Genomic DNA, 101633 nt, shown 5'->3' on the forward strand with positions numbered 1-101633 from the left:
TAAATGGTTTCGTTGTATCAAACGGTTTTGATAAGAAGAAACATAACTATTACTTAGAGTGGAGAAACTATGCTGGTGCGGATCAAGCGTTGAAATATAGTAGTGGTGTACCATATAATACAGGTCTTGTAGTATGGTATGCAGACTCTAGCTTTACAGATAATTGGGTTGGTCTACATCCAGGAGAAGGTTTCTTAGGAGTGGTTGACTCTCACCCAGAGGCAATTGTTGGAACGCTAAACGGCAAACCAACTGTAAAAAATAGTACACGATACCAAATCGCAGATGCGGCGTTCTCCTTTAACCAAGCGCCAGCATGGAAGGTTGTATCTCCAACACGCGGAACATATGATTATAAAGGATTACCAGGTGTAACGAAGTTTGATGATTCTAAATCGTATATGAACGATTTAATCCCAGATGCAGGACGTAAATTACCGAAGCTTGGGCTGAAATTTGAAGTAGTTGGACAAGCAGATGATAATACTGCAGGTGCGGTTCGTTTATATCGTTAATAATGGAGAAGCTGTTGAAGGGGATACCTTTCAACAGCTTTTTTCATAGAAGTATAAAGTTCATTTAACAATTTGTTGCTGTTCAAATTGATCAAAAAATGTTTTTATGCTGGCCGGCTTATTTCTTTAAACCAGCCGCATAAAAAGGTCCATGAACTGCGATTGTAGATAAAATACGAGCAATTTCCTCAGGTGTTTCTTTTTGTCCGTTATTTAACCATTGCTGAATGACACCTATATGAGCAGATGCCATATAAGAAGCTAAGTATTGGCTTGGGACAAGTAAATTCTCCTTCTTAATGAGAGCACCATTCGTATCTTCAAATAGTGTTTTCCACATAAAGTCTTTCAGTTTTGTTTGGAAAGATAAATCTCCTTTTGGGCTCAGTACAGCTTTCATAAAATCACTATTTTCATTTAGAAATTCAAGAATAGAAGTGATAAGTAGAAACGGCATTGTTGGAGATGGGTTTGATCCAAGATCCGCAATAACTTCTGGCAACTTCCGTTTGGCTATGCTAGAAAACTCATACATAATTTCTTCTTGGCATTTCGTCATTAAATCAAATTTATCTTGATAGTGCGCATAGAAAGTACCACGATTTATGTTCGCTCTCGTTGTAATATCCTTCACTGTAATGGCGTCAAAACCTTTTTCTTCAATTAGTTCCACCAATGCATTTCGGATGGCAGTTTTCGTACGAACAACACGTAAATCTAAATTACTATCACGCAAAGCATGTCCCTCCTTCATTTTAGCCAACACATTTCAAGGATGTGTCTTATAACCGACACATTCACGATTTTTGATTATTGTATAAGGTTCAACTCGAACATATAATTCAAATATAAATAAACAACACGTTGTTTGTTATTATAAATCAAATGATAGGAGGAGAAAAGAAAATGTTTAAAAATAAACTTTTATTGGTATCACCAGTTATTGCACTACTTGTAGTATTTATTTTTTCATTAACATTATTTCCAACTGTTCAACCTCAGCCGAAAAACTTGCCAATTGCAATTGTAAATGAGGATCAAGGAGTAGAAATTCCGAATCAACCGAAAATGAACATGGGGAAAACGATTGTTGATAATATGAAAAAGACATCAAAATCAGAGGAAGAACCTGCGGTGAAGTGGGTAGAAGTAAAAGATAAGGAATCCGTGCAAAAAGGCTTAAATAATCAAGAGTATTACGCAGCGTTAGTTATTCCGAAAGACTTTAGCACAAAACAAGCATCATTACGAACGCCACAGCCATCTTCGCCAGAGGTAGAAATATTCATCAATCAAGGAATGAATACAGCAGCTTCAACTATGGCAGGACAAATGTTAAATGGGATAGTTGATAATATGAACAATACTGTTCGCGCGCAACTATTAGAAGGATTGAAAGCAAAAGGAGCTACATTAACAGCAGATCAAGTTTCAAATATGGTAACACCGATTACGAAGAAAGTGACAAATGTAAATGAAATCGGTAAAAATAGTGCGAACGGTAACTCGCCGATGTCTTTATTCCAGCCGTTATGGATTGCAAGTTTAGCGAGCGCAGCACTTATCTTTATTGCGATAAGTAAAATGCCAGTAAGTACAAGAAAAGAAAGCTTCGTATTAAAACTAAAACAAATAATAACAGGAGCTGTCGCGGCACTTGTAATTGGATTTGGCCTTACATGGATCGCGGATGGTATGGTAGGATTAAATATTTCGAATTTCACCGATACAGCTTTATTTTTAGCCATTACATCGTTTAGTTTCTTCTTAATGATATCGGCGGTACTTTCATTAGTTGGACTAAAAGGAATTGGTGTATTCGCTCTTTTACTATTCTTCGGGGCACCATTATTATCACTAGCACCGGAAATGTTGTCGCCATTTTACCAAGACTGGGTGTACGCATGGTTGCCAATGCGATTTATGATTGAAGGGCTTAGAGAAATATTCTTCTTCGGAAAAGGGTTAAGCTGGAGTACACCTCTTACTGTACTCGTTTGGATTGGTGGAGTAAGTATGGTTATTATTTTAGCGACTGCTTTCAAACGTAGTGTAGTAAAGGAACATAAAACGGAAGTAAATGCATAAAAGATAAAAACGTTTCACTAGGAGTGAAGCGTTTTTTTGATTTTTATAAACTGATAGAGAAATCCAGTAGGACAGGTTTTTCTATATTTTAAAGGGAATAGAAGATGCGGTATCATTTTATATACATGCTCCTGCTATTTCAAATTGCATAAAATGTTATGCGGAATAATGGAGGGGATACGATGGATAATTCGAATTATTATGATTGGTATAGGCAAAATGATAAGTTGATTCGTGATATTGAGAAAGCAATTAATGGAGAGTTTAGTGCAATAAGTTGCTATGCGAAATTAGCTAATATGGCTCCAAATGCGGCGGAACGAAATCAAATTCTTGAAATTCGTAACGATGAAATAAAGCATTTTCACCATTTTGTACAAATCTATACAAATTTAACAGGTCAGCAGCCGAAACCACAGATCAATGAAGGATGCCCGAATACGTACTTACAAGGATTAGAATTTGCAATACAAGATGAACAGAAGACAGTAGATTTTTATTTGGAAATTTCAGATGAAACATCGGATGCACATCTGAAAGAGTTATTGCGCAGAATAGCGGCCGATGAACAAAATCATGCGGTGTGGTTTTTATATTATTTTGTGAAGACGAAGTGAATGAATTGGAAAATAGAAAGGGAAGTACCTTGGTTTATATGTTACAACTGAGGTGCTTTTTCTTGTTTTTTAATGAATAATATGCTTGATTAGATAATAATCATCTATTTTGTATTCGGGAAAGAAATAAGAGTATTTATGGCTTATAAGGGAGGTACAAACAAATGAAACGAGGGGTTATTGTAGATATTCCAAATGAATATGATAATCTACTTTGGAAAGTGCTAAAGCCAATCGATATTACGTTATTTGATTGGCGAGTGGAAAATGAGGAATCTTATTTCGTATTATCTGATGGGCTAGGACCGGAATTATTTTCAGAAGATAACAAGGTAATGAGTGGATTAGAATTGAAAAAATTAATAAAAGACAATATATATTATCTCATTTTTGCAGATTTAAAAGCATACCCAAAAGGAGAAGTACTAGAAGAGATTGAAACATATGAAGAGTTTAAAGAAAGTAAGTGTGAATTAGTTTTACTAGTTGCGGATTGTACATACGTCACAATTTACGCTAAAGATCAAAAAGCGATTGAATTGATGTATGAAAACGCACGGAATCAAGGTTTTTACGTTGAATATGTGACAGACGAAAATGACGGTAGAACACGATTATCAGTATGGTAGTAATTTGAAAGGGGAACAGCAATATGGAGAGAAACACAGTTAAAGAATATACAATTCGAACTGCTACTGAAGAGGAAAGCGACAGCATTATCATTCTATTAAAAGAAGTAGCAGAGTGGCTACAACATAAAGAAGTTGATCAGTAGCAATATTTGCTAGGTGGAGAAGCTACGGCTGAAATACTAGAAGGTATAAGAGAGAAATATACATATGTAGTTACGAAAGAAAATGAAATTGTCGGTACGGTTACAGTATCTCCTAAACAAAATAAATGGGATGAGCGTATTTTTGGTAAGGAGGAAGTTTCAGATTCTTTATATATTCATAGATTTGCAGTGAAACGAAAGTATAAGGGGAATGGAATCGGAGAGTGGATTTTACAATGGATAGACGAGAATGTGTACTGTGACAAAGAGTTTTTGAAACTAGATTGTGTTGGGCATAATCGTACGTTGAATGATTTTTATTCGAAAAATGGTTTTGAATATGTTGGGAGTACAGATGGACTTAGTAAGTTTTAAAAGAGAAGGGGGTAAGTGGATGACTCAAATACATACAGACTTAGCTAAAAGGTTAATAGGGGAACAGTTTCCTGAATGGGCACATTTAGAAGTGAAGCCTGTAAAGCTTAGTGGGCATGATAATAGAACGTTTCATCTAGGGGATGAGATGAGTGTAAGATTGCCAAGTGACGCGGCATATGCACCGCAAGTAGAGAAAGAAAATAAGTGGCTACCTATATTAAGTAAAGAGCTTTCTTTACCGATTTCTGCACCAGTTGCGAAAGGAAATCCAACTGAAGAGTATCCGTTGCCTTGGTCTATTAATAAGTGGATAGAAGGAGATACTGTCACGAAACAAAATGTCCGTGACCTAAATGAATTTGCGGCGGACTTAGGCTCATTTTTAGTGGAATTGCAAGCTATTGATGCGAGTAACGGACCGGTCGCTGGAGCACATAATTTTTACCGAGGCGGGCTTATATCTATATATGATGAAGAGGCGAGAGGTGCGATCGAAAATAATAAGGACGTTTTTGATGAAACTGTATTAAAGCATCTTTGGGATTTAGCCCTTCAGTCAACGTGGGAGCGTAAACCAGTTTGGGTTCATGGAGATGTTGCACCAGGAAACTTACTCGTTAAGGACGGAAAGCTTTGTGCCGTAATTGATTTTGGTATTTTAGGAGTAGGCGATCCGGCTTGTGATGCAGCGATGGCATGGACATTTTTTGATAAGAATAGCAGAACCGTATTTAAAGAAGTATTGCGCATAGATGAAGAAACATGGAATAGAGCAAGAGGATGGGCGCTTTGGAAAGCGTTAATTACATATGATGCGAATAAGACTAGTAATAAAATAGTGGCAGACGAATCGTATCGTGTGATTCAAGTGATTGTGGATGATTATGAGAAGTAGCAGAAAAAGCCTATTTTAAATAGGCTTTTTCTATATGATTAAATATAGTAATGGAAAGAAGGAGTCTAACATTACTATACAGAATATTTAGATAATAGGAGGTGTCGAATTTTGAGTGAAATTGAATTAAAAAGGAATGTAATTAAGACTGGGAGTGAGAAGGGGGTTATTCTCCGGTTTATACTCGCTAGTCTAGTTGGGGTGTTTATGTTTTTCGTACCAGTTACGATAAACGGTGCTTCTTCCATTATGATTGATCATATCGTATCATGGATCAGGACTTCTGTTCCGAGCGTCGTACCTTATTATGCACTACTCGTTATGATAATGGGTGGGATTTATCCGTTTTATACGAAAAAATGGAATGCATCTATCGTAGATGTTTGTTTTTCTGTTTTAAAAGTAGTTGGTGTTGTCTTTGGTGTATTATATTGCTTGAAAGTAGGGCCAGCATGGTTCTTTGCACCAGATGTAGGGCCGTTTTTGTATGAAAAACTAGTAATATCGGTAAGTTTACTCGTGCCAATTGGTTCGGCTTTTTTAGCGTTATTAGTCGGGTACGGATTACTTGAATTTATCGGTACGTTTTGCCGTCCCATTATGAGACCGTTATGGAAAACACCAGGCCGATCAGCAATTGATGCGGTCGCTTCCTTTGTAGGGAGTTATTCGTTAGCTTTATTAATTACGAATCGCGTGTATAAAGAAGGAAAGTATACGACAAAAGAAGCAGCGATTATCGCTACAGGTTTTTCTACAGTATCCGCAACATTTATGATCATCATCGTAAAAACATTAGACATTATGCATTTATGGAATGTTTATTTTTGGACTACTCTCGTTGTAACATTCATCGTAACTGCTATCACCGTAAGAATCCCGCCTCTAAGTAGAAAACCAGATACATATGTAACGGAAGAAGGGTTCCCAGAGCCTGTTTATAAAGAGAAAATGTTAGAACGCGCTTGGGAAGATGCGCTAGAAGTATCAAAGTCTGCACCGAGTATTATGAAAAATATCGCAGTGAATTTAAAAGACGGTTTTATTATGACGATGGGAATTTTGCCATCTATTATGTCAGTAGGATTAATTGGTATCGTCTTAGCGAAATTCACGCCAATATTTGATTGGATCAGTTATATTTTCTATCCATTTACGTGGGCTTTACAATTACCAGAAGCAGAACTAGCTGCTAAAGCGGCATCTGTTGGTATTGCGGAAATGTTTTTACCTTCTCTTTTAGTTGTAAGTGCACCACTTGTGACAAAGTTTGTCATTGCGGTTGTTTCGGTATCATCTATATTGTTTTTCTCAGCTTCCATTCCTTGTATTTTATCGACAGACATTCCGTTAAAAGTATCGGAACTTATTATTCTTTACGTACAAAGAACGATATTAACGTTACTTATTATTACACCGATTGCTTATTTGTTACTTTAAATTTTTAAAAGATAAAGTTATAACAAAAGAAGCCCTCTGTAAAAGGAAGGCTTCTTTTGTTTAAAAGCGGGGTATTCCCACATGACTATCAAGCTAAGAAAATCAAATATCCTAAAACGTATACTATTTTCTGTTTTTGTTATATTTTTATTTATTTTTTGAATATGACGTCATGCTTCTTAAAAAGATTCCTAGTCCTGCAAAAAAGAATCCTAAGCATAATAAGCTGCCAGGTGTTCCCCAAGTAATTTGATCTAGCATTTTTATCCCCTCCCATTTATCATTATATAGTATTTATTGGAAATTATCAAAATTTTCCTTTTTAAAGGATATTGATGAGCCTTTCCACCTTATACGAGAAGAATATATTTGAAAAGGAATTCTTTTAAAAATATCTTATTATTCTTATAAAACGTTACTATATCTTATGATATAGTAACAACAAAGGGGGGCTTACAAATGGAAATGATTCATGAAAAAGCAAAGTTACGGTTAATAGATGGTGATGATGTCGAAACTTTGTTTTCGATTGTAGAAGGAAATCGAGACATTTGGGCGTATTTAATCTCTAAAATGGATACTGCGCAAGATATGCAGCAATATGTTCAAAAAGCGATAAAGGGTTACGGAAGGGGTAATGAAATACCTTTCGTTGTAGTGGATCAACAGACGAGTACGATTGTAGGAAGTACACGTCTATATAATATTTTAGTAGAAGAGAAAACAGTCGAGTTAGGACAAACGTGGTATCATCCAAGTGTGCAACGTACGAGTATAAATACAGAGTGTAAGTATATGCTTCTCGAGTATGCTTTTGAAAAACTGCATATGCTGAGAGTACAAATTAAGACGGATGCAAGAAATGAAAAGGCACAACGAGCAATTGAAAGGTTAGGCGCAGTTAAAGAAGGTGTGCTTAGAAGTGAACGAAAATTGCCAAGTGGTCATGTGAGAGATGCGGTTGTGTATAGTATTATCGTAAGCGAATGGCCGGTTGTGAAGGCGCGTTTATTAGAAAATTTAGAGTTGTATAAAGAAAAGCTATAATTCGTGTTTTGAAAGGTATATTGTTCGTGATGTATGAAAAATATACCTTTTTTCTTACAAAATGCTACTTTATTTTAATTCCTTTTGTTTCATCGTTCCCTTCTGAGAAAAAATTCGTTACAATGTAGTTGTATGGTAATAAACTTATGAATTTAAAACATGTAATGAAAACCGCAAATAAAATTAATGAATTGATAATCCTCAATTTTAAATGAAAACCCTTTTATACATAAATAACAAGTAAAGTTCCTTCTTTTAAATAAACTCAAACAAAACGATTTGATATAAATGTTTTTTTATAGAAGTATGGATGATGTACGGAGGCAATTACAAATGAAAGAAAATAAGAAGAGTAAGAAAAGACGAATCTTTCAAGTATTTTTACTAATGATTTGTTCTGCTATTTTATATGTAAGTTATGCAGCTTACGATATTTGGAGTTATCGTTTTAAAACAAATGATGGCGTGAAAACGGATGCTGGTATCGTATTAGGAGCAGCTTCTTGGAATGGAAAACCATCTCCTGTATTTAAAGAAAGAATTAATCATGCGATTTCTTTATATAAGAACGGAAGCATTAAAAAGATTATTTTTACAGGTGGTACAAAGTTCGAGGCAGAACTTGAGGAAGCGCGTACTGCAAGAGTATATGCAATGAAACAAGGTGTAAAAGACGAAGATATTTTAATTGAAACAAAATCCCTTTTCACTGAAGAAAACTTAAAGAATGCGAAGGAAGTTGGAATAGAGAACGGAATACGCACATACACGATTGTAAGTGATCCACTTCATATGAAACGCGCAATGAGAATCGCAAAACATATTAATATTGAAGCGTATGCTTCACCAACGCCGACATCAGCATATAAAACGTTAGACACAGAAATTCCATTCTTCTTTAAAGAATTATTCTCGTATATTGGATATGTAACCTCTTTGCCATTAAAGGCATTGAAGGGAGACTAACATAAGAAAAGAACCTATCTTAAAATAGGAACTTTTCTTATTGATCAAAAACATTGTATTTTTATCGGAATAGTGAAACAATAGAGAGGTAGCTTCATATAATCATAATGAAAAAGTGAGCGGTTGATGAATCGAACATAAAGGAGATTATAGTATGGCACTCTCATTTGTTGAAACAGAAGAACAATCTTTCATTATTGAAAAAATAAATAAATTGATTCCGAAGTTCATGGAAAGGGAGCATCAACTAAGTGAATTAGGATCATTTCCGTATGAAAATATAAGTGATTTGAAAGATATCGGATATACGAAATTAACGTTACCGAAAGAATTTGGTGGTAGTGCGATTTCTTTATATGACTTCGTTTTATTTCAAGAGAAAATCGCGGAAGGCTGTGGGGCCACGGCGTTATCGATTGGCTGGCATCTTGGTATTGTGAAAGAATTAGCGGAAAATCGCTCTTGGAATGATGAGATGTTCAAATGGTTTTGCGAAGAAGTGCGTAACGGTGCACTCTTTAACCGGGCAGCAACAGAGCCAAAAACAGGGAGTCCGACGCGTGGCGGTAAGCCAGAAACGATAGCGGTTCAACAAGGCGAGAAGTGGGTTATAAATGGAAGAAAAACTTTTACAACGATGGCGCCAATACTTGATTATTTTATTATTTCAGCAAGTATGGAAGGCCGAGAAGAAGTTGGTGAGTTTGTCATTCCAAGAAATACGCTCGGTGTATCCATTGAAGAAACGTGGGATAGCGTTGCGATGCGAGGGACTGCTAGTCATGACCTTGTCTTACAAAATGTAGAGATAGAAAGTCGCTTTTTTACGAGTGTATTGGGCGGGAAAGTAAAACAAAAGGGTATTGGCTGGTTGCTACATATACCAGCATGTTATTTAGGAATTGCACAAGCAGCAAGAAATTATGCAGTTCAGTTTGCGGGATCATACAAGCCAAATAGTTTAAATCATTCTATTAGTTTATTGCCGAATGTTAGAAGATTAGTTGGAGAATTAGAACTTGAGCTTATGCAAGCTCGCGTCTTTTTATATCAAATTGCGAAAAAGTACGATGAGGCAGAGGATAAACTATCATTGCAAGCCGAATTAGCAGCAGTGAAATATGCCGTAACGAATGCGGCAATATCTATTGTAGATAAAGCAATGCGCATCGTAGGAGCAAAAAGTTTATCAGAAAAAAATCCGCTTCATCGCTACTATTTAAACGTCAGAGCAGGATTGCACAATCCGCCGATGGATGATGCAACACTGTCTATATTAGCGGATGCGGCGTTTCGGTCGTAATTATTTTAAACTTACATTTTATTGTTTATGGGTAATATAGTTGTTTTGAAAGCACATGTTTGGTTACTAATCGAACATGTGCTTTTTATTTGTTTGCCATCCTAAATGCATTCTTTAGCGAAATGCCCCTTATTTTCATACAATGACTTTTTTGAATTTCTGACAATAAGGTGATTGACCCCTTAAACGAATGGATCAAAGGATAGAATGACAAATCGGTCAATTTTGTGAATAGAACCTTTATGATTTGCTTGATTCGTTATGTTAATTTCATAAGTCCGACTAAAGTGATAGAATCAACTAAATGTTCGTACTGGGAAGATAGTATATAGTAGTCCAGTATTCAAAATTATTCAAAATAATAAGTGATAGGGGATAAATTACAATGGAACGAATAACTAAAGGGCTTTTATTGAAGATGTTACAAAATACTGAAGATGACGCAGTTTTTAGTTGTAGAAGACATGATAAGGATTACTAGGAGGTGAAACTTGGAAAAAGAGATATAGAAGCATACCTACATAAAACGAAACATCTAGCATGGAACAACATAAACGAATTAACCTTAGATGATAATTTATACGTGTAATTATCTAATTTCTATAACAATATTAACTACAATACCACTCCAACTGAAGGGTATAAGGAACTATCGTATAGCAGGAATAAAAATTTCAACGTCTTTTACAAAATTGATAAAGAAAAAAAGCGGTTTTCCTTTAAATTAGGTGATTTTGAAAAAGAAATAGAGCTAGTTAATAGGGAAGAGTTAACATTAGGAGACTTAGAAAAACTTGACCAAAGAATACATGATAAAGATATGGAATTTTAGACTATATTCTATGGACGCTTGTTACTACAACTGCCAGTAGTGGCCTAGTATAATTTATAAAACCAGATGCATTTATTGCATCTGGTTTCTTATTTCAGCAACAATAAGTTTCAATTGTCCAATACATACATAAAAGGAGGAGCAGTTATATCTGCTCCTCTTTTATTAATCCATTTTTCTAGCGGATTATAGGTATTACATTTTGTGATTGTTTGTAAACTGTAAGAAATTATCTTCTTGTTTTGGAGAAATAACAGTTTTAAGGAAAAACAATGGATAGATAAGCAAATATCCATTAAATATCCACCAAGTGACATCAAAATCATTGCTATAAGCCCAAAATGCAATAGCTTGCAGACCAGAACAAAATGTTAAAATGAGCGATATTAAAGCAAGGGAACTCCAAGAAGAACGTTTCTTGTTATATAGGTATATGCTGGTTAGGCCGGTAATAGAGATTAATATATCCAGAGGGAAAAACGACCAATTCCATGCTACGATGATTGGATTATCATAATCCTTAAATGCCCAACTTTCGGGGATAAGGTGGAACATAGTAACTAGCCAATAAATAATAAACCCAATATCAGTTACAAAGAAAAACGGTTTTAAATATCTCATTCTTTCCTCCTAAAAAATTAGTTTTTATTATTCCTTAATAATGATGTGAATTATATAATCTTGTTTACCTTAGGAATCCGGAGTAATAAAACACTTATCCCAAGTGATAAAGCAAACGTCAAACTTGTAACATAAATCGTTTTCAAAATAATATTCATTTCAAGCGTACTAGACATAAGTTGTAACGCAACAATAATAGGTCCCTGAATTATATATATAGAATAACTAGAACGGCTAATTGTACTAAGTAGGGGAGTAGTAAAGTTCAATTTCTTCTTAAACAGAACTAGCAACTTTAATATTATGCCTACAAAAGTAAATGGTTCCCAAAAAGAATAATACAGCGATTCTAGAGTAACCCCACCGTAGAAGTTATCTACGTTCCCTTCATTAAAGAGGAATACAATAGGCATTGTTATGAAAGAAACTATTGAAATTCTAAAATAGATCGATGCCGTTCTTTCACTTATTTGATTCAGCCAGTTATTCCTGTATGCAATGACTCCAATTATAAATAATGCTATGTATTGAGGGAAATACCCCAGTGTGAAGTCATGTATGTATAATCGATCAGTCGGAAAGAGTAATCGAACAATAAAGTTACAGATACCCATAAATAAAATGAAAAAGAATATTTTATTTATGCCGGGGAAACTATTCTGCGGCATTTTTATTGTCGTAGTCTTTCTGATAATTGCATATGCCACAGTAAAGTAGAATAAAGCCATTACAAACCATAAATTATAAAATCCTAGAGATGAGAGATAACTTTGTTTTTTTACAAGATTGATACTTATGGGGTTTAGCACAAAGAAGTAAACAAAAGCAGGGATAAGTAGTTTAGGAACTCTATCTCTCAAAAATTTTGAAAAGCCTTTATTGTCATAAGACCTTGGTGAGAAATATGCTGCGATAAAAAAGAAGAGACCCATAAAAAAGCTTTGGCATAGCGCGTTTATTAGAGTAAGTATCGATATGGAGATGGCATCATCCGATGGCTCTATATAATACCATCCTCCAGCTCCACCATAGGCGCTACTTGTATGAAACAAGACAACTAAAATAGCAAGAAAAGCTTTCAAGTTGTTTATATAATGGAGTTTTCCATTGCTCATTTACTTATCTTCCGCCTTTCATACACCGCTACCTTTAGATGCTATACCTGCAACAAATGTATGACTTAATTTAAATTCATTGCCCTGTTGAATAAAAACATTAATTTGGTCAGTGATTTTTTGTAAAATCTCTTCTTCTTTATCTCTATCTAGTACATCTAAAAAGCCAGCTGCGGCACCAGAACGGAAAACCCATTCCATCGCCTCTTCAGCAGTTTCACAAGGTAGAATTTGTTCTCCTTCCCAGCGGTCAATTGTATTTAAGCTACCTTTAGTAAACCATTTTTGAAGAACAAGAGAATCTATTGGCAAGTTTATACTAATATAACGTTGCAAATATTCAGGATGATTATTAAGAACTTGATCAAATGCCTTCATCAGAATTTCCTCAGAATCACATCTTGTTTCTATAATTCCAACTTGGCCATTAGGCTTCAGAACTCGATGAATCTCTTTAAGAAAAATAGTTGGATTCGTATAGCAAATAGCCCAACCGCACACCACTGTATCGATACTTGAACTAGGGATTTGTTTTAAAAATTCCACCATATCACCTTGGTGCATATTTACTTCTAGTCCAGAATATTTAGATATCTTACCTCGTGCGACATTTAGCATACCAGCAGATTGATCGACAGTGGAAATAGTCCCTACACCGTTTAGTCGATTAGCTACTTCCTCAGTAATAAAACCTGTTCCACATGCCAGTTCCAATACGTGTTGCCCAGGTTGTATATCCATTTTATTTAGTAAACCTAGTGAATGTTGTCCCATAATACTAGAAAAGAAAGAATCATAATCATCACTAGCTTTATCGTAATCTTTGGAGCTATCTGCATATTGATTTGAAACTTTGAACCAAGCAACTTTTGCTGCTAATTTTACTTTGTTTAACATGAAATTCCCTCCGTAAATAGTTGATTAGTGATTAAGACTGATTGGTACTAACGACACTGGGAATACTTAATAGTATGCCATTTGTAAAAAAACGGAAATTTAATTCCAGAATTTATGCTATCACTGCGAGAAAATTTCGTCAAGTTGGATTTATTCAAATAAAAAAGTTTACTAATGTTTCACGAAAAGTAGGTTGTAAGATTAACAATTACACTAAATAAAAGTCTTAAACACAATAACATTGAGGGGTATATTACATTTTTCTAATTAATTAACTAGAAGTAATTGACAGATAATACCATGTTGTCATATCATAATTTTCAGACGAGTCAAAAACGTCAATTATTTCCAAAAAATAAATGAGAAGGAGGATAATTCTGAGTGACAAAATTTCAAAGGCTGAAAAAAAATCCACTAACTGGTTTGCTTGTAATCGCTATGGCGGTATTTATAGATATGCTTTTATATAGTTTAGTGGTTCCTATCGTACCGTTATATGTTTCTAAATTCGGAGCTTCGCAGACTACTGTTGGAATTTTGATAAGTTGTTATGCTTTCACTTTTATAGTTTTCACCCCGATTTTAGGAGTTGTTTCTGATAAGTACGGGAGACGAGGTTCTATGCTATGGGGAATGGTAGTACTAATAGCGAGTACTTTAATGTTCGCCTTTGCAAATAACATGTACATACTGATTCTCGCAAGGTTATTACAGGGGATTGCTGCTGCTGCCACATGGACGGCTGGTTTAGCCCTTATTACTGATTTATATCCAGCTAATAAAAGAGGGAAGGCTTTAGGTACCGTAATTACTTTCATGTCTGCTGGAACGCTTTTAGGCGCTCCTGTTGGTGGATTGTTATATGAATGGGGAGGCTATCAATTACCTTTTCTACTTGCAGCGGGTATTGCTTTATTAGATGGTTTAGCAAGGATGTTTTTACTAGAAGATCCACCAAAAGATAAAGAAGCAAGTAGTGTAGACATCGTGAAAATATTTAAGGACTTTGAAGTTCTAAAAATATTCGGTGTTGTTTTACTTGGGTCTTCAGCAATCAGTATCCTTGAACCAACCTTACCTATTTATCTCATGGAAAATCTAGGTGCAAGTACAGTACATATAGGTTTTCTGTTTGGGATTACAACTCTTGCATATGGGTTAGCAAGCCCAATAGCTGGTTGGTTATCAGATAAAAGTGGGACATTCCGTATTATGATGATAGGTTTACTCATTTTGGCTGCATGCTTACCTTTCGTAACAATCCCTAACACCTTGGTATTAGAAGGGGTTGTACTATTCTTTTTAGGGGCAGCGGCTGGTTTGGTTTTAACACCTACATTACCGGAACTAGCAAATTCCGTTGACCGCCTAGGTGGAGGAGCATATGCTACTGCCTTTTCCGTATTTAATGTTGCGTATTCAGTCGGAATGATGATTGGGCCAATATTCGGTGGCTTCTTTGCAGACATGTTTAATGTATCAATCGCCCTTTATATTTTAAGTGCCTTTTTGGTCTGTTACAGCATCTCGCTAAGAATAATGAAGAGTAAACCCCAAAAGATCGAACATAAAAATTCTTTATAATAAAGTAGCCTGTTAACTTAGTTTTTTAATCTTTTTTTAGAGAAAATGGAAAAAGCAATTAAAAAATGTAGGTTAGCAGGCATAAATGGAGGATAACAATGGACATATTTAAAAAGTGTTATGATTACGATTTCATAAAAGGATTACGAGCAAATGATATGTATCCTTATTTTCAAAATATACAAGATAAATTCGGGACAGAGATAGTTGTGAATTCCAATAAGTTATTGATGGTGGGTTCTAATGATTATTTAGGATTATCTAACGATCCCCGCTTAATAGAGGCAGCTGTGGAAGCAGCTACAAGATACGGTACTTCTTCATCTGGTTCTAGGCTTTTAAACGGAACTTTATCTATTCATGAAGAATTAGAGTCACGTCTAGCAAAATTTTTAAGAAGAGATAGGGCATTGGTGTTTTCAACAGGATTTCAGACGAATTTAGGAGTAATTGCCCCTCTGCTAGGACGAAACGATTACGCAATTATAGACCGAACAGTTCATGCTTCTATTGTGGACGGTATACGTCTAGGTTATGGGAAAATGAAACGCTTCCGTCATAATGATATGAAAGACCTTGAAAGACAACTTAAAAGTTGTCCTGAAAACGCAGGTAAACTAATTATCGTTGATGGGGTATTCAGTATGGAAGGTGACCTTGCAAAGCTCAAGGAAATCGTACAATTGAAAAAAAAATATGGTGCACGTTTATTAGTGGATGATGCGCATGGTATCGGAGTACTTGGTGAAAATGGCCGTGGTACATGTGAGCATTTCGGTGTTGAATCTGATATTGACCTTATCACTGGTACATTTAGTAAATCTTTTGGTAGTTTAGGAGGATTTGTTGTTGGAGATGCTGACATTATCGATTTTATTCAGCATAACGGAAGAAGTATGATCTTTAGTGCGAGTATGACTCCATCTAGCGTAGCTGCCACAATAAAAGCAGTGGATATTATGGAAACTGAGCCTGAAAGACGCGAAAGATTAATGCAAATCACTAACAAAGTGTGCGGTGAATTAACAAGATTAGGTTTCGATATAGGTGAAACAGAAACGCCTATTATACCAATTATTATAAGAGACACCGAAAAAGCATTTTCGTATTGGCGAGGCTTAATGCAGAATGGTTTATTTACAAACCCAGTTATCTCCCCAGCAGTACCAGAAGGGACCGAATTACTACGTACATCATTTATGGCTACCCATACAGATGACCAAGTTGACGAGATCCTAAATATTTTTGAGAAGGTTGGACACGAATTTAACATAATTAATAATAAAGTAGGTACATTATCCACCAACTAATGCAAATCACCTCATACAGACGTATATGGGTAAATTAGTAATTTCCCTAGAAAACTCATCGAACCACATGTAAATTTCTGGTAAAATAGTAATTACCTTGTCCTACTACTTCATAGTAGTAACAAAAAACTAGAGAATTCTTTTTCTCTAGTTTTTTGTTTAAGGAAATTTTGTATCTCTCATTTAGATGATGTGATTATCCAGAGATACGGTACTTAAGTGAATTCATATATCCATATGGAAGTCCTGATTTTTTACAGTTAATTTCAAACTTAAGGAATTTCTTAGGATTAAGTAAGATACTAGATAGGATTGTTCTGTATGATCAAAGTATATTGTATAAATCGGTTTTTAGAGTATAATCTCGAAAACTAATCGAAAGAAGGAGTAACACATGAAAGACCGTATAGCACTAGTCATTGAATCATCAGCAAGAAAAGATGAACTCATGATTGCGAAAGAATTTTAAAAAGCTCCAAGAAACAGATGGATCAATAATATTATTTGATACATGGAGTCTAGAGAGTTTGATGAAAGCTCAATTTATTTCTTAAGCTTCTATAACCACAGAATTATTCCATATTTGAAATGTAGCGTTTTAATTTAAATGATTATCATGATTTGGTGAATGTTGCTTGAAGGAAAACATTTCAATGTAATGCCAGTTTGGAACCTTTGTAAATAATTACTGAATTTAATCCCAAATTAAAGGTCTTTCCAAGTTTACCATGCGTAAATATTGTAAAAATTGACCTGCATGGACCGCATCATGATAGGCAATTCGTAATAGCATGTCGCCTAAATATCTTTGATAGCCAACATCGCTTCGATCAATAAGGGTTGAATCTAGCTCAGCAATGCTTATGGATTGAACATATTCTATAAAGTCAGTAAAGTATGATTGTGCCAATTCAATTTCTTTTTTTACACAAGTAATTGGCTCGTCATCATACGGGATATGTATGTCATGTATTGAGCCTTTGTTTTTTAAAATCATATGATAATAAAAAGTTGAGGTCCAAACGTGACGAATCATCTCACCGAAGGACATGGCCTCATGATCAGGCTTCCAATTAAGAAGATTATCGGGAAGAGAATTCCATAATTTTTCTGAGCGCCTTCTCGTTTCTTTCAAATTTAATATACTAAGATCAATTGCATTCATAATACATTCTCCTTTACTATTAAACTTAAAATAATTGTATCAATTTAACAGTTAGGGTATCATCGAAATATGAATGTATATCCGAATATCTCATATATAGCTAAACTAATTGCTGAACCTACAAGAGCAATTATCTTAGATTGTTTAATGAACAATCAGGCACTACCTGCTAGCGAATTGGCATATAAGGCAAAAGTGTCACATCCAACGATTAGTTCTCATCTTTCTAAATTAGTAGAGGGGAATCTACTTACAGTTGAACAACATGGTAGACATCGTTATTATCGACTTGCTAATCAAGAGGTAGCAGAAGTTCTTGAAAAGTTAGGAACAATTGCACCAACAGTCCAAGTTCGTTCTTTAAAACAATCGGATCAACTAAAACGAATTCGTTATGCTCGAACTTGTTATGATCATCTTGCAGGCAGACTCGGTGTAGAGATAACTGAAAAATTACTACATAGGGAATTTATAATTTTAAAGGAAGGAGAATACATTGTAACGGAACAAGGTAAACAATGGTTTCTGAATTTTGGGATAAATATTGAAACGGCAAATATAAAGAGAAGGGTATTTGCAAAGCCTTGTCTTGATTGGAGTGAACGACGCTACCATATTTCTGGTTGGTTAGGATCTGCAATAGCAAAACTATTTTTTGAACAGGAATGGATTACAAAAACGGATAAAAATCGGGCTGTTCATCTTACCCAAAAAGGTATGAAGTTATTGAAAGACCAATTAGGCATTGACATGGAAGATAAAAAAGTCCATCAAAATACAGTGCCTCCTATCGAGTAAACAGTATGAAATAACCTGAGTTCTATATTTATATAGACTCAGGTTATTTAATTTCTTTTAAAATCTTTGATAATATTTGCGCACGGCAACTTTAACTTCATTTGCTTTACGGAAAGAGCTTAAATGAAAACATAGTAGTTGAGGCAATTCTATTAAATTAGTAATCATATTACTTAAAAATTATGCGTAAGAATATAGTAAATGAAGGGAGATATAAAATGAATAAAATTAAACTGAAAGTATTAAATGTAAGATATGTAATGATATGTATTTTATTCACTATTATATGTATCCTCACTTCATTCTTCATTTCTAGTAATTCAAGCGTATTTAAATCATTTTATATGAATCAGTTATTAGGAACGAATTCTACTAAAGGTCTTATGTATATGATAGGAAGTGAAAATCGTTATTTTGCAGAAGAATTTCATAAAGAAAAAGGACGAGCGTCTTTGGAATCTTTTTTACTGTCACTTTCTACAAACATTAATGTAAATGATCTTCGAAGTTTATTAACCAGGGAACTTCCTAATATGAATCAATTTTATTCGGAAATATTAATTGCTGGGGAAGGAACTGATTATACGAACATTCCGGAAGAATCCAGTGTTCCTTTAGAGAACATTAAAGATAAAGGTACTGCTATTGAACACCCAAAGAGTGGGAAAGAAAACAATTCTACTGGTGAAAATTCGAATACACAAAATAACGGTGAAAATAAAGTCTTTATTTATCATACACATAGTTGGGAAGCGTTTATTCCTCTTATCCCAGGAGCTTCGATACCTGATGATGCTTCCAGTACAAATAATGAAGTGAATATTACGTTTGTTGGAAACTATTTAAAACAAAAGTTAGAAGAAAAAGGAATAGGTGTTTCACATGATACGACAAATATGAGGGATTTTTTGCGAAATAAAAATTTAAATTGGGCCCAATCTTATAAAGGGTCCCGTCAAATATTACAAGATAAATTGGCACAGGATAAAAATATTATGTTTCCAATGGACCTTCATAGAGATGATGCACGAAAGAATATTACAACAAAAAATATTAACGGAAAGAATTATGCTCGACTTTATTTTATTTTAGGACGAGAAAATCCTAACTTTGAAAAAAATAAAAAAATAGTAACGGCAATAAATTCATATTTAGACGAGAAGTATTACGGTTTAAGCCGAGGGATTTTTATTAAAGATCGTAAAAGCGGGAACGGAGTATATAATCAAGATCTTTCTCCCAATGCATTACTTATTGAAATGGGAGGGGTAGATAATACACCAGAAGAATTGTATGCGTCAGTTGATGCATTAGTAGAAGCATTTAGCCACTATTATAATGGAGTAACTAAGACAAATAATTAAAGTATATAGGGGAAACCTTGTATTTTTGTAAAATAAGAAGGAGTGATACTTAGTCAGAAGTGCTAGGGGTCACTCTTTTTTGGTAGAATATAAAATTATCAATAGATGTTAGTAGTGAAAAAATCTTTCTTTTCATTCTTCTTTTTACAGTTTTATAGGAGAAAGCTAGGTTTCTTATTTTTACTAATGTTATAATAAGAAAAAAGCACGAAAAGAGGTCATCTCATGCTAGAGGTTATTGCAACATGTTTAGAAGATGTGAAACGAATTGAACGAGCTGGCGGGAAGCGAATTGAATTAATTTCATCTTATACAGAAGGCGGTTTAACGCCGAGTTTTGCATTTATTAAAAAAGCGGTAGAAGCAGTACATATACCGATTCACGTGATGATTCGTCCGCATGCGAAGTCTTTTACATATACGGAAGAAGAAATTGAAATGATGAAGGAAGATATCATCATCGCGCAGAAGTTAGGTGCAAATGGTGTTGTATTAGGCGTATTAAACGAACAAAATGAAGTGGATGAAGAGAAATTAGCGGATTTACTATCTGTTGTAGATGGAATAAATGTAACGTACCACCGTGCGATAGATGACATAGAAAATCCAGTAGAAGCGATGAGAATTTTAAAGAAGTTTCATAAAGTGACTCACGTGTTAACTTCAGGTGGACAAGGAAATATAGTAGAGAATATTCCGGTGCTTGCAGAAATGCAAAAGGTAAGCGAAGGTCAAATTCAACTTGTTGCTGGAGCTGGCGTGACGAAAGAAAATATAAAGCGATTGCTAGATGAAACTGGAATTACGCAAGCGCATGTCGGTACAGCGGTAAGAGAAGGGAAATCATGTTTTTCTGAAATTGATCCTAATTTAGTGCAAGAATTAGTTCAAATCATACAATAAACACGTAAGAAAGAGGAGAAACGATGAAGGAAAATACGAAGAAAGAATTATTCTCATGGGCTAAAACGATAGGATTTACACTAGTATTAATCGCTATTATTCGCGGTGTTTTATTTACACCTTCATTAGTACAAGGTGAATCGATGATGCCAACTTTAGAAAATAACGAACGAGTTCTTGTGAATAAGATCGGTTATAGTATAAGTGGATTAGATCGCTTTGATATTATCGTGTTCCACGGTAAAGAAGGATACGATTTAGTAAAACGAGTAATTGGTGTACCAGGCGATACAGTTGAGTATAAAAACGATGTGTTATATGTAAATGGAAAAGCGATGGAAGAACCGTATTTAAAAGAGTTTAAAGAAAAAGCAGCAGGCCGTGTATTAACTCCAGACTTTACGTTAGAACAAATTACAGGAAAAACGAAAGTGCCAGAAGGCCAAGTGTTTGTTTTAGGAGATAATCGTGAAGTTTCGAAAGACGGTCGTATGTTTGGATTTATTTCAGAAGATGAGATTGTCGGAAAAGGACAAGCTGTTTTCTGGCCGTTGAAACAAGTAAGAGCGTTATAAAATAAGTATGGGAGAAATATTCTTCCGGTGGATTTAAATCACATTTTTTGTAAAACTGAATGTTCATTTAAGAAAGACAGAGGTCATTTTGATTATTATTTTTCAAAATGGCCTCTGTTTATTTGAAGATAGTATTGCAAGGAGGGAATTTAAATGATAATGAAAGAAGCAGAAGTTATCTTAAACAGGAAAGGAGCCAGGAAAGTAAACGAAATTCCTAAAGAGGTCTTACAATTACTACAGCAAGGGAAAGTAGAAAGTGTAAATCTAACAGAATGGCTAGCTATAAATCATATTGAACTACTTAAAAATGTCTTACCTTCAATAGGGCTCAAGAATAGCTTGGAATGTATAGAAGCTGAATTAGAAAAACAGAACGTTGAAACAGGAATGAAAGCCATTCGAATAACAGGAACTTTATTGGATGAAATTATACTCAAAGAGTATGAAGGAAACAAGGAAGACATACTGTTAAAATTATCTGATCATATTTCAGATAGTGTACGATGTTGGGCAGCATTTATGAATAAAAAATCAAATAACACATTAAAAGATACATTAACGTACATTCGACCTTTTGCGGCGGATCATCATTTTGGTGTTCGAGAAATTGCTTGGATGTCTATTAGAGAAGATCTTTCACAAAATATAGAAGAAAGTGTGGAATTGTTAGTAGAATGGGCAAAAAGTGAGGATGAGAATATTCGTAGGTTCTCTGTAGAATCTATTCGTCCTCGAGGTGTATGGAGTAAACATATTGAAGTATTAAAACAAGAACCTGAAAAAGCACTTCCCATTCTTAATTTACTTAAATCAGATCCATCAAAATATGTACAAGATTCGGTTGGAAACTGGTTAAATGATGCAAGTAAAACGAAACCAGATTGGGTAATGAACCTGTGTGAAGAATGGGCAAAGGATACTGACATAAAATCAACTAGTAGAATTATTAAAAAAGCTAAAAGAACGATTTTGAAAAATAAGTAATATGTCACTAATAGACTTGTTAGTTGTACGAAGGAACAATCATTCATGCTAAAAAAGAATATTTTGAATAACTAGGAGAAGAGCATGTATTAATCAATACATGCTCTTTATATTTTCTTTTATATTAGTGTTGTGAATGAAAGTTGGCCAAATTTCATTTCAAATCTAAACTCCCGTACTTTTTATTTACGTTTTTTAAGTTACTGACAAATATATCGGATCATGAGCTTGAAAAAAATATTGATAGAATTGAAAGAATATTTTATAATTTTAAATTATACATTTGTTTCGAAATACGGAATTAAAGTTCCGAAATTCGGAACAAGAAGGAGATAGAATGAGTATAAATAAAACGGCAGTTAAGACAATGGATATTTTAGAGTTGTTTTATGAGCATGAAGAGCTAAGTTTAACAGAGATGGTCCAGCTTACGAGTATGCCGAAAACATCTGTTTATCGTTTAATTGGCTCGTTAGAAGAAATGGAGTTTTTACAAAAAAACGAGAAGGGGAAATATTGTCTCGGGGTCGTTTTTTTACGCTTCGGACAACTTGTTTCACAAAGATTATCCGTAAGAAATATTGCGATTCCCTATATGAAAGAGCTTAGAGATAATTTAGGGCAGGCAGTTAATTTAATTATTCAAGATGGTAATGATGCGATTTATGTGGAAAAGATGGAAGGGGCTCAGCCTGTACGCGTGTATACAGCGGTTGGTAGAAGAGCTCCACTTTATGCGGGTGCATGTCCGAGAATTTTACTATCGTATTTCTCTGAGGAAGAGAAAAGGAAATACATAGAGGAAACGGATTTAAAACAGTTTGCGGATGGAACAATTGTGGATAAGGAGCAATTGCTAGAAGTGTTACAAATGGCGAAACAGGAAGGACACACAATTAGCTATTCTGAGTTAGAAAATCATACAGCCGCTATAGCAGCTCCCATTTTTGCAAGTGATGGAGCGGTTGTAGCAGGGATTAGTATTTCGGGATTAGCAATTGAGTATAGCGAAAGTAACATTTCATATTTTGTTGCGAAGGTGAAAGAAACAGCACATCGCATTTCGAAAGAACTCGGCTTTTTGGCATAGAAAGAGGGAGTGGGATGAAATTTTCTACGTTAGGGGATCAAGCAATTCTTGTTACATTTGGTGAAGAAATGGGGATGGAGACATACGAAAAAGTGCAGCGATTGTTTCAAGCGTTAAGGCAGCATCCGTTTACAGGAATGGTGGAGTGTGTACCATCTTTTACTTCTTTAGCTGTCTACTACAATGTATACGAAGTGTGGAAGCGAAATGGGAGAAGTGAAGGGCCGTATCATAACGTTTGTCAATATATAAAAGAGCTATGTGATTCATATAAAGAAGAAGTGAATCAAGATGTGAAACATATTTCCATACCTGTTTGCTACGGGGGAGAATATGGACCTGATTTAGAAGAGGTCGCGCATTATAGAGGATTACAGGTAGAAGATGTCATTCGTATACATAGTGAAACAACATATTTTGTGTATATGTTAGGTTTTACACCAGGATTCCCGTACTTAGGGGGGCTATCAAAAGAACTAGAAACACCTAGAAAAGAAACGCCACGGTTACAAATATCTCCTGGTTCGGTAGGTATTGGCGGAAATCAAACAGGTATATATCCGCTTGAAACGCCGGGTGGATGGAATATTATTGGCCGAACTCCAATTTCATTATTTAATCCAGAAGAAGAAACACCAACCTATATTCAAAGCGGTATGTATTTACGATTTATCCCAATCACGAAGGAAGAGTACGTATCACTTGAGGGGGCTAAAGAATGGATGTAGAGGTTTTACATGCAGGAATGTTTACAACAGTCCAAGATTTAGGGCGATCTCATTATCAACAATATGGTGTACCAGTTGGCGGGGCCATGGATCAAAGTGCACTTCGGATGATCAATATATTGGTCGGTAATGAAGAGAATGAAGCAGGACTCGAAATGACGATCATGGGGCCTAAATTGTTAATAAAGAAAACGACTTTACTTGCGATTGGCGGAGCGGATATGGAACCGTTATTGAATGGGGAGCGTATTCCATTGTGGCGTCCCATTTTAGCGGAAGAAGGTAGCATGCTTTGCCTTGGAAAAGTGAAAAGTGGTTGTAGAGCGTATGTGACTTTTGCAGGTGGCATACATATTGATCTTACAATGGGAAGCAAAAGTACTTACATACGTGCTGCGATTGGTGGGATTGAAGGAAGAATGCTGAAAAAAGGGGATTATTTTCAAATTGGTACGCACGCAGAATTAGCAAGTCGCTTCATTCAAGACTTACAAAAGAGTGAGCAAGTTAAAACGAAATGGGCAATTAGCAGCAGTGTACTGCCAAAGTATAAGAAATATCCTAAGCTTCGCGTCATAACTGATTTTGAATATGATCAATTTACAGAAGAAAGTAAACAGGCATTTTTTACGAGAGAGTATAAAGTATCTAATTACGCTGACCGTATGGGCTATAGAGTTGAGGGAGAAGTTTTAAATAGAGTGGAAGAAAACGAGATTTTATCGAGTCCCGTTACATTTGGGACCATTCAAGTTCCAAATGGTGGACAGCCGATTATATTAATGGCAGATAGACAAACGACAGGTGGCTATCCGAGAATGGGAAATATTATTTCAGTAGATTTACCACTTCTTGCTCAATTAAAACCGGGGGACTACGTTTCTTTTGAGAAAATTACGCTGGAAGAAGCGGAACAATTGTACATAGAACAAGAAATAAATATGAATCTATTAAAGAAATTCATCGCTTTACGAGGCTGACATTAGGAGGGAAATATCGTGACGACAATCGATTTAAACTGTGATTTAGGAGAGAGTTTTGGAGCTTATAAAATGGGGAATGATGATGAAATTCTTCCGTTCGTTTCCTCTATAAACGTTGCTTGTGGTTTTCATGCGGGTGATCCGACTGTAATGAGGAAAACGGTCGAAAAGGCACTCCAGCACAACGTAGCAATTGGTGCGCATCCTGGTTTTCCTGATTTAATTGGATTCGGAAGAAGAAATATGAACGTTTCACCAAATGAAGTATACGACTATGTATTGTATCAAATCGGTGCATTAGACGCTTTTGTGAAAGTAGCAGGCGGGAAAATGCATCATGTAAAACCACACGGTGCTCTATATAATATGGCGGCGACTAATCCGGAAATTGCAGATGCAATCGCAAAGGCGATTTATCATAGTAATCCCAATCTATTACTTTACGGATTAGCAAATAGTGAGGCGTTTATACAGGCTGCGGAAAAATACAATATAACCCTCATACAAGAAGCTTTTGCTGATCGTACGTATAAGCAAGATGGGACATTAACGAGCCGGACAGAAGAAAATGCGCTCATAAAAAATGAAGACGAAGCGATAAAGCAAGTGCTTCAAATGGTGAAAGAAGGCTTTGTAAGAGCGGTGAATGGAGAGAAAGTGACAGTTCAAGCACAAACGATTTGTTTACACGGCGATGGAGAGAAAGCGGTTCAATTTGCGAGGGAAATATACAGAACATTCGAACTTAATGGTGTTTCAATTTGTGCACCGAAATAAAGTGAAACTTTAATCAGTGGGGAGGTTCATCCCACGCTGATTATTAGTTTAACCAATCGGGCATTTACGGGCAATTGACTTCCCATCTAAATTTTTTTGACTTAGTCGAATTTTGAGGTGGGAGTTTTACTGCCCGTTAAAGCGGGATAAAGAATAGGGGGAAGTGCTGGAATGATTAAATTAATCGGGATATTACTTGTTGCAGTGGGCTTTTTATTTAGATTAAATACACTATTAGTAGTTATGGTCGCAGGTATTGTTACTGGTATGGTTTCAGGATTAAGCTTTTATGATGTGATCAGCATGTTCGGTAAATTTTTCATAGAAAATAGATATATGTCTATGCCAATTATACTAACTTTACCGGTAATCGGAATTTTAGAGCGTTACGGTTTAAAAGAAAGAGCAGAAGCACTTATAACGAAATCAAAAGGAGCAACAACTGGAAGAGTATTAATGTCATATTTTACGATAAGAGAATCATCAGCAGCACTTGGATTGAATATTGGTGGTCATGCACAAACAGTAAGACCGCTTGTTGCACCGATGGCAGAAGGGGCTGCGCAAGGTAAATATGGTAAGTTACCTGAAAAGTTAAGAGAAAAAATTAAAGCAAACGCAGCAGCTGCGGAAAATACAGCTTGGTTTTTCGGAGAGGATATATTTATCGCGACAGGTGCGATTTTATTAATGAAAGGATTCTTCGATTCAGTAGGTATGCATGTCGGTGTGTGGGATATGGCGCTTTGGGGCATTCCAACTGCAATATCAGCGCTTATTGTGAGCTGGATCAGATTTAGAAGATTTGATAAATATATAGAGAAAACGATGACATCAAAAGAAAAAGAAGAGAAGGAGGCAATATAAAATGAACATCATCACAATGGATACAATTTATTATGTATTAGGTATAATCGTGGCCTTTATCGCTGTTCGTATTGCATTTGATCGTGAACATCCAAACCGATGGGGTTCTAGCTTATTTTGGGCGTTATTTGCAGTTACCTTTTTATTCGGAAATGTAATTCCTTCGTTTTATGTTGGCTGTATCGTACTTGCTATGGTCGTGTTAGCTTCATTAAACAAAGTAACTAAGTCAGAGGAGAAAGAAGTACCAGTACAAGAACGTGTAAAACATGCTGAGAAATTAAAAAATAAAATTTTTATGCCTGCACTATTAATTCCTATTTTTACAATTATCGGTACGTTAACGTTAGGCAAAATCAAATGGGGAAATGTTTCCCTTGTTGATCCAGATAAAGTAACATTAGTTGCATTAGCACTTGGGGCACTACTTGCATTCGTTGCAGCGATGCGTATTACAAAATCGAAAATAACAACGCCTGTTCAAGAAGGAAGTAGACTATTACAAGCTGTCGGCTGGGCTGTTATATTACCACAGATGTTAGCGGCACTTGGCGGTATTTTCGCGAAATCTGGCGTTGGACAAGTCGTTTCTGATTTAGTCGGACAAGTGTTACCGACAGAGTATCCGTTTGTAGCTGTTATGGCGTATTGTTTAGGGATGATGCTCTTTACAGTCGTAATGGGAAATGCATTCGCAGCGTTTGCCGTAATTACTGGCGGAATTGGTTTACCTTTAATTGTACAAATGCATGGAGGAAATCCGGCAATTATGGCAGCACTCGGTATGTTTGCTGGATATTGCGGAACGCTACTTACTCCAATGGCAGCAAACTTTAATATCGTTCCGGCAATGCTTTTAGAGCTAAAAGATAAAAATGCAGTTATTAAAGCGCAAGTACCAATTGCTCTTTCAATCTTTATCATAAATATGTTTATTATGTACGGCCTTGTATATCGTTTCTAATTGGGAGGAAAAACTATGAAAACAGTATTACTAACAGGATTTGATCCATTCGGCGGAGAAAGCATCAACCCAGCTTGGGAAGTAGCAAAAAGTTTGCACGAAAAAACAATCGGAGAATACAAGATTATTAGTAAACAAGTACCAACTGTATTTCATAAATCAATTCAAGTTTTAAAAGAGTATATAGAAGAACTAAACCCAGAAATGATTATATGTATCGGACAAGCTGGGGGCAGACCAGATATTACGATAGAGCGTGTCGCAATTAACGTTGATGATGCAAGAATTGCTGACAATGAAGGGAATCAGCCCGTAGATGTACCTGTTGTAGAAGAAGGGCCAGCTGCCTATTGGTCTACACTTCCGATGAAAGCAATTGTAAAAAAGCTACAAGAAGAAGGGATACCAGCTTCCGTTTCACAAACAGCAGGTACATTCGTTTGTAATCATTTATTCTATGGTCTCATGCATGAACTAGAGAAGCGTGATAAGAAAATAAAAGGCGGATTTATTCATATTCCGTTTTTACCAGAACAAGCGAGTAATTATCCAGGGCAAGCGAGTATGTCTCTTTCTACTATTAGCAAAGGGATAGAATTGGCAGTTGCGGTAACGACGACAGTTGAGGTGGATATTGTTGAAATTGGGGGTACGACGCATTAAATAACAGTAGATTAAAGAGGGCTGATGTGGCCCTCTTTTTGTATTTGTATGAAGATGCAAAAAGGGGAGGTTGTTGTAACAGGAGCAGTCTAACATAAACGGAATTGTTAATTGTACAAGCTGGTAAATTTAAATATAAGTACGGTAAGAATGCAATATTTATCTAACTTTTACAAAAAAGAGTAACCCGTTTGGCTACTCTTTACATAGAAACTTATATTTGTTCATTTCAATAAGAGACTGTTATTGAAGTCCCTTCATGAAATTTTGGATTTTTGATGATAATGCAAACAGCAGGATGCTAACTAAAATGGAGATAGCACCAATAATCCCAAAGTAAATTGCTTCTGTTGCAGGATTATACAGTTTAACAACTTGGGCATTTATTGCTTGCGCAGACGCAGTTGATAAGAACCATAAGCTCATTGTTTGCGAAGAGAAAGCAGCTGGAGCCAGCTTCGTCGTTATTGATAACCCTGAAGGAGATAAACAAACTTCTCCAATTACAATTAAAAAGAAGCTAAGGACTAACCACATAGGATTCACTAAAGAGTGAGTACCGTTGATTAAAGCCGGAATAATCATAACTAAGAATGATAAACCTGCAAATAGCAATCCAATGGCGAATTTTTTTGCCGTTGAAGGCTGCTTCTTTCCTAACTTTATCCAAACCCATGCAAAAATCGGGGCAAGCGTTACGATAAAGATTGGACTTAATGATTGGAACCAAGCGGAATGCAATGTAATTCCATTGAACTGTAATTGAGTTCGTTGATCCGCGTATGTCGCTAAGATAATAGCACCTTGTTCTTGTATAGACCAAAATATTGTAGCTGCAATAAAGAGTGGTATATACGCAAGAAGACGAGATTGTTCTACTTTTGTTGTTTTAGGACTACGATACATATAAATGAAATAATAGGCTGGAATAACAATCCCTAAGATGCTAATCAGGAATGTAAAACGATTTATAGTTAACAACCCAGTTGGAATTGTAACCACACCTAGCAATGTTAATACAATCAGACCAACACTGAAATACTGAATAGTCTTTTTTCTTTCCGAATCTGATAATGGATTAGGTACTTGCGTACCGACTAGACCAAGGTTTTTCTGTTTTGTTCCAACAAATACCCCTAACCCAATTGCCATACCAATTGCCGCAACTCCAAAACCAAGGTGGAAATTATATTGCTGACCTAATGTTCCGACAACTAAAGGTGCAAGTAAAGCACCTAAGTTAATACCCATGTAGAATATACTGAACCCGGAGTCACGACGCGCATCTGTTTCACTGTATAAACTTCCTACGATGTTCGATATGTTAGGCTTTAACAGCCCTGTTCCTAGAACTAAGAAGACCATAGAGATAAATAACGCACTTTTACTACCCGGTAAAGCTAAAATAATATGGCCAATCATAATTAAAATGCCACCATAGAATACGGTTTTACTTGGACCAAATAAACGATCCGATATCCATCCGCCAATAATACTAGACATGAACAGTAAGGAACCGTAAATTGCCATTATCGAGGTTGCGGTAGATTGTTCAATTCCTAATCCACCTTTTGCGACCGAATAGTACATATAATACAGTAAAATAGCTCTCATTCCGTAATGAGAAAATCTTTCCCAAAACTCAGTGAAGAATAAAGAGAATAATCCTTTTGGATGCCCAAAAAATCCTGTTTGAGGAATACTTTGAACAAGTTCGTTTTTTTCTTTCATAATGTTAATATTACCCCTTGTTAATTTTTATATTATACAAGTATAACTTAAGAGGCTCCGAGTAGTCTATAAATATCTAAGTCTATCTATGAAGAAGAGCAGCCTTCTGGTTAATTTCTAAACGAATTTTAAAATCGTTATATTCTTAAAGTTGGTTTTGATTTTTGAAAGGTTTTATGCCAGTTTGCAGAATTAAAATTAAATAAATTTATTTTAATTGAATAGTAGTTATCTTTGAAACTTTAATTACACTCAAAAGAGTTGGGGGGGAATTCATGCAATGAAGTAAGTAAAATGAATTGTACAACACCTCCTGTAAACAACTGGTATAATAAGTATAGGAAAATACATAGAGGTGATTTTTGTGCAACAATTTGAAGAAGTACGTTCAATTCTAGAAAAAGCGAAGAAAATTACAGTATTAACAGGTGCAGGAGCAAGTACGGAAAGTGGTATCCCAGATTTCCGTTCAGCAAATGGATTGTATGCTGATGCGAATGTGGAGATGTATTTATCAAGGGGATATTATAATAGAAGTCCGAAAGAATTTTGGAAGCATTATAAAGAAATTTTTCAAATTAATACGTTTCATCAATATAAACCAAATCGTGGGCATCGCTTTTTAGCTGAATTAGAAGAACAAGGGAAAGATATTACGATTTTAACGCAAAATATTGATGGTTTACATCAATTAGGCGGTAGTAAGCATGTCATTGATTTACATGGAACACTTCAAACAGCACATTGTCCGAAGTGTAAAGCGGGATATGATTTGCAGTATATGATTGATCATGAAGTGCCTCGCTGTCAGAAGTGTAATTTCATTTTAAATCCAGACGTTGTTTTATACGGAGATACACTGCCGCAATATCAAAATGCGATAACACGTTTATATGAAACAGAGGTGCTTATCGTTATGGGAACGTCATTAAAAGTACAACCTGTCGCTTCATTCCCGCAAATCGCAAAGAGGGAAATAGGAGCAACAACGATCTTAGTAAATGAAGAGTTAACCGGGCAAGAATATAACTTTGATTTTGTTTTTCAAAATAAGATTGGTGAATTTGTTGACGGTGTATCGTTGGTTAAATAAGTTATTATTTTTATGGAAAACTGAGGTGTATAGAGAACACCTCAGTTTTTTGTTTGAATAAAATTCATGTTATGACGTATGAAGGGGAATGGTAATAAATAGGTTATAAAATTAAAAAACTGAAAATTAAATCTTTTATTTCTTTAGTAATTAATATAAAATTCTATATATATCATATAAATAAATTTGATACATAATGGTTCTATGTAGAAATGTTAATAGAATGAAGCGAGGGAGCGAAATGAGACAGAAAAAGGAGCAGAAGAAACAATCGAAAAAGAAAAAGACTCATATTCCTTTTCGATTAAATGTACTATTTTTTATCGTCTTTCTTTTATTTTCAGCTATTATAATTCAATTAGGTAAAGTACAAATCATTGATGGAGAAACGTATAGAAATGAAGTGAACAAAAAGGAAGATGTAACGGTAAGCACTCCTGTTCCTAGAGGGAAAATGTTTGATCGGCAAGGTCAAGTGATTGTAAATAACAAACCGCTACGAACCGTTACATATACGAAAATGAAAGGAGTAGATTCGAAAGAAGTTTTACAAGTAGCAAGAAATTTAGCCAAACTTATTGAAATGTCGCCAGAAGATATAAATAAGCTGACGGAAACAGATAAAAAAGATTTTTGGATGCAGTTAAATGAAAAACGATCAGCAGAAAAAGTAACGAAAGAGGATGAGAGTGCATTTAGGAAGCAAGAGATAGAGGGGAAAGAATTAGATAAAAAAGTTGAAGAGTTGCGCCGTGAAAGAATTACGCCAGAAGAATTAAGTGAACTTTCAAAAGAGGATCTAGAAGTACTAGCAATTAAAAGTAGGATGAATGCGGGATATAAAATGACGCCGCAAATTGTTAAAAAAGATGTAAGTCAAAATGAATATGCAATCGTAAGTGAAAGATTGGCAATTTTGCCAGGAGTGGATACGACAGTGGATTGGGAACGTGAATACCCAAATGATAAAATACTTCGTTCCATACTTGGTAGCGTTTCTACTGAAAATGAGGGCTTGCCAAGAGAGCAGTTAGATTATTATTTAGTACGTGATTATAACCGAAATGATCGCATTGGTAAGAGTTATATCGAGAAACAGTACGAAGATGCATTGCATGGAACGAAAGAACAGTCTAAAAATATTACGGATAAAGCAGGGAATATTATTCGGACGGAAAAAGTGACTGAAGGAAAAAGCGGAAATAATTTAATGTTAACAGTGGATATGGAGTTACAGAAAAAAGTAGAGGAAAGTCTTGAAAAGAATTTACGAGCATTTCATTCGGCAGAGCCAATGATGGATCGTGCATTCGTTGTAATGATGAACCCGAAAAACGGGCAAATTTTATCAATGGGTGGCAAGAAAATTGTAAATAAAGATGGCGGCATGCAAATAGAAGACTTCGCTTTAGGAACGATGACAAGTTCTTATGAGTTAGGATCAACTGTGAAAGGGGCTACGTTATTAGCCGGATATCAAACTGAAACGATTAAGCCGTATACGCATTTCTTCGATGCACCAATGTATTTTAAAGGGAGTACTAAGCCAAAGAAATCGTGGAAAGACTTTGGAGATATTGATGATTTAAGAGCTTTACAAGTTTCATCAAACGTTTATATGTTTAATACAGCATTAAAAATGGCAGGTATAAATTATGTACCAAACAATCCGTTAGACATTAAAAAAGAGACATTTAATAAAATGCGTTACTACTTTAGACAGTTTGGCTTAGGTGTACCAACAGGTATTGACTTGCCGAATGAATCGATTGGTCAAATGGGTAGAACGGATGACATACCTGGTTTTTTACTTGATTATGCGATTGGACAGTATGATACATATACGCCGCTACAGCTTGCTCAATATATGTCAACAATTGCAAATGGCGGTTACCGAATGAAACCACAAATTGTACAAGAAGTGAGAGAACAACCACATAGACCAGAGGATGTTGGAAAAGTTATACGCTCTATTGAACCAGTTATTTTAAATCGAGTGGATATGGACACTTCATACATTAATCATGTAAAAGAAGGATTTAGAAGAGTTTTTCAAGAAACTGATGGGACAGGTACTGCAACGTTTAAAGGATTACCGTATAAACCGGCTGGAAAAACAGGAACAGCTGAAACTGTATATGGTGGAGAAAGTGATATTGGAAGAGATGAAAACTATAACCGGAAAAAATGTTATAATTTAACTCTTGCCGGTTATGCACCATATGATGCTGATCCGGAAGTTGCTTTTTCAGTTGTTGTACCTTGGGTGAATGATGACAAATCAGGAATTAATTCCGCGATTGGTAAAGAGATTTTGGATGCGTATTTTGAATTGAAAGCAAAAAGAGCGGGTGGAAATCCAGTCCCAGTAGAACAACCGAACAAGGCCCAGTAAAAATAGTATCACTGCATGGAGGCTTATTGTGCAGTGATCTATTTTTTGAGTTAAAAAGCGTTTAAATAAGGTGGGAATGGATATGAAGCAGGAGATTAAAAGAGGCTGGGGGAAATACATACTCTTCGTGTTTGTTTTGGTAGTAGCCTATCATTCTTTTACTTTATGTAAAGTGGAAGGGAAATCGATGCAACCGACTTTATATGAAGAAGACTACGTATTTGTAAATAAAGCAGCAGTACATTTTTCTAATTTAGAGCACGGAGAAATCGTCATTATAAAAGAAGAGGATGAGTCGAAATATTATGTAAAACGAGTAATAGGACTTCCTGGTGACGTAATTAACATAACGAATGGATCAGTATATGTGAATGATAAAAAGCAAGAAGAACCGTATACAAATAAAGATTTATTCAATAATACGCAAGTGTTTTATAACTTTCAAAAGACAAAAATCCCGCCAAATAAATTATTTGTAATGGGAGATAATCGTGAACTTAGTAGAGATAGTCGAAATGGCTTAGGTTATATTGAAGAAGATAACATAATAGGCAAAGTGGAATTTGTATATTATCCGTTTTCAAAAATGAAGATTATAGAATAAGTGGGGTTTTGTATAACCCCACTTATTAAAGTTTCACTTTATCTTCTTTAAAAAACCTTTTGGATTAAATGATATGAAGAACTTATGCTTAGATTCATCGATTATGAAATTGTTATTTTTAGTTAAAAACTCTTCAACAGCTTCCATCGGTCCAGGGCCCCAATCGGGAGAAACAGGATTTCCATTAATAGATGTATCCTCTACAATAATATAACTACCAGTAGTAACGATAGATTTATAAAGTAAAAGTTCTTTTGCGACATGCTCTTTACAATGATCTGAATCTAAAATAACTAAAATCACATCATCAGGTTTGCGCATATTTAATATAGTTTGAACGGCCTGTACAGAAACAGAAGAAGCTGTTACATACGTAATTCGGTCATGGGATGGACGATTTGGTTGAGGGAATATATCAATAGTAAGTACATGACCTTTTCCAATTAAATCTAATATAGAAGCTAAATACAATGCACTACCACCATAACAAGTACCACATTCAATAATTAAATCGGGTTTTAATTCGTAAACAATTTCTTGATACAAAAAAAGATCAGTGGGAAGTTTGAGAATGGGGACACCAAGCCAATGTGTATCATATAACCAGACTCGACTATCGTAATATTGTTTTAAAAACTCGCTACTTATGTTATCGATTTTGAACACTCCTTTCTGAAACGAAAGTTGTACAATATAATATGTGAAATATAAGTATAAGGAGAATGTTTTTTAATAAAAATGAGCAAAATACCTCATTAAAAACCAATTGTTTATATAATAAAAAACTTAATTCAGTAAGTTCTAATCAAAATGCAATTTAAATATGTAGATGAGGGGAAAAGCAACGTATGTATAAGTACACAATTTGCTTCATTAGAAAAGGAAATGAAATACTCTTATTGAATAGGAATAAAAAGCCGAATATGGGAATGTGGAATGGTGTTGGTGGAAAAATGGAAGAGAATGAGACGCCATACGAAGGGATTATTAGAGAAACACTTGAGGAAACGGGAATAGAGCTTCCAAGTGTAACGTATAAGGGGAATGTTATTTTTAAAGATAAAGACGAGTCTTGGGATGGTGAGGGAATGTATGTGTTCCTTGCTGATTTACCAGATGGAGTGCATATGGGCACGCCATTAAGTACGGCGGAAGGATTATTACAATGGAAAGAAATTGACTGGATATTAAATTGTGAAAATAGAGGTGTAGTTAGCAATTTACAAAAATACTTACCGATAATATTAAAAGAAGAAAATAAGTTGGATCATATATTCACATATGATAACCGGAATATTATTGAATACACAATTGAATGTTTGTCGGAAGATGATGCGAACAAACGGTATGAAAAGCAACTTGTTTCTCAATAGAAAAGTATGAAAACAATCCCTCTTATAAATTAGTAGATAATATTTTAATAGAGCAATCAGCATTATTATGTTGATTGCTCTCATTATATATGCGAGGTGATGATATGTTTCAGAAATATATTTCATTAGGCATAATTGTCATATGTACGATGTTCCTTTTTGTAGCTTGTTCAAAAAATGATAAAGAACTGAAAGACATTCAAAAAGCAGATTATCTTGTTTCCTATTCAAATGCAATGAAAGACGGTGGTTACATATATGGATATGATAAGAAAGGAAATGAGATTAGTAAAATAGAGATAGATGGACAAAGTATGATGAGTAACGCAAAAGATGAAAAGGGGTACTATTTCTCATCAAATAGAAATAACAATCATTATGCTGTTGATAAGACAGGCAAGATACAAGAGATAAATAGACCTAAAGAATTACAAGATGTAAACGCAGGGGCATATTTCATACATGCAGAGCAAGGGTATGTATATTATGATGTAAATATTGGATTGGTGGACGAAAAGAAGGGATATACAAGTGAACTTGTATATTGGAAAGATAGTGATAAAAAGCAAGAAAGTGTAGAACTAAAAGGAACGATTCAAGGGGCGCATATTATTCAGAATAACATGTACGCATTTTCACAAACGTTAGATAAAGTATACATTTCAGAAATAGATTTGGCGACAAATAAAAAGATAAACGAATTTGAAATTCCTAATGAAAATGTATATTTTGCACCAACTGCTCAAAAAGTAATTTTTCAAAAGTATAAAGATAAATTATTACTCGTATTAAGTGATAATGTGAATCAAAAGTTACCACCTAAATTAATTATGGTAAATACGAAGACTAGAGTAGTAGAAAAAGAAACGATATTAGACGAAAAGCAATTCATACCTGTTCTAGTGCAGATAATTGATAATAAGGTGTATGTTTTAAATAATGATGAGAAAATGAAAGAGTTAGATGAGAATTTGAACATCATACGCACATATTCATTACAAAGTGACAAAAATACAAAAATCAATAGAGAGGATAAAGGGATTTCAGATATACAAGTACATGGTAATAAGGTGTATATCTTATACAAAGATATGAATCCAAAGAGTAAAACGAAACAATTGGTAGCTGAGATTGAAGGATATGATCTGTTAACAGGAACCAGCATTGAAAAGACTATTTTACAACTAGAGAAGAAGTGGGATGATATTACTTTTCTTGTATTAAAAGAGTAAATAAAGCGATTTGAAGGGGGAACTTACATTATGGCATTCAAAAGTGAGGAAGAACTAAATGAAGCTATCGAAGAAGCTAAAGCAAGTCTAGCAATAGAGGGTATGATTATTACAAAAGAAATGGAAAAAATTATTAAAGCGAAGGTAACAGGAAAGATAACGCACGAGCAATTTATCGCATTAGCTGATGCGATTGCAAGGCGTGAACTTACTTAACAATCTAGAAGGCACCACAAACTTTTGCTAAATAAACGGGGAAAAAGAGATGGTAGATCCAACTCTCAGGCTGTAGACAAACTATTTTTGGAGAGTTCAGATGCTAAAAAATAGTTTGTTTCTTGCTGTATGGCGAATTTATCCAACAATATATATACGTAGTACGTTCTATGCTACAATTTAATATAAGTGAGGAAGGAAGGTGTCTTATGAAAATATCTGTTTATGTTGCAAGTGCATTTAGCAAGGATAATAAAGGTGGAAATAAAGCAGGAGTGGTATTTATGGAGAATACATTGACCACTACTCAAAAAATGGCAATAGCCAAAGAACTGGGCTATGCGGAAACCGTATTTATATCAGAATCTGAAATTGCCGATTATAAATTTGAGTATTTTACACCAAAAGAAGAAGTTGATTTATGTGGTCATGCGACAATTGGCTCTTTCGCGATACTGATGCATGTAAATAAACTTTTCAGGAATCGCTATACAATTGAAACGAACAGCGGTGTTCTTACTATTACCATAAAAGATGACATCATATTCATGGAACAAAATGAACCAATATTTTATGATGTTATATCTCCAAATGAGTTTATCGACTGCTTTGACATTAAAGCTATAGACAATACATACCCAATTCAAATTGTCTCCACGGGCTTAAAAGATATTTTAATTCCTATAAAAAGCGAAGCACAATTACATACAATGCAACCTAATTTTGAAAAAATTAAAGAAATCAGCAAGTATTATAATGTTGTCGGGATGCATCTATATACTATTAATGATAATCGAATAATATGCAGAAACTTTGCTCCACTATATGACATCAATGAAGAAGCAGCGACTGGAACTTCAAACGGTGCATTAGCTTGCTATCTTTATGAACAGCACAACTTACAAAAAGAAGTCTATGTATTTGAACAAGGTTATTCTTTACAATCGCCTTCCGAAATATTAGTTAAATTAGCAACCGATAGCAACAATAAAGTAGAAAAAGTTTATGTTGGCGGCAAAGGCTATTACTGTGAAACTAAGTATTTAAATTTAGAAAATATTGAGTGAAAATAATAAAAGAGATGGTAGATCCATCTCTTTTTCATATGCTCCATGATTAACTGCGAATCGCCTTAATCATAAAACGATGTTGCTTCACATCAAAATAACCTTTTTGTAAGATGATTTCATGTATACGATATAATTCCTCATAATACCTTTCAACAGTAAAATCAGGAATTTGCCACGGAATCGCTTTTAAATAATAGACGATAGCGCCAATGTCGTAAAAGCGTTGAAAAGGGAACTCTTCTTTTTCTTCTAAAGTAGTAAATCCATTTTGCTTTAACTCAATGCATGCTGCTTCGAGCGACCAACTTGCAAATTCGCTATTTAGCGGCGTGTTAAACTGTTCATTTAGTTTCGCACAATCGAGACCACCAACTTGTTGTGTAAGGAAAATTCCATTCGGAGAAAGGATTCTGTTTACCTCAGAAGCAGCATATGATTCATGTTGATTTATGATTAAATCAAACTGACCATCTTGAAACGGTAAAGCAGTATCATCCGTTACCTCTATAACTGTAACCCCTAAAGGTTCTAATTTCTTTCGAGCGATTGGCACGTTTGGAGCATAGCCCTCAGTAGCATAAATAGTTGACGGGAACGGTTGCAACATTGATAAAAACTCTCCGCCGCCAGTACCCATATCGAGCATTGACTGTGCACACTGTATAAGCTGAAAAGCAGTGCTGCCGTACGACCAAGATAACGGCTCGCTCTTCATTCGACCCGTTTCTGAAATGAAAGAGAAATCCCAACCGCTAAAATTTGTATTAGCACTTTCTAATAGTGATGAAAATAATAGATCACGTTTCATAATTGTATCCTCCTATTTTGTAAGTACATGATATGATGAGAAAAGAAAAGGGGAGGACCTCTTATTAAAGGTAAAGGGGAATGGTTTTACGTTTCGTGTTCAAATAGATTCATATAAATTCGCTCCTTGTGAGAATGGTTATTTATATATTCGGGATAATCGAGTGAAAATCCTTTGAAATTATGGGGGAAGGTAGTTGTTTAGTGGGCAACTGGATGGAGTATACAGACGAAGAGTACGCCCAAATTTGGGACAGGATAGATAGTAAGCTAAAGTTTTCACCAAGTGATTCTATATTCCCATCATTTAAGGTGCCAAGTCCTTTTGTTACATATAATATTTCTCATTGCTTTGGAGAATCGATAGATCTAAATATATATAGCGATCTGGAAGATAAAGCGTTACAAGCTTTTCAAGAAATTACAGAATCAAATGAATATATTATGGCACTGGATTGGCAACATGAGTGTTATTCGGTGAATCCACATTTAGAGTTTGAAAGAAATGAATTTCATGAGTGGATTATACCCGTATTTCCGAATGGAGATTATTACTTCTTTATTCAGAAGGACTTTAAGTGGGGCTATTTAGGCCACCCTTGGGAGAAGAGTATAACGATATTTGGAAAAGAACTAATAGAAAGCTTTGAACAAAATAAGCCGGAAATGTTTCAAAATATTTTAAGGAAAGGGTAATGTTTGCAAGAGAAAACCGCTTATACTTCATTCTTGAAGCATAAGCGGTTTTATTTAAAATACTCAAAAAGAAAAATCCTTTGGTAAAGTACCACTTTTAATCACCGTTCGTAACCCATGTTTTATAATCCAAGGGTTAACAGGGTGCTGTTTATCGCGTAATTGTTGTAACCATTGAAAAACGAGTTCTTTATCTTCTTTCGTAATATCATTAATATGATTGGCTACTGACTTTTGGACATATTTAGACGGATCATTCATTAATGGTTCAAGAAGCTGTAAATTGTTCTTAAAGTCACCTTTCAGAGCTCCTATTTTTTTAGCCCAAGGAAGTCTGGGCCTTGTACCTTCGGAAACTAATCTTCTAATGTGGCTGTTTTCGTCATGAATCCATTGTTGTAATATGTGTAGTGAGTCTTCATGGTATGCTTCAAGAAAAGGCCGAATGGCATATTCAGCAGTATTCCTTTTTGTTATTTCATACATGGCGTTACATGAGGATTCAAAATCGTTAAGTCCATATTTTTCAACGTATTTTGCAATAGGCATGTACATATATCCGTTTGTAAAAGTACCTACTTCTGTTATGTTTTCTGGTCCTAATGTTTTCAGTAAAATATGTATTGCTTCATTAAAATCTCTTTGTAATACATTGTGTAATTCATCTGCTATTACTTCTATACGCTGCTTTAACTCTAAATTTTCAACTTTACATGTTACAGAATCTACAAAGATTCTTTTAGAGAAAGTAGGATCGTGTTTACAAATAGAATCAGCCATTTTTTCTGCTAATTCTTCATTAAATAAAAATTTTAACGGAACATATTTACCCATTTTTTCACCTCAATGGTCAGCTAAAACAATTTTTATTTTTTTATCGATAACCCATAAACCAAAGTCTCACTCGGAGTCGTAATACTAAAACCAGTCGTCTTATAATCAAGTTTCACCGTATCACCAGTGTAGTCTTTCGTAAATGAATCCATTTGTACGGTGAAATCAGCATCTTCATATACAACGTCATCTGCATTATGTGTATCCCACATTAAATCCACATCAACGAAAATACTACAAGAGTTTGTCATTGTCCCTCTAATGCGAATGATCTTTTTATCTTCGCGCTCTAATCTATGTATAGCTGCTTTTGCTTCATCAGTAATGCGAATGTTCATGGTATCCCAACCTTTATGTATATTTCCTTTATTATTGCAAAAACAAGAGCAATAGGGAAGGGAGAAGCATCGGAATAAAAAACGAGCAAACAAATTTGTTTGCTCGTTTCACTTTATTTTAGTTCACATTTATCAAGTGGAATCACTTTCGTTTTCTTCGTAAATTTATATCCTAACCATAGTACTAAGAAGAGTGGTAAACCGATGTAAGAAACGAGTACACCGTTCCAATCGATTGATTCGCCCATAAATGCACCGTAGTTTTGACCTAAAATGACGATGACACAAAGTGCAAATGCGAAGATTGGACCGAACGGGAACCATTTTGCTCTATATGGTAAGTCTTTTAAATCTTTTCCTTGTGCGATATATGCTTTACGGAAACGGTAATGACTAATTGCGATTCCAACCCATGCAATAAAGCCAGACATTCCAGATGCGTTTAATAACCAAATGTATACAACACCGTCGCCGAATAAGGAAGCAATGAAAGCGATACTACCAACAATTGACGTTACGATTAATGCGTTAACAGGTACACCGCGGCTGTCTAATTTGCCTAAGAATTTTGGTGCTTTACCTTGGCGAGCTAAATCCCAAAGCATACGAGTTGATGCATACATACCAGAGTTACCAGCAGAAAGTACTGCCGTTAAAATAACAGCGTTCATAACAGAAGCAGCAAAGGCAACACCAGCTTTTTCAAAAATAAGTGTAAATGGACTTACTGTTACATCACTTGCAGCAAGGCTTTCAGTCGTATAAGGAATTAATAAACCGATAACGAGAATCGCAAGGATATAGAATAAAAGAATACGCCAAAAGATTGAACGAATTGCTTTCGGAATATTACGCTCTGGATCAGATGTTTCACCAGCAGCAACTCCTAATAATTCAGTACCTTGGAATGAGAAACCAGCAGCCATAAATACACCGATAATTGCCATGATGCCGCCGTTAAATGGTGCATCTGCAACAGTGAAGTTTTTGAAGCCAACAGTTTCACCGCCCATAATTCCAAAAATCATCATAAAGCCAACAATTAAAAAGATAATAATAGTAACGACTTTAATAAGTGCAAACCAATATTCAGATTCACCAAACCCTTTAACAGATAAGTAGTTTAAAAGGAAAATAATAGCTAAACATAATCCGCTCCAAATGAGGGAAGGGGTATCTGGGAACCAAAATTTCATAATTAATGTTACAGCCGCGAGTTCAGCAGCGATTGTAATGGCCCAGTTATACCAATAGTTCCATCCAAGTGCAAAGCCAAGGGATGGATCAACAAATTTTGTTGCATACGTGCTAAAAGAACCGGTAACAGGCATGTAAGCAGCGAGTTCAGCTAAGCTTGTCATTAAAAAGTAAACCATAATTCCAATTGCGGCGTATGCGACTAGTGCACCGCCAGGACCAGCTGAATGGATGACGCCACCGCTGGCAAGAAATAGTCCGGTACCAATTGTACCACCGAGAGAAATCATCGTAAGGTGCCTTGATTTTAAACTGCGTTTTAGTTCACCTTTTCCGTTTGTAGTTTGTGTTTCAGAGGTAGTTTGATTCGTTGCGCTATTCATGTTCAACACTCCTTTTCTTGTAAGATAGGAAGGAGCGGGGGAGAAAAATACAAAAAACCGCCAAAGGAATTTGGCGGAACGTTTCACAAATAACCACCCCATCATACCCTTCCGTTAAGATAGCACCCCACGTTTACACGGTAATTTTGTAAACGTGACAGTTCTGTTCCTTTCGGAGACAGCCCCAGCTCATATTTCCAGAGAAGAAATAGAAACTTCGGCAACTTTTCCTTTCAAACGGAGTCGGTGACATTCTCTGTATCTCGTCCGTCTTACTATTAAAAGTCGCAACCTCTACCTCATCGGATTGATGAGGATTTGATATATTGCTAAGATTTTTAATATATGGCAATTGTAATGACTTTCTGAATATATTGCAAGATATTTTGTTAGGAAAAGTCAAAAAATATCGGTTATTGTATAGGAAACGCTTGCAAAACTCCACCCGAACCTACTGTTATGTAACAAAAAATAAAGAAAGAAATTGTTATACAAATGTTTCGCAAAAAATATTGAAAAACCCTTTAAAAATAAAAGAAAATTCTGAAAATATAATTCGACATTCATTATAAAGTCATATTTTTTGGTATAATTAGAGTAACGTTTAATCAAAAAAGGGGAAATCAATATGAAATTAGAAACAGAAAGACTCTATATAGTGCCGTGTACAGAAGAGAGGATGCACGTTGCTAACGAGAAAGGATATAACAGTGGTCCACATATTGTAGGGCATGTAGAAACTGTAAAACAAGATGCGGCTTTATTACCTTGGGGCGCGTGGTATGTCATTCGAAAAGAAGATCACATCGTTCTAGGTGATATAGGATTTAAAGGAAAACCAAATGAGGAACATACAGTAGAAATTGGTTACGGATTTGTTGAGAAATATTGGAATAAAGGGTATGCGACAGAAGCTGTAAGAGAACTAATAAATTGGGCTTTTCAAACAGGAGAGGTAGAAACGATTATTGCAGAGACAATTCTTGAAAATATTAGCTCGATTCGTGTATTAGAGAAATTACATATGAAAAGAGTAGGCACTACAGAAACGATGATCAATTGGAAAATAGAAAAATAAAAAATACCGCTCGAAGTATATCGGGCGGTATTTTTATCGTTATGGTAGCATTTGTTTTTGATCATTCGGATATCCAGCTGTCGGTGCGTTAGAACGCTTGGAATGATTGCGAACAGCAATGAAAATAGAAATAATAACGACAAGACCAACTGCAACGTAAGAAAGTGAAATAATAGTTGGATCCACTTTAAATGTAGTAAGCAGTGTACGAATGTTTGTAAAGATTATAAGGCCCCCAACTAATACCCCAAGTAAATGAGAAGGAACGATGCGTACTAACCATGCAGCGATTGGTGCTGCAACGATGCCACCGAGCATGAGAGAAAATACCCAAACCCAACTGACTTGTTCCCAGCCAAGTGAAATGAAAAATCCGATTGTTGCAGCGAGTGAAACAGGAAACTCACTCGTATCTACAGATCCGATAACTTTTCTAGCTTCATTTCCTCTTGCCAAAAGCACAGGTGTTGTAATCGGACCCCAGCCACCACCACCAGTTGAATCAACGAATCCAGCAAATAAACCAAGTGGAACAAGTTGTTTTGCAGACATACGTTTTTTTGAAGTGACAATTTGTTTTTGAATGAGGAATCGTAATAAAATATAAACCCCTAAAGTAAATAAAAATACGGAAATGTACGGTTTAATTACATCACCAGGTAAATTGCTTAAAAAACATGCCCCAATAAATGCGCCAATTGCTCCTGGTAATGTAAGCCTGGAAACGGTATATTTATCGACGTTTCCAAATTTGATGTGTGATGCACCAGAAGCGGCAGTTGTAACAACTTCAGCTAAATGAACTGATGCAGATGCAACGGCTGGTGCAATACCAAACATTAATAAAAGTGATGTAGATGTTACCCCATACGCCATTCCAAGCGCTCCATCGATTAATTGAGCGAAAAATCCGATAATAGCAAAGACAATTAATTTCTGCATAAATAATCCCCCTGTAATAATAAATGAAAAAGACACTTTTCCCGTATGAGAAAAGTGCCTTTGGTTTTTCCAATCAGCAATAATTAAATTTGTTTTATTATAATACATATTAATCGTATAAATCAACTAGGTTTTAAAGTTTTTGAATTGAATGAAAGAAAAATAAAATATACAATAAAAGGATGGAGAGAAAGGGGAGAAAGACATGTTACGATTTGATCATCTCGTACACGCAGTACATGGTACACCGGAGGAAGCGGCGAACCAAATGCAGGAGCATGGATTGCATACTGTAGTAGGCGGAGAGCATACGACTTGGGGTACTTGGAATAGTTTATGTTATTTTGATTTATCATATATTGAATTTTTAGCAGTTCAGCATGAAGAAAAAGCGAAGAAAGCAGAAAATCCATTAGTACAAGAAACAGTGGTGAAACTACAAAATGGAGAAGGGATGCTACAAATCGCAATCCGAACAGATGCAATTGAAGAACTAGCAGTTAAATTTAGTAAACACGGCTTACATACGATAGGGCCATTTGAAGGTAAACGTATGAGAAAAGATGGCCGCCTTTTAGAATGGAAAATGTTATTTGTTAAGCAAGAAGAGAACGGACCGAAATTGCCTTTCTTTATACAGTGGAATGAAACGGATGAAGAAAGAAGAAACGATTTACGTAACATAGGAACAATCACTGAACATAAAAACAAAGTACAACAACTTGATACAATTCATTACGCAGTGAAAAACGTTCGAGAAACAGTGCGGAAATGGGAAGACGTAATGGGGCTAAATGTAAGCTCAGTCGTAAAAAATGAAGAATGGAATGCGGAATGTCAAAGTGTAGCGTTTGGTGACATTCATGTGCAGTTTTGTGAACCAATTGGAGAAGGGCTAGTACTAGAACGATTGAAGCATCATGGCGAATATCCATTTGCAGTGGAGTTTAAAGGTGAAAATAAACGAGAGCATGAAGTGTTAGGTAGTTTGTACATATATTGATAGAGGTGAACGTAGTGGAAGAAATACTTAGAGAGATAGAGAGAAAACTAGAATGGCCTCGTATTGCAAAGTGTACAGCTATTTCAAAAGGTTTTTCACATGAAGAGAAATATAAAATAGAATTAGAAAACAGAATAACATATTTTGTGAAGGTATGTGATGCTGTTCATTTTGAACGTAAACAAGAAGAATATACGTATATGAAGCAATTAGAGTCATTACATATTCCAACGCCTAAATTAATTCATTTCATAAAGCTTGAGAAATTAAATAAATGTATTCAAGTATTTGAATGGATACAAGGTGTAAATGGTGAAGAAGGTTTAGGGAAGCTATCAGTGGAAGAACAGTATCATGCAGGAAGAAAAGCAGGAGAAGTATTAAAGAAGATTCACTCAATTGAAAAAGAAAGTGCAAGTAATAAATGGGAAACGGTTCGATGGAATAAATACGAAAGATACGTAGATGCGTTAGCGAACTATGAAATAGACTTCCTTGATTTGAAGCCAGTATTAAGATTTGTAGGGGAGCATAAACAATTATTGAAAAATCGTCCAATCACATTTTTACACGATGACTTCCATCCAGCAAATAGTATGATTCAGAATAAGGAGTTTATCATAATCGATTTTGGTGGATATGATTTTGGCGATCCAATACATGATTTTTATAATGTAGCGATTTTTACTACAAGAATAAGTAAACCATTTGCGGTTGGACAAGTTCACGGATATTGCGGAGGCGAACCATCGCTTCATTTTTGGAAACTGTACTCCTTATATGCAGCAATGACATTCCCAGCGGATATCGTATGGACAAACCGAAGCACACCGCATTTAGTAGATGGTATGAAGGAAAGGTTGAACGGAATTTTAGAAGATCATAATCATTTTTCATCCTATATTCCAAAATGGTATCAATCACAACATACGGATATAATAAACTATAAGCAATGGAGGGAATCATATGGATAAAATAGCAGTAATTTCAGATATTCACGGTAATATTCCGGCATTAGATTCTGTACTGAAAGATATTAAAGTAAGAGGTATTGAGCGCATCATTTGTCTTGGAGATTTAGTCGGAAAAGGTCCTCATTCTAGCGAAGTGATTGAAATCATTCGTAAGGAATGTGAAGGCGTTGTAATGGGGAACTGGGATGATTTTATTACAAAACCAACTGAATTTGAGGCGTTAAAATGGCATCAAAACCAACTATCTGAAGAACAAAATGAATATTTAAGAAGCTTACCATTTTCAATCGAATTTTATATGAGCGGCAAACTCATTCGTATGTTCCACGCTTCACCAAGAAGTTTATATGAAAGAATTCAGCCACATGCCTCAAGAGAAGAACGAGTTAGTATGTTTGAAAATAGCGATTTTACGGAAAATATAGAAGGGGAAAGAAAACCAGATGTCGTTTGCTACGGTGACGTTCACCAAGCATTCGTTCAAAATTTCAGAGGGAAAACGTTATGTAATGCTGGTAGTGTAGGCAATCCACTTGAAATTACACAAGCTTCCTATTTAATATTCGAAGGAACATACAATGAAAAAGAAGCCGCAAGCTTTTCCATTCAACTCGTACGTGTACCGTATGATATTGAATTAGCTATCAGGCTAGCAGAAGAACTCGATATGCCAGAAATTGAAGAATATAAACAAGAATTACGGACTGCATTGTATCGAGGCTTTAAGGGAAAGTAAGCCAATCATAACATATCAACGATTTTTCAAATATATATATCATAACTTAAAATATATCGGCGATTTTTTCGATATATCGACGATTCGACAAAGGATATCGACTTACCGACAAATAATGACATAAACTATTACTCATAATAATATTATGTAAACAGATTGTGGGAGGAAATACCATGAACCGAAAACAACGAATCAAAGAAATTGCAGATCATATTTTAAAATTAAATGTAACCCATCCAACAAGAGTTGGAGTAAGTGGTATAACAGCGTCAGGAAAAACAACATTTGCAAACGAATTAGCAGAGGAAATGAAAAAGCTCGGAGTTCCAGTAACACGCGCCACCATTGACGATTTTCATAATCCGAGAGCAATTCGATACGCGCAAGGAAAAGAATCGGCAAGAGGGTATTACGAAGATGCACACGATTATACAGCTTTCAAAGAAAGGTTATTAAAGCCTTTAGGACCAGACGGGAATTTACAATATGAAACAATTTCTCATAATTTAAAAACGGATATCCCTGTACATAATGAGCCGTTAAGGGCCCAGCACAATATGGTACTAATAGTAGATGGAACGTTTCTATTGAAAAAAGACGTTGCACATTTATTTGACTATAAAATTTTCGTAGATACAGATTTTGAGACTGCGAGAAAACTTGGTGCAAAGCGCGAGACTGAGGCTTTTGGAAGTTATGAAAAAGCTGAGAAGATATTTTTGAATAGGTATCATGCGGCTTGTAAGATGTATATAGATGAGCATAATCCGAAAGAGTGTGTGGATGTTGTATTTCGGAATAGTGATTTTAATGATCCGGTAGTTGTATGTAAAGGAATTTAATACGGTTTATATAGAAAAAATCGTGAAAGGGGATGTTTTGGGTGGATAAGAAAGATAATCCGAACGATTGGCCTGTGTGGGCAAATGAGTCAGTAGAGATAGTTAATGCAAATCCTGATTGGCAAGATAAAGGCCGATGTGAAGAACAGCAACTATATGAACTGCTTGCTCCTCACGGTATAAGTAAAGTAATACATATAGGAAGTACATCCATACCTGGTTTACCAGCAAAACCTATCATTGATTTAATGGCTGAAATAGACTCATTTGATAAAGTACTATATATTTCAGCGAAATTGGCCATATATAATTGGCATTATGTAAGCCCAGAATTAGATGAAAGACCTTGGAGAAGGTTCTTTGTGAAAGTTAAGAATAATAGGCGTGTAGCGCACCTGCATTTGATGGTTAAAGGAACTGAGCGATGGGAGCAACAACTTTTATTTCGTAACCGCTTACGAGAAAATCCACAATTAGTTTATGAGTATTCAAATCTTAAACAAGATTTAGCTAAAAGATTTAACCAAGATAGAGAAGCATACACAAAAGCTAAAACAGAATTTATTAAACAAGTTCTAAAATGATTTAAATTTTGATTGTAATTACGTTTGAATATAAAAGAAAAAACATACTTTATTTTATAACTTAAACTTACATGAAATGCATGTAAACAAAGTGAGAGACTACGATGCTCTAATGTATTTCCTTTTATTTATCATGATGAATTTTATATAATTGAATCAAGTTCATAGAAAGATAGGTACTAAAACGATTCTAAAAATCGACTTGATTTTATGAAAAAAATTAAAGGGAATAAGGCGAAAATAAGTTAATAAAGTAAAAAGGGGACAAGAAATATAATGAATGAAGTACTAGAATTAAAAGAAGAACTACTACAAATTAAAAATAATAATTATGCTGTACCAGAAGACGTAGATGCATATCCATATGCGCAGTGGATGCTAGATTATATCGGATCACCTGATGCTGAATTACGTGATGATTTAATTTATAGTACGCTTCACACATGGATTACAAATGATGTATTTAGACAAAAAGAGTTACGAGGATTAATGTTACAAGCGATTAGTCCTGATTATTTATTTTATAAAATTGGTGAAAAGGGAACAGACTCTGTATTTAAACGTGCATTCTCCGTATTAATCCCACCACTTATTTTATCTGTTCATGAAAGAGAACCATTGTTATCTGAAGAGCAACTGTACAGTGTGGCAGAACAAGTACTGGAATATGTATATTTAGAAGAAGATGTAAGAGGCTACGTAGAAGGAAAAGGTTGGGCACATTCTACTGCACATGCAGCGGATGCACTCGATGCTTTAGCGCGTACAATACAAAATCGTGAGTTTTCATATGCAATACTAGCTGCTGTTCGTCAGAAGGTTCGATTAAGTGATTACGTATATGTGCACTTTGAAGATGAGAGATTAGTAGCGCCAATTATGTCGTTACGTAACCAAAATCTTTTAACTGAAGAAGAGTGGAGCAATTGGCTACATAGCATAGCAACTGTTGAAGACATCCGACATCCGCAGCATGCTATTTTAGTACAAAATGTTAGAACTTTCCTAAGAAGTTTTTATTTCAGAGTTTTAGAGGCAGAAGGTAGTACAGCCTTTACAGATGATATATTAGAGACTTTGAAGGGTTTGCGTAGGTATTAAAAATATATTTTTCGAATAGCAAAGTACATAAAACCAACATCTCCCAACCATACTAATAAAATGTGTTGGAGGTGAATGTTATGGACAAAAAAGACTTTGAAAAAGTTTATAATGATTACTTACATCAAGGAGAAGAGCAAGCTCAATTTGATGTAAACCATGCAGTCAATTTAGGATTAGAACAAATTGTTGCTGTTCGTAAAAATGATGATGGTGATTTAATAGCGTTTAAAACAAGTAGCGGGAGAGAGTTAGATTATATAACTGCTCTTAGTGAAGCGAAATCTGGGAAGTTAGCTCATGTGGACGTATTTCATAAGTATGGTAGAGATATTATACGAAGTGAACCGGATGGAATAAAAGAAAATAACTTAGATAATTTACCTTCATTTTAAAAAGGTAAACCTCAAGAAGAGAATGTTTATTTCGATATTCTCTTCTTTGTTTTGCGAAGTTTTCCTAGCAAATAGACGATTCATTTTTAAAGTGCGATTATACTTTTAAAGAGCGCTCGAAACTTCTCTTTATCTTCTGCTGTAAATGGTTTCGGTCCCTTTGTACGCTTACCACTTTTTCGAACCATTGCACTTAAATATCGTGTTTGTAATAGTTGGTCAATGTTTTCATTCGTATACTTATAGCCTTTATGGTGTAGCACGATACAGCCTTTTGCTAAAGCGAGCGAAGCAAGACCGTAATCTTGTGTTACGATTAAATCTTCTTTTTTTGCTAACTGCATAATTCGGTAATCTGCAGCATCTGCTCCGGAATCAACATAAATTGTTTCCACACCTTTTGGTTGTTCCGCATTAGAGTAATGAGAAAAGCTAGTAACGAGGGTTACAGGGATTTCTGCATTCGTAGCCTCTAAAATAATCACATCTTTTACAGGACAAGCATCTGCATCAACGTAAATTTTCATTTTTATCGCTCCTATAAAGTGAAACTTTAATCAGTGGGGGGCATCCTCCACTGATTATTAGTTGAACCAATCGGGCATTTACGGGCAGTTGATCTCCCACCTAACTTCTTTGTTACAGCTGAATTTTGAGGTAGGAGTTTTATTGCCCGTTAATACGGGATAACTAGGTTCGTGTTGATAATAATGGTAGATTTTTCTTTTGTCAAACGAGAAAGCTTTATGTAAAGTTATTTTCCACAAACTAAAATAGCCTCACGCAAACGAGAAATACCTTCCTCAATTTGATCAATATTCACTTTTCCATAAGATAAACGAATATAACCATCTTTCGCACCGAAAATACTACCGGGCATAAAGGCGATTTCTTGTTTTAAGCTTTGCATAATAAGTTGTTTTTCGTTTATCGGTTCTTTTAATTTTCCCCATATGTATATACCACCGGTCGGGTTTGAAAAAGAGATTTTATCGTGAAGTTGCTCGTTTAGGGCGCGAACGATAACGTCTCTTTTTTCTGCTAATTGTTTTCGTAACGGTACGATATGAGATTGAAATGGTACAGTTTCGAAAAATTGTTGCATAAGCCACTGCGGGAAAATGCTCATACCTAATTCCATTTGGTGCCTTGCGTCGGATAACCTTTCTACTACAGACTGCGGAGCGACAAGCCAGCCAACTCGTAAACCTGGTGCAATCATTTTTGATAAGGAATGTACATAAATGACTGTTCCATTTTCATCAATTGATTTTAAAGTAGGGCAAGGTTGTTTCTTTTCTAACGTAAGTAAACTGGACGGATCATCTTCAACAATCGCAATTCGTAAATCTGCGCAAAGTGATAACAGTTTTTTTCTACGGTTTGGATGCAGCATTGTGCCCGTAGGATTTTGGAAGTTTGGATTTAAAAAGATCATTTTAATACGATGCTTTCTATATAATTCTTGCACATCGTCTGGATTAATACCATGTTCATCGACAGGTAACGGGAAAATACGGATACCTGCTGATTGGAATAACGGTAAGGAATAACAGTGTGAAGGACTTTCGAAAGCGACCGCATCACCTGGATTTAATAAACATTGCACGATAAGGTGAAGTGCTTGCTGTGCGCCTGATGTAATCATAATGGACTGCTCAGTTGCTTCAACTTTTAAATATTCCTTCATATATTTTACGACCGCTTGTCTTAGCGGGAGATACCCTTGCGGATGATCATAACTTAATGAATGCGTTAACGGTTGTTCTCGTAAAATCGTTTGTAGTTGATTGTGAGGATAGAGGTTACAACCGAGCTCTCCATTTGCGAAATCAATGATGTTTTCATTTTGTTGTACTTCCGCACGAATATGGCGAAGTAACGGTAAGTTTGGTAAAAACGTACCACCTTCTACGAAATTTCTCCAGTTCGGCGTTAATGTTGGAGAAACGCCCCACATATGTGTACTTACACGTGTACCTTTACCAGTCGTACTTTCTACAATTCCCATAGCGCGTAGTTCATTATAAGCAGTCGTTACTGTACTTCGGTTTACATTTAACTGCGTAGCTAATTTCCGTTCGGAAGGGAGGAAGCTACCAGGTGGAAGTTCTCCGTATGTAATACGTTTTTCAATAAAGTCAACAACTTGCTGATAAATTGGGATTTTACTGTCGTTATCTAGCTTCCATTCCATACAAACGCCTCCGCATCTCTTATATACATTCAGTATAACAAATTGGCTGGGTAAAAAAACAGCCAATTGGACGGTGTTATATCCAGCCAATTTTACTATGCTAAATATGGAAGGGGAGATTCGGATGAAAAGATGGCAAATGGAATGGCTCCTAGTATCAGTTGCATTAGTATGGGGAGCAAACTATACAATAGGAAAGTATGGCGTGGCATATATGTCATCCATTCAATTTAATAGTTTACGATTTTTAGTAGCATCACCGGTATTATTACTTATTACATTTATGATGGAACGCTCATTACGTATTGAAAGAAAAGATTGGTTACGATTAGTAGCAGTCGGTATCGTTGGTACGGCGATGTATCAAACGATGTTTATGCTATCTGTGAAATATACTTCGGCAACGAACGCCTCATTATTAATTGCGATGTCACCTATTTTTACAGGGATATTAGCAGTATTACACAAACAAGAACGTTTTTCGATGAAAGTACAAATTGGTTCAATAGTAGCGTTTATTGGTGCAGCATTCGTTTTATTAACAGGGCATACAGGAGGAGCTACTTATGAATATGCGTGGCTCGGAAATGTAATTGGATTAGTCGCAGCAATTGCGTGGGGATGGTATCCAATATTAGCGCAACCTCTTATTACAAAATACTCCGCAATGAGAGTCACATCATGGTCTACTTTAATTGGAATTGTACCGCTAGTTATATACTGTTTATTCAACGTAAATTCTTTAACATGGCCAGTAGATACGCCAAGCTGGGGATCACTAGCATATTCAATCATCTTTGCGACAATTTTCGGACTTGCAATGTGGTATGTCGGTATTAGTCAAATAGGCTCAACGAAGGTAATGGTTTATATGTATCTCGTCCCATTGTTCGCAGTTATCTTTGCAGCAGTAACAATTGGAGAGAAAATTAATATGATGCAACTCGTTGGCGGGCTGATTATATTTATCGGTTTATATGTTGTAAAAAAAGGCGGAATCAAAAAGCCTGCTCTCAATTTGAAAAAAGTCAGTTAATAGTAAAAAGGATCTCTTTCATATAGAAGGAGATCCTTTTTTATTTCGTAATAAAAGAGCTTGTTCAACCGCCCATTTTTGATAATCATGAATGAGAAGCTCTACAGCAAGTAATGGAGACATCCATCGTAAAACATGATCATCCTCACAGTTTTCAGTTTTTTTCTGCACCATGTTCGCAATATAAAAGAACCCATCGTTTAAATAATATGTATCCTCTTTCTCTGCATAAAAATATCGTGCCGCATTACCGATATATTGATTAATTTCAACTACCCATCCTAATTCTTCTAGTAGTTCACGGTGCAAACATGCATCTTTTGTTTCATCACCTTCCATACCACCACCAGGTAAAAAGTAACGGTCACCTTTTTGGATAACAGCAATCATTGAAGAAGATGAATGGAAAATAATCGCATAACAACTAGGTCTTAATACATAATGAACGGTACGTTTTTTCGAGCCAAACGTGAGTTTTGAAATCATAAAACACGACCTTTCTCTATAAAATAAATAAAAGGGATATTAAGGTAAAAGTAGAGTGGTAATAAGTATAATCTTAATAGATTGGAGTGGTAACAACATGATAAATCGAAAATGTTCAAGATGTAAAGAAATAACAGGTACGCTGCACGGTGGTAAAAAAATTAAGGAAGAATTTTTATGTGAGGACTGTTTGCAAAAAGGAATTGAGAGCGGGGAAATCGAATTATCACAAGTGGAGCAAGAACAAACTTCGTATCTTTCTATAAAAATATTAAAAATAATGAGTGTGATTTATTTAATAGCATCTATTTTTATGGCTTTTTCAACCGGTCCATTTATACATAGTATAGGATTTGATGAAATGTCCATTTCAGGCCCAGAATTAGGTCTAATAAGTATTGTTATGTTAGGTTCTATATTCCAGTCTGTTCTTGTATTTTGCGGGATTTGGGTATTCATCCTTTTAGTAGAAACAGTCATTAAAATTTATGAAAAAATGAAGTGAGTGAGAGGGCGAAACATATGCAAGTAAGAAACATCCAAGGGGAAGATTATGTAAAGATTCATTCTGTTTTAAATGATTGGTGGGACGGGAGAGATATGGCTGCTATGTTACCAAAGCTGTTCTTCGTTCATTTTCAAGAAACGAGTTTTATTCTTGAAGAAGATGGCGAAACGTTAGGTTTCTTATGCGGATTCTTTTCACAAACATATAAAGATGAAGCGTATGTTCATTTTATCGGTGTAAATCTGAAGTATAGAAGAAGAGGAATCGCATCGACATTGTATTCTTATTTCTTTGATATCGCTCGTGCAAATAACCGTAAAGTTGTAAAAGCAATTACGTCACCGATTAATAAAAAGTCGATACAGTTTCATCAAGAAATCGGTTTTCGAATTGATGCCGGGGATGATGAGATAGAGGGTGTATCGGTACATACAAATTATGATGGGAACGGCGGTAGTAGAGTTTTGTTTTTGAAAAATGTGTAAAAGTAGGGTGGGCAAATTAAGTTTTATCTTAAAACGCCATCCTTTATTATTTTGTTAATTTGATAGAAGCCAGTAGAGGTGTCGAACGGAATTTCCGTAAAATCATTTTATCAAAAAGGGGATCTATATGAATTTTGAAAGAGATAGATATTTTTTAGAAATGGCATTGGAAGAAGCTGAAAAGGCATTAAATGAAAACACATATCCAGTAGGAGCAGTTATTGTTGATGGAAATAATAATGTCATTGCAAGAGGAAGAAATAGAGTACATCCACAAAAAGACATAACTGCTCACGCAGAGATAGATGCTATTCGCAATGCAGGCCAAGCGATGTTTAATGCAAAAATAAAAAATGAGAAGTTTACTATTTATAGCACGTTGGAACCATGCCCAATGTGTACAGGTGGTATTTTATTTGCAAAAATACAGAGAGTAGTTTGGTTGCTAAATGATGACTTAGGCTTTGGTGGATATAAAAAAATAAAAAATGCTTCAGTTTTCGAAGGGAAATTTAATAAAATCGAAATGGTGGAAGAACCATTTGGAGATTTAAAAATGAGACAATTAGAACTTATGAGACAATGGGAGCTAAATCCAAATAATATAATTAATTTGCGTAAGGCTATAAAAAAATAGTGAAATTACATCGATTTAACAATAAAATATGGAAGATTCTATTATTAATAGAAAGCCGTCCTAAAAGTATTCTAGGATGGTTCTTTTTGTTTGTGAGGAGGAAAGTATATGGAGAGTTCTCAAAGTAAAGATGAATACTTACGACGCATTTATAAAGTGCAAGATTATATAGAATCAAACATTGATAATCCACTTTCAATTGAAGAGTTAGCAGATGTAGCAGGATTCTCAAAGTTTCATTTTCATCGTATTTTTAAGGGGATAGTAGACGAGCCATTATCACGATATGTAAACCGATTAAAGTTAGAAAGAGCAACACATCTACTTACATATCGCACAGATATGACGATTACGGATATCGCTTACCATTTTGGCTTTACAGATTCAGCAGTTTTCTCCCGCGCATTTAAAAGTCATTACGGAATAAGTCCATCTCAATATCGAAACGACAATAGCAAGAATTGCAAAGACGAAAGCGGAACTTCTCAATACAATGAGTGTAAGAAGGTTCGAGGAAATGTTGAAATTGTATCATCGGACGATATACACGTCGCATACATAAGGCATATCGGTACATATGAAGAGTTAACGATAGCTTTTCCAAAAATGATAGAGAAATTATTTCATTACGCAGCTGAGGCAAACTATCATGTATTTGAGGATACGAAAGTATTAACCATTTACCACGATCATCATGAATTTACTGAGGACAATCATTTAAGAACTAGTTTATGTATAACAATTCCGGATGGGTCCGTAGTAGAAACAAGCGACATTGGAATAATGGTAATACCTTCTGGAAAGTATGCGGTAGGTCATTTTGAAATATTCCAAGATGAATACAAAGGGGCATGGGATTTCTTATACGGTGAGTGGTTTCCAAACAGCGGATATAAACCGAGAGATTCGTATCCTTTTGAAATGTATAAAAATGACCCAAGGCAGCACCCGGAAAATAAACATAAAGTTGATATATATGTACCTATCGAACCTTTTTAATCATGGGTTAAAGGGGAATGAATAATGAAAACTGCTGAAAAGTTAGATCTAATTATAAAAGAAGAATACAAAAATATTAATGGGATGTTAGTAGTACAAAAAGGTAATGTTATTTTTGAAAACTATTATAACGGTCACAGTCCGAATGATGCATTTCATATAGCGTCAGTCACAAAAACGATTGTTTCTGCGTTAATTGGACTATGTGTAGATAAAGGGTATATAAAAAGTGTTGATCAAAAAGTAATAGAATTTTTCCCGGAATATAACGTTCATTCATCTGAAATAACAGTAGGGCATCTTCTTACGATGACAGCTCCACATCCTTTCGTAGACTGGCAGGAACCGTTAGAAGAATTATGTACACAACAGGATTGGATTGAGTATACGTTAAATAGAATTGGAATAGGTGGAGAAATTGGAGCTTTTAAATATTCATCTGCAGGAGCTCATCTATTATCAGCAATCATAACGAGCGCAACAGCAAAAAGTGCCCGTGACTTTGCAAATGAGTACTTATTTCGACCACTCGGCATGAGAGAAATTCCAAACTACAATATGAAAGCATTTGGATTCGATGACTTATTCGGAAAAGATGTAAAGGGATGGGTTCAAGATCCAAATGGTATTTCGACAGGCGGCTGGGGACTCACGTTAACAGCTAGAGATATGGCTAAGTTTGGACAGTTGTATTTGAATAAAGGTATTCATAATGGAAAACAAATACTATCAAAATCATGGATAAAAGAATCGACAACAATGAACCAAAATCAATATGGTTACTTATGGTGGTTACGAGAAGAGGATGGAATCTTTTCATACTGTGCAATGGGCGATGGTGGGAATGTGATTTGCTGTATTCCGGAGAAGGAATTGGTGGTGGTGATCGCTTCTGAAATTATGGCGAATGTGGGAGATAGATGGAAGTTAATTAAAGACTGCATACTTCCTTATTTAAAAGATTAAGATGTGTATTTTTATGAAAATAAAAGGATTAGTTATACTTCTTATATTCACCATGATTGAAATTAGCGTTGTGAGAACAAAGTCGTTCAACTAAGATTAGAAAACTTCAACACCTATACGATTATTGAATAATTGCAAGGTGTTGAAGTACTTTATAATTTGTTTAGGTACTTTTAACTATATTTTAACTTTTCGATGTATAAGGTACATCATGCCAAACACAATTACTAGCAAGATAAATTTAATTAATTCCATTAGGCTAATATCCCATTTTGTTTCTACTCCATCTGTTAAATAAAATACATTACACATACCATGTAAAATTGCGGGTGTTATCACAGAACGGCTATACTCTCTCGTATATGTCAAAATTATAGATAATATAAATAATAATGAGAGAAAGCTTAATATTCCTACAAGCTGAAACTCATAATTTTTATAAAAGATTGATACTGGTAAATGCCATAAAGACCAAAGCGATGCAGTAATGATTGCTGTTTGTTTTAATGAATATTTTTTTCGTAAATGGTAATGGAAATTTCCACGCCATATGATTTCTTCTAAAAATGCAGACAAAGCAGCAATTGTAAGACCAATGAGCAAGAGAATTCCTAATTCATTCCAATGATGAAATAAGAACTTTATATTATAAATATAAAAATAAAAATGGAGACATAGTCCTAGAAGGAGTGGCAATAGTATAGAGAAAATTAGTATTATTATTTTTGGCCGTGAAATTCCAAATGTATGAACTATTTTTTGTTTCTTATATAATTTCTGATATAAAATAGCAGCTAAAAGTGGAATAACCATCGTAAACCCTAAATAATTACGACCATTTTCTATGTTCAGTAAGATGATATATACAAGTGATGTGAGGCAATACATACATAATGTTGAATGATAAACTATGTTTCTATTCATATTGTTCACCTACTTACATGTATAAGTGATTAATCAAATATCCGATATTTTAATTATATATGAAATGGAAATTACATATGTTGAACTTGTAGAAAAAGTTAGACTAACCCCGTAACTTTTCACAGTAAAAAATCGTTTAACAAAAGAAAGGATTTCCAATCACGAATGGGGGATAACCATGAAGATTCTAATTCTAGGTGGTACACGATTTTTAGGAAGAGCTTTTGTAGAAGAGGCTTTAAAAAGAGGGCATGAAGTTACATTATTTAATCGCGGAACAAATAAAGAAATTTTTCCTGAAGTAGAGCAGTTAATCGGTGACAGAAATGATGATGTTTCAAGTTTAATAAATCAAAAATGGGACGCGGTAGTCGACACGTGTGGATTTTCTCCACATCACATTAGAAATGTTGGAGAAGTGTTACGGGATAATATAAAGCATTATATATTCATTTCAAGTCTTTCCGTTTATAAAGATTGGATTCCGCATTATATAAAAGAAGATTATATATTACAACCTGAACCTACGGGTGATCAAATAAAGGCTGTGGAGAATGGTGAAGTTTCTCCTTATAAGTATTACGGTGCGCTGAAAGTATTGTGTGAAAAAGAAGCAGAGAAGTATTGGCCGGGGCGCGTTTTACACGTAAGAGCAGGACTTCTTTCAGGAATGTTTGATTATACAGATCGGCTTCCATACTGGATTGGTCGTGTAGCAAAGGGAGGGGAAATATTAGTTCCAGGAAGAAAAGACCGTCCAGTGCAGATAGTTGATATAAAAGACATCGCAAACTGGGGACTAAATATGACAGAAAACAATAAAGCAGGTATATACAATGTAACAGGTCCGAACTATGAATTGACAATGGAAGAGCTATTAAGTACGTGTAAAAATGTTACGAATAGTGATGCTGCATTCGTTTGGGTAGACGAGTCGTTTATGAGTGAACATAATGTGCAGCCTTGGACAGAGATGCCTTTATGGCTTCCAGAAACTTTTTCATTAGAAGGTGAAACGAAGCCGTGGAAAGGTGGTTTTTCTATTAGTATTGATAGCGCTATAAAAGAAGGACTTACTTTTAGAAGGTTAGAACATACAGTTACAGATGTGTATGAGTGGATGAAGAGTGTGGATGAATGGGAATTAAAAGCAGGTATTTCAGGAGAGAGGGAGAAAGAGTTGTTAGAAAAGTGGTATCAATAAATTTAAATGAGTCCTTTGAATATACTTGATGGCACATAAGGAGGAGAAAAGGTGATGTGGAAAAACAGCATTCACAGTATCTCACCAAACTTAAGTTTGAAAAAAACAGCTATGACGGATGAACTAACTGATATACAAAACTGTTTACATGTGGAGTTACCGAATGAGTTATATCAATTATTACAGGAAACAAACGGTGTAGAAGGTGAATACGGAGACTTTATATGGTCTACTTCAAAAATTAAAACTGAAAATATGAATATGAGAAATATAGTTGATTTCAAGGACTTATATATGCCATTTGACTGTTTATTATTTATTGCTGATGGCGGAAATGGTGATTTGTTTGGTTATTCCATTTTGAACGGAATCGTGCAAAGAGATGATATATATGTATGGAATCATGAAAATGATAGTAGAACTTGGGTTGCTCCTTCGTTAGAAACGTTTATGAAGTGGTGGGAAAGTGGGAAGATAACAATTTAAACATAGTATCAAGAAAAAGTGCCTTGTTACTAAAGAAACAAGGCACTTTTTTACGTATAATTAACCTACCACTCAATTGGTTCTTCTCCGTACATTTCCCATAGCTTAGGAAACATCTTTTTTAATCCTTCTTCGTCATCATCATCCCAGTCTAACTCAATATCGATATCGTCGAACTTTTCATTGGACAAGACGTGATATAGCGTAAAGTATGTATCATCTTCGTCACCAGTCTTCTCCACATATACTTCTTGTCCGAAATATAGCGTGAGTTCTTCGATTTCAGGAACGTCATCCTCACTCAAATTTTCTAATACAGAAATTAACCGTTCTGGATCTTCAATACATGCTTCGTACGTTTCTTTTCCTTGATATAGTAACCAACCGCGGAAGTAATCAAAACAATCATCCGAACAGCCACCCATAATAATATATGCTGCTGCCCATAAACGAGACGTATAGGAATCTTTTAATATACGATGCATATGCGTATCAAAAGCTACAATTTCGTGTACTGTACGTTTAGCGAGATGAGAAGTAAGCCATTCTATTTGTTCTTCTTGGTCTTCACCTTTCATTTTTGCGCGATCAAGAAGTTCCCAAAATTCTTCTTCTGTTATCGTTTTTTCTTTTATGTAATCTTCCCCAGGGCATGGGTCGATATATCCCTTTTTACGCTTGGAAGTAATTAGTTTGTTAGCTTCTTTCATACATTCTTCTTCTGTTTCAAACTCTTTCGCTTTTACACTACCAGCTGTGTCAATTTTTCCGTAAAACACAACATAATCCTTTTCTTTCACAACGATTTTCCAAAACTTATTTGATTTCTCAGTTTGCTGGATTAATAACGTTTCCATTCGTACCCCCATAATGTTTTTCTAGTGTGTATTGTAACATATAAATATCCCTGTAATGATAAAAGATAAGCGTAATTATTGGAAAGTTCAAAACTCGTTGAATGAAATAGAAAAATTTAGTAATCTTATTTGTACAGCACATACATTTATATAGCAATTTTTAAATTAAATATAGGGGGGCAATCGGTATGGATCTTACATTCAAAGTTGAGGAAACATGTTTTAATTACCGCGTCGGAGCAATTTGTAAACAGGATAATAAAATACTCATTCTGCAAGGTGACGGTGAAGATTTTTGGTATGTACCAGGCGGAAGAGTGAAAATGCTAGAAAATAGTGAAGACGCGTTAAAACGAGAACTTGCGGAAGAGTTAGCGGTTCCTATTGAGATAAAGAGATTAATATGGTCGGTAGAAAATTTCTTTACACTTTCTGAACGGAAATTTCATGAAATTAGTTTTTATTATGAAATAGAGCTGAAACAATTACCTGCAAATGGGGCACAGCAATATATTTTGGAAGAAGAAGGTAGAACATATTTCTTTAAGTGGGTGCCGGTAGAAAAGTTAGACACATATAACTTACAGCCAGCATTTATAAAAGAGAAAATAAAGGATGTAATAGTTCATACAGAACATATCGTTTTACAAAAGTGAGCCTACAAACCCCTTTAAATCAATGTTTTCAAGTGCTTTTAAAAGGGTCTTCAAACATTTTTCAAACATTAGCATCAAAATATGTTTTTTGCGAATGCTTTCACCGCATCTTCTTGCATATTTGGTAAAACATGAGAATAGATTCTTAAAGTTAAAGAGATATCCGAATGACCCAAACGCATGCCTGTAGTTATTGCAAGAAGATATCCAATATGATATCGTGATTCTTGTGAGTGTAATAAAAACTGTTTTACTTCTTTCTCTATCCAAGTCTGGATGGAGCTTTTTTCTGTTTTACGTATCACAGCTAAAGTAGCCGGATTTCTAAAAATAATATTTTGTTTTACAGCTAGATTTAAAGCTGCACTTAGGACCCGATGTTGAAAGAGTATAGTGTTGTTTGCAATGCCACTATTCACTCCAGATTGATAGCATTTTTGTATGTGCATAACATTTAATTTATGAAGTGGAATCATGCCTATACTAGACTGATATGTAGATAGGCTACTCTTTTCTACACTCATCTTTTTCATTTCTAACCACTGAATCAAATAGTCTTTTAAAGTAACCTTAGATGGCTCTACAAACGTACCTTCATTCAACTCCGTTATCTTCTTCGCTATATCATTTTCAGCTTCTTTTTTTGTTTTATAACCAGAAAACCACTTTTGTCTTCTTTTTCCTGTCTCTGGATCAGGACCGATATCAATAACGATACAATATTTATTTCCTCTTTTCGAATATGTCCTTTCACTTAAAACATTCCTTCAGTTATTTTTGAATCATGTTGTATAAGTCTAGTTGTAATTTTGCTGCTATGAAAATTACATAGTTGGACATATCAGCGATGGATACATTTTACCATATATGAACCAATTCAGTTATAGGGTATGATTGTCAGATAATACTAATTTTACCTTTACAATATATAGAAAATTCAGTAATATAATTAATGGAATTATAAAGCGATTTAAGGGGAGGAAGAAAGATGAAAAAGTTATTAGCAGTATTTTTCGCACTAGCATTAGTATTTACAGCTATTGGTTCTACACCAGCTATGGCAGCGGGGAATTCTGATGCAAGAATTGTAACTTATGTCGGAGTACTACAAAACTATATTTATGGTAAAAAGCCACTATTCAATAGTCCAAGTGATCCAACAGTAGTAGGATATGTAGCTAATCAATATGTAACAATAAAGCAACCATGGTTTATTGTTAATACATCTTTAGGGGAGAAATGGATGGGATTCAATCAAGGGGAAGTCTCACTATGGCGTGATTTTGATGCAGGTGCTGGACGTTTATATGTATCAGGAAAAGTGGCTATACGCAATGATCCAGGCTCTCAACCAGTAGGTTATGTTGCTAATCAAAACGTTACAGTAAAACAAGCTTGGTATTTAATTAATACATCTTTAGGACAAAAATGGATAGGTTATAATTTATAAAAAAGCGCTCATTATGAGTGCTTTTTTTATTTATATATAAGTCTAGTTGTAATGTTGCTACTATGAAAATTACATAGTTGGACATATCAGCGATGGATACATTTTACTATAGATGAACAAATTCAGTTATAGGGTTGTAAACTTTTACAAGATGAACATTTACAATATAAAGAATTGGGATCTCCTTTCTGGGTAACTTTCTTTGTTTTAAAACCACCTTTAGTGATTTGTTTTTGTTTACCTGTGAGTGGGTCTTTGCCGACATCCATAGTAAGTGACATAAAGGAATTTATAAAAAAGGTTACTTCTCATTAACTTTGGATACAAGAGTAGTGTAGTAATGAAGATTTTGCTATTCATTTTTCGAATATTACTTTAAAATTTAGATAAAAAGATAGTATTACTTTTGATTAATTTTAAATGTCTAAATAGAGGGTGAATGCTAGTGTTTATAATTACACAACAGGACCAAAAGGATTTTAAAAAAAATCTGCTTTATAAAAAAGATAAGACATTTGTTGAATTTATCGTAGATAGTTATGTACATACCAAGGAGTTGTCTAATGATACTGATAGTCTATCTAATAAGGATAAATTAATGGAGTTAGAAAAGAATGAATTAAAGTATGTGAAAGCAAGAATAGAAAGTTTATCTGAGTACCATGATCCACTTAAAATGGATTCAATGATTCTACCAGCTGTTACGGTTTTATTTTCTGTTCTTGCCACTGGATTTTTCGTTAATGCAAAGATGATTAATGGATCCGCTGATTCTATGCAGATTAGTGGATTTACCGTAACGGGTTTCTGGATTTTTACAATCATAACTTTTATTCTTTTCGTATTGAGACCTGGGAAAAAAAAGCATAGTAAGATTATTTTCTTTAGTAAACTGGTTGACATATGTATTGAAGAGAAAGAACAGGAAGAGAGAAGAGAGCAGAAAGAGCAAGAACAGAAAGAGCAGGAAAAGAGAAGAGAGCAGAAAGAGCAAGAACAGAAAGAACAGGAAGAGCAGGAAAAGAGAAGAGAGCAGAAAGAGCAAGAACAGAAAGAACAAGAAAAACAGCGAAAAGAAAGTGGTTATAAACTATTACGTTTATACCTTGAAAAACTAGTTAAGCAAGAAGAAATGAAGGAAGTAAAAAGAAGCGGAAGAAAAAGATATAGAAAAAGATGATTCGGTAAAAAGCACACATTTAGGTGCTTTTTCTTTTACACGAAAGAAGCTCGAACGCGAGGTGGCAGGTGAAATGTAGATGGCGAGACAGCGTAGTCCAGACCGTGATAAAGCATTCGAAATATACAAAGCAAGTAATGGTGAGAAGCCACTTGTTGAGATTGCAAAGGAATTAAACTTAAAGCCATCTCAAATTAGAAAGTGGAAATCACAAGATAAATGGGACGAACAATTAAAAGGTAACGTTATTATTGCGAAAAGGAGCGTTACCAATGTAAAAAATCCCAAGACAAAAGCCAAGTTGAAAAAGATGCTAGATGATGAAGAGCTGACGGAACAAGAACGGCTCTTTTGTTTGTATTACGTGAAGTATTTTAACGGTACACAAGCGGCATTGAAAGCCGGTTATGCCAAGAGTAGCGCGCATGTTACGAGTAGCAGGTTACTGAGAAGAGAACGTGTAGCATCGTACATCCGAGAGCTTAAAGGTGAAATGGTTGAAAACATCTTTGTGGAAGCGATGGATGAAGAGAAGTAAAAAAAATATGAAGAACTTACGCAAATTTATAAACAGAAGCATAACGGGAAAATGCCAGTGATTCATTTCTTTACAGTAATCAAATACAGGGAAAAGAAACGGGAAGAGTTAGCAGCTAAGTATGATGTTTTTGTGAAGGTTTATGTAATAGAAGAGATATAAAAAAAGTGCTAACAAGTTTGCAAACGAACTTGCTAACACGTATACAAAATAGACATAAAATATCGCTGATATGTCATTTGAAAAAACAGTAATAATTTAGTACTTATAATGAACCACTATTTATTATAATAGAAATCGTAAAACATATCGTTTTACAAAAGTAAATGTATGCGGAGGGGAAAAGGATGAAGGGGACTAAAAAAGAGATTCATGTAGACAGCAAAGTAATTCCATATACACATATCGAAAAAGGTTCCAGTACGGTTTGCTTTATGTTCTCAGGTTCAGGATATAATTATGATAAACCGTTATTTTATTATGCGACGATGCTTATGCTCGAAAATAAAATAGATGTAGTACATATTCATTATTCTTATGACGAACAGGTAATGAATAAATCAATGGAAGAAATAACGAAAGTAATGATGGATGACATTAATCCTGTAATGAAGGAAGTATTAAAAGGTGAGCAATACAATCATACGATGTTTTTAGGGAAGTCACTCGGAACAATTCCAATTGCAAATGATTTAATGAAGAGAGAAGAGTTTTTACAGTCAAAAATGATACTACTTACACCTTTACTAATTTTTGATTCTATTTTTGATTCAATCCTACATAGTCATCATAAAGGGTTATTAGTAATTGGAGACAAAGATCATCAATATAATGCAAATCAAATGGTGCAATTAGAGAAATCTAAATTTAAGATAGAGGTTATTAAAAATGCTAACCATTCTGTGAACGTAGGAGAATTTGAAACCGAGAATTCAATCGAAGTAATAGCAAAAATAATAGAAAAGCTTAAAGAAGTTGTTAGGACAAACTAACCTATCAATACATGAAAAAAGAGGTGCAATTTGCACCTCTTTTTTATTTAATAAGCCCTCAACACATGAAGCAAATAATCCTTACGATTCAGCGGATTATAATCAACACGTTTTCGAGTAGGGAAGGGAGCCTTCAGTTTATTATAACCAAATGGCTTCGTTGTAAAAATACCTTCTCCTTCTGTAAAGGAATGAAGCATTCGCTTAAAATGCTCTGTTTTCGCAACAGGTAATGAGCCTGTTAACTGGTAAGAATCATTGTATAATCTAGGCTCGCTAAAAGTTGCTGGAATAGCAGCTAATTTATACATTGCGGTACTAATTGCGTGCTCCGGTACATTCAATTCAAACTTGTTTACTGGTTCATATACACATGTTTCAGCTTGCTTTAAAGCAGCCATTAAAACGAGTGGTGTTAAGTTTCTAAAGTCACTTGCTGTTGTAACCGGGCTAGCATAACCTGTATGGGTTAACGTGACGATAATGTCCGTAACTTCCCATCCGTATAAACCTTGTTTTAACGTTTGAAATACAGTATCTTCAATTGCTTTATGAAATGCTAATGGAAGTGATCCCAGTTCAACACCTAACTTATATGTTATGCCAGAATTCAGTTCACCACGTTCGATTTTAAAGCCGATTGTTGCGTAAAATGGATTCGCTTTTTCGCCCATTACTTCAACGCTATTCCCTATGCCAATGGGCTTCTCAATACAAACGACACGCGTATTTGAGAAAGTAACTTGCAAATTGTATTTCTCCAAAAGAGTTGTTTCAATTACTTCTTTTTGTACTTCACCAAAAAGACGAATATATAGTTCATTATGAATATCGTCTTTCCACACTTTAATGAGCGGATCTTCTTCACATAGCTCCATAAGTGCAGCGTATAGATCATGAATACGTTCGTTTGGTAATGCTTCAATAGCAGCTTCCATTTGTGGTTCGGCAAAGTGAATGTCTTTTATATAATCCGTTCGTTCACCGATAATATCACCAATTTTAATATCACTCAGTCCCCACACTTTGCAGAATTCTCCGCTAGAAACGATTGAAGCTTGAACAGCATTTCCGTTATGAAACATGCATATTTTCTTAATCTTTTCTTTATGCGCCAGAGCGTCATCACGCTGTATATCAACATATTTTCTAACGTGTAAACGACCTGAAAAAATCCTTACAAATGCAATCTTTTCCCCAGAAGGTTCACGTTCAATTTTAAACACAACACCGGATAATGTTTCATTTTCAGCAGGCTTATTAGCTGGAAATAAGGTTGAAATATTTTCGAGCAGTTCAGTTACTCCCATACCTGTCATAGCTGAACCGAAAAAGATAGGGAACACATTTGCTTGCGCTATTTGTTTAATGAGTTCCTTTCTTAATCGTGTGTCTGGTACGATTTCATTATTTACATATGACTCAAGTAACGATTCATTATATGGTGCTAACAGTTCCATATAATCGTCATATGATTTGTATGCAATAATTCGTGCTTCTTTCGTTCCTTCGTTTTCTACAGAGTAGAAAGGGAATGCTTCATTTGAAAGAATCTCTTTTATTTGCTTCATAACTTTTTCAGTATTTGCGCCACTACGATCAATTTTATTAACGAATAAAATAGTCGGTATGTTTAGTTTCTGTAATGTTCGCATTAAAATTTTTGTTTGCGCTTGCACACCTTCAGCGGCAGAAATAACTAAAATTGCACCGTCTAGAACACGAAATGATCGCTCCACTTCAGCGATAAAATCAGCGTGTCCAGGTGTATCAATGACATTTACTTTTAAGTTATTGATACAGAAAGAGACGACAGATGCTTTAATCGTAATTCCGCGTTGTCTTTCTAATTCCATTGAGTCAGTTTGCGTATTACCACTATCTACTCGGCCAATTTCTTTAATCACATTCGTTTCATAAAGAATACGCTCAGTCAAACTCGTCTTGCCAGCGTCTACGTGCGCGACAATCCCTATATTTATTGTTGTCATATGTGAATATCCTCATTTCATTTCCCATTTTTAATTCCTCATTTCTATTTGTGTATTGCCGCATTACAATCACTCTCCAGTCATTTGAATTAGTACTATTATAGTGCAATTAACATTATTTGTAACGCGACAAAGCGCCTTAATTTGGAAAAATATAAATGAAAACAAAATGCTTGCATTCTAAATCGATATAGATTATATTAATTGACATATCAACTATTGATACATCAAACATTTTTGTTTTGTATGTAAAGGAGGGGTAGTTTGACAAGTTCATGCTCAAAAGAAGCGATTATTTTATATAAATTACACTTTCTAAATAAAGAAGTAAGTTCGAAGTTTGAAGGTTGTACGGGTATGAGCCAGTCTCGATTAGAGCTTATACTTCAGTTATATGAAGTAGGTGAAATTAGTCAAAAAGCACTTCAACAAGAAGTGAATATTGATAATGCTGCGATAACGAGGCATTTAAAGCAGCTTGAGGCAAATGAAATGATTACAAGACGTAAAAATCCAGATGATAATAGAATTACATTGGTTTCTCTAACTGAGGAGGGACGAAATAAAATTCAGGCGTTTCAAGAGGAAAAAGAACGTTTTGCAGCTTCAGCATTTAAAGGGTTAAGTGAAGAACAGCGCGATAATCTTTTAACTATGTTAAATCACATTCAAGAAAATATAAAAGAACTATAAAAAAGGGAGAATTCAACTATGACTAACTCAGTAAAAACAAATGATTTTAACGAAATTTTAACAGGACGCCGTTCAATTCGTAAGTACGATCCTTCAGTGAAAATTAGTAAAGAAGAAATGACAGAAATTCTTACAGAGGCAACACTTGCACCATCATCTGTAAACATGCAACCATGGAGATTTTTAGTGATTGAAAGTGACGAAGCGAAAGCAACACTAGCGCCACTTGCGAAATTCAATCAATCTCAAGTAGAAACATCTTCAGCGATGATCGCTTTATTTGGCGATTTAAACAACTTTGATAACGCAGAAGAAATTTACGGTACAGCAGTAGAGCGCGGTTTAATGCCAGCAGAAGTAAAAGAAGATCAAATGAAAAAACTTTCAGGTTACTTCTCAATGGTTACACCAGAAGTAATGAAAGACACAGTACTAATTGACGGTGGTCTTGTAGCAATGCAATTTATGCTAGCAGCTCGTGCGCACGGTTATGACACTTGTCCAATTGGCGGATTTGAAAAAGACCAAATCGCAGAAGCATTCGGTTTAGATAAAGAACGTTACGTACCAGTTATGTTAATTTCAATCGGAAAAGCTGCTGACAGTGGTTACCAATCAGTACGTCTTCCAGTTGAAAAAGTGGCTGAGTGGAAGTAATTTTATCCCGCTTTAATGGGCAGTAAGACCCCCACCTCAAAATTTAGCGAAAGCAAAGAAGTTAGGTGGGGGATCAACTGCCCATAAAAGTCCGATTGGTTCAACTAATAATCAGTGGGGGATGAAGAAAACCCCCACTGATTAAAGTTTCACTTTATAAATACAGAAATAAGTGAGATATGAGAGGAGAAACACCATGATTATTATTCACGCAATATTTCAAGTAGATCCAGCAAAACAACAATCATTTTTAGAAGAAATTCGTCCGCTCATTCATAGTTCAAGAGAAGAAAGTGGAAATGTATCTTATGATCTTTATAAAGATACGGAAAAAGAAAATGTATATACAATGGTGGAAGTATGGAAAGATGCAGAGGCAGTTGCAAGTCATAATACGAGTGAACACTTCACATCTTTCGTTAGTAAAGTAAAACAGTTTTTAACTGCTCCTCTAGATATAAAAGCTTATAATGGAGAGTTAGTAAAATAATTTGGTGAAAAAGATGACTTTAGCGTGTTGCTGGGTCATCTTTTTTTATTTTTATAAGAATATATTTACTTCTACCACGAGGTGTTATAATTTGGAAATAAATAATTCTTAATTTTCAGAATAAATAAAGTTAGGAGATACATATATGAGTACATTAAAGAAAATTACGAACAATATTTCGAAGGTTATTATAGGAAAAGATGAAGCGATTGAACTTGCAGCTATAGCTCTTATAGCAAGGGGACATATTTTATTAGAGGATGTACCTGGGACGGGAAAAACAACATTAGCAAAAAGTTTGGCTAAAAGTGTAGACGCTAAATTTCAAAGAATTCAATTCACAGCGGATACTTTGCCGGGCGATGTTATAGGTCTCGAATATTTTAATGTGAAGGAATCGGAATTTAAAACGAGGTTAGGTCCTATTTTTGCAAATATAGTAGTAGTGGATGAAATTAATCGTGCTGTACCGAGAACACAATCTTCGTTACTCGAAGTGATGGAAGAACGTACTGTGACAATTGCGAAACAGACACATTCATTACCAGAACCTTTTTTAGTTATTGCAACGCAAAATCCTCTTGAATCGGCCGGTACATTTCCTTTACCTGATGCTCAGTTAGATCGATTTTTACTTACTATACGCCAAGGCTATCCTACGAGAGAAGCAGAAAAGGAGATGATGAATCGTTTCCAAATGAATGATCCGTTAGCAACGTTACATTCAATTATTTCAACTGAAGAAATTATTACAGTGCAAAAACGTGCAAAAGAAGTGTTAGTAGGGAATGATGTGCAAGATTATTTACTTGAAATTATTGAGGCAACGCGTAAACATGAGTTAATTGAAATTGGAGTAAGCCCGCGGGGGACATTGGCATTTATGAGAGCGATTCAAGCAAGGGCAATATTAAATGAAAGAGATTATTGTACGCCAGATGATATTAAGACACTCGCAGCATCTGTTTGCGCTCATCGTTTAACGTTAACGATTGAGGGGGAGATGAAAACGACGAAAGAACAAATCATGAAAGAAATTCTTCACATGATTAATGTGCCAGTGGAGAATGTACGATGAATCAACAGCTTGTGTATACATCTTTAGCGGAGCCTTTCGTAATGGGAGTTATGTCAGTTGTAGCCGTTATTTTATGTGTATTTTCAAGTAATCTACTGTTTTTATCTCTCGTATTTTTGTATGTAATTTTAATAGGTGCGATGCATGTATACATACGTAAAGTATCTCGTGTTGAATGGGAATACAGTCAAGGGAATTCAACTGTTTTTATAGGTGAAGCGAATGTGTGCAAAATAAAAATTTCAAACAAGTCGTTATTCCCTATTTTCAATATCGTATTTCGATTTAAATGTGAAAATAAGCTAACTTGGAATCATGATGAAATAAACAAAAATACGAATACAGGTTCAAATTATTATATGAATGTACATTTAAAAGGAAGAGAGTCAGTTTCATTTGATTTACAAGCTGTAGCTGTAAAAAGAGGAATTGCGAAATGGGAAGAAGTTGAAATTGTCATTACTGATCCTTTTGGATTCATAACGAACCATATAACATATAAACAGGTTGAAACGCCGTCCTATTTAGTTTTACCAGCTGTTCCGAAAATGCAAGTTCCTGAATTACAAGAATGGTCACGAGGGTTTCGAAAAGCGATGTCATCACCCTTATATGATGAAACGAAAGTAATGGGAGTGAAGTCGTATGAAAATGAAGATTTTCGTTCTATACACTGGAGTGCAACAGCGAAAACAGGGACGATAACCGCGAAAAAGTACGAGCGAACACAATCAGATAAATATGCGATATATCTCAACTTGCAAAATAAAAGCGGTATTTCTTTGAGAAATGATACAGAGGAACTCATTGAATTAACAGCAGGCATATGTAAACAGCTGCTTATTCAAAACTGTTCATTTGAAGTTTGGATCAATAGCGTAAAAGATAATGGATTGTTGCATATAAAGAACGGTCATAACCGGAAACATTTGCAAAATGTATTAAAAGTACTCGCCTCAATATCGGACCAAGATACCCCTGTATCTTCTACTTATTTTTACACAGCAGGCTTTCGTCGAAAAGAATTGGATGCAGTGCCTTTAATTCTTGGTACTTCCCCAAGGAAAAACAGCAGAACGAATAAATGGGTTGTAATTAAAGAATAAGAAGGGGGTTATGTCATGGCTAATAAAGAGCGACATATGAAGGTGAAGATTTGGAGTATTAGAGTTTTCATGATACTTTTCTTTACGGTTAGTGCGATAACGTTATCACAAGGTGTTGTGCATGTGCAAGACATAGTAAAAGGGCTTTTTTCTAGTAAGACGGAGACAATATCGGAAAGAAATTATGATTTTACTACTGTAGACGCACAGTTTGATGAACCTGAAAGAATTATAGATGAAGAAACAGGAGTTGTAGATACAAGAACAAAAATAGATAGGGAAATTCCACTTTTTGTACGAAAAAATTCATGGACTGATGTGTTTTCTGTTCTTTCAAATGCATGGATTAGTGTCGTTTTTTATGTAATTATTGCAGTGGTGATTCTATATGCTTTTTATAAATTAAAGAGGAAAAAGGTAACGAATTCAGAAATAGAACAGGATAAACATTCGATAACAAAAGAAAATACGGGTAAAACCGAAAAGAACAAGAAAGTGATGCATCAGTTTGAACAGCCGATACCTAAAGATACGATAAGGAAAACGTTAGTTGAATGGGAAAGAACTTTACCTTTTCACGAACAGCGAAGGTCCTATGAAACGATGCAACAATGGTTAAGCAGAATTTGTAGAACGCGAGATATTATTCCGATATATGAGTCTGTCCGATATGGAGAAAAGACTTATACGGAGTTAGATGTAGAGAGGACTGTACGATGGATAGAGCGAGACGGGAAAGCGTGACATTAATATAAGTAAATGAAATTAACTGTAAATTGATTTCATTTACTTATATTTAATTACATGGTAATGTATACTTACTTTTTTATATCTCTACCAATGGAAAAGGTAGCCTTAGTAGAGTATTGCTCGTTGAATTTTTTTTGAGGTTATCTTCACTTCATCAATATAGAATGAAAAAGAGATAAATCAATTACGGGTATCATGTAAATAAAAAAATATAATTTATAATTAAATTTTTGTAAGGGTGTGAAAATAGAATGAAACCGGTATTGAAAAACATACTCCTTTCCTTTGTTTTTTCTGCAGCAGGGATGTGTTGGTTTCTGCTTATGTTAGTTAGAGGAGGTGGAGACTGGTTATTGTCTTGGGTAGGTGTATTCATGGCCTTTTTATCTTTATACACGTTAATAGATTTATATTGTAAGTATACATACGATAAAAAATGGAGTAAATTGTTTATCAAAGCAACAGTTACTACCTTTAGTTTTGCAGTATTGGGAATCACCTTTGGTATTGTACACGAGCTATTACAGCCATGGAGTCTCAGTTTAATGGTTTGGTATTGGTTGTTAGTGTTACTTTTATTTGTAACGACCATAATATTATTAGTTTTTGTATTATTTGTTAATCGTAAAAATTATAATATTCCTGGGAGATATAGAATACTTATACTGCTTAATCTATTTCTTACGTTAGCACCAGTGCTGTGGCCATTAATACTTACTATTATCGGGAATGGCATGAACGCTAGTACAGGATGGTAAAAGTAAATGAACTAAAAAGTTGATATAGGGTTTTAAATATGTAAAAGAACGAGTTTTCATAAATTGAAAACACGTTCTTTTTTTATTTTCATACATTACTTTTTCTCATCTAGGCGTCTAATTTTGAAAGTAAGTATTTCGTAAGGAATGGATAAGAAAAAAGAGAGTTTTATCATTTAGGATGAAAGTATAGCTTGAATCAATACGATATGAATAGAGGAGAGAAAGCCTTATGAAAAAATGTTATTCCATTAAGTTAGCGAGTTTGGCAGTTTTATTAGCGGGTACTACTTTATTCACACCCGGTTTTACTGTGAAAGCAGAGTCTATTCAAAATATTTCTAATTCATCAGAAGCACATGATCAAAAGAATCGGAATGGTTGGAAACAAGTCATGCAGGAAACAATCCAAATTGGAGCGCCAGGGGTATTAGCTAAGACGTATAATAACGGGAAAATTAGTAGTTATAATGCTGGTTTGGCGGATTTAAATAGTAAGAAACCAATGAAATCGGATTATCGTTTTCGGATTGGAAGTGTGACGAAGACTTTTACTGCTACGACTGTTCTTCAATTAGTAGGAGAAAATCGTGTGCAGCTTGACGATTCGATTGAAAAGTGGCTGCCCGGCCTCATTCAAGGAAATGGTTATGATGGCAATCAAATTACGATACGTCAACTTTTGAATCATACGAGTGGTATAGCTAATTATTTAAAGTCAAAAGACGCTGATATTATGAATTCGAAAAAAACGTATACAGCAGAAGAAATAGTAAAGATAGGACTTGCTCTACCTCCAGATTTTTCGCCAGGTAAAGGTTGGTCGTATTCAAACACAGGATACGTAATACTAGGAATGCTTATTGAAAAAATAACGGGTAATAGTTACGCAGAAGAAATCGAAAAGCGCATTATTGAACCTTTGGATCTATCAAATACGTTTTTACCAGGGAATTCACCCGTTATTCCAGGTAAGAATCATGCAAGTGGATATATGAAAATTGATGAAAAAAGTGAATTGAAAGATATGACGTATTATAATCCGAGTTTAGCTAATGCAGCTGGAGATATGATTTCTAATGCGGACGATTTAAATAAGTTCTTTTCATCCTTACTTGGTGGTAAGTTATTGAAGGAACGCGAGCGAAAAGAAATGCTTACTACAGTTCCTGTAGAAGGAAAAGGGGTTGGTGATGGATATGGTCTTGGAATCTATGAGACTAAACTTCCAAATGGTGTCTCAGTATGGGGTCACGGAGGATCAATTCCTGGGTTTATGACTTTTGCTGGTGGAGTAATTGGAGGCAAGCATACATTTGCTGTCAATGTGAACTCTTTAGGTCCGGCTGATATTCTTACGCAGTTTAATAAAATGATGCAAATTGAATTTAAGAAATAAATGAAAAGAATGGGATCCTGTTTTCAAGGACAGTAATAGCATTCATAGTATGACATCAAGTGTAATTCAATCATATAGTTTAGTATAAAAAAGGATGTCGATTATATAGCATCCTTTTTTATTGAGAATCAAAGAGGTATGTACTGAATTTTGAAAATTGTTATTTTTACAATCATTCCATATAATGAAGGGGACAGGGGTTATACAGGGGAATTATGAATGGAGAATACTTTAGTTTGTTAATTGTTTTTATTTTAATAAATAAAAGTAAATAGATGTGGAGTGAAATTCATTGGGAGAAAATCAGTTTAGATGGAGTAACAAGCAATTAAGAGAACATGTTGAAGTAATAGATGGTAAAAGAAGTCCGCACATTTTATTTAAGAATGCAACGTATTTAAATTCCTACATGCGCGAGTGGGGGCAAGCAAATATTTGGATCTATGATGACCGTATTGTCTATGTAGGAGAAAAACTACCAGCGCAACTACAAGAATGTGAAGTCATTGATTGTGATGGAAAGTATGTAGTTCCTAGTTACATAGAACCGCATGCACATCCGTATCAATTATATAACCCAGAGACGTTAGCAAATTATGCGATGCAATTTGGGACGACGACTTTTATTAATGATAATTTAACTTTATTTTTCACATTACAACGTGAAGAATCATTTCGTTTATTAGATGATTTTGAAAAAATCCCAGCAAGTATGTATTGGTGGTGTCGTTTTGATGGACAGACCGAATTGCAAAACGGGGAATCTTTATTTAATCGTGAAGAAATAACAGAGTGGCTAATGCATAAAGCAGTTCTTCAAGGCGGCGAGCTAACAGCGTGGCCAAAGTTATTACATGGCGATGATGAAATGTTACATTGGGTGCAGGAAACGAAACGATTACATAAAAAAGTAGAAGGGCATTTTCCAGGAGCATCTGAAACGACTTTAGCGAAGTTAAAACTGTTAGGTACAGATTGTGATCATGAAGCGATGACAGGACAGGAAGCTTTTGCTCGTCTTATGCAAGGTTACACGGTTTCCTTAAGAAATTCTTCAATCCGCCCAGATTTAGAAGTGTTACTGAAAGAATTGTTGGAACTAGGAGTAAAACAGTTTGATAGATTCATTCTTACTACAGACGGCTCACATCCTTCATTTTATGAAAATGGAATGACAAACGTAATGATATCAACCGCGATAAAACAAGGAGTGCCAATAATAGATGCTTATCATATGGCAAGCTATAATATCGCTCGTTATTATAATATGGAGCATCTACACGGTTCAATTGCGACAGGTAGAATTGCTAATATAAATATTTTGGAAAGTAAAGAAAACCCGGTTCCAATAAGTGTAATTGCAAAAGGAAAATGGGTGAAGCGTGACGGAATAAACAATAATGAATCAGTACGAATAGAATGGAGTCAATTCAAAGTAACACCATTATTATTAAACTGGTCTATAGAAAAAGAGGATATGATTTTTTCTCAAAAAGTGGGTATACAATTATTAAATAACGTTATAACTAAACCATACACGACTGAAATTGATTTAAACCGTGATGAACTTTCTCTAGATCATGATGAGTGTTTTCTTATGATGATTGCTCGTGACGGTACGTGGCGAGTGAATACAGTTGTCAAAGGCTTTGCTAAAGAATTAGGAGGTCTTGCTAGCTCGTATTCTGGTACCGGAGATATCATTCTTATTGGAAAAAATAAAGAAGATATGCTTATAGCTTTTCATAGAGTAAAAGAGCTTGGCGGGGGAATAGTAATAGCTGAAAAGAATGAAGTATTACACGAAATCGCATTACCATTGCTCGGGATTATGTCTAATTTGAAAATGAATGAATTAATACAGGAAGAGAAACAGATGGTGAAATTACTACAAGAGCGTGGTTACGCGTATGACGATCCGGCATTTACCATTTTGTTCTTTTCTGCGACGCACTTGCCTTTTATACGGGTAACACCTATAGGGCTATATGATGTGAAAAATAGTAGGGTACTGGACTCACCGGTGAATTTGATAAAGCAATGTTAATATGAAAGGCCCTATAAAAGTCCAATTTATAGGGCCTTTCACATTGTTAGCATAAGAATATTGTGAGCCTCAAATAATATAGTATCTAAATTACTTGAGGTGAAACGTAAGTATGAAAAAAATATTGTATATTTTAAGTGTATTTATATTATGTGTATCTATTCAACAAGTTGTACATTCTCAAACAGATGCACCAGAGCTATCTTCTGATTGTCTTGAAAAAAGGGAAATTCGAGATGAGAAGTATGTGAAAAACATTATGAGGGACATTCAATCTACGTTTGATTTAAATATTGATGAACACAGTTTTTGGGAAGTGAGCCAAAGAGACCTGGATGCTGCACATTTAATGTATGGCGGAAGAGAAAATGATTCTTATTATAATTCGCTAACTAAAATTTATGATAGTGGTGGATTTAGAGAGCAGCCTAGTTTATTTGTGGCATTGCAAGAAGCATTTTTACTTTATAAAGAAAAAGATAATATCAATGTAATGAAACACTTAAACCTAGATGTTGAAAAAGGGGAATGGATCGTTATAGAAACGAAAAAGAAGAAAGGGAAAAAGTGAAATTCAAGCCGTTGCAATGTGAAAAAGATTATATGAAAAAGAGAAATGAGTACCATAATCTAAAATGAAATAACGGAATTTTAAGTGAGGAAAATTTGTTGATAATTGTAAATGAAGTGGTAGAAATTCCTAGTGATTTTGCCATAAAAAAACGTCATTTTTTATTTTTAAAATGACGTTTTTTTATATACTTAAAGCTTTTGCATCGCACTTTCAATCCTCTTCACCAAATCAGCTGACACTTTATGAAAATACCCTAAAACGACCTTTCTAATATCTTCGGAGATAACTTTCAAATCACCAGCTAAATTTTCAGCAAGATGTTCTTTTTCAATCGGTTTTAACTTCGCATAAAATTCGCCAGGCTGCGTAAAGTCATCCTGTTTCGTAATAGAAGTTCTTTCAAGTTTACCTTCAACGTATCTTCCGTCACCGCTCGTAATTTGATTAGCAGGTGTCCAATTTTGCTGTTGGTTAATCGGTAATTTGCGGAATTCAGATCCAATTCTTCTTCTTTGAGAATCACTATAAATGTTAGCGCGTCCTTGCAACATTTTATCATCTGATAGTTCTGCACCGTCTAGTAAATTAGAAGGGGAGAAGGCGACTTTTTCTACTTGCTCCATATAATTTTCAGGATTTTTATTTAATACCATTTTGCCTACTGGTATAAGAGGGTACGACTTTTCATCCCATATTTTTGTATCATCTAAAGGGTCATAAGAAAGATGTTCTTCATCTTTCGGATCCATGAGCTGGACATATAAACCGTATTCTACTGGCTTACCATTTGCAATTGCATCATATAAATCTTTCCCGCTATAATCAGGGTTTTCAGCAGCTAGTTTATTCGCTTCCTCATTAGTAATCATTTGTACACCTTCAAATGGGTACCAATGATACTTTACATACTTGCGGTTACCTTCTGCATTTCTCCAAACATATGTATTTACACTATGTCCTGGGATACGTCGAAGACTTTTGGCCGTACCAACATCAGAGTATAAATGGACAACGAAATGAATGGATTCAGGTGCTCTAGCGACAAAGCTCCAAAATCTATTCGGGTCTAGTAAGTTATTTTTAGGTGAAGGTAATAACGCTTGAATTGTTTCTGGGAAACGCATTGGATCACGAACAGAAAAGACAGGGATGTGGTTACATAAAAGATCGAAAATGCCTTCCTTTGTATAAAATTTTGTAGCAAAACCGCGTACATTTCTTGAAGTGTCAGGTGTTCCTTTCGTACTAACAGCTAATGAAAATCGCACCATAACAGGAACTTTCTCATTAGAACTTTGTAGAAAGCTTAGTGTCGTATGTTCAGACATGGGATAAATTGTTTGAAAATAACCGAACGCACCAAATCCTTTTGCGTGAACAGGTCTTTCTAAAATTTTTTCGTGAATAAATTCTTGTAACGTCTCGTGAAGTACACTATCTTGCTTTAGAACAGGTCCACGTGAACCAACTGTTTGAGAGTGAAGTGTAGCTTGTTCATTACGTTCTCCACTTTCATTAAAGTCTTTCCCTAGTAAAGGTTTCTCCTGTTTATCGTTGTTTTCATCCATCGAAATAGCCTCCAAATCTTTTTTGTCCATTGTTACTAAATATGATTTTATAGCGTTGATTATGAATGACACGCAAAGTTCAAAATAGCTACAGACCGCTAGATGAAAAAAACGAGTATGTAGTGGACCTGTTGGAATAGAAGAAATTATGGAAAAATGAATATCGGGAAGAAAATTACTATTAAAATTTCAATCTTAAAAATGAATTTATACATGACTTTATAGAAAATGAACATAAATAAACAGGGAAAATAACTAGGAGGAATTTAAAATGTCGGATTGGTTTCAATTAGATAAAGAATATATGATGCCTACTTACTGTCGTACGAAGGTTGCGATAGAAAGAGGAGAAGGATGTAAGCTTTATGATGTGGATGGTAAAGAGTATGTAGACTTATTTTCTGGTGTCGGAGTGAATGTATTAGGATATAATCACCCGAAAATCGTGCAAACGACAATGGAACAAGTTACGAAATCGTTGCATCTACCATTTCATTTTTTAAACCCAGTTGCTATTGAATATGCAAAGAAATTAGTCGATTGCTCTTTAAAAAACGGAAAAGTCTTTTTTACAAACTCTGGTACGGAAGCGACAGAAACGACATTAAAATTAATTGATAAATATAGAGCTAATACGGGTGAAGAACGTGAAGGAATTGTAGTGCTGAAGAATAGTTTCCACGGGCGTACGTTAGGAGCACTTCATTTTACGAGACAAGAAAATGTATATCAAAATTTCCCGAAAACATCGATTTCTGTATATGAAGTAGCGCGAGAGAATATAGAGCAATTAGAAGAAACAATTGTTAAAGAAAATCCAATTGCGATTATGCTAGAGCCGGTTTTAGGAAGCGGGGGTATTTATCCTTTATCAGGTGAATATTTACATGGTGTTCAAAACTTATGTGAGAAATATAATGTATTACTTATCGTTGATGAAGTACAAAGTGGTATGGGGAGAACTGGTAAACTATTTGCTTATCAAAATTTTAATATTACACCAGATATTATTCAAATTGGTAAAGGAGCAGGAGGCGGGATACCGCTTGGAGGAATCATTGTAGGTGAAAAGTTATGTGATGTATTTGCACCAGGAGATCACGGCACAACATTTGCTCATTCATCAATGGGAACGGCTTTAGGGCTAACAGTATTAAACACATTGATTGACGATGGTTTAATGCAAGAAGCGTATGAAACGTCACTATATTTACATGATAAATTGCAAGAAATTCAGAAAGAAAATTCGTATTATATTGGGGAAGTACGTCATGCTGGCATGATGTTTGGAATTAGTTTGAATGATACAAATGAAAACGTAAAGAATTTACAAGTAGAGTTAATGGAGAAAGGGATGTTAGTTGACGTTACACAAGGGAATATCATTCGTTTACTTCCTCCATATATAATTACTAAAGAAGAAATTGATGCATTTGTTAAGGAGTTTATTTCTTGTATGCAAAGTTTAGCAGCTACAAGTGTTTAAAAACTTTAATGAAAAATCACCTTATTGTTAATGCAAATAGGAAGAAAATAGTGGTAAAAAAATAAATTTACGTAAAAAAATAAAAAGCTGAAAAAGGTACTCATATAGCGCCTTCTTCAGCTTTTTAAAATACTAAAATTACTTAACTTAGAGAGCATCTCATTGGACAAATAATTAATTATGTGAAACAATAATAACAGATAAGGAGACATTAATTTTCCTTAAGTGCTTCGAATTAATTTATTCAATAAGAGAAGGTGTGCTTAAAGAAGTTAAATTAAATAAGGAGCTGTTTTATTGTATGCAACAAAATAATGATTTAAATTTTGAACCTCAAGACGTTAATATTGTCAATCCTAAACAAGCCAGGAAAGCAGTAATTGCTACTGGTATTGGGAATGCAATGGAGTGGTTTGACTTCGGATTATACGCGTATTTAGCGGTAATTTTAAGTCAATTATTCTTCTCAGGTGTTGATAATAGTGGATTGCAACTTGTACTTACATTCGGTACATTTGCAGCAGCCTTTCTCGTTCGACCAATCGGAGGTGTATTCTTTGGTAGAATAGGAGATAAGTACGGCCGAAAAATCGTGTTAAGTACTACTATTATTTTAATGGCACTTTCTACATTATTCATCGCATTACTACCAACCTATGAACAAATTGGTGTATGGGCACCAATACTACTTTTAGTTGCCCGAATGATTCAAGGCTTCTCTACAGGCGGCGAATATTCAGGTGCAATGGTTTATATCGCAGAATCTTCTCCAGATAAAAAGCGTGGTATACTCGGTAGTGGTCTTGAAATTGGAACACTCTCAGGTTACATTGCTGCATCGGTAATTGTTACCATTTTGACGTTATTGTTAACAGATGAACAAATGCTCAGCTGGGGCTGGCGTATTCCTTTCTTAATAGCTGCACCAATTGGTTTGGTCGGTTTATATTTACGCCGTCATTTAGATGAATCTCCCATCTTTGAAGAGATGGAAAAAGCACAAGAGGAATCTGAAGACAACGAACAATTTTCATTTATGGATATATTAAAATATCACAAAAAAGACTTCTTATTAAGCACAGTAATTGTCGCCTTCTTTAATATTACGAACTATATGATTCTTTCGTATATTCCTTCTTATCTAACTCAAGTACTTAAAGTCAAAGAAACAACTGGCTTATTAATTATTTCTATTACGATGGCACTTATGATTCCACTAGCACTATATTTCGGTAAATTAAGTGATAAAATTGGTAATAAACGCGTCGTGCAAATTGGTTTACTTGGTTTAACAGTATTTGCAATTCCAGCATTTTTACTAATCGGTAACGGACATATTGCAGCTATATTTGCAGGTATTTTCATTTTAGGATTCTTCCTAAGCGTATATGAAGGAACATTACCTTCGTTATTACCATCACTCTTTTTCACCGATGTACGTTATCGAGCGCTTTCGATCTCATTTAATATTTCTGTATCGATATTCGGTGGTACAACGCCGCTCGTATGTTCATACTTAGTTCATGCAACTGGTAACCCGCTTGCACCAGCATTTTATTTAGCAGGTGTTAGTGTTATTGGATTAGTCGTATTTAGTGTATTATTCGTTACAACATCAGGACGTGCGCTAAAAGGTTCATATCCTACAGTAGAATCGAAAAAAGAAGCACACCAAATTGCTAAAGAAGACCCTGAAGAAACACTTTGGTGGCATGAAGAGTCATTAGAAATTGAAGCAGGGAAAAACGCTTCAATTTAAAAAGTAACGTAGAAGTATAAAAAGACTCCTATGAAAATAGGAGTCTTTTTGTTATGTTATTTCTTTCTTTTCTTCAAACTCTTCTGATACATATAAAGCTTATGAACCTCCTCCTTAAATTCCTGAAGTAGCACCATATCCTCACCATTTGAATAACGTACTGTATTATAAGCATCTATAATAATATGACTCTCAATATTTACATTTTCTTCAATATTTATTCTATCTAACCATGCTTCAACAGTTTCTCCTCGTTTTCTATTTAAAGGAGGAGTTAACTTACTTTCAAGTTTGAAAATCTCTTTTCTAATTTCGTTATGTGGTGGTTTGTTTCGTCTCAAACGTTTTTGGCTCATACCTTCTTTATCAGTAATGATAGTAGATTCGAAGACAGGCATATTTGGTAAACTGAATTGTTTTCGTCTTTTTATTATTTTCCAAACGACGTAAATAGCAATGGTTGTACATACTATAATTGTAATGCTATTTATGAGAGTTGGATCAAAATCACGCTGTCCAAATTCCTCCTTAATTTGAGGGTCTTTTAGATTTCCTTTATTCGACCAAAAATCGTCTGTCTCTTTGGATTCAGCTGCTGAAAATAACGGATTGATAGCATATCCGAATCCTAATGCAACTACTTGGACAATATAAGAAAAAATAAGACGTACATAAGGGAATACTAGAATAAGTAAAGCGCTAAATGTTCCAATTGTAATAATAGAAGTAAAACGTAATAACTGCTGATTACGATTGGAACCTGTTAACCAAAATGCAATCATAATGTGTAAGACTAATAGTAACAATTTCCATAATGGTGGAAAAGGTGCATAAAATATAGCTGAAAAGACGAACCATACAATACCACCTAATGACTTTTGAACTGGATATCCAGGACCGACTACATGTACGATAAAGAAGAAAAGCGGTAACATAATTGTGCCAAATAGAGAGAAAGAAAGAAGGATTGAGCAACCGATTATTTGAGTAAGTAACAGTATGACAAATCCTATTGTTCTTTTCTTCATAAATGTATGAATTAGAAATACACCCATATAGCCTGTTGCTAAAAATATAGCAACAGCAACAAGTTCATCTCTTTCCGTTAATAATGAAAGGAGGAGGAGCAGAATAAAGTCATGAACGTGATAGAGCCAAGTTTTCAAGTTGTTCCACCATCCCTTCGTTATTTATGAGAAACGTAGGCTGAGAGAGAAGAGGGAGTTCATTTCTCTGTAAACCAATGTATATCATTGTAGACGATCGTTCTCTTTTTCTCGTTACATAATGAAGAAATCCCTGTTTCGGAAGTAACGTACTATCATCTGAAATACGCGCTAATTCCTCTAAAGATATTCCGTAATGTGTTTGTCCTTCATTTAATGGTAAGTGAAGAGGACCACCTTCAGCTAATGCACTAATGAATAATTCATATGGTATTTGATGCTTCGTTGCGTATTGGCAAATGTATGTTGCAAATGAAATAAGGTCTTCTATATTATCCTTCCAACCAAACCCGCGATCAGCAGCTAAAGAAAGACAAATCGTCCAACTATAATTTTTTACAGGCTCATATTGCTTCGCCTGTAATGATTGCATTTTAGCAGATGCTTTCCAATGAATAGAACGGAAAGACTCACGTTCATATCGTTTAACTCCAATAATAGATGTTTCATCATTGTAAAAAGAAAAATTCGTTCGGTGAGATCCATTTAAAAGTTGCTGCAGTTCTTGCAAACCTGCTACTTCCTTAGGAGAAGGGTACACAATAATTTCAGTTCGTAATTTATCGAAAATAGGTAAATGTACAGTTAAAAGATGAAAAGGATCTTTCAAAACGCATTCGAACTGTTCAATTTGAAACACACCACGCTTCGTCGCGGTTAATGTTAAATCCCATTTTTGCGCCGAATGAGCAGGTTGTGAAAACGGAAAAGAAAATAACGTTTTTGATATTTGTTCAATTCCTTGATCTTTTTGTGGTAGTAATGACGGATTTAAATGAAAATAACAAACACCGTTAACGAGTGGTATATTTGCTCCATTTTTTAAATGAATGAAAAACTGTCCAGATTCATTAGGGAATAACCGAGTTGTTTGTTTCTCGTTTACCACTTGAAACCTTTTCTCTATATAAGCGACATATTTATAAATGAAAATCGCAAATAAGTAATAGAAGAAAAAGAGAAACATAATAATTCGTTGTGGCATAAAAAATGTAAATAGTATAGCGCCTGGGACAGTTAGTTGAATAATATGGAGTTGGAAAAATAACGGTACCGTTACAACGCGCTGTCCATTCATGCTTGCTCAATCTCCACTGGTACGTCAACTTCTTTTAAAATTCTTTTCATAATTTCATTTTTTGTCGTACGTAATGCGCCTTCCATTGATAGGACGATACGGTGATTCCAAATAGAAGGAACTAAAAATTGTATATCTTCAGGCGTACAATATTCTTTCCCTCGTAAAAATGCTAATGCCTGTACGGCGCGCACTAAAGCAAGTGTGGCACGTGGACTTACACCGTTAGCGATGTAATCATGATTTCTTGTAGCATGAGCAAGTTTAATAATGTAATGTTCTAACGGCTCTGATACGAAAATTTCTTTTACTCGTTTCTGTGCCTCTAAAATGTCTTCTAAAGAAATAACAGACGTGACGCTTTCTAGTGGTACGTCGCTACGAAAACGTCGCATCATTTGTAGTTCATCCTCTGGAGATGGATAACCAATTGAAATTGTCATTAAAAAACGATCAAGCTGTGCATCTGGAAGAGGAAAAGTTCCTTGTGATTCAATTGGATTCTGCGTCGCAATGACAAAGAACGGTTTCGGAAGAGGGGTAGATTGCTTTTCAAGCGTTACTTGTCGTTCTTCCATCGATTCTAATAAACTAGACTGTGTTCTCGGCATAGCGCGGTTAATTTCATCCGCAAGCAAAATATTGGTCATGACTGGTCCAAGTCTTAATTCGAATTCACTCGTTTTCGGATTGAAATATTCAATACCTGTTACATCACTCGGAAGTACATCCGGTGTAAATTGGACGCGAGAAAAATTACCACCAATACTTTTAGAAAGTGTTTTCGCAAGTAACGTTTTCCCCGTACCAGGCACATCCTCAAGCAGTACATGTCCATCAGCAAGCAATGAAACGAGTAATAGATCAATAACATTTTCTTTACCGACAAAAACTGATCCTATGTTTTCTTTCAATTTATTTATCATATGTATCATTCCTTTCAAAATATAAACGGATATTTCTATATTTTAACAAATTATTCAGAAAATTGGTATGATTTTTTAATTCAAAGAAATAAATATCCAATTATTAAATTATACTTGCATATTTTGGAATGTAGTTATAAAATATCGATATACGATGTATCGCATGTCGATATATCACAAAGCGATGTATCGGAGGTGGTTATAATGAATACGAAAGCGAAAAAATATATTCCGTTAACAGAGGCGACATATTACATATTGTTATCACTAGTGAAACCAATGCACGGATACGGAATTATGCAAATGGTAGAAGAAATGACAAATGGGGAAGTAAAGCTCGGTCCAGGTACTTTATACGGGAATACGACAAAGTTACTAAAAGAGAAATTAATAGTTGAAGTGGCTTCTACAGATAGAAAGAAGTGCTATGAATTAACTCCGTTTGGGAAAGAAGTGTTGGAGCTAGAGTACAACAGATTACAGCGTTCGGTTAAAAATGGGAATAGTATATTAGGGGAGTGAATGGAAGATGGAGACAAAAAGGGTATTTAAGTTTTTTACGGCATGGAATTTAGAAAAAGAAGAAGCTTTTTTACGTAAGATGCATCAACAAGGTTGGGCATTACAAAAATACAATTTAATGTATACGTTTAAGAAAACTGAGCCAAAAGATGTAATATATAAAGCTGATTTTAGATTGGCTTATAGAGATTCGAAAGAACAACGACAAGAGTATTTCGAAATATACGAAATGTCAGGTTGGAAATGCGTAACAAGTTTCACAAGCTGGAATTATTTTTGTAAAGAAGTAGAAGAAGTAAATGAATTGCCGGATATTTACTCAGAAAAAGAGACGAGGATACAAAAACTAAATGAGTTATTAGTATTCTTTGTTATTATGTTAGCAACTATATTACCATCAATGTACAATCTTTTTATAAGCCCGATGGAATCAAGAGTGCCAATTTGGGCGAAAGTTATGACAGGTCTTACAAGTTGTATGTGGATATACTTCTTTATAAGACTCACTTGGAAAATTAAGAAATTAAAAAGTGAAATATTATAATAAAAAGTAAAGTTAAAAAGAAGTTGATTTTGTAGGGAGAATATAGAATATCGGAATCAACTTCTTTTGTCTCTATATTATTGTGTTTTTGTTCACTCTTTTTTACATATTAAAAATTTATATAAAGGCGCAAAATTAACTATTATGAAGAACCACACCCGGAAAAATAAATGAAGTGAAAACGATTCATATCGAAAATCAAAAAATAAAAGATGACTAAAAAGCGTGGGGTGTAACTTATAATAAGGAAGAAAAACATTTTTGATTAACATATTAAATGGAAAACCCCCTATAAAAATTCCATAGGGGGGATTAAAAATGTTTAAGAAAAAGATTGATTTTGCGCAGGTTTAATAAATTGCTCCGGGTTTTCAACAAGTCCGCATACAGCGCATTGGACGCGGTAAGTTGGTCCTTGATAGGCCATATGAAAAGCGTTCATCGTTTCATTTGTGTATTCTTCTTCTACTTGACCAGTTTGTGGATTTAACTTGACTGGTTTTACTTGTTGTTCAAGAATATTAAAGCGAGTACGGTTCGTTTTACAGCTTGGACATAGCATTGGTTCCATATGTATACACCTCCATTTGTAGCATTTCTGTAACTCATCAATTTTATGCAAGCAAAAAAACTTTCTCAATATAAATGAGTGTTTAAAGTATTCAAAATTCAGAAAAAATAAAATATAATAAGGGTACGAACTGGTTATGTCCAAACCAAATCTCCTGTTTTATGCCAATAAGCTGGGGGGCCGAGAAATCGGCCTCATTTTTTTGTGCTTATTACTATAGGAAACAAGGTTTTTATGAGACTTTTGTCGAAATTTTAGGGATGGATATAAAGGGGGATATAAAATGAATTTAAAAATGAAGTACATTATTTTATATGTAGAAAAGTTTGAAGAATGTGTAAGATTTTATAAAGATATTTTACAGTTACCTATAAAAGCAGAGCATGGTACATATATTGAGTTTAATACTGGTTCTACAATTTTAGCGATGAATACGAGGCAAGATGTGAAAGAATTAACAGGACTACCACTTACAGAAGGAGAGTTACAATCTTCTCATTTTGAATTGGGATTCGTTGTTGATCATGTACAAGAAACAATCGAACAATTTAGAGAGCAAGGAATTAAGATTTTAGTTGAACCAATTGTGAAACCATGGGGACAAACAATTGCATACATTGCCGATCCAGATGGGAATTATATTGAAATTTGCAGTTCATTAGAATAGAAGGAGAAAACGAGATGGGGTTTCCGAAACTAGAAACAGAACGTTTAGTATTAAGAGAACTAACGCTGTTAGATGCAGAAACGATGTTCCGTTATTTTTCAAAAGAATCTGTTATACGTTATTTCGGAATGGATTCATTCGAGAATATTGAGCAAGCGAAAACGACTATTCAAACGTTTAAAAATCGTTATGAAGAGGGAAGTGTATTTCGTTGGGGAATAGAGAAAAAAGGGACGGGCCAAATAATCGGAACGTGCGGATTTCATTTAATAAACAAACATCATAAGCGAGCTGAAATCGGTTATGAATTAGACGATACATATTGGGGACAAGGGTATGCAACGGAAGCGTTACAGGCAATTTTAACTTACGGATTTGAAACGCTGCAACTGATAAGAATTGCAGCTGTTGTATATGTAGAAAATAAAGCTTCTCAAAAATTATTAAGTAAAGCAGGGTTTCAAGAAGAAGGATTACTTCGAAAACATATGATTCAAAATGAAGTTGCTCATGATACGATTTTATATTCTTTATTAAAAGAAGAGTGGAAGAAATAATGAGTACAAATGAGCTTATAAATATAATGAAGAAACATAAAGAAAATAGGTTCATTCTAGGTATAGATGGTTTAAGTCGATCTGGTAAAACGACATTCGTTGCAAATTTAAAAGAAAATATGAAACAAGAAAGTATTCCGTTCCATATTTTTCATATTGATGATCATATAGTAGAACGTAATAAACGGTATCATACTGGATATGAAGAATGGTATGAGTATTATTATTTACAATGGGATATTGAGTGGCTTCGGCAGAAGTTTTTTCAAAAGTTACAAACTGAAACAAAGCTGACATTACCGTTCTATTATGATGAGACAGACTTAAGTGAAATGAAAAAAGTACAGATCCCTATAGTAGGTGTAATTGTAATGGAAGGTGTTTTTTTACAGCGAAAAGAATGGAGAGATTTCTTTCATTATATGGTGTACTTGGATTGTCCAAGAGAGACAAGATTTCTGCGCGAGAGTGAGGAAACGCAGAAAAACCTTTCAAAGTTTGAGAATAGGTATTGGAAAGCAGAGGATTATTACTTAGAAACGGAATTGCCGAAGGACCGGGCGGATTTAGTCATAGAATGATTAGAAAATAGAAGGTGAACAGAATGAATATTTTATGGGATTTTGATGGGACGTTATTTGATACGTATCCTGCATATACAATGATGCTATCTGAAATATTAGGTGATAGTGTAGATAAACAAGAAATATACAAAAACTTAAAAATATCATACTCTCATGCAATTCAGTATTATAATATTTCATGCGAACAGGAAGAAAAGATTAAAATTTTGAAGGAGAAATTCACTCCAAAAGATATGAAACCTTTTGCAGGTGTCGAAGAGGTTTTGAAATATGCGGATAAAAATGTGATTATGACCCATAAACATAGGGCGGGGGTTATGGAAATTTTAGAATATTACGGCTGGGAGAAATACTTCGTAGACATGGTTACAATTGACGATGGGTTCCCTCGAAAACCGAACGCTTTATCGTATGATCATTTGCATAAAAAGCACAGTATTGATTTAGCTATTGGTGATAGAGAATTAGATTTATTACCTGCAAAAGAATTAGGTATTTCAACATGTATGTTCCAAGGGAATTGTGATGTAGCGGATTATTCTTTATCGCATTACTCAGAATTTTTTAAGGTAGTAATTGATAGAGAGGTTATTTTATAAATCAATTAAATAAAACCTCTACTTTTTGCTTGAAAGTAGAGGTTATTTCCTATGCTTTATAAAAGCGATAGAAAATTAATACTTTCTAGTACTTAGGAGGAGATTGGTATAATGATTTGAATTATATAGTTATAGATAAATCTATAAATAAAAAGATTTTTATAAAGCGAGTGATCACATGAGTATTTTCATTTTAGAAGATGATGTCATACAAGCGCAGCAAATGAAGCGGCTAGTTGAAGAGATTTGTGAGGAGTATATGTTGCCTTTTGATTTTATAGAGGTAACTAGTAAAAGTGAAAACATCATTACTAACATTCCTAAGGCGACGTATATCCCAATCTATTTTTTGGATATAGAGATAAAAAGAGAAGAGCGTAAAGGGTTCCAAGTGGCACAAGAGATACGAAAGTATGATACGCAAGGAATTATTGTGTTTGTAACGACGCATTCTGAATTTGCACCTATTTCGTATCAATACATGGTATCAGCTTTAACATTTATTGATAAAGGGTTGCCATATGAAGAGAGGCGTAACGTTTTTGAACAATGTTTACTCCAATATGAAGCGCGTAATAAGCATATCATTCCGTCCGATGACTTTATCGTTGAAAACAGTAATGCGACTGTGCGGGTTCCTTTTCATGAAATTGAATATGTTATGACCGATGAACCACACCGTTTAGCGTTAGTGACGTTAGATCGTATCGTTTATTTTTATGGAACATTAAAGGAGATTGAAATAATAGATGAACGTTTATTTCGCTGTCATCAATCATATATCGTGAATACGAAGCAATTGTCTTTTTACGATGCGAAGCAAAAAATGGTAGTTTTAAAAAGCGGGAAACGTATTCCGGTATCACGTCGTTTAGTGAGTAAAGTACGAAACATGTTAAAGGGTGAGATGTAATGTATATTTATGATTTATTTGCAATACTGCTTACTAGTATAAGCCATACGTTTTTATACATTCAATTAATCCGGTACAATAGATTGTCATATAGAATGTTAATAGCTTTAAGTGCGGTATTCATTATTTTACTTGCTATTGTCGTAACAGTAACGAGATATCCAGAATTGAATAGTACCATTGTGTTGTTTCTAATAAGTTTAGGATTAATGCAAAATGAATTGAAATTTAAGCATAATGTATATTTTGCACTAGTGAGTATGGTGATAATAACGTTAGTGAAAATGTTGCTATTTGATTTAGGAATGAAAATCTTTATGTTAACGCCATTCAATTTATATTTATGGACAGATAGCTTGATTCATCTTACCGTATCGACACTTACTTTTATCGGTATTTTTGTAGCTCGCAAAAGAATCCAAAAAATTGCTCGATATATAGTAGGTAGTCCGCTATACTATGTAACTTATATATTATTAATTGCCGGATTTATTATTGAACTAATCTTAACTCAGCCATCTTCTGCGTTATTAGCACAATTAAATCAAAAATACAGTGAAGTAAGTTATATTTCAGCGATTATTATATTTTTATTATTACTAATCATTGTGTTAATAAGCTCACACTTATCGAAAGAAAAGTTACAAGAAGAACACGAGAAACGTTTAGATAAAGAGTTATTAGATTATGTGGAGAAATTAGAGGATATGCACGATGAGCTTGCTAGTTTCCGTCATGATTATATGAATGTATTACTATCGTTAGAGGAGGGCATACGTACAAAAAATGTGAAAGAAATTGAGCAAGTATACTATGACGTGATAGCTCCTACATTAAAAACAATAAATGATAATGAACTTGATATTGCGAAATTATCTCGTATACATATTCCTGAAGTGAGAAGTGTATTAAGGGCGAAAGTTAGCACTGCCCAGCACCAACAAATAAAAGTAATGCTCGATATACCAGAGAACATTGAAAGTGTTTCGATGACGATCATTTCATTTATTCGCATCATTTCAGTTTTAGTAGACAATGCAATTGAAGAAGCAGTACATAGTGAGGAAAAGATGTTGCAAATCGCATTCTTTGAAATGGATTCACGACAATATTTTATCGCGCGTAATAGTTCAAAGAGTGAAGCGATTGATTTGCAAAAAATTTATGAGAAAAACCATTCAAGTAAAGACGGAGCTCGAGGATACGGGTTATTTTCGTTAAAACGGATTATGAATAAAACAAATAACGCGACGTTAGAGACAACTTATGTAAGTCCTTATTTCACACAAACATTCATATTAAAAGAGATGAAATGACCATCTATGATGAAATTGAAACCGAATATGAAAGAACTATATACTTCCTTTACTCGTTTTTATACACTTCAAGTAAGAGGTGAAGCGAGATGAATGGTCTTATTTTTACAACAATGATTAGCTTTGGTTTACCGCTTGTAGCACTTTTATATGCTTTTTGGAAGAAACGCTATATTCCATATATGTTAGGTATATTGGCTTTTGTTGTATCACAAATATTGATCCGCATACCAATACTGAATTATGTAAGTGGAACTAGCACAAATTTTCAAATGTTTTCTATTATGCAGCCTGTACTATTTGTACTTTTGCTTAGTTTATCAGCTGGAATTTTTGAAGAGATAGCTCGTTTTATTGCAATGCGTTATTTTATGAAGCAACGAGATTGGCATTCTGGTTTTTTATTTGGAGCAGGGCATGGTGGTATTGAGGCAGTGTTGATAGTTGGAGTTCCGGTAATATCTCTATTATTGTCACAAACATTCATTCAAAATGGTGACAGTTACTATTTCGGCGGTATGGAGCGTATCGTCGCGATGGTATTGCATATTGGACTGTCCATCATTGTATTGCAAGCTGTCGTCCAAAAGAAATTCCGTTATGTTGTATATGCAATTCTCATCCATGGGACCGCAAATGCATTAGCTGGCATTATATCTCTATATGTACCAGGGAAAAACGGGATCATTATGTCAGAAGTTTCAATAGCAATTTGTGCTTTACTCGTTTTTAGTTATAGTTTTATTTTAAAAAGAAAGGGTGTATGAAAATGAGAAGAATGTTACTTATTATTATAAGTGCTATCGCGGCGTTCGCGCTTGCAGCATGTACCGGTAATAAAGTAAATGAAAGTACATCAAAAAACTTTATTCCGAAGGCGGAAGAAATTGTATCATTTTTAAATGAAGCAAAGTATAAAGAAGTACATGAAAAATTTGATAATAAAATGAAATCAGCCTTATCAGAAGAGCAAATGAAAGAACTTACTCCTATAATTGAAAAAGCTGGTACATTCGAAAAAATTGAGAAAAAATCGATTGAAGAAAAAGATGGTTTATATACTGTTATTCTTGTAGCAAAGTATAGTAAAGAACAACGTACTTTTATCGTAACTTATAACGATAAAGAAGAAATAGCTGGGTTAGTAATTAGGTAGAAGTGTAATGGCAGATAAGGTGGTTGTGTCCACTTTATCTGTATTTTTGTTTTAACCAAATTATGGTTATTCATGCTAATATAAACACATAGCTATAGAGAAGGGGTGTGTTAGTATGAAAACTGAAATAGTTCCTAAAAAGAAGTACAGTATAATAAGCTACATATCTTTACTCATCGGCGTTTTCTGTTTTCTGTTCGTTTTTATAACACCGACAAGGATAGCCAATGCAGGTAATATAGTGGGGGATTATATTACAGTTGCAGGTATCATACTTTCTGTCATTACGATGACGAAAAAAAACGAGAAGAAGGGAATTGCTATTCTTTCATTCATACTGTCCTTATCATTCTTTATATTTTGGATCATCGCGATTATTTTAGTTTTGACTGGTCGAGTTAGTTTTGCGCCATAACGCCGAATAAAAAGAGTCCTTCATACGAGAAGGACTCTTTTTATTCGTTGTCTTCCAGTTGATATTCTAAAATATCCCCTGGTTGGCATTCTAACGCTTTACAAATAGCATCTAAAGTTGTAATTCTAATTGCTTTTGCTTTTCCATTTTTTAATATAGAAAGGTTAGCCATTGTAATTCCAACCTTCTCTGAAAGTTCAGTTACACTCATTTTTCTTTTCGCTAACATTACATCAATATTAATTATTATTGCCATGTTATTCACCTCAGACCGTTAAATCATTTTCTGATTTTATATCTATCGCATCTTTTAAAAGTCTTTGGAGAACGGCAGCAAAGACTGCGATAACCATTGAAGCAAAGATAAGGATCATGCCAATTATAATAATACCTGGCGCATCATCTCTCTCTGCTACAAGATAGCAGAGTGGCATACCTAATACATACAATACACCAATTGTAACAGCACATTGTTTTATCTTTTTTAAAGCTCTAACTGATAATTTAGAGAAGGCGTTCCCCTTGTCAATGTAACTTACAAGTTTAAAGGCTTGATAAAGAGCTAAGTAAAAAGGAATCACCGTTGCATATAGATTAATTAAAACAAGATATTTTATATATGCAATATCCGGGTACAATTCCGCTGCGTAATTCCCGATATTAGGAATTAAAAATATACATAAAGCAAAAACAGGAATACCGATAAGGATGATTGCTGTCTTTAAAAAGAGTGTTGATCCTTGTTTCATATAAAGCACCTCATTTTTAAATTATCTCTTTAATTTAACATGAAATTTATCGTTTAACAATAAATTCTTATTTATTTTAATCAGATTTTTATTGATAAATAAATTTTTTGGGAAGAGAATGATAAGACGTTTTTATAAAATAGGTGTGGCCTCTAGTTATTTGAAAATAAAAAGCTATGATATGTACCGTTGCTTTATTAATAAAAGAAAGTGAATAATGATTGTTAGCTTCATGAAAATTGGGGACTAATAAAACATATATAAATGAATGTAAAACATACGGAGGAACAACAATGTCGAAATTGGGTTTACTGATGAAGAAGATACTGTTAGTAGGAACAATCACACTAAGTATGTTATGTACGGAAAGCATGATGAATTATTACTCGGTGGAAGCGAAAGTGAAAAAAGTAGAACGTCAACCAAAAAATATCATTATAATGGTTATGGACGGAACGAGTTCTTCAGCAACGACATTAGCTCGCTTGTATAAAGGGAAACCACTTGCATTAGATGAAATGGTAACAGGAGGAGTTCGTACATATTCGGCGGAATCAGCAATAACAGACTCAGCCCCAGCAGCTACAGCTTTAGCGACGGGGAATAAATCGAATTCAGGATATGTAGGTGTATTACCTTCTATTGTAAGTTCACCTGGCTTAAAACCAATAAAAGAAGAGGACAAGTTACGGCCAGTTGCCAATGTTTTAGAAGGTGCTAAACGTACTGGTCGCGTAACTGGAATTGTTGCTACAGCTGAAATTCAGCATGCTACTCCGGCCGGGTTCTCTGCTCACCATGTCAACCGCAAGCATTTTGACGTAATTGCGGAGCAACAAGTATATCAAAATATAGATGTCGTATTAGGCGGGGGAAAAGCGGCACTGCTACCTATAAAAAGAAAAGATGGTGAAGATTTAGTAAAGGTGATTCAAGACAAAGGGTACGACTTTGTTGAAACGAAAAATGCATTATTGAACTCTAAATCTAAGAAGATTTGGGGCTCTTTTTCACATCATGCTTTAGCATTTGATATGGATCGTGAAGCAACAAATCCAGAGCAACCGACACTTTCTCAAATGACGGAAAAAGCAATTCAAACGTTATCAAAAGATAAAGATGGTTTCTTTTTATTTGTCGAAGGAAGTAAGCCAGATTGGGCAGCTCATGTGAATGATCCAATTGGGTTGATTAGTGATGTATTGGCATTTGATAAAGCGGTAGCAAAAGCATTACAATTTGCAAAAAATGATGGGAATACACTGCTCATCGCTTTAACTGACCATGGTAACAGCGGTATTTCTATTGGGAATAGGAATACGACAAAAGGTTATAATACTACGCCGGTCTCTGCATACATTGATCCATTAAAAAAAGCGAAAATGACACTTGAAGGGGTAACCCCAAAAATAAATAATGCTTTATCGAATATAGTAGAAGTTGCTTCACTTTACGGTTTAAATAACTTAACTAAAGTTGAAAAAGAAAAATTAAAAGTTGTACAAAAGAAATCGGATATTGGTCCAATACTTACTACATTACTAGCTAACCGTGCAAATATTGGCTTCACAACAGGAGGGCATACAGGTGAGGATGTGTTTTTATATTCTTACGGTCCTCAAAAGCCATATGGTTTGATCCAAAACACAGACATTGCGAAGATGATGGCGAAAGCAATGGGCTTTAACTTAGAAGAAGTAACAAACAAATTATTTGTAGAGAGTGAATCAGCCTTTAAACAAAACGGTGCAACTGTAACAATAGACAAAACGGATGCAGAAAACCGGGTGCTCATAGTAAAACGTAATCATGTAAAAGCTCAATTATTTGTAAATAAAAATATAATTCGTATTAAGAATACAGAATATGAATTAGGTAGTGTAGTTGTAGAAAGTAATGGCAAGTTCTATGTACCAGAAGAAGCAATCCATTTAATCATAAAGCATTCCCGTTAGAAAAATGCCAATTCCTTAGCTAGCGCTTAGAAATTGGCATTTTTGTGTAGCTGAAATTTCATTTGAAAACAAGAGTAAAGAGAATTACAATTTCTAAAATGGACTTCTTGTAAATTTATTTATTATAAGTTTTTCACCCTAAAAAATATTTCTCAACATTTTTGTCCTTTAAAAAGATTGAATATTCGTATTATAACGAATATTATGTTCCTATCGGCAAAAAAAACGATAATTTGCAGACACTGGGGAGGAAGAGCATTGAAAAAGAATAAGAAGTTAAAACCATTATCAGTTTTAGCAACAGCGGCAGTGCTAAGTAGTACGTTTGCATTTGGAAGTCATGCAGCGTATGCTGATACGCCACCATCTCTACCAATTGATGACCATTTAATACCAGAGGAGCGTTTGGCAGAAGCGCTGAAACAAAGGGGAGTAATTGATCAATCTGCATCACAAGCTGAGACATCAAAGGCTGTCGAAAATTATGTTGAGAAAAAGAAAGGCGAAAATCCTGGAAAAGAAATCATGACAGGAGATAACCTTACGCAAGAAGCTTCAGATTTTATGAAAAAAGTAAAAGATGCAAAAATGAAGGAAAATGAACAGGCGCAGCAGCCCGAAGTTGGACCAGTAGCTGGACAAGCTGCAGGATTGAACCCTGGAAAATTAAATGGAAAAGTACCGACTACACCAGCGAAGCAAGCTGAGTACAATGGAGCTGTTCGAAAAGATAAAGTACTTGTTTTACTCGTAGAATTTAGTGATTTTAAGCATAATAATATTGATCAAGAACCAGGGTATATGTATTCTAAGGACTTTAATCGAGAGCATTATCAAAAAATGTTATTTGGAGATGAGCCATTTACATTATTTGATGGATCGAAGATTAATACATTTAAACAGTATTATGAAGAACAATCTGGCGGTAGCTACACAGTGGATGGAACTGTAACAGAATGGCTTACTGTTCCAGGAAAAGCGTCAGATTATGGTGCGGATGCGGGAACTGGTCATGATAACAAAGGTCCTTTAGGGCCACGTGATTTTGTGAAAGAGGCATTAAAAGCAGCTGTAGCAAAAGGTATCAATTTAGCAGATTATGACCAATTTGATCAATACGATCAAGATGGTGATGGAAATAAAAATGAGCCAGATGGGATTATTGACCATTTAATGGTTGTACATGCGGGCGTGGGTCAAGAAGCTGGCGGTGGTAAATTAAAAGATGATGCGATTTGGTCTCATCGTTCAAAACTAGGCTCAAAACCATATGCGATTGATGGTACGAAATCTTCTGTTTCGAACTGGGGCGGCAAGATGGCGGCATACGATTATACAATTGAGCCTGAAGATGGAGCAGTTGGTGTGTTTGCGCATGAGTACGGTCATGATTTAGGATTACCGGATGAATATGATACAAAGTACTCTGGACAAGGTGAACCTGTTGAATCATGGTCTATTATGAGTGGTGGTAGCTGGGCTGGAAAAATTGCAGGAACAGAGCCAACAAGTTTCTCTCCACAAAATAAAGAATTTTTCCAAAAGAATATGCAGGGTAACTGGGCGAATATCGTTGAGGTAGATTACGATAAACTGCGCACAGGAATCGGTACTGCAACATATTTAGATCAAAGTGTTACAAAATCAAAACGACCAGGAATCATTCGAGTTAACTTACCAGACAAAGATATAAAAAATATCGAATCGGCATTTGGTAAGAAGTTTTATTACAGCACAAAAGGAAATGACATTCATACAACACTTGAGACACCGGTATTTGACTTAACGACTGCAAAAGACGCTAAGTTTGATTATAAGGCATTTTATGAACTGGAAGCGAAGTATGATTTCCTTGACGTAAATGCAATCGCAGAAGATGGAACGAAGACGCGAATTGATAGAATGGGCGAAAAAGATGTAAAAGCCGGCGTAGATACAACGGATGGTAAGTGGGTTGATAAATCATACGATTTAAGTCAATTCAAAGGAAAGAAAGTAAAACTACAATTTGAGTATGTAACAGATATTGCAGTAGCTTATAAAGGATTTGCGTTAGACAATGCAGCATTAACTGTAGATGGCAAAGTTGTATTCTCTGATGATGCAGAAGGCCAGCCAGCAATGACGCTAAAAGGATTTACTGTGTCAAACGGATTTGAACAGAAAAAAAATAACTACTATATTGAGTGGCGAAATTATGCTGGATCTGACACGGCGTTACAACATGCACGTGGTCCAGTATTTAATACAGGAATGGTTGTTTGGTATGCGGATCAAAGCTTTACAGATAACTGGGTAGGCGTTCATCCAGGCGAAGGATTCCTTGGGGTAGTAGATTCTCATCCAGAGGCAATCGTAGGAACATTAAACGGACAACCAACTGTGAAGAGCAGTACGCGTTATCAAATTGCCGACGCGGCATTCTCATTTGATCAAACGCCAGCATGGAGAGTAGATTCGCCAACTCGCGGTATCTTTGATTATAAAGGATTACCAGGAGTTGCGAAATTTGATGATTCTAAGCAATACATCAATAGCGTTATTCCAGATGCTGGACGTAAGTTGCCGAAACTAGGATTGAAGTTTGAAGTAGTCGGTCAAGCTGATGACAAGTCTGCAGGTGCAGTTTGGATCCATCGCTAAAATAAAATGAAAAGGAGCTGCCATAAGTCGGTGAAACCTGACTTATGGCAGCTCTTTTCTTCTTGTGAGAAAGAAATTGCTACAGAAATACAAATTGAAAAATCATTTGCCAATTAAAGGGATAAAAAGATGTGCAAAAGTGAAAAAGTTCTCTGTTTTTATATATATTTATTGGAAAAAATATAAGCTTCTTTCATAAATGAAATGCTTTATTTTCCTGATTATATAAGCTATTTTGGACGTAAGTAAATTGTAAGTAATGTGTAAGAAAAAAGAGATTTTTATAATATATAATATTTATTACATCTACTTTTAACACCTGATACTAATAGTATGCTATAATGTGAATTAGCAACATAAAGGAAAGGAATTAGACCAATGACATTAGAAAATACTAAAAATTTAAAAAAACAAGTTGCTCCTTATGAAAAATCAACGATTAAAAAAAGTGTGTGGCAACTTTTTAACACAATCGTACCATTCATTATTTTATGGTACCTTGCTTATAAAAGTTTGTCCGTTTCTTATTTGTTATCAGTAGTTCCATCTCTGTTAGCCGCTGGTTTTATGACACGAATTTTCATTATTTTTCATGATTGTACTCACTATTCATTCTTTAAAAGCCGTCGTACAAATAGAATAGTAGGAACATGCATGGGTGTTTTAACTTTATTCCCATTTGATCAATGGGGGCATGAACATTCTATTCATCACGCTACAAGTGGTAATTTGGATAAGCGAGGTACAGGAGATATTTGGACGCTTACTGTGGATGAATATGCAGCTGCGCCATTTAGACTTCGTTTAGCATATCGCTTATATCGCAATCCATTCGTTATGTTTGGATTAGGGCCGATTTATGTTTTCTTGCTTAAAAATAGATTTAACCGAAAAGGTGCTAGACAGAAAGAACGTATGAATACTTATTTGACGAATATTATAATCGTTGCTTTAGTCGCTATTCTTTGCTGGGCAATTGGATGGCAATCGTTCCTGCTAGTACATGGTACAATATTCTTAATAGCAGGTTCAGTAGGGATTTGGCTGTTTTACGTACAGCACACATTTGAGGATTCTTATTTTGAAGAAGATAAAGATTGGGAATATGTGAAAGCGGCAGTGGAAGGAAGTTCATTTTATAAACTTCCAAAAATCTTACAATTCCTAACTGGTAATATTGGATTCCATCATGTGCACCATTTAAGTCCAAGAGTGCCTAACTATAAACTAGAAGAGGCGCACAATAATACGCTTCCGTTAAAAAATGTACCAACGATTACACTTGCTACAAGCTTGCGTTCACTTCGCTTCCGACTATGGGATGAGAAAAGTAACAATTTTGTTAGCTTTAAAGAATTCAAAAATATAATTAAAAACAATGTTTCTGTTCGAGTGAAATCTGAACTATAATTTTTTGCCTATATTAAACTCCCCTTAATCGTTTTCGATGTAAGGGGAGTTTTTGTTTATATAATATATGGACTATATTGAGGAGGGGAAAGCTCATGTGTAGGTATAAATTAAAAGGGACAGTAATTATATTATGTAAACAATAAAAATCATAATCATTTTTTATTATTGTGAAGGACATCGTATATATATAATGGAAAGCAGTAGGTGGATGATAGTAATTATAAGAACAGAAACAACGTAATAAAATAATTCTTTCAAAAGGAAGGGGAAATGAAAGATGTTGAAATTACAAGGGAAATACAATGAAGCGAAAGTATTTACGAATAACGTTGATGAGACTGCGACTGGGCAGATTATTGATCTTTGTAACCAAGAATTCGTAAAGGATAGTCAAATTCGTATTATGCCAGATACACATGCAGGAGCAGGTTGTACGATTGGGACAACAATGACAATACAAGATAAAATTGTTCCTAATCTTGTAGGGGTAGACATTGGGTGTGGGATGGAAGTTGCTGTGATTAATAAGAAAAAAGAAGAAATTAATTTCGATTGCTTAGACGAAACAATTCGTAAATTTGTTCCAAGTGGTTTTCGTATCCGAGATAAAGAACATCGATTCTCAAAAATGATCGATTTTGATAGTGTGAAGGCCCCATATACATTACAAAGAGCTCAAAAAAGTATAGGTACTCTTGGAGGTGGAAATCATTTCATTGAATTAAATGAAGATGAAAAAGGAAATGTATATATTGTCATTCATAGTGGTTCTCGTAATTTAGGTAAACAAATAGCAGAGTATTACCAAAACTTCGCATATGAACAACTAATTGATGTTACATCAATGAAAGATGAGATTATTAAGAGATTAACTGAAGAGGGTAGAGCAAAAGAAATACAAGAAACTTTACGTGGAATTCAGAAGCCTAAGATTCGTAAAGAACTAGCTTATTTAGAAGGGCAAGGATTCAAAGATTATATGAATGACATGAATATTGCTCAAAAGTATGCTGCGTTAAATCGTAAAGCAATGATTGATGAAATTGTTACGAAAATGGACTGGAAAATAACGGATCAATTTACTACAATACATAACTATATTGACATGGAAAATATGATTCTACGAAAAGGTGCTATTTCAGCTCAGAAAGATGAACGAGTCATTATTCCAATTAACATGAGAGACGGTTCAATTATTGCATTTGGTAAAGGTAATCCAGACTGGAACTTTTCTGGTCCGCATGGGGCAGGACGTATTATGAGTCGTAAGAAGGCTAAAGAATTATTGAGTCTAGAGGACTTCCAAAATACGATGACAGAGGTGTGGACTACATCGGTAGTAGAAAGCACAATTGATGAGGCACCAATGGTATATAAGCCAATGGATGAAATTATCGAAAATACGAAAGAAACAATAGATATAAAGCACATTATTAAGCCATTATATAATTTTAAAGCGAATTAAAATGATAAAAGACCGCACATAAGGTGAAAGCCATGTGCAGTCTTTTATCATTTCCCGATAGAAAACTCCCACCTCAAGGAATGGGTAGGACATGTTCCAATGAGTAGGTGGGAGCTGAATGACGGTTAGGCAACAGCCTAAAGGTTCTTCTTGGTGAAGAATCAGTATAAGGTACCGGTAACGTAATCAGTTCGTTCCTAGAGAAAGAAAATGTTATAGCTCAGAGAAATTTTTACATCTACGAAATTGTTTCATTTGTATTTTTTTGAAAGGGGCAGAGGACTTTCGACAAAAAAGAAGAAATAATACGTGATCAGTATTATTTGGTTATATCATGATATCGTTCCCATGTATATCATGAAAAAGATTGTAAACAAATAAAAAAGGAAGTGAGATGAAAAGCGGTGCTTATCCATAAAGCGTATCAGTTTCGGATCTATCCTAGTTTAGAACAAAAAATAGCTATTACGAAAACAATTGGTTGTTCACGATTTGTATTTAACTAC

General features: G+C 34.8%; 102 protein-coding genes, 7 pseudogenes and 1 riboswitch. Of the genes and pseudogenes, 82 read left to right on the forward strand and 27 right to left on the reverse strand.

Features of this window, described 5'->3' with window-relative positions:
* Positions 1–515, forward strand: a pseudogene (locus MR113_RS04770) (peptidase M6); the annotation flags it as partial.
* Positions 516–633: 118 nt separating this feature from the next.
* Here MR113_RS04770 and MR113_RS04775 read toward each other — a convergent pair.
* A complete protein-coding gene (locus MR113_RS04775) occupies positions 634–1251 on the reverse strand; it encodes a TetR/AcrR family transcriptional regulator (protein WP_313895074.1) in 618 nt (205 codons plus the stop codon).
* A 170-nt stretch (positions 1252–1421) separates the two neighbouring features.
* On the opposite strand from MR113_RS04775, the gene MR113_RS04780 reads away from it, so the two are divergent.
* The 9 genes and pseudogenes from MR113_RS04780 (at position 1422) to MR113_RS04820 (ending at position 10024) form a co-directional block, all read left to right on the forward strand.
* Positions 1422–2603, forward strand: coding sequence for a YhgE/Pip domain-containing protein (locus tag MR113_RS04780; protein WP_242251668.1), 1182 nt, complete (start codon positions 1422–1424; stop codon positions 2601–2603).
* Positions 2604–2785: 182 nt separating this feature from the next.
* Entirely contained in the window at positions 2786–3220 is a 435-nt protein-coding gene (locus MR113_RS04785; protein WP_242251670.1) for a ferritin-like domain-containing protein, read from the forward strand.
* A 164-nt stretch (positions 3221–3384) separates the two neighbouring features.
* A complete protein-coding gene (locus tag MR113_RS04790) occupies positions 3385–3849 on the forward strand; it encodes a DUF2691 family protein (RefSeq protein ID WP_242251672.1) in 465 nt (154 codons plus the stop codon).
* Between the two features lie 23 nt (positions 3850–3872).
* Positions 3873–4370 (forward strand): annotated as a pseudogene (locus MR113_RS04795) (GNAT family N-acetyltransferase).
* Between the two features lie 19 nt (positions 4371–4389).
* On the forward strand, positions 4390–5268 hold the full coding sequence (locus tag MR113_RS04800) for an aminoglycoside phosphotransferase family protein (RefSeq protein WP_242251673.1): 879 nt from the start codon (positions 4390–4392) through the stop codon (positions 5266–5268).
* A gap of 111 nt (positions 5269–5379) precedes the next feature.
* The gene (locus MR113_RS04805) at positions 5380–6708 is read left to right on the forward strand and encodes a YjiH family protein (protein ID WP_242251676.1); all 1329 of its coding nucleotides are present in this window, start codon (positions 5380–5382) and stop codon (positions 6706–6708) included.
* 459 nt (positions 6709–7167) lie between these two features.
* The gene (locus tag MR113_RS04810; RefSeq protein WP_242251678.1) at positions 7168–7755 is read left to right on the forward strand and encodes a GNAT family N-acetyltransferase; all 588 of its coding nucleotides are present in this window, start codon (positions 7168–7170) and stop codon (positions 7753–7755) included.
* 333 nt (positions 7756–8088) lie between these two features.
* Positions 8089–8721, forward strand: coding sequence for a YdcF family protein (locus tag MR113_RS04815; protein ID WP_242251680.1), 633 nt, complete (start codon positions 8089–8091; stop codon positions 8719–8721).
* A gap of 154 nt (positions 8722–8875) precedes the next feature.
* Positions 8876–10024 carry an acyl-CoA dehydrogenase family protein gene (locus tag MR113_RS04820; RefSeq protein WP_242251682.1) on the forward strand — a complete coding sequence of 383 codons (1149 nt, stop codon included), beginning with the start codon at positions 8876–8878 and terminating at the stop codon, positions 10022–10024.
* A gap of 1027 nt (positions 10025–11051) precedes the next feature.
* Here the strand turns inward: MR113_RS04820 and MR113_RS04825 are convergent.
* From MR113_RS04825 to MR113_RS04835, 3 genes are read right to left on the reverse strand one after another with little or no spacing between them, the layout of a single operon-like run.
* Positions 11052–11477 (reverse strand): YvaD family protein, encoded by a 426-nt coding sequence (locus MR113_RS04825; RefSeq protein WP_242251684.1) that lies wholly within the window; start codon positions 11475–11477, stop codon positions 11052–11054.
* Positions 11478–11527: 50 nt separating this feature from the next.
* Positions 11528–12592 carry an acyltransferase family protein gene (locus MR113_RS04830; RefSeq protein WP_242251686.1) on the reverse strand — a complete coding sequence of 355 codons (1065 nt, stop codon included), beginning with the start codon at positions 12590–12592 and terminating at the stop codon, positions 11528–11530.
* An 18-nt stretch (positions 12593–12610) separates the two neighbouring features.
* On the reverse strand, positions 12611–13489 hold the full coding sequence (locus tag MR113_RS04835) for a class I SAM-dependent methyltransferase (RefSeq protein ID WP_242251688.1): 879 nt from the start codon (positions 13487–13489) through the stop codon (positions 12611–12613).
* Positions 13490–13870: 381 nt separating this feature from the next.
* On the opposite strand from MR113_RS04835, the gene MR113_RS04840 reads away from it, so the two are divergent.
* Complete coding sequence (locus MR113_RS04840) at positions 13871–15073, forward strand: MFS transporter (protein ID WP_242251690.1); 1203 nt, start codon at positions 13871–13873, stop codon at positions 15071–15073.
* Positions 15074–15171: 98 nt separating this feature from the next.
* Positions 15172–16383 (forward strand): aminotransferase class I/II-fold pyridoxal phosphate-dependent enzyme, encoded by a 1212-nt coding sequence (locus tag MR113_RS04845; protein WP_242251692.1) that lies wholly within the window; start codon positions 15172–15174, stop codon positions 16381–16383.
* Between the two features lie 694 nt (positions 16384–17077).
* Here the strand turns inward: MR113_RS04845 and MR113_RS04850 are convergent.
* Positions 17078–17548 (reverse strand): DinB family protein, encoded by a 471-nt coding sequence (locus MR113_RS04850; RefSeq protein WP_242251694.1) that lies wholly within the window; start codon positions 17546–17548, stop codon positions 17078–17080.
* Between the two features lie 69 nt (positions 17549–17617).
* On the opposite strand from MR113_RS04850, the gene MR113_RS04855 reads away from it, so the two are divergent.
* The 12 genes from MR113_RS04855 (at position 17618) to pcp (ending at position 28247) form a co-directional block, all read left to right on the forward strand.
* The gene (locus MR113_RS04855; RefSeq protein WP_242251696.1) at positions 17618–18346 is read left to right on the forward strand and encodes an ArsR/SmtB family transcription factor; all 729 of its coding nucleotides are present in this window, start codon (positions 17618–17620) and stop codon (positions 18344–18346) included.
* Between the two features lie 218 nt (positions 18347–18564).
* Complete coding sequence (locus tag MR113_RS04860; protein WP_242251697.1) at positions 18565–19710, forward strand: stage II sporulation protein P; 1146 nt, start codon at positions 18565–18567, stop codon at positions 19708–19710.
* Positions 19711–19935: 225 nt separating this feature from the next.
* Complete coding sequence (locus MR113_RS04865; RefSeq protein ID WP_242251699.1) at positions 19936–20613, forward strand: copper homeostasis protein CutC; 678 nt, start codon at positions 19936–19938, stop codon at positions 20611–20613.
* Between the two features lie 23 nt (positions 20614–20636).
* Complete coding sequence (lepB, locus tag MR113_RS04870; protein ID WP_000662492.1) at positions 20637–21188, forward strand: signal peptidase I; 552 nt, start codon at positions 20637–20639, stop codon at positions 21186–21188.
* Between the two features lie 153 nt (positions 21189–21341).
* Positions 21342–22175 carry a DNA alkylation repair protein gene (locus tag MR113_RS04875; RefSeq protein ID WP_242251701.1) on the forward strand — a complete coding sequence of 278 codons (834 nt, stop codon included), beginning with the start codon at positions 21342–21344 and terminating at the stop codon, positions 22173–22175.
* Between the two features lie 337 nt (positions 22176–22512).
* A complete protein-coding gene (locus MR113_RS04880) occupies positions 22513–23265 on the forward strand; it encodes an IclR family transcriptional regulator (RefSeq protein WP_242251703.1) in 753 nt (250 codons plus the stop codon).
* A 14-nt stretch (positions 23266–23279) separates the two neighbouring features.
* Positions 23280–23993, forward strand: coding sequence for a 5-oxoprolinase subunit PxpB (gene pxpB, locus MR113_RS04885; protein ID WP_242251715.1), 714 nt, complete (start codon positions 23280–23282; stop codon positions 23991–23993).
* A complete protein-coding gene (locus MR113_RS04890) occupies positions 23984–24973 on the forward strand; it encodes a 5-oxoprolinase subunit C family protein (protein ID WP_242251717.1) in 990 nt (329 codons plus the stop codon). The genes pxpB and MR113_RS04890 overlap by 10 nt, the downstream gene beginning before the upstream one ends.
* Positions 24974–24991: 18 nt before the next feature.
* Positions 24992–25753: a 5-oxoprolinase subunit PxpA gene (gene pxpA / locus MR113_RS04895; RefSeq protein WP_242251719.1), complete on the forward strand. Its 762-nt coding sequence runs from the start codon at positions 24992–24994 to the stop codon at positions 25751–25753.
* Positions 25754–25924: 171 nt separating this feature from the next.
* The gene (locus MR113_RS04900) at positions 25925–26620 is read left to right on the forward strand and encodes a DUF969 domain-containing protein (RefSeq protein ID WP_061676954.1); all 696 of its coding nucleotides are present in this window, start codon (positions 25925–25927) and stop codon (positions 26618–26620) included.
* A 1-nt stretch (position 26621) separates the two neighbouring features.
* Positions 26622–27584: a DUF979 domain-containing protein gene (locus MR113_RS04905; RefSeq protein WP_098096428.1), complete on the forward strand. Its 963-nt coding sequence runs from the start codon at positions 26622–26624 to the stop codon at positions 27582–27584.
* A gap of 15 nt (positions 27585–27599) precedes the next feature.
* Positions 27600–28247 (forward strand): pyroglutamyl-peptidase I, encoded by a 648-nt coding sequence (gene pcp / locus MR113_RS04910; RefSeq protein WP_242251721.1) that lies wholly within the window; start codon positions 27600–27602, stop codon positions 28245–28247.
* Positions 28248–28490: 243 nt separating this feature from the next.
* Here the strand turns inward: pcp and MR113_RS04915 are convergent, their stop codons facing one another.
* Positions 28491–29978, reverse strand: a complete 1488-nt coding sequence (locus MR113_RS04915; RefSeq protein WP_242251722.1) for a peptide MFS transporter — start codon at positions 29976–29978, stop codon at positions 28491–28493.
* A gap of 364 nt (positions 29979–30342) precedes the next feature.
* Between MR113_RS04915 and MR113_RS04920 the strand changes: the two genes are divergently transcribed.
* The 3 genes from MR113_RS04920 (at position 30343) to lepB (MR113_RS04930) (ending at position 34070) form a co-directional block, all read left to right on the forward strand.
* Complete coding sequence (locus tag MR113_RS04920; RefSeq protein WP_242251732.1) at positions 30343–31071, forward strand: NAD-dependent protein deacylase; 729 nt, start codon at positions 30343–30345, stop codon at positions 31069–31071.
* Between the two features lie 241 nt (positions 31072–31312).
* Complete coding sequence (locus MR113_RS04925; RefSeq protein WP_242251734.1) at positions 31313–33466, forward strand: peptidoglycan D,D-transpeptidase FtsI family protein; 2154 nt, start codon at positions 31313–31315, stop codon at positions 33464–33466.
* Positions 33467–33548: 82 nt separating this feature from the next.
* Entirely contained in the window at positions 33549–34070 is a 522-nt protein-coding gene (lepB, locus tag MR113_RS04930; RefSeq protein ID WP_000806886.1) for a signal peptidase I, read from the forward strand.
* 33 nt (positions 34071–34103) lie between these two features.
* Here lepB (MR113_RS04930) and MR113_RS04935 read toward each other — a convergent pair whose 3' ends face one another.
* Positions 34104–34736, reverse strand: a complete 633-nt coding sequence (locus tag MR113_RS04935; protein WP_242251736.1) for a cephalosporin hydroxylase family protein — start codon at positions 34734–34736, stop codon at positions 34104–34106.
* A gap of 182 nt (positions 34737–34918) precedes the next feature.
* Here MR113_RS04935 and MR113_RS04940 point away from each other — a divergent pair, with 182 nt between their 5' ends.
* The 4 genes from MR113_RS04940 to MR113_RS04955 all read left to right on the forward strand — a co-directional run bounded on the left by MR113_RS04940 (position 34919) and on the right by MR113_RS04955 (position 37958).
* Entirely contained in the window at positions 34919–35443 is a 525-nt protein-coding gene (locus MR113_RS04940) for an NUDIX hydrolase (RefSeq protein WP_242251738.1), read from the forward strand.
* A gap of 104 nt (positions 35444–35547) precedes the next feature.
* Entirely contained in the window at positions 35548–36675 is a 1128-nt protein-coding gene (locus MR113_RS04945) for a hypothetical protein (protein ID WP_242251740.1), read from the forward strand.
* A 30-nt stretch (positions 36676–36705) separates the two neighbouring features.
* Positions 36706–36891 (forward strand): antitoxin VbhA family protein, encoded by a 186-nt coding sequence (locus tag MR113_RS04950; protein ID WP_088063870.1) that lies wholly within the window; start codon positions 36706–36708, stop codon positions 36889–36891.
* Between the two features lie 209 nt (positions 36892–37100).
* Positions 37101–37958, forward strand: coding sequence for a PhzF family phenazine biosynthesis protein (locus MR113_RS04955; protein WP_242251742.1), 858 nt, complete (start codon positions 37101–37103; stop codon positions 37956–37958).
* 49 nt (positions 37959–38007) lie between these two features.
* Here the strand turns inward: MR113_RS04955 and MR113_RS04960 are convergent, their stop codons facing one another.
* Positions 38008–38769, reverse strand: a complete 762-nt coding sequence (locus MR113_RS04960) for a class I SAM-dependent methyltransferase (protein WP_242251744.1) — start codon at positions 38767–38769, stop codon at positions 38008–38010.
* Between the two features lie 203 nt (positions 38770–38972).
* Between MR113_RS04960 and MR113_RS04965 the strand changes: the two genes are divergently transcribed.
* Entirely contained in the window at positions 38973–39464 is a 492-nt protein-coding gene (locus MR113_RS04965) for a DUF2716 domain-containing protein (RefSeq protein ID WP_242251747.1), read from the forward strand.
* A 63-nt stretch (positions 39465–39527) separates the two neighbouring features.
* On the opposite strand, the gene MR113_RS04970 is transcribed toward MR113_RS04965, so the two are convergent.
* From MR113_RS04970 to MR113_RS04980, 3 genes are all read right to left on the reverse strand, one after another.
* Complete coding sequence (locus tag MR113_RS04970; RefSeq protein WP_242251750.1) at positions 39528–40298, reverse strand: DNA alkylation repair protein; 771 nt, start codon at positions 40296–40298, stop codon at positions 39528–39530.
* A gap of 32 nt (positions 40299–40330) precedes the next feature.
* Entirely contained in the window at positions 40331–40636 is a 306-nt protein-coding gene (locus MR113_RS04975) for an iron-sulfur cluster biosynthesis family protein (RefSeq protein WP_242251752.1), read from the reverse strand.
* A gap of 113 nt (positions 40637–40749) precedes the next feature.
* Complete coding sequence (locus tag MR113_RS04980) at positions 40750–42216, reverse strand: amino acid permease (protein ID WP_242251753.1); 1467 nt, start codon at positions 42214–42216, stop codon at positions 40750–40752.
* Between the two features lie 112 nt (positions 42217–42328).
* Positions 42329–42521: riboswitch (Lysine riboswitch) on the reverse strand.
* A gap of 323 nt (positions 42522–42844) precedes the next feature.
* Between MR113_RS04980 and MR113_RS04985 the strand changes: the two genes are divergently transcribed.
* Positions 42845–43294 carry a GNAT family N-acetyltransferase gene (locus MR113_RS04985; protein ID WP_242251759.1) on the forward strand — a complete coding sequence of 150 codons (450 nt, stop codon included), beginning with the start codon at positions 42845–42847 and terminating at the stop codon, positions 43292–43294.
* 39 nt (positions 43295–43333) lie between these two features.
* Here MR113_RS04985 and MR113_RS04990 read toward each other — a convergent pair whose 3' ends face one another.
* Entirely contained in the window at positions 43334–44344 is a 1011-nt protein-coding gene (locus MR113_RS04990) for a sulfite exporter TauE/SafE family protein (RefSeq protein ID WP_242251761.1), read from the reverse strand.
* A gap of 97 nt (positions 44345–44441) precedes the next feature.
* Between MR113_RS04990 and MR113_RS04995 the strand changes: the two genes are divergently transcribed.
* The 7 genes from MR113_RS04995 (at position 44442) to MR113_RS05025 (ending at position 49871) form a co-directional block, all read left to right on the forward strand.
* Positions 44442–45239: a VOC family protein gene (locus tag MR113_RS04995; RefSeq protein ID WP_242251764.1), complete on the forward strand. Its 798-nt coding sequence runs from the start codon at positions 44442–44444 to the stop codon at positions 45237–45239.
* 14 nt (positions 45240–45253) lie between these two features.
* Entirely contained in the window at positions 45254–46213 is a 960-nt protein-coding gene (locus tag MR113_RS05000; protein WP_242251765.1) for an aminoglycoside phosphotransferase family protein, read from the forward strand.
* A complete protein-coding gene (locus tag MR113_RS05005) occupies positions 46206–46949 on the forward strand; it encodes a metallophosphoesterase family protein (RefSeq protein ID WP_242251767.1) in 744 nt (247 codons plus the stop codon). The genes MR113_RS05000 and MR113_RS05005 overlap by 8 nt, the downstream gene beginning before the upstream one ends.
* A 173-nt stretch (positions 46950–47122) precedes the next feature.
* Positions 47123–47791, forward strand: a complete 669-nt coding sequence (locus MR113_RS05010) for a nucleoside/nucleotide kinase family protein (RefSeq protein WP_242251769.1) — start codon at positions 47123–47125, stop codon at positions 47789–47791.
* A gap of 41 nt (positions 47792–47832) precedes the next feature.
* The gene (locus MR113_RS05015; RefSeq protein WP_242251771.1) at positions 47833–48375 is read left to right on the forward strand and encodes a GrpB family protein; all 543 of its coding nucleotides are present in this window, start codon (positions 47833–47835) and stop codon (positions 48373–48375) included.
* Between the two features lie 276 nt (positions 48376–48651).
* Positions 48652–49476 (forward strand): DUF2785 domain-containing protein, encoded by an 825-nt coding sequence (locus MR113_RS05020; RefSeq protein ID WP_242251773.1) that lies wholly within the window; start codon positions 48652–48654, stop codon positions 49474–49476.
* A gap of 80 nt (positions 49477–49556) precedes the next feature.
* The gene (locus MR113_RS05025; protein WP_242251775.1) at positions 49557–49871 is read left to right on the forward strand and encodes a DUF3892 domain-containing protein; all 315 of its coding nucleotides are present in this window, start codon (positions 49557–49559) and stop codon (positions 49869–49871) included.
* Positions 49872–49957: 86 nt separating this feature from the next.
* On the opposite strand, the gene MR113_RS05030 is transcribed toward MR113_RS05025, so the two are convergent.
* Both MR113_RS05030 and pdxR read right to left on the reverse strand, forming a co-directional pair.
* The gene (locus MR113_RS05030; protein WP_242251777.1) at positions 49958–50398 is read right to left on the reverse strand and encodes a YaiI/YqxD family protein; all 441 of its coding nucleotides are present in this window, start codon (positions 50396–50398) and stop codon (positions 49958–49960) included.
* A 227-nt stretch (positions 50399–50625) separates the two neighbouring features.
* The gene (pdxR, locus tag MR113_RS05035; RefSeq protein WP_242251780.1) at positions 50626–52068 is read right to left on the reverse strand and encodes a MocR-like pyridoxine biosynthesis transcription factor PdxR; all 1443 of its coding nucleotides are present in this window, start codon (positions 52066–52068) and stop codon (positions 50626–50628) included.
* 124 nt (positions 52069–52192) lie between these two features.
* On the opposite strand from pdxR, the gene MR113_RS05040 reads away from it, so the two are divergent.
* A complete protein-coding gene (locus tag MR113_RS05040) occupies positions 52193–53104 on the forward strand; it encodes a DMT family transporter (protein WP_242251784.1) in 912 nt (303 codons plus the stop codon).
* An 18-nt stretch (positions 53105–53122) separates the two neighbouring features.
* Here the strand turns inward: MR113_RS05040 and MR113_RS05045 are convergent, their stop codons facing one another.
* Positions 53123–53590, reverse strand: coding sequence for an NUDIX hydrolase (locus MR113_RS05045; protein WP_242251786.1), 468 nt, complete (start codon positions 53588–53590; stop codon positions 53123–53125).
* 97 nt (positions 53591–53687) lie between these two features.
* Between MR113_RS05045 and MR113_RS05050 the strand changes: the two genes are divergently transcribed.
* The 5 genes from MR113_RS05050 (at position 53688) to MR113_RS05070 (ending at position 57185) form a co-directional block, all read left to right on the forward strand.
* A complete protein-coding gene (locus tag MR113_RS05050; RefSeq protein ID WP_242251788.1) occupies positions 53688–54095 on the forward strand; it encodes a DUF3980 domain-containing protein in 408 nt (135 codons plus the stop codon).
* 17 nt (positions 54096–54112) lie between these two features.
* Positions 54113–54583, forward strand: coding sequence for a GNAT family N-acetyltransferase (locus MR113_RS05055; protein WP_242251791.1), 471 nt, complete (start codon positions 54113–54115; stop codon positions 54581–54583).
* Between the two features lie 127 nt (positions 54584–54710).
* Positions 54711–55220: a nucleoside deaminase gene (locus MR113_RS05060; protein WP_242251793.1), complete on the forward strand. Its 510-nt coding sequence runs from the start codon at positions 54711–54713 to the stop codon at positions 55218–55220.
* 108 nt (positions 55221–55328) lie between these two features.
* The gene (locus MR113_RS05065) at positions 55329–56219 is read left to right on the forward strand and encodes an AraC family transcriptional regulator (protein WP_242251795.1); all 891 of its coding nucleotides are present in this window, start codon (positions 55329–55331) and stop codon (positions 56217–56219) included.
* Between the two features lie 24 nt (positions 56220–56243).
* Entirely contained in the window at positions 56244–57185 is a 942-nt protein-coding gene (locus MR113_RS05070; RefSeq protein ID WP_242251797.1) for a serine hydrolase domain-containing protein, read from the forward strand.
* A gap of 177 nt (positions 57186–57362) precedes the next feature.
* Here MR113_RS05070 and MR113_RS05075 read toward each other — a convergent pair whose 3' ends face one another.
* The gene (locus tag MR113_RS05075) at positions 57363–57998 is read right to left on the reverse strand and encodes a CPBP family intramembrane glutamic endopeptidase (protein WP_277929633.1); all 636 of its coding nucleotides are present in this window, start codon (positions 57996–57998) and stop codon (positions 57363–57365) included.
* A gap of 289 nt (positions 57999–58287) precedes the next feature.
* Between MR113_RS05075 and MR113_RS05080 the strand changes: the two genes are divergently transcribed.
* Together MR113_RS05080 and MR113_RS05085 are read left to right on the forward strand one after the other, a co-directional pair.
* A complete protein-coding gene (locus MR113_RS05080) occupies positions 58288–59313 on the forward strand; it encodes an SDR family oxidoreductase (protein WP_242251801.1) in 1026 nt (341 codons plus the stop codon).
* 54 nt (positions 59314–59367) lie between these two features.
* Positions 59368–59799, forward strand: coding sequence for an SMI1/KNR4 family protein (locus MR113_RS05085; RefSeq protein ID WP_242251931.1), 432 nt, complete (start codon positions 59368–59370; stop codon positions 59797–59799).
* 65 nt (positions 59800–59864) lie between these two features.
* Here the strand turns inward: MR113_RS05085 and MR113_RS05090 are convergent, their stop codons facing one another.
* A complete protein-coding gene (locus MR113_RS05090) occupies positions 59865–60656 on the reverse strand; it encodes a DUF4240 domain-containing protein (protein WP_242251803.1) in 792 nt (263 codons plus the stop codon).
* A gap of 188 nt (positions 60657–60844) precedes the next feature.
* Here MR113_RS05090 and MR113_RS05095 point away from each other — a divergent pair, with 188 nt between their 5' ends.
* Positions 60845–61312 carry an NUDIX hydrolase gene (locus MR113_RS05095; protein WP_242251804.1) on the forward strand — a complete coding sequence of 156 codons (468 nt, stop codon included), beginning with the start codon at positions 60845–60847 and terminating at the stop codon, positions 61310–61312.
* 170 nt (positions 61313–61482) lie between these two features.
* On the opposite strand, the pseudogene MR113_RS05100 reads toward MR113_RS05095, so the two are convergent.
* Positions 61483–62066, reverse strand: a pseudogene (locus MR113_RS05100) (Arm DNA-binding domain-containing protein); the annotation flags it as partial.
* Positions 62067–62300: 234 nt separating this feature from the next.
* Between MR113_RS05100 and MR113_RS05105 the strand changes: the two are divergent.
* On the forward strand, positions 62301–62762 hold the full coding sequence (locus MR113_RS05105) for a hypothetical protein (protein ID WP_242251813.1): 462 nt from the start codon (positions 62301–62303) through the stop codon (positions 62760–62762).
* 185 nt (positions 62763–62947) lie between these two features.
* Here MR113_RS05105 and MR113_RS05110 read toward each other — a convergent pair.
* A pseudogene (locus tag MR113_RS05110) lies at positions 62948–63043 on the reverse strand (Arm DNA-binding domain-containing protein); the annotation flags it as partial.
* Positions 63044–63207: 164 nt separating this feature from the next.
* Here MR113_RS05110 and MR113_RS05115 point away from each other — a divergent pair.
* The 4 genes and pseudogenes from MR113_RS05115 (at position 63208) to MR113_RS05130 (ending at position 65472) form a co-directional block, all read left to right on the forward strand.
* A complete protein-coding gene (locus tag MR113_RS05115) occupies positions 63208–63942 on the forward strand; it encodes a hypothetical protein (RefSeq protein WP_313895075.1) in 735 nt (244 codons plus the stop codon).
* 79 nt (positions 63943–64021) lie between these two features.
* Positions 64022–64468 (forward strand): annotated as a pseudogene (locus MR113_RS05120) (terminase small subunit); the annotation flags it as partial.
* A gap of 12 nt (positions 64469–64480) precedes the next feature.
* Positions 64481–64642 (forward strand): annotated as a pseudogene (locus tag MR113_RS28715) (replication-relaxation family protein); the annotation flags it as partial.
* Between the two features lie 185 nt (positions 64643–64827).
* A complete protein-coding gene (locus MR113_RS05130; protein ID WP_242251819.1) occupies positions 64828–65472 on the forward strand; it encodes an alpha/beta hydrolase in 645 nt (214 codons plus the stop codon).
* Positions 65473–65519: 47 nt separating this feature from the next.
* Here MR113_RS05130 and MR113_RS05135 read toward each other — a convergent pair whose 3' ends face one another.
* Positions 65520–67463, reverse strand: a complete 1944-nt coding sequence (locus MR113_RS05135) for an elongation factor G (protein ID WP_242251821.1) — start codon at positions 67461–67463, stop codon at positions 65520–65522.
* Between the two features lie 264 nt (positions 67464–67727).
* Between MR113_RS05135 and MR113_RS05140 the strand changes: the two genes are divergently transcribed.
* The 10 genes and pseudogenes from MR113_RS05140 to MR113_RS05185 all read left to right on the forward strand — a co-directional run bounded on the left by MR113_RS05140 (position 67728) and on the right by MR113_RS05185 (position 77080).
* A complete protein-coding gene (locus tag MR113_RS05140; protein ID WP_000204169.1) occupies positions 67728–68156 on the forward strand; it encodes a MarR family winged helix-turn-helix transcriptional regulator in 429 nt (142 codons plus the stop codon).
* A gap of 18 nt (positions 68157–68174) precedes the next feature.
* Entirely contained in the window at positions 68175–68813 is a 639-nt protein-coding gene (locus tag MR113_RS05145; RefSeq protein ID WP_242251823.1) for a nitroreductase family protein, read from the forward strand.
* Between the two features lie 196 nt (positions 68814–69009).
* Positions 69010–69303: a putative quinol monooxygenase gene (locus MR113_RS05150; RefSeq protein ID WP_000583826.1), complete on the forward strand. Its 294-nt coding sequence runs from the start codon at positions 69010–69012 to the stop codon at positions 69301–69303.
* 145 nt (positions 69304–69448) lie between these two features.
* Positions 69449–70381, forward strand: a complete 933-nt coding sequence (locus tag MR113_RS05155) for an AAA family ATPase (protein ID WP_242251826.1) — start codon at positions 69449–69451, stop codon at positions 70379–70381.
* A complete protein-coding gene (locus tag MR113_RS05160; protein WP_242251836.1) occupies positions 70378–71487 on the forward strand; it encodes a DUF58 domain-containing protein in 1110 nt (369 codons plus the stop codon). The genes MR113_RS05155 and MR113_RS05160 overlap by 4 nt, the downstream gene beginning before the upstream one ends.
* A gap of 15 nt (positions 71488–71502) precedes the next feature.
* Positions 71503–72231 carry a signal peptidase II gene (locus tag MR113_RS05165; RefSeq protein WP_242251847.1) on the forward strand — a complete coding sequence of 243 codons (729 nt, stop codon included), beginning with the start codon at positions 71503–71505 and terminating at the stop codon, positions 72229–72231.
* Positions 72232–72488: 257 nt separating this feature from the next.
* A complete protein-coding gene (locus MR113_RS05170) occupies positions 72489–72995 on the forward strand; it encodes a DUF3902 family protein (RefSeq protein WP_242251848.1) in 507 nt (168 codons plus the stop codon).
* A 232-nt stretch (positions 72996–73227) separates the two neighbouring features.
* Positions 73228–74394, forward strand: coding sequence for a serine hydrolase domain-containing protein (locus tag MR113_RS05175; RefSeq protein WP_242251850.1), 1167 nt, complete (start codon positions 73228–73230; stop codon positions 74392–74394).
* 292 nt (positions 74395–74686) lie between these two features.
* Positions 74687–76441, forward strand: coding sequence for an adenine deaminase C-terminal domain-containing protein (locus MR113_RS05180; protein ID WP_242251862.1), 1755 nt, complete (start codon positions 74687–74689; stop codon positions 76439–76441).
* A gap of 112 nt (positions 76442–76553) precedes the next feature.
* Positions 76554–77080 (forward strand): annotated as a pseudogene (locus tag MR113_RS05185) (hypothetical protein).
* Between the two features lie 123 nt (positions 77081–77203).
* Here MR113_RS05185 and MR113_RS05190 read toward each other — a convergent pair.
* On the reverse strand, positions 77204–78583 hold the full coding sequence (locus MR113_RS05190; protein WP_242251864.1) for a catalase: 1380 nt from the start codon (positions 78581–78583) through the stop codon (positions 77204–77206).
* Positions 78584–78854: 271 nt separating this feature from the next.
* Here MR113_RS05190 and MR113_RS05195 point away from each other — a divergent pair, with 271 nt between their 5' ends.
* Positions 78855–80069, forward strand: coding sequence for an aspartate aminotransferase family protein (locus MR113_RS05195; protein WP_242251875.1), 1215 nt, complete (start codon positions 78855–78857; stop codon positions 80067–80069).
* A 301-nt stretch (positions 80070–80370) separates the two neighbouring features.
* Positions 80371–81828 carry an MFS transporter gene (locus MR113_RS05200; protein ID WP_001186929.1) on the forward strand — a complete coding sequence of 486 codons (1458 nt, stop codon included), beginning with the start codon at positions 80371–80373 and terminating at the stop codon, positions 81826–81828.
* Positions 81829–81884: 56 nt separating this feature from the next.
* Here the strand turns inward: MR113_RS05200 and MR113_RS05205 are convergent, their stop codons facing one another.
* Genes MR113_RS05205 through MR113_RS05215 form a run of 3 tightly spaced genes read right to left on the reverse strand, consistent with a single transcriptional unit; the run spans position 81885 to position 85058 of the window.
* Positions 81885–82994: a DUF4018 domain-containing protein gene (locus tag MR113_RS05205; protein WP_242251878.1), complete on the reverse strand. Its 1110-nt coding sequence runs from the start codon at positions 82992–82994 to the stop codon at positions 81885–81887.
* The gene (locus MR113_RS05210; RefSeq protein WP_242251880.1) at positions 82966–84132 is read right to left on the reverse strand and encodes a DUF58 domain-containing protein; all 1167 of its coding nucleotides are present in this window, start codon (positions 84130–84132) and stop codon (positions 82966–82968) included. Before MR113_RS05210 ends, MR113_RS05205 begins: the two co-directional genes overlap by 29 nt.
* Entirely contained in the window at positions 84129–85058 is a 930-nt protein-coding gene (locus MR113_RS05215; protein WP_242251882.1) for an AAA family ATPase, read from the reverse strand. Before MR113_RS05215 ends, MR113_RS05210 begins: the two co-directional genes overlap by 4 nt.
* 204 nt (positions 85059–85262) lie before the next feature.
* Here MR113_RS05215 and MR113_RS05220 point away from each other — a divergent pair, with 204 nt between their 5' ends.
* On the forward strand, positions 85263–85580 hold the full coding sequence (locus MR113_RS05220) for a PadR family transcriptional regulator (RefSeq protein ID WP_098586346.1): 318 nt from the start codon (positions 85263–85265) through the stop codon (positions 85578–85580).
* 7 nt (positions 85581–85587) lie between these two features.
* Positions 85588–86124, forward strand: a complete 537-nt coding sequence (locus MR113_RS05225) for a DUF2812 domain-containing protein (RefSeq protein WP_098586347.1) — start codon at positions 85588–85590, stop codon at positions 86122–86124.
* A gap of 322 nt (positions 86125–86446) precedes the next feature.
* Here MR113_RS05225 and MR113_RS05230 read toward each other — a convergent pair whose 3' ends face one another.
* Positions 86447–86695, reverse strand: a complete 249-nt coding sequence (locus tag MR113_RS05230) for a hypothetical protein (RefSeq protein WP_000433610.1) — start codon at positions 86693–86695, stop codon at positions 86447–86449.
* A gap of 283 nt (positions 86696–86978) precedes the next feature.
* Here MR113_RS05230 and MR113_RS05235 point away from each other — a divergent pair, with 283 nt between their 5' ends.
* From MR113_RS05235 to MR113_RS05275, 9 genes are all read left to right on the forward strand, one after another.
* Positions 86979–87362, forward strand: a complete 384-nt coding sequence (locus tag MR113_RS05235) for a VOC family protein (protein ID WP_076538476.1) — start codon at positions 86979–86981, stop codon at positions 87360–87362.
* A 14-nt stretch (positions 87363–87376) separates the two neighbouring features.
* Positions 87377–87919 carry a GNAT family N-acetyltransferase gene (locus tag MR113_RS05240; RefSeq protein ID WP_242251892.1) on the forward strand — a complete coding sequence of 181 codons (543 nt, stop codon included), beginning with the start codon at positions 87377–87379 and terminating at the stop codon, positions 87917–87919.
* On the forward strand, positions 87919–88500 hold the full coding sequence (locus MR113_RS05245; RefSeq protein ID WP_242251894.1) for a kinase: 582 nt from the start codon (positions 87919–87921) through the stop codon (positions 88498–88500). The genes MR113_RS05240 and MR113_RS05245 overlap by 1 nt, the downstream gene beginning before the upstream one ends.
* A gap of 23 nt (positions 88501–88523) precedes the next feature.
* Positions 88524–89102 carry an HAD-IA family hydrolase gene (locus MR113_RS05250; protein WP_242251895.1) on the forward strand — a complete coding sequence of 193 codons (579 nt, stop codon included), beginning with the start codon at positions 88524–88526 and terminating at the stop codon, positions 89100–89102.
* 178 nt (positions 89103–89280) lie between these two features.
* Complete coding sequence (locus MR113_RS05255; protein ID WP_242251898.1) at positions 89281–90015, forward strand: LytR/AlgR family response regulator transcription factor; 735 nt, start codon at positions 89281–89283, stop codon at positions 90013–90015.
* On the forward strand, positions 90015–91331 hold the full coding sequence (locus tag MR113_RS05260; protein WP_242251900.1) for a GHKL domain-containing protein: 1317 nt from the start codon (positions 90015–90017) through the stop codon (positions 91329–91331). The genes MR113_RS05255 and MR113_RS05260 overlap by 1 nt, the downstream gene beginning before the upstream one ends.
* A gap of 89 nt (positions 91332–91420) precedes the next feature.
* Positions 91421–92098, forward strand: a complete 678-nt coding sequence (locus MR113_RS05265) for a YhfC family glutamic-type intramembrane protease (protein WP_242251902.1) — start codon at positions 91421–91423, stop codon at positions 92096–92098.
* Positions 92099–92100: 2 nt separating this feature from the next.
* Positions 92101–92487 carry a DUF3887 domain-containing protein gene (locus MR113_RS05270; RefSeq protein ID WP_242251904.1) on the forward strand — a complete coding sequence of 129 codons (387 nt, stop codon included), beginning with the start codon at positions 92101–92103 and terminating at the stop codon, positions 92485–92487.
* Positions 92488–92602: 115 nt separating this feature from the next.
* Positions 92603–92902 carry a hypothetical protein gene (locus tag MR113_RS05275; RefSeq protein ID WP_242251906.1) on the forward strand — a complete coding sequence of 100 codons (300 nt, stop codon included), beginning with the start codon at positions 92603–92605 and terminating at the stop codon, positions 92900–92902.
* A 40-nt stretch (positions 92903–92942) separates the two neighbouring features.
* On the opposite strand, the gene MR113_RS05280 is transcribed toward MR113_RS05275, so the two are convergent.
* The gene (locus tag MR113_RS05280; RefSeq protein WP_242251916.1) at positions 92943–93158 is read right to left on the reverse strand and encodes a helix-turn-helix domain-containing protein; all 216 of its coding nucleotides are present in this window, start codon (positions 93156–93158) and stop codon (positions 92943–92945) included.
* Between the two features lie 10 nt (positions 93159–93168).
* Positions 93169–93651 carry a DUF2975 domain-containing protein gene (locus tag MR113_RS05285; protein ID WP_242251918.1) on the reverse strand — a complete coding sequence of 161 codons (483 nt, stop codon included), beginning with the start codon at positions 93649–93651 and terminating at the stop codon, positions 93169–93171.
* 293 nt (positions 93652–93944) lie between these two features.
* On the opposite strand from MR113_RS05285, the gene MR113_RS05290 reads away from it, so the two are divergent.
* The 5 genes from MR113_RS05290 to MR113_RS05310 all read left to right on the forward strand — a co-directional run.
* The gene (locus MR113_RS05290; RefSeq protein ID WP_242251921.1) at positions 93945–95606 is read left to right on the forward strand and encodes an alkaline phosphatase; all 1662 of its coding nucleotides are present in this window, start codon (positions 93945–93947) and stop codon (positions 95604–95606) included.
* A 258-nt stretch (positions 95607–95864) separates the two neighbouring features.
* Positions 95865–98249 (forward strand): immune inhibitor A domain-containing protein, encoded by a 2385-nt coding sequence (locus MR113_RS05295; protein ID WP_242251923.1) that lies wholly within the window; start codon positions 95865–95867, stop codon positions 98247–98249.
* A gap of 378 nt (positions 98250–98627) precedes the next feature.
* Complete coding sequence (gene desA, locus MR113_RS05300) at positions 98628–99659, forward strand: Delta(5) desaturase DesA (RefSeq protein WP_132132655.1); 1032 nt, start codon at positions 98628–98630, stop codon at positions 99657–99659.
* A 280-nt stretch (positions 99660–99939) separates the two neighbouring features.
* On the forward strand, positions 99940–101127 hold the full coding sequence (locus MR113_RS05305) for an RtcB family protein (RefSeq protein ID WP_242251925.1): 1188 nt from the start codon (positions 99940–99942) through the stop codon (positions 101125–101127).
* Between the two features lie 404 nt (positions 101128–101531).
* Positions 101532–101633, forward strand: a 102-nt coding sequence (locus MR113_RS05310; RefSeq protein WP_242251933.1) for a helix-turn-helix domain-containing protein, incomplete at its 3' end; no start/stop codon positions are given.

Source organism: Bacillus cereus group sp. BfR-BA-01379 (assembly GCF_022663605.1).
GTDB lineage: Bacteria > Bacillota > Bacilli > Bacillales > Bacillaceae_G > Bacillus_A > Bacillus_A mobilis.

Coding starts and splice junctions, on each gene's coding strand:
- MR113_RS04780 (WP_242251668.1), top strand. CDS start 1,422: ATGTTTAAAAATAAACTTTTATTGGTATCACCAGTTATTGCACTACTT.
- MR113_RS04785 (WP_242251670.1), top strand. CDS start 2,786: ATGGATAATTCGAATTATTATGATTGGTATAGGCAAAATGATAAGTTG.
- MR113_RS04790 (WP_242251672.1), top strand. CDS start 3,385: ATGAAACGAGGGGTTATTGTAGATATTCCAAATGAATATGATAATCTA.
- MR113_RS04800 (WP_242251673.1), top strand. CDS start 4,390: ATGACTCAAATACATACAGACTTAGCTAAAAGGTTAATAGGGGAACAG.
- MR113_RS04810 (WP_242251678.1), top strand. CDS start 7,168: ATGGAAATGATTCATGAAAAAGCAAAGTTACGGTTAATAGATGGTGAT.
- MR113_RS04815 (WP_242251680.1), top strand. CDS start 8,089: ATGAAAGAAAATAAGAAGAGTAAGAAAAGACGAATCTTTCAAGTATTT.
- MR113_RS04820 (WP_242251682.1), top strand. CDS start 8,876: ATGGCACTCTCATTTGTTGAAACAGAAGAACAATCTTTCATTATTGAA.
- MR113_RS04825 (WP_242251684.1), bottom strand. CDS start 11,477: ATGAGATATTTAAAACCGTTTTTCTTTGTAACTGATATTGGGTTTATT.
- MR113_RS04830 (WP_242251686.1), bottom strand. CDS start 12,592: ATGAGCAATGGAAAACTCCATTATATAAACAACTTGAAAGCTTTTCTT.
- MR113_RS04835 (WP_242251688.1), bottom strand. CDS start 13,489: ATGTTAAACAAAGTAAAATTAGCAGCAAAAGTTGCTTGGTTCAAAGTT.
- MR113_RS04845 (WP_242251692.1), top strand. CDS start 15,172: ATGGACATATTTAAAAAGTGTTATGATTACGATTTCATAAAAGGATTA.
- MR113_RS04850 (WP_242251694.1), bottom strand. CDS start 17,548: ATGAATGCAATTGATCTTAGTATATTAAATTTGAAAGAAACGAGAAGG.
- MR113_RS04855 (WP_242251696.1), top strand. CDS start 17,618: ATGAATGTATATCCGAATATCTCATATATAGCTAAACTAATTGCTGAA.
- MR113_RS04860 (WP_242251697.1), top strand. CDS start 18,565: ATGAATAAAATTAAACTGAAAGTATTAAATGTAAGATATGTAATGATA.
- MR113_RS04865 (WP_242251699.1), top strand. CDS start 19,936: ATGCTAGAGGTTATTGCAACATGTTTAGAAGATGTGAAACGAATTGAA.
- lepB (WP_000662492.1), top strand. CDS start 20,637: ATGAAGGAAAATACGAAGAAAGAATTATTCTCATGGGCTAAAACGATA.
- MR113_RS04875 (WP_242251701.1), top strand. CDS start 21,342: ATGATAATGAAAGAAGCAGAAGTTATCTTAAACAGGAAAGGAGCCAGG.
- MR113_RS04880 (WP_242251703.1), top strand. CDS start 22,513: ATGAGTATAAATAAAACGGCAGTTAAGACAATGGATATTTTAGAGTTG.
- pxpB (WP_242251715.1), top strand. CDS start 23,280: ATGAAATTTTCTACGTTAGGGGATCAAGCAATTCTTGTTACATTTGGT.
- MR113_RS04890 (WP_242251717.1), top strand. CDS start 23,984: ATGGATGTAGAGGTTTTACATGCAGGAATGTTTACAACAGTCCAAGAT.
- MR113_RS04900 (WP_061676954.1), top strand. CDS start 25,925: ATGATTAAATTAATCGGGATATTACTTGTTGCAGTGGGCTTTTTATTT.
- MR113_RS04905 (WP_098096428.1), top strand. CDS start 26,622: ATGAACATCATCACAATGGATACAATTTATTATGTATTAGGTATAATC.
- pcp (WP_242251721.1), top strand. CDS start 27,600: ATGAAAACAGTATTACTAACAGGATTTGATCCATTCGGCGGAGAAAGC.
- MR113_RS04915 (WP_242251722.1), bottom strand. CDS start 29,978: ATGAAAGAAAAAAACGAACTTGTTCAAAGTATTCCTCAAACAGGATTT.
- MR113_RS04925 (WP_242251734.1), top strand. CDS start 31,313: ATGAGACAGAAAAAGGAGCAGAAGAAACAATCGAAAAAGAAAAAGACT.
- lepB (WP_000806886.1), top strand. CDS start 33,549: ATGAAGCAGGAGATTAAAAGAGGCTGGGGGAAATACATACTCTTCGTG.
- MR113_RS04940 (WP_242251738.1), top strand. CDS start 34,919: ATGTATAAGTACACAATTTGCTTCATTAGAAAAGGAAATGAAATACTC.
- MR113_RS04945 (WP_242251740.1), top strand. CDS start 35,548: ATGTTTCAGAAATATATTTCATTAGGCATAATTGTCATATGTACGATG.
- MR113_RS04950 (WP_088063870.1), top strand. CDS start 36,706: ATGGCATTCAAAAGTGAGGAAGAACTAAATGAAGCTATCGAAGAAGCT.
- MR113_RS04955 (WP_242251742.1), top strand. CDS start 37,101: ATGAAAATATCTGTTTATGTTGCAAGTGCATTTAGCAAGGATAATAAA.
- MR113_RS04960 (WP_242251744.1), bottom strand. CDS start 38,769: ATGAAACGTGATCTATTATTTTCATCACTATTAGAAAGTGCTAATACA.
- MR113_RS04970 (WP_242251750.1), bottom strand. CDS start 40,298: ATGGGTAAATATGTTCCGTTAAAATTTTTATTTAATGAAGAATTAGCA.
- MR113_RS04975 (WP_242251752.1), bottom strand. CDS start 40,636: ATGAACATTCGCATTACTGATGAAGCAAAAGCAGCTATACATAGATTA.
- MR113_RS04980 (WP_242251753.1), bottom strand. CDS start 42,216: ATGAATAGCGCAACGAATCAAACTACCTCTGAAACACAAACTACAAAC.
- MR113_RS04985 (WP_242251759.1), top strand. CDS start 42,845: ATGAAATTAGAAACAGAAAGACTCTATATAGTGCCGTGTACAGAAGAG.
- MR113_RS04990 (WP_242251761.1), bottom strand. CDS start 44,344: ATGTATTATAATAAAACAAATTTAATTATTGCTGATTGGAAAAACCAA.
- MR113_RS04995 (WP_242251764.1), top strand. CDS start 44,442: ATGTTACGATTTGATCATCTCGTACACGCAGTACATGGTACACCGGAG.
- MR113_RS05005 (WP_242251767.1), top strand. CDS start 46,206: ATGGATAAAATAGCAGTAATTTCAGATATTCACGGTAATATTCCGGCA.
- MR113_RS05010 (WP_242251769.1), top strand. CDS start 47,123: ATGAACCGAAAACAACGAATCAAAGAAATTGCAGATCATATTTTAAAA.
- MR113_RS05020 (WP_242251773.1), top strand. CDS start 48,652: ATGAATGAAGTACTAGAATTAAAAGAAGAACTACTACAAATTAAAAAT.
- MR113_RS05025 (WP_242251775.1), top strand. CDS start 49,557: ATGGACAAAAAAGACTTTGAAAAAGTTTATAATGATTACTTACATCAA.
- MR113_RS05030 (WP_242251777.1), bottom strand. CDS start 50,398: ATGAAAATTTACGTTGATGCAGATGCTTGTCCTGTAAAAGATGTGATT.
- pdxR (WP_242251780.1), bottom strand. CDS start 52,068: ATGGAATGGAAGCTAGATAACGACAGTAAAATCCCAATTTATCAGCAA.
- MR113_RS05040 (WP_242251784.1), top strand. CDS start 52,193: ATGAAAAGATGGCAAATGGAATGGCTCCTAGTATCAGTTGCATTAGTA.
- MR113_RS05045 (WP_242251786.1), bottom strand. CDS start 53,590: ATGATTTCAAAACTCACGTTTGGCTCGAAAAAACGTACCGTTCATTAT.
- MR113_RS05050 (WP_242251788.1), top strand. CDS start 53,688: ATGATAAATCGAAAATGTTCAAGATGTAAAGAAATAACAGGTACGCTG.
- MR113_RS05055 (WP_242251791.1), top strand. CDS start 54,113: ATGCAAGTAAGAAACATCCAAGGGGAAGATTATGTAAAGATTCATTCT.
- MR113_RS05060 (WP_242251793.1), top strand. CDS start 54,711: ATGAATTTTGAAAGAGATAGATATTTTTTAGAAATGGCATTGGAAGAA.
- MR113_RS05065 (WP_242251795.1), top strand. CDS start 55,329: ATGGAGAGTTCTCAAAGTAAAGATGAATACTTACGACGCATTTATAAA.
- MR113_RS05070 (WP_242251797.1), top strand. CDS start 56,244: ATGAAAACTGCTGAAAAGTTAGATCTAATTATAAAAGAAGAATACAAA.
- MR113_RS05075 (WP_277929633.1), bottom strand. CDS start 57,998: ATGGTTATTCCACTTTTAGCTGCTATTTTATATCAGAAATTATATAAG.
- MR113_RS05080 (WP_242251801.1), top strand. CDS start 58,288: ATGAAGATTCTAATTCTAGGTGGTACACGATTTTTAGGAAGAGCTTTT.
- MR113_RS05085 (WP_242251931.1), top strand. CDS start 59,368: ATGTGGAAAAACAGCATTCACAGTATCTCACCAAACTTAAGTTTGAAA.
- MR113_RS05090 (WP_242251803.1), bottom strand. CDS start 60,656: ATGGAAACGTTATTAATCCAGCAAACTGAGAAATCAAATAAGTTTTGG.
- MR113_RS05095 (WP_242251804.1), top strand. CDS start 60,845: ATGGATCTTACATTCAAAGTTGAGGAAACATGTTTTAATTACCGCGTC.
- MR113_RS05105 (WP_242251813.1), top strand. CDS start 62,301: ATGAAAAAGTTATTAGCAGTATTTTTCGCACTAGCATTAGTATTTACA.
- MR113_RS05130 (WP_242251819.1), top strand. CDS start 64,828: ATGAAGGGGACTAAAAAAGAGATTCATGTAGACAGCAAAGTAATTCCA.
- MR113_RS05135 (WP_242251821.1), bottom strand. CDS start 67,463: ATGACAACAATAAATATAGGGATTGTCGCGCACGTAGACGCTGGCAAG.
- MR113_RS05145 (WP_242251823.1), top strand. CDS start 68,175: ATGACTAACTCAGTAAAAACAAATGATTTTAACGAAATTTTAACAGGA.
- MR113_RS05150 (WP_000583826.1), top strand. CDS start 69,010: ATGATTATTATTCACGCAATATTTCAAGTAGATCCAGCAAAACAACAA.
- MR113_RS05155 (WP_242251826.1), top strand. CDS start 69,449: ATGAGTACATTAAAGAAAATTACGAACAATATTTCGAAGGTTATTATA.
- MR113_RS05160 (WP_242251836.1), top strand. CDS start 70,378: ATGAATCAACAGCTTGTGTATACATCTTTAGCGGAGCCTTTCGTAATG.
- MR113_RS05165 (WP_242251847.1), top strand. CDS start 71,503: ATGGCTAATAAAGAGCGACATATGAAGGTGAAGATTTGGAGTATTAGA.
- MR113_RS05170 (WP_242251848.1), top strand. CDS start 72,489: ATGAAACCGGTATTGAAAAACATACTCCTTTCCTTTGTTTTTTCTGCA.
- MR113_RS05175 (WP_242251850.1), top strand. CDS start 73,228: ATGAAAAAATGTTATTCCATTAAGTTAGCGAGTTTGGCAGTTTTATTA.
- MR113_RS05190 (WP_242251864.1), bottom strand. CDS start 78,583: ATGGATGAAAACAACGATAAACAGGAGAAACCTTTACTAGGGAAAGAC.
- MR113_RS05195 (WP_242251875.1), top strand. CDS start 78,855: ATGTCGGATTGGTTTCAATTAGATAAAGAATATATGATGCCTACTTAC.
- MR113_RS05200 (WP_001186929.1), top strand. CDS start 80,371: ATGCAACAAAATAATGATTTAAATTTTGAACCTCAAGACGTTAATATT.
- MR113_RS05210 (WP_242251880.1), bottom strand. CDS start 84,132: ATGAATGGACAGCGCGTTGTAACGGTACCGTTATTTTTCCAACTCCAT.
- MR113_RS05215 (WP_242251882.1), bottom strand. CDS start 85,058: ATGATAAATAAATTGAAAGAAAACATAGGATCAGTTTTTGTCGGTAAA.
- MR113_RS05220 (WP_098586346.1), top strand. CDS start 85,263: ATGAATACGAAAGCGAAAAAATATATTCCGTTAACAGAGGCGACATAT.
- MR113_RS05225 (WP_098586347.1), top strand. CDS start 85,588: ATGGAGACAAAAAGGGTATTTAAGTTTTTTACGGCATGGAATTTAGAA.
- MR113_RS05230 (WP_000433610.1), bottom strand. CDS start 86,695: ATGGAACCAATGCTATGTCCAAGCTGTAAAACGAACCGTACTCGCTTT.
- MR113_RS05235 (WP_076538476.1), top strand. CDS start 86,979: ATGAATTTAAAAATGAAGTACATTATTTTATATGTAGAAAAGTTTGAA.
- MR113_RS05240 (WP_242251892.1), top strand. CDS start 87,377: ATGGGGTTTCCGAAACTAGAAACAGAACGTTTAGTATTAAGAGAACTA.
- MR113_RS05245 (WP_242251894.1), top strand. CDS start 87,919: ATGAGTACAAATGAGCTTATAAATATAATGAAGAAACATAAAGAAAAT.
- MR113_RS05250 (WP_242251895.1), top strand. CDS start 88,524: ATGAATATTTTATGGGATTTTGATGGGACGTTATTTGATACGTATCCT.
- MR113_RS05255 (WP_242251898.1), top strand. CDS start 89,281: ATGAGTATTTTCATTTTAGAAGATGATGTCATACAAGCGCAGCAAATG.
- MR113_RS05260 (WP_242251900.1), top strand. CDS start 90,015: ATGTATATTTATGATTTATTTGCAATACTGCTTACTAGTATAAGCCAT.
- MR113_RS05265 (WP_242251902.1), top strand. CDS start 91,421: ATGAATGGTCTTATTTTTACAACAATGATTAGCTTTGGTTTACCGCTT.
- MR113_RS05270 (WP_242251904.1), top strand. CDS start 92,101: ATGAGAAGAATGTTACTTATTATTATAAGTGCTATCGCGGCGTTCGCG.
- MR113_RS05275 (WP_242251906.1), top strand. CDS start 92,603: ATGAAAACTGAAATAGTTCCTAAAAAGAAGTACAGTATAATAAGCTAC.
- MR113_RS05280 (WP_242251916.1), bottom strand. CDS start 93,158: ATGGCAATAATAATTAATATTGATGTAATGTTAGCGAAAAGAAAAATG.
- MR113_RS05285 (WP_242251918.1), bottom strand. CDS start 93,651: ATGAAACAAGGATCAACACTCTTTTTAAAGACAGCAATCATCCTTATC.
- MR113_RS05290 (WP_242251921.1), top strand. CDS start 93,945: ATGTCGAAATTGGGTTTACTGATGAAGAAGATACTGTTAGTAGGAACA.
- desA (WP_132132655.1), top strand. CDS start 98,628: ATGACATTAGAAAATACTAAAAATTTAAAAAAACAAGTTGCTCCTTAT.
- MR113_RS05305 (WP_242251925.1), top strand. CDS start 99,940: ATGTTGAAATTACAAGGGAAATACAATGAAGCGAAAGTATTTACGAAT.